Annotated in this window: 112 protein-coding genes, 1 tRNA gene, 1 other RNA gene and 5 pseudogenes (1 of these 119 only partly in view); 48 read left to right on the top strand and 71 right to left on the bottom strand. The window is 71.5% G+C overall.

Translation table 11 applies throughout. The features are described from left to right. Nucleotides 1-112: 112 nt before the first annotated feature. From AB0M27_RS14585 to AB0M27_RS14495, 19 genes are all read right to left on the bottom strand, one after another. Nucleotides 113-847, bottom strand: coding sequence for a 2-hydroxychromene-2-carboxylate isomerase (locus AB0M27_RS14585; RefSeq protein ID WP_365721490.1), 735 nt, complete (start codon nt 845-847; stop codon nt 113-115). After that, nucleotides 844-1,590, bottom strand: a complete 747-nt coding sequence (gene fabG / locus AB0M27_RS14580; protein ID WP_365721488.1) for a 3-oxoacyl-[acyl-carrier-protein] reductase — start codon at nt 1,588-1,590, stop codon at nt 844-846. The genes AB0M27_RS14585 and fabG overlap by 4 nt, the downstream gene beginning before the upstream one ends. Nucleotides 1,591-1,602: 12 nt before the next feature. Beyond that, a complete protein-coding gene (locus tag AB0M27_RS14575) occupies nt 1,603-2,106 on the bottom strand; it encodes a 3-hydroxyacyl-ACP dehydratase (protein WP_365721486.1) in 504 nt (167 codons plus the stop codon). Continuing rightward, nucleotides 2,103-2,531: a hypothetical protein gene (locus tag AB0M27_RS14570; protein ID WP_365721484.1), complete on the bottom strand. Its 429-nt coding sequence runs from the start codon at nt 2,529-2,531 to the stop codon at nt 2,103-2,105. The genes AB0M27_RS14575 and AB0M27_RS14570 overlap by 4 nt, the downstream gene beginning before the upstream one ends. Then, nucleotides 2,528-2,791, bottom strand: a complete 264-nt coding sequence (locus AB0M27_RS14565) for an acyl carrier protein (RefSeq protein WP_365721482.1) — start codon at nt 2,789-2,791, stop codon at nt 2,528-2,530. The genes AB0M27_RS14570 and AB0M27_RS14565 overlap by 4 nt, the downstream gene beginning before the upstream one ends. 50 nt (nt 2,792-2,841) lie before the next feature. Next, the gene (locus AB0M27_RS14560) at nt 2,842-3,957 is read right to left on the bottom strand and encodes a beta-ketoacyl synthase N-terminal-like domain-containing protein (RefSeq protein WP_365721480.1); all 1,116 of its coding nucleotides are present in this window, start codon (nt 3,955-3,957) and stop codon (nt 2,842-2,844) included. 48 nt (nt 3,958-4,005) lie between these two features. Continuing rightward, nucleotides 4,006-4,821 carry an SDR family oxidoreductase gene (locus AB0M27_RS14555; protein WP_365721478.1) on the bottom strand — a complete coding sequence of 272 codons (816 nt, stop codon included), beginning with the start codon at nt 4,819-4,821 and terminating at the stop codon, nt 4,006-4,008. Next, nucleotides 4,805-5,863 carry a beta-ketoacyl synthase N-terminal-like domain-containing protein gene (locus AB0M27_RS14550; RefSeq protein ID WP_365721476.1) on the bottom strand — a complete coding sequence of 353 codons (1,059 nt, stop codon included), beginning with the start codon at nt 5,861-5,863 and terminating at the stop codon, nt 4,805-4,807. The genes AB0M27_RS14555 and AB0M27_RS14550 overlap by 17 nt, the downstream gene beginning before the upstream one ends. Next, complete coding sequence (locus AB0M27_RS14545; RefSeq protein WP_365721474.1) at nt 5,860-7,056, bottom strand: beta-ketoacyl synthase N-terminal-like domain-containing protein; 1,197 nt, start codon at nt 7,054-7,056, stop codon at nt 5,860-5,862. Before AB0M27_RS14545 ends, AB0M27_RS14550 begins: the two co-directional genes overlap by 4 nt. Further along, a complete protein-coding gene (locus tag AB0M27_RS14540; protein ID WP_365721472.1) occupies nt 7,053-8,027 on the bottom strand; it encodes a thioesterase family protein in 975 nt (324 codons plus the stop codon). Before AB0M27_RS14540 ends, AB0M27_RS14545 begins: the two co-directional genes overlap by 4 nt. A 60-nt stretch (nt 8,028-8,087) precedes the next feature. Further along, entirely contained in the window at nt 8,088-8,888 is an 801-nt protein-coding gene (locus AB0M27_RS14535; RefSeq protein ID WP_365721470.1) for an alpha/beta hydrolase, read from the bottom strand. 113 nt (nt 8,889-9,001) lie between these two features. Further along, nucleotides 9,002-10,039, bottom strand: coding sequence for a beta-ketoacyl synthase N-terminal-like domain-containing protein (locus AB0M27_RS14530; protein WP_365721468.1), 1,038 nt, complete (start codon nt 10,037-10,039; stop codon nt 9,002-9,004). 23 nt (nt 10,040-10,062) lie between these two features. Further along, complete coding sequence (locus tag AB0M27_RS14525; RefSeq protein ID WP_365721466.1) at nt 10,063-11,256, bottom strand: beta-ketoacyl synthase N-terminal-like domain-containing protein; 1,194 nt, start codon at nt 11,254-11,256, stop codon at nt 10,063-10,065. Next, complete coding sequence (locus AB0M27_RS14520) at nt 11,253-12,539, bottom strand: beta-ketoacyl-[acyl-carrier-protein] synthase family protein (RefSeq protein WP_365721464.1); 1,287 nt, start codon at nt 12,537-12,539, stop codon at nt 11,253-11,255. The genes AB0M27_RS14525 and AB0M27_RS14520 overlap by 4 nt, the downstream gene beginning before the upstream one ends. A 34-nt stretch (nt 12,540-12,573) precedes the next feature. Beyond that, the gene (locus AB0M27_RS14515; RefSeq protein WP_365721463.1) at nt 12,574-12,843 is read right to left on the bottom strand and encodes an acyl carrier protein; all 270 of its coding nucleotides are present in this window, start codon (nt 12,841-12,843) and stop codon (nt 12,574-12,576) included. An 89-nt stretch (nt 12,844-12,932) separates the two neighbouring features. Then, nucleotides 12,933-13,754, bottom strand: a complete 822-nt coding sequence (locus AB0M27_RS14510; RefSeq protein WP_365721461.1) for a DUF6879 family protein — start codon at nt 13,752-13,754, stop codon at nt 12,933-12,935. A 350-nt stretch (nt 13,755-14,104) separates the two neighbouring features. Beyond that, nucleotides 14,105-14,440, bottom strand: coding sequence for a hypothetical protein (locus tag AB0M27_RS14505; protein ID WP_365721459.1), 336 nt, complete (start codon nt 14,438-14,440; stop codon nt 14,105-14,107). A gap of 68 nt (nt 14,441-14,508) precedes the next feature. After that, an RNA gene (gene rnpB / locus AB0M27_RS14500) (RNase P RNA component class A) lies at nt 14,509-14,910 on the bottom strand. Between the two features lie 515 nt (nt 14,911-15,425). Beyond that, nucleotides 15,426-16,862, bottom strand: a complete 1,437-nt coding sequence (locus AB0M27_RS14495; RefSeq protein ID WP_365721457.1) for an RNB domain-containing ribonuclease — start codon at nt 16,860-16,862, stop codon at nt 15,426-15,428. A 74-nt stretch (nt 16,863-16,936) separates the two neighbouring features. Between AB0M27_RS14495 and yaaA the strand changes: the two genes are divergently transcribed. Both yaaA and eda read left to right on the top strand, forming a co-directional pair. Continuing rightward, nucleotides 16,937-17,719: a peroxide stress protein YaaA gene (gene yaaA / locus AB0M27_RS14490; protein ID WP_365721455.1), complete on the top strand. Its 783-nt coding sequence runs from the start codon at nt 16,937-16,939 to the stop codon at nt 17,717-17,719. Nucleotides 17,720-17,791: 72 nt separating this feature from the next. Then, nucleotides 17,792-18,445, top strand: coding sequence for a bifunctional 4-hydroxy-2-oxoglutarate aldolase/2-dehydro-3-deoxy-phosphogluconate aldolase (gene eda / locus AB0M27_RS14485; protein ID WP_365721453.1), 654 nt, complete (start codon nt 17,792-17,794; stop codon nt 18,443-18,445). 21 nt (nt 18,446-18,466) lie between these two features. On the opposite strand, the gene AB0M27_RS14480 is transcribed toward eda, so the two are convergent. From AB0M27_RS14480 to AB0M27_RS14470, 3 genes are read right to left on the bottom strand one after another with little or no spacing between them, the layout of a single operon-like run. After that, entirely contained in the window at nt 18,467-19,663 is a 1,197-nt protein-coding gene (locus AB0M27_RS14480; RefSeq protein WP_365721451.1) for a bifunctional RNase H/acid phosphatase, read from the bottom strand. Nucleotides 19,664-19,685: 22 nt separating this feature from the next. Further along, nucleotides 19,686-20,429, bottom strand: coding sequence for a C4-type zinc ribbon domain-containing protein (locus AB0M27_RS14475; protein WP_365721519.1), 744 nt, complete (start codon nt 20,427-20,429; stop codon nt 19,686-19,688). Nucleotides 20,430-20,442: 13 nt separating this feature from the next. Then, complete coding sequence (locus AB0M27_RS14470; RefSeq protein WP_365721449.1) at nt 20,443-21,282, bottom strand: Nif3-like dinuclear metal center hexameric protein; 840 nt, start codon at nt 21,280-21,282, stop codon at nt 20,443-20,445. 188 nt (nt 21,283-21,470) lie between these two features. On the opposite strand from AB0M27_RS14470, the gene AB0M27_RS14465 reads away from it, so the two are divergent. Both AB0M27_RS14465 and AB0M27_RS14460 read left to right on the top strand, forming a co-directional pair. Beyond that, nucleotides 21,471-22,880: a hypothetical protein gene (locus AB0M27_RS14465; protein WP_365721447.1), complete on the top strand. Its 1,410-nt coding sequence runs from the start codon at nt 21,471-21,473 to the stop codon at nt 22,878-22,880. 96 nt (nt 22,881-22,976) lie between these two features. Beyond that, complete coding sequence (locus tag AB0M27_RS14460) at nt 22,977-23,135, top strand: hypothetical protein (RefSeq protein ID WP_365721445.1); 159 nt, start codon at nt 22,977-22,979, stop codon at nt 23,133-23,135. A 75-nt stretch (nt 23,136-23,210) separates the two neighbouring features. On the opposite strand, the gene AB0M27_RS14455 is transcribed toward AB0M27_RS14460, so the two are convergent. The 3 genes from AB0M27_RS14455 to AB0M27_RS14445 are packed head-to-tail and all read right to left on the bottom strand — an operon-like array spanning nt 23,211 to nt 26,157. Then, nucleotides 23,211-24,164, bottom strand: coding sequence for a 3-oxoacyl-ACP reductase (locus AB0M27_RS14455; RefSeq protein ID WP_365721443.1), 954 nt, complete (start codon nt 24,162-24,164; stop codon nt 23,211-23,213). Between the two features lie 14 nt (nt 24,165-24,178). After that, nucleotides 24,179-25,255: a Zn-dependent alcohol dehydrogenase gene (locus AB0M27_RS14450; RefSeq protein ID WP_365721441.1), complete on the bottom strand. Its 1,077-nt coding sequence runs from the start codon at nt 25,253-25,255 to the stop codon at nt 24,179-24,181. A gap of 26 nt (nt 25,256-25,281) precedes the next feature. Then, entirely contained in the window at nt 25,282-26,157 is an 876-nt protein-coding gene (locus AB0M27_RS14445) for a MaoC/PaaZ C-terminal domain-containing protein (RefSeq protein ID WP_365721439.1), read from the bottom strand. Nucleotides 26,158-26,414: 257 nt separating this feature from the next. Between AB0M27_RS14445 and AB0M27_RS14440 the strand changes: the two genes are divergently transcribed. The 3 genes from AB0M27_RS14440 to AB0M27_RS14430 are packed head-to-tail and all read left to right on the top strand — an operon-like array spanning nt 26,415 to nt 29,410. Next, nucleotides 26,415-27,404 carry an ABC transporter ATP-binding protein gene (locus tag AB0M27_RS14440; protein WP_365721437.1) on the top strand — a complete coding sequence of 330 codons (990 nt, stop codon included), beginning with the start codon at nt 26,415-26,417 and terminating at the stop codon, nt 27,402-27,404. Further along, on the top strand, nt 27,404-28,120 hold the full coding sequence (locus AB0M27_RS14435; RefSeq protein WP_365721435.1) for an ABC transporter permease: 717 nt from the start codon (nt 27,404-27,406) through the stop codon (nt 28,118-28,120). Before AB0M27_RS14440 ends, AB0M27_RS14435 begins: the two co-directional genes overlap by 1 nt. A gap of 18 nt (nt 28,121-28,138) precedes the next feature. Then, nucleotides 28,139-29,410 (top strand): sensor histidine kinase, encoded by a 1,272-nt coding sequence (locus AB0M27_RS14430; protein WP_365721433.1) that lies wholly within the window; start codon nt 28,139-28,141, stop codon nt 29,408-29,410. On the opposite strand, the gene AB0M27_RS14425 is transcribed toward AB0M27_RS14430, so the two are convergent. After that, on the bottom strand, nt 29,388-30,950 hold the full coding sequence (locus tag AB0M27_RS14425) for an alpha-L-arabinofuranosidase B (RefSeq protein ID WP_365721431.1): 1,563 nt from the start codon (nt 30,948-30,950) through the stop codon (nt 29,388-29,390). The genes AB0M27_RS14430 and AB0M27_RS14425 overlap by 23 nt on opposite strands. Nucleotides 30,951-31,239: 289 nt before the next feature. Between AB0M27_RS14425 and AB0M27_RS14420 the strand changes: the two genes are divergently transcribed. After that, nucleotides 31,240-31,683, top strand: coding sequence for a hypothetical protein (locus AB0M27_RS14420; protein ID WP_365721429.1), 444 nt, complete (start codon nt 31,240-31,242; stop codon nt 31,681-31,683). Between the two features lie 4 nt (nt 31,684-31,687). Beyond that, nucleotides 31,688-32,329, top strand: a complete 642-nt coding sequence (locus AB0M27_RS14415; protein ID WP_365721427.1) for a response regulator transcription factor — start codon at nt 31,688-31,690, stop codon at nt 32,327-32,329. 61 nt (nt 32,330-32,390) lie between these two features. Here the strand turns inward: AB0M27_RS14415 and AB0M27_RS14410 are convergent, their stop codons facing one another. The 4 genes and pseudogenes from AB0M27_RS14410 to AB0M27_RS14395 all read right to left on the bottom strand — a co-directional run. Continuing rightward, nucleotides 32,391-33,191, bottom strand: a complete 801-nt coding sequence (locus tag AB0M27_RS14410) for a hypothetical protein (RefSeq protein ID WP_365721425.1) — start codon at nt 33,189-33,191, stop codon at nt 32,391-32,393. Continuing rightward, a complete protein-coding gene (locus tag AB0M27_RS14405; protein WP_365721423.1) occupies nt 33,191-33,730 on the bottom strand; it encodes a SigE family RNA polymerase sigma factor in 540 nt (179 codons plus the stop codon). Before AB0M27_RS14405 ends, AB0M27_RS14410 begins: the two co-directional genes overlap by 1 nt. 51 nt (nt 33,731-33,781) lie before the next feature. Further along, nucleotides 33,782-35,212: an MFS transporter gene (locus AB0M27_RS14400; protein WP_365721421.1), complete on the bottom strand. Its 1,431-nt coding sequence runs from the start codon at nt 35,210-35,212 to the stop codon at nt 33,782-33,784. A 64-nt stretch (nt 35,213-35,276) separates the two neighbouring features. Beyond that, a pseudogene (locus AB0M27_RS14395) lies at nt 35,277-35,462 on the bottom strand (Nonspecific lipid-transfer protein); the annotation flags it as partial. A gap of 133 nt (nt 35,463-35,595) precedes the next feature. Between AB0M27_RS14395 and AB0M27_RS14390 the strand changes: the two are divergent. The 5 genes from AB0M27_RS14390 (at nt 35,596) to AB0M27_RS14370 (ending at nt 41,139) form a co-directional block, all read left to right on the top strand. Beyond that, complete coding sequence (locus AB0M27_RS14390; protein ID WP_365721419.1) at nt 35,596-37,341, top strand: MFS transporter; 1,746 nt, start codon at nt 35,596-35,598, stop codon at nt 37,339-37,341. A 177-nt stretch (nt 37,342-37,518) separates the two neighbouring features. After that, nucleotides 37,519-38,169: a class I SAM-dependent methyltransferase gene (locus AB0M27_RS14385; protein WP_365721417.1), complete on the top strand. Its 651-nt coding sequence runs from the start codon at nt 37,519-37,521 to the stop codon at nt 38,167-38,169. 22 nt (nt 38,170-38,191) lie between these two features. Then, nucleotides 38,192-39,148: an N-acetylmuramoyl-L-alanine amidase gene (locus AB0M27_RS14380; RefSeq protein ID WP_365721415.1), complete on the top strand. Its 957-nt coding sequence runs from the start codon at nt 38,192-38,194 to the stop codon at nt 39,146-39,148. A 116-nt stretch (nt 39,149-39,264) separates the two neighbouring features. Continuing rightward, nucleotides 39,265-40,014: a hypothetical protein gene (locus AB0M27_RS14375; protein ID WP_365721413.1), complete on the top strand. Its 750-nt coding sequence runs from the start codon at nt 39,265-39,267 to the stop codon at nt 40,012-40,014. Nucleotides 40,015-40,119: 105 nt separating this feature from the next. Continuing rightward, complete coding sequence (locus tag AB0M27_RS14370; protein WP_365721411.1) at nt 40,120-41,139, top strand: LLM class F420-dependent oxidoreductase; 1,020 nt, start codon at nt 40,120-40,122, stop codon at nt 41,137-41,139. Here AB0M27_RS14370 and AB0M27_RS14365 read toward each other — a convergent pair. Further along, complete coding sequence (locus AB0M27_RS14365) at nt 41,136-41,708, bottom strand: hypothetical protein (protein ID WP_365721409.1); 573 nt, start codon at nt 41,706-41,708, stop codon at nt 41,136-41,138. The genes AB0M27_RS14370 and AB0M27_RS14365 overlap by 4 nt on opposite strands. Nucleotides 41,709-41,836: 128 nt before the next feature. Between AB0M27_RS14365 and AB0M27_RS14360 the strand changes: the two genes are divergently transcribed. Continuing rightward, a complete protein-coding gene (locus tag AB0M27_RS14360; protein ID WP_365721407.1) occupies nt 41,837-42,130 on the top strand; it encodes a hypothetical protein in 294 nt (97 codons plus the stop codon). Between the two features lie 39 nt (nt 42,131-42,169). On the opposite strand, the gene AB0M27_RS14355 is transcribed toward AB0M27_RS14360, so the two are convergent. Genes AB0M27_RS14355 through AB0M27_RS14345 form a run of 3 tightly spaced genes read right to left on the bottom strand, consistent with a single transcriptional unit; the run spans nt 42,170 to nt 45,407 of the window. Next, a complete protein-coding gene (locus AB0M27_RS14355) occupies nt 42,170-43,237 on the bottom strand; it encodes a prenyltransferase/squalene oxidase repeat-containing protein (protein ID WP_365721405.1) in 1,068 nt (355 codons plus the stop codon). After that, complete coding sequence (locus AB0M27_RS14350; protein ID WP_365721403.1) at nt 43,234-43,980, bottom strand: class I SAM-dependent methyltransferase; 747 nt, start codon at nt 43,978-43,980, stop codon at nt 43,234-43,236. Before AB0M27_RS14350 ends, AB0M27_RS14355 begins: the two co-directional genes overlap by 4 nt. Continuing rightward, a complete protein-coding gene (locus tag AB0M27_RS14345) occupies nt 43,974-45,407 on the bottom strand; it encodes a glycosyltransferase family 4 protein (protein WP_365721401.1) in 1,434 nt (477 codons plus the stop codon). Before AB0M27_RS14345 ends, AB0M27_RS14350 begins: the two co-directional genes overlap by 7 nt. A gap of 220 nt (nt 45,408-45,627) precedes the next feature. On the opposite strand from AB0M27_RS14345, the gene AB0M27_RS14340 reads away from it, so the two are divergent. Then, nucleotides 45,628-46,284 (top strand): TetR family transcriptional regulator, encoded by a 657-nt coding sequence (locus AB0M27_RS14340; RefSeq protein ID WP_365721399.1) that lies wholly within the window; start codon nt 45,628-45,630, stop codon nt 46,282-46,284. A gap of 42 nt (nt 46,285-46,326) precedes the next feature. On the opposite strand, the gene AB0M27_RS14335 is transcribed toward AB0M27_RS14340, so the two are convergent. From AB0M27_RS14335 to AB0M27_RS14320, 4 genes are all read right to left on the bottom strand, one after another. After that, complete coding sequence (locus tag AB0M27_RS14335; protein ID WP_365721397.1) at nt 46,327-47,190, bottom strand: tetratricopeptide repeat protein; 864 nt, start codon at nt 47,188-47,190, stop codon at nt 46,327-46,329. A gap of 62 nt (nt 47,191-47,252) precedes the next feature. Next, nucleotides 47,253-47,486: a ferredoxin gene (locus AB0M27_RS14330; protein WP_365721395.1), complete on the bottom strand. Its 234-nt coding sequence runs from the start codon at nt 47,484-47,486 to the stop codon at nt 47,253-47,255. Between the two features lie 3 nt (nt 47,487-47,489). Continuing rightward, nucleotides 47,490-48,941 (bottom strand): aldehyde dehydrogenase, encoded by a 1,452-nt coding sequence (locus AB0M27_RS14325; RefSeq protein ID WP_365721393.1) that lies wholly within the window; start codon nt 48,939-48,941, stop codon nt 47,490-47,492. Nucleotides 48,942-49,141: 200 nt separating this feature from the next. Further along, nucleotides 49,142-49,774, bottom strand: coding sequence for a carbonic anhydrase (locus AB0M27_RS14320; protein WP_365721391.1), 633 nt, complete (start codon nt 49,772-49,774; stop codon nt 49,142-49,144). A 352-nt stretch (nt 49,775-50,126) separates the two neighbouring features. Here AB0M27_RS14320 and AB0M27_RS14315 point away from each other — a divergent pair, with 352 nt between their 5' ends. Further along, nucleotides 50,127-51,158 carry an MBL fold metallo-hydrolase gene (locus AB0M27_RS14315; RefSeq protein WP_365721389.1) on the top strand — a complete coding sequence of 344 codons (1,032 nt, stop codon included), beginning with the start codon at nt 50,127-50,129 and terminating at the stop codon, nt 51,156-51,158. Between the two features lie 66 nt (nt 51,159-51,224). Continuing rightward, nucleotides 51,225-51,677, top strand: coding sequence for a nuclear transport factor 2 family protein (locus AB0M27_RS14310; RefSeq protein ID WP_365721387.1), 453 nt, complete (start codon nt 51,225-51,227; stop codon nt 51,675-51,677). On the opposite strand, the gene AB0M27_RS14305 is transcribed toward AB0M27_RS14310, so the two are convergent. Together AB0M27_RS14305 and AB0M27_RS14300 are read right to left on the bottom strand one after the other, a co-directional pair. Next, nucleotides 51,674-51,907, bottom strand: a complete 234-nt coding sequence (locus tag AB0M27_RS14305; RefSeq protein ID WP_365721385.1) for a hypothetical protein — start codon at nt 51,905-51,907, stop codon at nt 51,674-51,676. The two genes, AB0M27_RS14310 and AB0M27_RS14305, sit on opposite strands and share 4 nt — an antisense overlap. Beyond that, a complete protein-coding gene (locus tag AB0M27_RS14300) occupies nt 51,895-52,353 on the bottom strand; it encodes a phosphotransferase (protein ID WP_365721383.1) in 459 nt (152 codons plus the stop codon). Before AB0M27_RS14300 ends, AB0M27_RS14305 begins: the two co-directional genes overlap by 13 nt. A 339-nt stretch (nt 52,354-52,692) precedes the next feature. Here AB0M27_RS14300 and AB0M27_RS14295 point away from each other — a divergent pair, with 339 nt between their 5' ends. From AB0M27_RS14295 to AB0M27_RS14265, 7 genes are all read left to right on the top strand, one after another. Further along, entirely contained in the window at nt 52,693-53,925 is a 1,233-nt protein-coding gene (locus AB0M27_RS14295; RefSeq protein ID WP_365721381.1) for a prenyltransferase/squalene oxidase repeat-containing protein, read from the top strand. Beyond that, nucleotides 53,922-54,572, top strand: coding sequence for an SCO2322 family protein (locus tag AB0M27_RS14290; RefSeq protein WP_365721379.1), 651 nt, complete (start codon nt 53,922-53,924; stop codon nt 54,570-54,572). Before AB0M27_RS14295 ends, AB0M27_RS14290 begins: the two co-directional genes overlap by 4 nt. After that, complete coding sequence (locus AB0M27_RS14285; RefSeq protein ID WP_365721377.1) at nt 54,559-55,731, top strand: energy-coupling factor transporter transmembrane component T; 1,173 nt, start codon at nt 54,559-54,561, stop codon at nt 55,729-55,731. Before AB0M27_RS14290 ends, AB0M27_RS14285 begins: the two co-directional genes overlap by 14 nt. Continuing rightward, nucleotides 55,728-57,584, top strand: a complete 1,857-nt coding sequence (locus AB0M27_RS14280) for an ATP-binding cassette domain-containing protein (RefSeq protein ID WP_365721375.1) — start codon at nt 55,728-55,730, stop codon at nt 57,582-57,584. The genes AB0M27_RS14285 and AB0M27_RS14280 overlap by 4 nt, the downstream gene beginning before the upstream one ends. Beyond that, nucleotides 57,581-58,450, top strand: a complete 870-nt coding sequence (locus AB0M27_RS14275; protein ID WP_365721373.1) for an ECF transporter S component — start codon at nt 57,581-57,583, stop codon at nt 58,448-58,450. Before AB0M27_RS14280 ends, AB0M27_RS14275 begins: the two co-directional genes overlap by 4 nt. A gap of 366 nt (nt 58,451-58,816) precedes the next feature. Further along, nucleotides 58,817-59,230 carry a transglycosylase SLT domain-containing protein gene (locus tag AB0M27_RS14270; protein WP_365721371.1) on the top strand — a complete coding sequence of 138 codons (414 nt, stop codon included), beginning with the start codon at nt 58,817-58,819 and terminating at the stop codon, nt 59,228-59,230. A 101-nt stretch (nt 59,231-59,331) separates the two neighbouring features. Next, the gene (locus AB0M27_RS14265; RefSeq protein ID WP_365721369.1) at nt 59,332-60,033 is read left to right on the top strand and encodes a YoaK family protein; all 702 of its coding nucleotides are present in this window, start codon (nt 59,332-59,334) and stop codon (nt 60,031-60,033) included. Between the two features lie 82 nt (nt 60,034-60,115). Here the strand turns inward: AB0M27_RS14265 and AB0M27_RS14260 are convergent, their stop codons facing one another. After that, complete coding sequence (locus AB0M27_RS14260) at nt 60,116-61,351, bottom strand: cytochrome P450 (RefSeq protein WP_365721367.1); 1,236 nt, start codon at nt 61,349-61,351, stop codon at nt 60,116-60,118. A gap of 236 nt (nt 61,352-61,587) precedes the next feature. On the opposite strand from AB0M27_RS14260, the gene AB0M27_RS14255 reads away from it, so the two are divergent. Then, nucleotides 61,588-62,757, top strand: coding sequence for a steroid 3-ketoacyl-CoA thiolase (locus tag AB0M27_RS14255; RefSeq protein ID WP_365721365.1), 1,170 nt, complete (start codon nt 61,588-61,590; stop codon nt 62,755-62,757). Nucleotides 62,758-62,799: 42 nt separating this feature from the next. Here the strand turns inward: AB0M27_RS14255 and AB0M27_RS14250 are convergent. Both AB0M27_RS14250 and AB0M27_RS14245 read right to left on the bottom strand, forming a co-directional pair. Further along, a pseudogene (locus AB0M27_RS14250) lies at nt 62,800-63,087 on the bottom strand (zinc ribbon domain-containing protein); the annotation flags it as partial. After that, nucleotides 63,087-64,116: pseudogene (locus AB0M27_RS14245) on the bottom strand (glycosyltransferase family 87 protein); the annotation flags it as partial. The pseudogenes AB0M27_RS14245 and AB0M27_RS14250, both read right to left, overlap by 1 nt. A gap of 357 nt (nt 64,117-64,473) precedes the next feature. Here AB0M27_RS14245 and proP point away from each other — a divergent pair. Together proP and AB0M27_RS14235 are read left to right on the top strand one after the other, a co-directional pair. Then, nucleotides 64,474-65,859: a glycine betaine/L-proline transporter ProP gene (proP, locus tag AB0M27_RS14240; protein ID WP_365721363.1), complete on the top strand. Its 1,386-nt coding sequence runs from the start codon at nt 64,474-64,476 to the stop codon at nt 65,857-65,859. A gap of 441 nt (nt 65,860-66,300) precedes the next feature. Continuing rightward, complete coding sequence (locus tag AB0M27_RS14235) at nt 66,301-66,972, top strand: O-methyltransferase (RefSeq protein WP_365721361.1); 672 nt, start codon at nt 66,301-66,303, stop codon at nt 66,970-66,972. 27 nt (nt 66,973-66,999) lie between these two features. On the opposite strand, the gene AB0M27_RS14230 is transcribed toward AB0M27_RS14235, so the two are convergent. Beyond that, nucleotides 67,000-67,392, bottom strand: a complete 393-nt coding sequence (locus AB0M27_RS14230) for a hypothetical protein (protein ID WP_365721359.1) — start codon at nt 67,390-67,392, stop codon at nt 67,000-67,002. A 118-nt stretch (nt 67,393-67,510) separates the two neighbouring features. Between AB0M27_RS14230 and AB0M27_RS14225 the strand changes: the two genes are divergently transcribed. Beyond that, nucleotides 67,511-67,957 (top strand): DUF1992 domain-containing protein, encoded by a 447-nt coding sequence (locus AB0M27_RS14225; protein WP_365721357.1) that lies wholly within the window; start codon nt 67,511-67,513, stop codon nt 67,955-67,957. Here AB0M27_RS14225 and AB0M27_RS14220 read toward each other — a convergent pair. The 4 genes from AB0M27_RS14220 to AB0M27_RS14205 all read right to left on the bottom strand — a co-directional run bounded on the left by AB0M27_RS14220 (nt 67,946) and on the right by AB0M27_RS14205 (nt 71,098). Next, nucleotides 67,946-68,602 (bottom strand): hypothetical protein, encoded by a 657-nt coding sequence (locus AB0M27_RS14220; RefSeq protein WP_365721355.1) that lies wholly within the window; start codon nt 68,600-68,602, stop codon nt 67,946-67,948. The two genes, AB0M27_RS14225 and AB0M27_RS14220, sit on opposite strands and share 12 nt — an antisense overlap. Before the next feature lie 602 nt (nt 68,603-69,204). After that, entirely contained in the window at nt 69,205-69,825 is a 621-nt protein-coding gene (locus AB0M27_RS14215) for a hypothetical protein (RefSeq protein WP_365721353.1), read from the bottom strand. A gap of 77 nt (nt 69,826-69,902) precedes the next feature. Beyond that, on the bottom strand, nt 69,903-70,325 hold the full coding sequence (locus tag AB0M27_RS14210; protein ID WP_365721351.1) for a nuclear transport factor 2 family protein: 423 nt from the start codon (nt 70,323-70,325) through the stop codon (nt 69,903-69,905). A gap of 50 nt (nt 70,326-70,375) precedes the next feature. After that, entirely contained in the window at nt 70,376-71,098 is a 723-nt protein-coding gene (locus tag AB0M27_RS14205) for a YafY family protein (RefSeq protein WP_365721349.1), read from the bottom strand. A 51-nt stretch (nt 71,099-71,149) separates the two neighbouring features. Between AB0M27_RS14205 and AB0M27_RS14200 the strand changes: the two genes are divergently transcribed. Then, the gene (locus tag AB0M27_RS14200) at nt 71,150-71,656 is read left to right on the top strand and encodes a GNAT family N-acetyltransferase (RefSeq protein WP_365721347.1); all 507 of its coding nucleotides are present in this window, start codon (nt 71,150-71,152) and stop codon (nt 71,654-71,656) included. On the opposite strand, the gene AB0M27_RS14195 is transcribed toward AB0M27_RS14200, so the two are convergent. Beyond that, entirely contained in the window at nt 71,649-73,688 is a 2,040-nt protein-coding gene (locus AB0M27_RS14195) for an MDR family MFS transporter (protein ID WP_365721345.1), read from the bottom strand. The two genes, AB0M27_RS14200 and AB0M27_RS14195, sit on opposite strands and share 8 nt — an antisense overlap. Nucleotides 73,689-73,833: 145 nt before the next feature. Between AB0M27_RS14195 and AB0M27_RS14190 the strand changes: the two genes are divergently transcribed. Next, nucleotides 73,834-74,754, top strand: a complete 921-nt coding sequence (locus AB0M27_RS14190; protein ID WP_365721343.1) for a peptidoglycan-binding domain-containing protein — start codon at nt 73,834-73,836, stop codon at nt 74,752-74,754. Nucleotides 74,755-74,992: 238 nt separating this feature from the next. On the opposite strand, the gene AB0M27_RS14185 is transcribed toward AB0M27_RS14190, so the two are convergent. Together AB0M27_RS14185 and AB0M27_RS14180 are read right to left on the bottom strand one after the other, a co-directional pair. Further along, nucleotides 74,993-75,661, bottom strand: coding sequence for an HAD family hydrolase (locus tag AB0M27_RS14185; protein WP_365721341.1), 669 nt, complete (start codon nt 75,659-75,661; stop codon nt 74,993-74,995). Between the two features lie 659 nt (nt 75,662-76,320). Next, a complete protein-coding gene (locus AB0M27_RS14180) occupies nt 76,321-76,902 on the bottom strand; it encodes a TMEM165/GDT1 family protein (protein WP_365721339.1) in 582 nt (193 codons plus the stop codon). A 389-nt stretch (nt 76,903-77,291) separates the two neighbouring features. Here AB0M27_RS14180 and AB0M27_RS14175 point away from each other — a divergent pair, with 389 nt between their 5' ends. Further along, entirely contained in the window at nt 77,292-77,936 is a 645-nt protein-coding gene (locus tag AB0M27_RS14175) for an HNH endonuclease family protein (protein ID WP_365721337.1), read from the top strand. 137 nt (nt 77,937-78,073) lie between these two features. Here the strand turns inward: AB0M27_RS14175 and AB0M27_RS14170 are convergent, their stop codons facing one another. After that, nucleotides 78,074-78,685 (bottom strand): VTT domain-containing protein, encoded by a 612-nt coding sequence (locus tag AB0M27_RS14170; protein WP_365721335.1) that lies wholly within the window; start codon nt 78,683-78,685, stop codon nt 78,074-78,076. A gap of 246 nt (nt 78,686-78,931) precedes the next feature. Here AB0M27_RS14170 and AB0M27_RS14165 point away from each other — a divergent pair, with 246 nt between their 5' ends. Further along, the gene (locus tag AB0M27_RS14165; RefSeq protein ID WP_365721333.1) at nt 78,932-79,468 is read left to right on the top strand and encodes a superoxide dismutase family protein; all 537 of its coding nucleotides are present in this window, start codon (nt 78,932-78,934) and stop codon (nt 79,466-79,468) included. A 59-nt stretch (nt 79,469-79,527) separates the two neighbouring features. Here the strand turns inward: AB0M27_RS14165 and AB0M27_RS14160 are convergent, their stop codons facing one another. From AB0M27_RS14160 to AB0M27_RS14150, 3 genes and pseudogenes are all read right to left on the bottom strand, one after another. Then, on the bottom strand, nt 79,528-79,983 hold the full coding sequence (locus AB0M27_RS14160) for a DoxX family protein (RefSeq protein ID WP_365721331.1): 456 nt from the start codon (nt 79,981-79,983) through the stop codon (nt 79,528-79,530). A 105-nt stretch (nt 79,984-80,088) separates the two neighbouring features. Beyond that, nucleotides 80,089-80,725, bottom strand: a pseudogene (locus tag AB0M27_RS14155) (FAD-binding protein); the annotation flags it as partial. Nucleotides 80,726-80,881: 156 nt separating this feature from the next. Further along, nucleotides 80,882-81,112 carry a DUF2277 domain-containing protein gene (locus AB0M27_RS14150; protein ID WP_365721329.1) on the bottom strand — a complete coding sequence of 77 codons (231 nt, stop codon included), beginning with the start codon at nt 81,110-81,112 and terminating at the stop codon, nt 80,882-80,884. A 93-nt stretch (nt 81,113-81,205) separates the two neighbouring features. Here AB0M27_RS14150 and AB0M27_RS14145 point away from each other — a divergent pair, with 93 nt between their 5' ends. Beyond that, the gene (locus AB0M27_RS14145) at nt 81,206-82,105 is read left to right on the top strand and encodes a 2-dehydropantoate 2-reductase (RefSeq protein WP_365721327.1); all 900 of its coding nucleotides are present in this window, start codon (nt 81,206-81,208) and stop codon (nt 82,103-82,105) included. 14 nt (nt 82,106-82,119) lie between these two features. Here the strand turns inward: AB0M27_RS14145 and AB0M27_RS14140 are convergent, their stop codons facing one another. Continuing rightward, nucleotides 82,120-82,491 carry a hypothetical protein gene (locus AB0M27_RS14140; protein WP_365721325.1) on the bottom strand — a complete coding sequence of 124 codons (372 nt, stop codon included), beginning with the start codon at nt 82,489-82,491 and terminating at the stop codon, nt 82,120-82,122. 97 nt (nt 82,492-82,588) lie between these two features. Here AB0M27_RS14140 and AB0M27_RS14135 point away from each other — a divergent pair, with 97 nt between their 5' ends. Both AB0M27_RS14135 and AB0M27_RS14130 read left to right on the top strand, forming a co-directional pair. Next, nucleotides 82,589-83,041: a MarR family winged helix-turn-helix transcriptional regulator gene (locus AB0M27_RS14135; protein WP_365721323.1), complete on the top strand. Its 453-nt coding sequence runs from the start codon at nt 82,589-82,591 to the stop codon at nt 83,039-83,041. Nucleotides 83,042-83,142: 101 nt separating this feature from the next. Then, complete coding sequence (locus AB0M27_RS14130) at nt 83,143-83,487, top strand: hypothetical protein (protein WP_365721321.1); 345 nt, start codon at nt 83,143-83,145, stop codon at nt 83,485-83,487. A 38-nt stretch (nt 83,488-83,525) separates the two neighbouring features. On the opposite strand, the gene AB0M27_RS14125 is transcribed toward AB0M27_RS14130, so the two are convergent. Next, nucleotides 83,526-83,597 (bottom strand) — tRNA-Val (locus AB0M27_RS14125). Between the two features lie 191 nt (nt 83,598-83,788). Here AB0M27_RS14125 and AB0M27_RS14120 point away from each other — a divergent pair. The 4 genes from AB0M27_RS14120 to AB0M27_RS14105 all read left to right on the top strand — a co-directional run bounded on the left by AB0M27_RS14120 (nt 83,789) and on the right by AB0M27_RS14105 (nt 86,935). After that, a complete protein-coding gene (locus AB0M27_RS14120; protein WP_365721319.1) occupies nt 83,789-84,559 on the top strand; it encodes a DUF4097 family beta strand repeat-containing protein in 771 nt (256 codons plus the stop codon). 95 nt (nt 84,560-84,654) lie between these two features. Continuing rightward, entirely contained in the window at nt 84,655-86,046 is a 1,392-nt protein-coding gene (locus AB0M27_RS14115) for a hypothetical protein (protein WP_365721317.1), read from the top strand. A gap of 109 nt (nt 86,047-86,155) precedes the next feature. Next, entirely contained in the window at nt 86,156-86,713 is a 558-nt protein-coding gene (locus AB0M27_RS14110; RefSeq protein ID WP_365721315.1) for a DUF4383 domain-containing protein, read from the top strand. Nucleotides 86,714-86,722: 9 nt separating this feature from the next. Then, nucleotides 86,723-86,935 (top strand): zinc ribbon domain-containing protein, encoded by a 213-nt coding sequence (locus tag AB0M27_RS14105; RefSeq protein ID WP_365721313.1) that lies wholly within the window; start codon nt 86,723-86,725, stop codon nt 86,933-86,935. 50 nt (nt 86,936-86,985) lie between these two features. Here AB0M27_RS14105 and AB0M27_RS14100 read toward each other — a convergent pair whose 3' ends face one another. From AB0M27_RS14100 to AB0M27_RS14090, 3 genes are read right to left on the bottom strand one after another with little or no spacing between them, the layout of a single operon-like run. Next, nucleotides 86,986-87,798: an HAD family hydrolase gene (locus AB0M27_RS14100; RefSeq protein ID WP_365721311.1), complete on the bottom strand. Its 813-nt coding sequence runs from the start codon at nt 87,796-87,798 to the stop codon at nt 86,986-86,988. Next, nucleotides 87,798-90,293, bottom strand: a complete 2,496-nt coding sequence (locus tag AB0M27_RS14095; RefSeq protein WP_365721309.1) for a phosphoribosyltransferase — start codon at nt 90,291-90,293, stop codon at nt 87,798-87,800. Before AB0M27_RS14095 ends, AB0M27_RS14100 begins: the two co-directional genes overlap by 1 nt. Next, nucleotides 90,290-91,459, bottom strand: coding sequence for an HpcH/HpaI aldolase/citrate lyase family protein (locus AB0M27_RS14090; protein ID WP_365721307.1), 1,170 nt, complete (start codon nt 91,457-91,459; stop codon nt 90,290-90,292). Before AB0M27_RS14090 ends, AB0M27_RS14095 begins: the two co-directional genes overlap by 4 nt. Before the next feature lie 187 nt (nt 91,460-91,646). Between AB0M27_RS14090 and AB0M27_RS14085 the strand changes: the two genes are divergently transcribed. Next, nucleotides 91,647-92,405 carry a TerD family protein gene (locus tag AB0M27_RS14085; protein ID WP_365721305.1) on the top strand — a complete coding sequence of 253 codons (759 nt, stop codon included), beginning with the start codon at nt 91,647-91,649 and terminating at the stop codon, nt 92,403-92,405. A 14-nt stretch (nt 92,406-92,419) separates the two neighbouring features. On the opposite strand, the gene AB0M27_RS14080 is transcribed toward AB0M27_RS14085, so the two are convergent. The 6 genes from AB0M27_RS14080 to AB0M27_RS14055 form a co-directional block, all read right to left on the bottom strand. Beyond that, nucleotides 92,420-93,157, bottom strand: a complete 738-nt coding sequence (locus tag AB0M27_RS14080) for a Tellurium resistance (protein WP_365721303.1) — start codon at nt 93,155-93,157, stop codon at nt 92,420-92,422. A 146-nt stretch (nt 93,158-93,303) separates the two neighbouring features. Further along, nucleotides 93,304-94,443 carry a DUF475 domain-containing protein gene (locus tag AB0M27_RS14075; protein WP_365721301.1) on the bottom strand — a complete coding sequence of 380 codons (1,140 nt, stop codon included), beginning with the start codon at nt 94,441-94,443 and terminating at the stop codon, nt 93,304-93,306. Between the two features lie 181 nt (nt 94,444-94,624). Continuing rightward, nucleotides 94,625-95,203 carry a TerD family protein gene (locus AB0M27_RS14070; RefSeq protein ID WP_351798132.1) on the bottom strand — a complete coding sequence of 193 codons (579 nt, stop codon included), beginning with the start codon at nt 95,201-95,203 and terminating at the stop codon, nt 94,625-94,627. A gap of 107 nt (nt 95,204-95,310) precedes the next feature. Continuing rightward, nucleotides 95,311-95,886 (bottom strand): calcium homeostasis/redox stress adaptation protein, encoded by a 576-nt coding sequence (locus AB0M27_RS14065; RefSeq protein WP_351203376.1) that lies wholly within the window; start codon nt 95,884-95,886, stop codon nt 95,311-95,313. A gap of 138 nt (nt 95,887-96,024) precedes the next feature. Next, entirely contained in the window at nt 96,025-96,483 is a 459-nt protein-coding gene (locus AB0M27_RS14060) for a peroxiredoxin (protein ID WP_365721299.1), read from the bottom strand. 133 nt (nt 96,484-96,616) lie between these two features. Next, nucleotides 96,617-97,054, bottom strand: a complete 438-nt coding sequence (locus tag AB0M27_RS14055; RefSeq protein ID WP_365721297.1) for a DUF3052 domain-containing protein — start codon at nt 97,052-97,054, stop codon at nt 96,617-96,619. 416 nt (nt 97,055-97,470) lie between these two features. On the opposite strand from AB0M27_RS14055, the gene aceE reads away from it, so the two are divergent. Together aceE and AB0M27_RS14045 are read left to right on the top strand one after the other, a co-directional pair. Then, nucleotides 97,471-100,218 carry a pyruvate dehydrogenase (acetyl-transferring), homodimeric type gene (aceE, locus tag AB0M27_RS14050; RefSeq protein WP_365721295.1) on the top strand — a complete coding sequence of 916 codons (2,748 nt, stop codon included), beginning with the start codon at nt 97,471-97,473 and terminating at the stop codon, nt 100,216-100,218. Between the two features lie 95 nt (nt 100,219-100,313). Further along, a pseudogene (locus AB0M27_RS14045) lies at nt 100,314-101,057 on the top strand (ion channel). Between the two features lie 152 nt (nt 101,058-101,209). On the opposite strand, the gene AB0M27_RS14040 reads toward AB0M27_RS14045, so the two are convergent. Beyond that, nucleotides 101,210-101,518 carry a small hydrophobic protein gene (locus AB0M27_RS14040; RefSeq protein ID WP_365721517.1) on the bottom strand — a complete coding sequence of 103 codons (309 nt, stop codon included), beginning with the start codon at nt 101,516-101,518 and terminating at the stop codon, nt 101,210-101,212. 246 nt (nt 101,519-101,764) lie between these two features. Continuing rightward, nucleotides 101,765-103,384 (bottom strand): MFS transporter, encoded by a 1,620-nt coding sequence (locus tag AB0M27_RS14035; protein WP_365721293.1) that lies wholly within the window; start codon nt 103,382-103,384, stop codon nt 101,765-101,767. A 66-nt stretch (nt 103,385-103,450) separates the two neighbouring features. Here AB0M27_RS14035 and AB0M27_RS14030 point away from each other — a divergent pair, with 66 nt between their 5' ends. The 3 genes from AB0M27_RS14030 (at nt 103,451) to AB0M27_RS14020 (ending at nt 106,299) form a co-directional block, all read left to right on the top strand. Further along, entirely contained in the window at nt 103,451-104,086 is a 636-nt protein-coding gene (locus tag AB0M27_RS14030) for a TetR family transcriptional regulator (protein ID WP_365721291.1), read from the top strand. A gap of 83 nt (nt 104,087-104,169) precedes the next feature. Further along, nucleotides 104,170-105,387: an alpha/beta hydrolase gene (locus tag AB0M27_RS14025; RefSeq protein WP_365721289.1), complete on the top strand. Its 1,218-nt coding sequence runs from the start codon at nt 104,170-104,172 to the stop codon at nt 105,385-105,387. Between the two features lie 66 nt (nt 105,388-105,453). Beyond that, nucleotides 105,454-106,299 (top strand): DUF4429 domain-containing protein, encoded by an 846-nt coding sequence (locus tag AB0M27_RS14020; RefSeq protein WP_365721287.1) that lies wholly within the window; start codon nt 105,454-105,456, stop codon nt 106,297-106,299. A gap of 1 nt (nt 106,300) precedes the next feature. Here the strand turns inward: AB0M27_RS14020 and AB0M27_RS14015 are convergent, their stop codons facing one another. Both AB0M27_RS14015 and AB0M27_RS14010 read right to left on the bottom strand, forming a co-directional pair. After that, entirely contained in the window at nt 106,301-107,317 is a 1,017-nt protein-coding gene (locus AB0M27_RS14015; RefSeq protein ID WP_365721285.1) for an aldo/keto reductase, read from the bottom strand. Further along, nucleotides 107,314-107,778, bottom strand: coding sequence for a MerR family transcriptional regulator (locus AB0M27_RS14010; RefSeq protein ID WP_365721283.1), 465 nt, complete (start codon nt 107,776-107,778; stop codon nt 107,314-107,316). The genes AB0M27_RS14015 and AB0M27_RS14010 overlap by 4 nt, the downstream gene beginning before the upstream one ends. A 97-nt stretch (nt 107,779-107,875) precedes the next feature. Between AB0M27_RS14010 and AB0M27_RS14005 the strand changes: the two genes are divergently transcribed. Together AB0M27_RS14005 and AB0M27_RS14000 are read left to right on the top strand one after the other, a co-directional pair. Beyond that, nucleotides 107,876-108,352, top strand: coding sequence for a GNAT family N-acetyltransferase (locus tag AB0M27_RS14005; RefSeq protein ID WP_365721281.1), 477 nt, complete (start codon nt 107,876-107,878; stop codon nt 108,350-108,352). Between the two features lie 19 nt (nt 108,353-108,371). After that, the gene (locus AB0M27_RS14000; protein ID WP_365721279.1) at nt 108,372-109,202 is read left to right on the top strand and encodes a serine hydrolase domain-containing protein; all 831 of its coding nucleotides are present in this window, start codon (nt 108,372-108,374) and stop codon (nt 109,200-109,202) included. Nucleotides 109,203-109,336: 134 nt separating this feature from the next. Here the strand turns inward: AB0M27_RS14000 and AB0M27_RS13995 are convergent, their stop codons facing one another. Continuing rightward, nucleotides 109,337-109,503: the final stretch of a pirin family protein gene (locus AB0M27_RS13995; RefSeq protein ID WP_365721515.1), read on the bottom strand. Its footprint extends 487 nt past the window's final position; the window shows 167 of its 654 coding nt (coding positions 488-654); its start codon lies beyond the right edge, outside the window; it ends in the stop codon at nt 109,337-109,339.

Genomic DNA, 109,503 nt, shown 5'->3' with positions numbered 1-109,503 from the left:
AAAAAGGCCGGCCTTCGTTCCGCGCCCGTGAGTGGGCCGCCGTTCCGTACCCTCGGAGGGAAGTGATGCCGCACGGCGACCCCGGGGCACAGACGCGGTGGGACCGTGAGGCTCAGCCGCATCCGCCCGCGTGCCCGTCGTCGACGGACCGGGTGGGCTCGGTGAGCGGGATCGCCGGGTCGTCCGGGGGCTCCGCGAGAGCGGGGTTCTTCCCGGTGAGTGCCGCGACGAAGGCGGGCAGCCGGTCGACACCCCAGTACTTGTCGTAGTGGTCGACGAAGAAGGGCACACCGAAGACACCGTCGCGCTGTATCTCCAGCAGGATCCGCACCCCCTCCGCACGCAGCCCCGGGTCGTCGGAGGCGGCGGCCAGCTCCTCGGGATCCAGGCCCAGTTCGGCACCGAAGCCGGCGACCACCGACCGGTCGCAGACGTCCTGCCCGAGTTCCCAGCGGGCCCGGGCGGCGAGCGCGATGTACTCGGGCCCCCTGCCGTGCCGTGCCGCCGCCAGGTACCCGAGGTGCGGCACCTCCCACACGGGATCCCGGTCCACCGGCCAGCTGAACGCCAGCCCCCGCTCGGCGGCCAGCCGCCGCACGTCCTGGAGGATGTAACGGTGCTTCTCCGGGGACATGGGGGTGTAGGGGAAGGAGCCACCGGCTTCCGCCAGTAGCTTCCGGCTCAGCTCGTCCGGCTCGAAGAACGGCACCCACTCCAGGGCCGTGGCGGTGCGCGGGTGCCGCTGGAGGAGGTCGCGGTAGGCGAGCCAGGAGTACGGGCTGCGCAGCGAGAAGTAGAAGCGCGGGGGACGCCTGGCGCGGCGGCCCCCGCGGGCCGCGGCGCTCACAGGGCGATACCGCCGTCCACCTGGAAGACCTGCCCCGTGATGTACGACGCCTCGGGCGAGACCAGGAAGGCGACGAGCGAGGCGACGTCCTCGGCGCTGCCGAAGCGCTTGAGCGGAATGCGGCCCAGCATCTCCTTGGCCGTCTTCGGCGGCAGCGCCGACGTCATGTCGGTCTCGATGAAGCCGGGTGCCACCGCGTTGGCTCGGATCCCGTGCCGCCCGGCCTCCTTCGCGAAGGAGCGGGTGAAACCGATGATCCCGGCCTTCGACGCCGAGTAGTTGGTCTGGCCCGCGTTGCCGGCCACTCCGGCGACGGAGGAGAGGGTGACCACGGTGCCGCCGCCCCGTCTGATCATCGGGAAGGCCACCGATCGGCACAGGTTGTAGGTGCCGTCCAGGTTGGTGCGCACCACGGCGTCCCAGTCCTCGTCCGGCATCAGGGCCAGCGGGCTGTCCCGGGTGATGCCGGCCGAGGTGACCGCGGCCGACGGCGGGCCGAGTTCGTCCTCGGCCGCGGCGACGAAGTCCCGTACCTGGGTGCGGTCGGCCACGTCCACGCGCCGGGAGAGCACACGACGCCCCAGCTCCCGCACCGCCTTCTCCACCAGGGTCGCCGCCTGCTCGTCGGAGCGGTAGCAGAAACCGATGTCGTAGCCGTCCCTGGCCAGGCGTTCGACGACCGCGCGGCCGATGCCGCGCGACCCCCCGGTGACCAGTGCGACCTTGTCACTCTGTGCGGACATTGCGTCATCTCCTCACACGTTCAGCACGGTGCGTTCGGCGGCCGGGCGCAGGTCACCCACATCGCGCAGCGCCACCACGAACGTGCCGACCCGCAGCACCTCGCGGCCGCCGGCGTACGTCGCGCCCGCGAGGATCGCCGTCTCGTCGACGGCCTTCACCAGGCGCACCCGGTGCTCCAGGACGTCACCCGGGTAGGCGCGCACGCCCACGGTCACGTCGTTGATGGACCCCGCCAGCTCGACCTTCCCGGCCAGCACGTCCGGGTTGGGCGCCTCCCACACCGACAGCAGCACCGCGGACTGGGCCCACGACTCGATGACGAGGGAGGTCGGATAGGCGTAGTCGGCCGGAGCGGCGTCCTGGCCGAGCCGGGCGTAGCAGGGCTCGTTGCCGGAGACGGCCTTGATCGCGGTCAGGCTCTCGCCCGGCGCCACCCGTGTGACCCGGTCGACGAGGAGAATCTGCCCCCGGTGCGGGATGGTGTTCTTGATCCGGTCGATGCCGTACCCGGTCACTGCGTGCCCTCTTCCTGGTCACGGCCGTGCCCGACGCGATAGCGCAGGCGGATGTCCGCGACCTTGCCCCGGTTGGTGGCCACGGCCGCCTTGAAGAGCAGCCCGGCCGCGCTGTCGGCGACGGACACGTCGGCCAGCACCCGGTCGCCCGGGAAGACGGGCCGGTGGAAACGGCAGCGCTCCATGGCGACGAGTTCGACGTCGCCGCCGTCCGCTGCGTCGGCCGCAGGCACGTTGGTCCTGGCCCACTGGCGCACCGTGCGGTCGGCGGCCTCGATGAGGAACACACCGGGCAGCACCGGAAAGCCCGGGTAGTGACCGGCGAGGACGGGGTCGTCGTCCATCGGGGCCTCGAAGACGGTGGCCGCGCCCTCGGCGTTGCTGCGCATCAACTCCAGTTCGCCCAGCGGCGAGGCGGCGCTCAACGGGACTCCCGCAGCTTGTGGTCGAGCAGTTCGTAGGTGCCCTGGAGGGAGGTGATGGAGGCCAGCTCGGTCTCGGCGAGCCGCACCCCGTACTCCTTCTCCAACCGCACCGTGATCTCCAGCGCCATCAGGGAGTCGACGTCGAGGTCCTCCATGAAGTGGGCCTCGTCGGTGACCTCGGCCACGTCCAGGTCGAGGACTTCGGCCACCAGGTCACGCAGTTGCTCCTTGTCCAGCCCGGATGTGGTGGTGTCGGCCATGGTGTGCACGCGTCCTTTCGGGTAATGGGTGTACGAGTACGAGCGGTGCGTCACCGGATGGCGGTGCGCAGGACGACGGCGCCGGTCTGGCCGTCCGGGTCGACGGAGGTGACGAGCACCGGCCGATCCGCCTCTGCTGTCAGGGCCGCGGCGAGCTGGAGCGAGGCGGAGGCCGCGCCGCAGTCGCCGGTCAGCCGGCGGAGCCGCAGCCGGGGCGGCCGGTCTTCGCCGAAGATGCGCGCGAGCGCCGTGTCCTCACGGGCGCCCAGCGGCCCGCCGCTGTCGGAAGGCACCAGCAGTTCGACCTCCTCGGGGCGCACGTCGGCCTCCTTGAGGGCCTCGGTGACGGCCCGGGCGACGGCCTCTCCGGCCCGCTCGGGGTCGGTGAAGGCGATGAACCGGGCACCGGCCGGCGCGGCGTGGGCGGTCCGGCCGTGGGCGCGGGCCCTGGAGAGGGGTTCGAGCAGGAAGAGCGCGCAGCTCTCACCGAGCGGTCCGGCGGGCTGCCGGTGCGGCCCGCCGGTGCGGGCGCGGTACTCCAGCCAGGCACGCTCGGTCGAGAACTCTTCCACGGCGCCGCACAGCACGGCCTCGCAGTGCCGCTGACGCAACAGCCGGGCCGCGTAGTTGAGGGCGAGCAAACCGGTCAACGCGCCGCCGGCCACGGTGGTGTTGGGCCCGCGCAGCGTGTGCCAGATGGCGCTCTGGCCCGCGGCCCGGTTCATCACCGTGTTCGGGAACAGCGCCGGGTCGACGTGGAAGGGCTTCTCGCCGGTCAGTGAGTCCCGGGTGAAGTCCATGATGCTCTGCACGCTGCCGTGCCCGGTGCCCAGCACCATGCCCACCGCTTCCGGGTGGTCCTGGGCGAGGCCCGGTCCGGCCTGCTCCAGGAGCATTCCGGCGGTCGCGACGGCGAGCGCGGTGGCGCGGTCCATGGCCCGGGTTCCCTTGCGGCCCAGCACGGTCCGTGCGTCGAAGTCCGGTATGCGGCCCGCGCGTTCGTACGGGCCGAGGTCCGCCGCGCCATCGCCGGGGCGGACCGCCTCGCGGTTGCCCCGCACGCCTTCGGTGAAGGCCTCGGCGCCGAGCCCGTACGGCGACGCCACGGACCAGCCGGATACGACCAAGGGGTCCGGGTCCGCCCCGGTGGCAAGACTGACACTCATCGCTGTCTGCTCCTGAAGGTGGAAGTCGTGAAGGGAACGGCGGCGGATTCAGCCCCAGGCGCCGGCGGCGGCGTGCAGCTCCGCCCCGTCGACGCCGATGGTGTTGCCGGTCAGCCACGAGGACTCGGTCCGGGAGAGCAGTGCGACGGCGTCCGCGACGTCCTCGGGGCGCGTCAGACGGCCGTGCGGGTTGTTCTCGGCGGCGCGCTCGAGGTAGCCGGCGTGTTCCGGAATGCGGCGCAGGGCGGGGGTGTCGGTGGTGCCCGCGCGCAGGGCGTTCACCGCGATGCCGCTGGTCGCCAGCTCACACGCCAACTGGCGGACATGGGACTCCAGGGCGCTCTTGGCCGCGGAGACCGCGCCGTAGCTGGGCAGGTGCTGCGAGGTGCCGGCGCTGGTCATCGCGTACACCTTCGAGCCGGGGCGCAGCAGACCGGCGGCGCGCAGATCCTGCGTCCAGTACACGAGGCTGTTGGCCATGACGTCGAGGGTCATCTCCAGCTGCCGCGCGGTGAGCTGCTTCTCCCAGCCCTCGCGCGGCAGGAAGGGCACCAGGGTGCCGAAGGCGAGCGAGTGGACCAGGATGCGGATGCCGCCGCCGGAACCGGTCAGTTCGGCGAGCTCGGGGACGAGCCGTTCGCGGGTGGCACGCGCGGCTGCGTTGGCGTTGAAGAAGTGTGCTTCGACGCCCCGCCCACGCAGGTCGGTGACGAGTGCCTCGACCTCCTCGGCGCGAGCCGCCGTGTCGAAGTGCACGCCGGCGATGTTGACGCCCTCGTCGGCGAGCCCGAGGGCGATGGCCCGGCCGATACCGCTGGAGGCCCCGAGGATCAGGCACCAGCTCTCCTCAAGCGGTTTCAGCATGCTGTGACTCCTGTGTGTGGTGAGGCGACAGGGGGCGGACGCGAACCAGGGCGACATGACCGGCGCCGGTTGCGCAGACCACGAGACGGGCGTCGCCCTCCCGCGCGGTGACGGCCTGGGCGACGGCCAGGGCGGGGCCCAGACAGCCGGTCCGCCTCGGCGGGAGCGGCAGGCCGGATCCGGCGGGGTCGTCGGCGGCGAACGGCTCCGGCGGGCGTACCGGGACGCCACTGAGCACCGCCGCCACCGCTTCGGAGACCGGGGAGGAGTCCAGGTCCAGGTGAACGGTCACGGGCGGGTCCGCCGGCCCGGCCAGGGGGGCGAGCGCTCCGGCGAGGGCACGGTGGGCGCGGGCCCGCCCCGCGGCGCCGCCCAGCGCCGCGGGCGGCACGAACAGCGAGCGGGTCCGCAGGGTGGCGCGGACCATGGCGCCCCGGGTCCGGGCCGCCGCGGCAGACTCCAGGGTGAACGCCACGGCGCCCTGTTCGCCCCCGCCTCCCCGGGTGGCCGGAACGGGCTCCTCGACCGCGGCCATCACCAGCGTGTCGCACCGGCCCGACGCCAGCGCGAGGGCGCCGGCGGGCAGAGCGTCCACCGCGGCCGTACGGGCGGTGGCGACGGTCAGGGCGAAGCCGTTCAGCGAGAGCTCGGCGGCCAGCCGGTTGCCCAGGACGTTGACCGCGAAGTAGGGGGCCGAGGCCGGGGAGATACCGGCCGCCCCCTCGCCCACGACGGTCGTGTCCATGCTGTCGAACAGGCCGGCGAGACCGCCGTTGGTGGCGAGCAGGAGGCCGCGCCGGTCTGCTGGGTACGCGTCGGGACGTCCTCCGTCCGCCAGTGCCGCACGGCCCGCGGCGAGGACGTACTGGGCAGCCGGGGGAAGGTACTTGTAGCCGCGGGGACCGAGTCGCTCGCGGTGGTCGAACCACATGCCGGCCGGAGACGGTACGGCCGCGGCCGTCCGCGGGTCGTCGCCCCACGGGGAGACGACGCCCACGCCGGTGACGGCGAGTTCGGCCGGAACCGGACACCGGGCGTTCACCGCGGTTCACCCCCGTCGTCCGGCCCTGGCCCGCCGGCCATCACCAGTGAGGCGTTGTTCCCGCCGAACCCGTACGCGCTGACCAGCACCCGGCGGGCCGTCGCGGGCAGCGGCACCGGCGCGCCCTGCGGCAGCAGCACCTCGCACTCCGGGTCCTGCTCCTTGAGCGGCACGTTCGGCGGGATGACGCCGTGCCGCAGGATCAGTGCCGCCGCGACCGCGCCGAGCGCGGCGGACGCGCCGCCCGAGTGGCCGAGCAGCGCCTTGAGGCTGTACAGCGGCAGGTGCGCAGCGCGCTCCCCGAAGACCCGGTGCAGGGCGCGGCTCTCCAGGACGTCGTTGAGCCGGGTTCCGGTGCCGTGCGGGATGACGCAGCCCACTTCGTGTGCCGCCTCGCCCACGGCCTCGCGCATGGCCCGCACGATCTGCTCGCCGTCGGCCCGGGGGGCGGTCGGATGGTCCGCGTCGCAGCTCCATGCGGCGGCTTCGAGCCTCAGCACCCCGCGGGAGGACAGCGGGGCCGATGTCCCCCGTGCCCGGGCGTGCGCGGCCGACTCCACGACGAGGACGCCCGCGCCCTCGGCGAACACGGTGCCGCCGCGGTCGCTCTCGAAGGGCCGGCAGCGCTCGGGGTCGACGGCACCGAGTCGGTTGAAGCAGCCGAGCGCCACCCGTGAGTAGGCGTCCGACCCGCCGGCGATCACGATGTCCGCCTCGCCCGCCCGCACCAGGTCCGCCGCGACGCCCAGGGCGTAGCCGCCCGCCGCGCAGGCGTTGGCGACATCGTGGACCGTGCCGAACAGCCCCAGTTCACCGGCGAGCGCCGTCGCGAGGCGGAACGGCGGCAGCCATCTCTCGGCCCCCCGCCCGCGCTCGTTGGGCCCGGGCTCGCCCATGCAGCTGCCGAGGACCACGGCCGTACGGGCGGCGGCCAGGGCCGCGGCGTCGAGTCCGGCGTCGGCCAGCGCCTCGGCGGCGGCGAGCGAGGCGAACCGGGTCGCCCGCTCGGCCGCCAGGTCGAAGTCGGGCACCAGGCTGATCAGCGGCAGGTCCATGCGGGCGAGCGGGTCCGCCGGCCGGTCGGGCAGGCGGGTACCGGCCGCCGTCATGGCCTGCCACAGCAGGTCCGCGCCGGCACCGTGGCAGGTGACGGCGCCGACCCCGGTGACCACGACCTCGACCTCGTGGTTCATGCCGTCCGGCCCTCCAGGGCCGCGTTCATCCGGTCGTCGAAGGGCACCAGGGACCAGTCGCGGCGGTTCTCGATCACCGCGTAGCCGTGGGTGATCCGGCCGGTCGCGGTCTGCACGAGCTGTCCGTCGCGCACCACGTAGGTGTCCATGCGCGAGTCGTACGTGAAGCCCTTGAAGACGCTCTCGACGGTGAGGACGACATAGAGGTCCTCCTCCATGCGCGCCTCGTCGAGGACGGTGATGCGCGAGTGCGGCACGACCGGGATCCAGTTCTGCTCGTCCAGCAGCGTCTTGATGGACACGCCGCGGTCGGCGACCAGGCGGTCCTTGGCCTCCTCCATCAGGCGCAGGTAGCCGGACATCTGCTGGCGCTCGGTGAAGTGGCAGTACCAGTACGGGATCCGGAACTTCCACGCGTAGGCGTTGCGCCCGGCCGTCAGTTCCTTGACCAGGTCGTCGGCGGCGAGGTCCACCTCGACGGGCTCCGGGGTCCAGCCGGGCTCCGCCGCGAGCCGGTCGACCGTGAACGGCGCGAGCGCGGCCGGCACGGGCTCCGCGCCGCCGCCCCGCGGGTCGAGGCGCAGCTGCACCCTCACGGTCGAGGTGACGGCCTTGAGCAGGGTCTCGCGCCGCACGTGCAGCGTGACGGCGAAGACCAGTTCGCCGTCCTTGGCCCTGCGGTGCGGCCTCACCTCGGCGACGGCCGTGTCGTCGATGTGGAAGGCGTGCAGGATGCGGGTGTCGATGTCGACGATGTCGGTGCACAGGCCGTACACCTCGTAGATGGTTCCCGGGGCGATGCCGGCCTGCCTCAGGTGGTTCAGGACGGCTTCCTCGACGAGGTAGTTGACATGCTTGAACCCGATCCAGGTGCAGATGTTGGAGCCCTCGTAGCGGGGGCGGATCTCCAGCCGGCTGGGTTTCTTCAGGGCGAGAACCGAGGCGGCGAGGTCAGCGGTGTGGGTGGTCACGTCGACTCCGGTGCGTAGAGGTGGAGTTGCGGAAAGGTGGAGGAGCGGGAGGCGAAAGGGTCAGGAGGCGACGCGGGTGGTGGGCGCCGTGCCGCCCGCGAGGCCGGGAAAGACCTCGCTCAGCAGCCTGTGCACCGCGTCCGCGAAGCGCTGCGGCTGTTCGGCCATGGCGAAGTGGCCGCAGTCTCCGAAGAGTTGGAACCTCCCGTCGGGCAGGGCGGCGGCCAGCGCCCTGGCGTCGTCCGGCGGGGCGGCGAAGTCGTCCACACCGGCCACCACGAGCACCGGCAGGCGCAGCGCATCGACGTCGAGCCAGGGACTGCGCAGATACGCGCCGAAGAACTGCTGCCAGCCGTACGGCCCGATCCGGTCCCGCACCCGCTGTGCCATCGCGCTGCGCAGGTCGGGCCGGATGCGGTCCCCCGCACTGATTCTCAGCCCCTCCTCGAGGATGCGGTGGAAGCCGCCGAGGTAGTACAGGGCGTCGTCCCAGGTGAAGTGTTCGGGGCTGCGCCGGTGGAAGGGGGCGACCACCACCGCGGCCCGTGGCCCACGGCCGGTTCCCCGGCGCGCGAGCGCCTCCAGGGTCGGCCCCGCGGTGAAGGAGTGCACGACGACCGCGTCCACTCCCCCGGGCACCCCGTCCAGGGCGTGCTCCACGTGGTCCGCCGGGTCGTCTCCCCGGCTCCACTCAGGATCACCCTCGGCCCCCCAGGGCAGCACGGCCTCCCAGATCTCGACGCCGTCCGGCGCCAGGCGGTCGTATGCCCGCCACACGGACGTACTGCCGGCCAGCCCGTGCAGGAGCAGCACCCGTACCGGCCGGCCGGCGGCCCGGGGCGCGCGCCGTCGGCGGACCACGGCGACACGGTGTCCACCCCGCCCCAGCAGCCCACCGGGGCCGGTCGCGGCGCCCGATCCGCCGGAGCCGGCCGGGCCGGCCCCGGCATCCCCGCCCGCCGAGTTCCGCGTCCTCATCGGGCGGTGCCCGCGAGCCGGGGCGCGACGGCGTCCGGCACGGTCAGGATCAGCGCCGCGCTCGCGTCGTCCCCGCCTGCGTCACCGGTGCCCGCGCTGACGAGCACCACGTCGTCGTCCGCTCCGCTGCGGCCCTCCAGCCAAACGGCCGCCGCCGCGCACTGCAGCACGCCGAGCGCGCCGGACGACGCACCGTGGAGCGCGGACAGGTCGTGCACCGGGACGCTGCCCGCTCCCGCGCCGAGGCCCGGCGCGGGGGCTCGCATCCCTTCGGGGTGCTCGGGTACGCACCACAGCCCCACCCGGCCCGGACGCAGGTCCCGCACCTCGGCGACCGCGTCGGCGTGGCCGCCCCGGCGGGCGTACGGGCCGATGGCGGCCAGCGGGCGCACCCCCCGGGCCTCGGCCGAGGCGGCCGACTCGGCCACGAGCGCCACCGATCCGTCGAACAGGTCGGGGGCATCACTCAGGTCGTCCGGGGCCGCTTCGGGCACCCCCGTGACATGGCGTACAGCCGGATTGTCGGGCTCGACCCCGAGGACGAGCATCCGCTCGACCCGGCCCGAAGCGATCAGCAGCCGGGCCCAGTTCACGGCGTCGAGTCCGGAGGTCGGCCCGTTGCACAGAGTCAGATTGGCACCGCGCAACCCGTGTGTGATGGCGACCCAGGAGGCGACGACATTGCTGGATGTGGCGGGCAGCATCATGGGGCTGGTCGCCAGGTAGCCGGACTCGGCGATGGTCCGCACGGTCTCGCAGACCGTGTCGACGTTGCCGTAGTTGGTGCTCGCGGTCACGCCGACGCTCTCGCCCGGGACCGTCAGGCCGCCCGTCTCGTCGGTGAGTCCGGCGGCGCGCAGGGCGTCCCGAGCCGCCACCATGGCGAGCTTCGTGGCCCGGTCCTTGTAACGCAGACCGCGCCCGGTGAGCCGGGAGACCGGGTCCACCGCCTGGCGGTGGTCCGCGGGCAGCGGCCCGAGCAGGCCCTCCGGTCCTGGCACCCCGCGAACGGCGGTGCCCAGTCCTGTGATCACGGCAGGCGCCGTGCGTACGCTCCTCACTGGTCCGCTCCCTCCGGATGCCCCGGGGTGCTGCCGGGGCCCTCGACCCGCTCCACGACCGCCACGGCGTTGAGTCCGCCGAACCCGAACGAGTCGACCTGTGCGAGGCGCATCGGCTGCCGCGGCCGCTCGGCCGTGCCTCGCACCAGACGGAAGCCCGCGACGGCGTCCACGGGGTCGTCGAGGTACACGGTGGGCGGGACGATCCCCGTCCGCATGACGTCGACGGCCGCGACCAGGCTGTGCAGCCCCGAGGCACCCGCGGTGTGCCCGGTCATCGACTTGATGGCGGTCATGTACGGCGACGGGGCGAGCCCCGTGAACACCGAACCCAGTGCGCTGGACTCGGCTTCGTCGTTCAGCGGTGTGCCGGTGCCGTGCAGCATGACCAGGTCGATGTCGGCGGGCCGTACGCCGGAACGCCGGTGCGCCTCCTGGACCACCGCGGCGATGCTCTTGGCGTCGGGCGCCGAGGGGTGGTACGCGTCGCAGTTGACCGCGACGCCCCGCACCCTGGCGTGCACTCGGGGCGCGCCGCCGGGCCCGTCGCTCTCCCTGCGCAGCACCACGGCCACCGCGCCCTCGCCCTGGAGCATCCCGCGCCGGCCCCGGTCGAACGGCCTTACCCGGTCGGGGGCTTCGGGGTAGCAGCGGTCCAGCAGCCCGTAGGTACTCTCGGTGATGGTGTCGACACCGGCGACGACGACGGTGTCCGCCGCGCCCTGGTCGAGCAGATCGGCGCCCAGGGCCAGGGTGTACAGCGAGGCCGAGCACGCGTTGGCCACGGTGTGGGTGTCGGCGGCGCCGAAGCGGCGCCGCAGCATGGTGCCGAAGTGCAGATCGGACGCGTCGAAGGGGATCCCGTCCCGCCACGAGAGTTCCACCGAGCGCAACTCGCGCAGGGTGGTGCCGACCAGCACCGGAACGCGTGACAGGTCGTCGCCGAGCCCCGCGTCCGCCACGGCCGCCGCGACGGCCTGCTCCAGCCAGCGCGTTGCCCGCAGCGGCTGATCCACACCGGGCGCCGGGCGGTCGTCGATCTCGTAGGCCACCCGGGCACGGAACTTGTCGCGGTCGTATCCGCGCAGCGGCCCCAGTCCGCTGCGGCCGGCGACCAGCGAGTCGAAGATCTCCTCGACGCTGCGGCCGATGCTCGCGACGGCGCCCATCCCGGTCACGATCCAGCTCATGCCGCCCTCCGGTAAGCACCGAGGATCAGGACGGCGTTGTTGCCCCCGAATGCCAGGGCGTTGTTCTGCACCACGTTCAGCTCCGCCCTGACGGCCTCGTTGGGCACGCAGTCGACGGCGCACTCGGGGTCGGTCTCGCGATGGTTGATCGTCGGGGGAATGAACCCCTCGGTGATCGCCAGCGCACAGGCCGCGGCGGCCACGGCGCTGGCCGCGCCCATGCTGTGGCCGATCATCGACTTGATGGAGACGGTGCGCGGCATGGCGTCCGCGCCGAAGACCTGACGGATGGCGCCCGCCTCGGTGATGTCGTTCGCCCTGGTTCCGGTGCCGTGCGCGGAGACGAAGTCGATCTGGTCCGGGGTCACGCCCGCGTTGCGATGAGCGATCTCCATGGTCCGCGCGACGCTGTCGCGGTCCGGGGCGACCGGGTGCAGAGCGTCACAGGCGAGCCCGTAGCCCAGGACCTCGGCGTAGATCCGGGCCCCGCGGGAGAGCGCGGAGTCGAGACTCTCCATGAGGAGGATGCCCGCGCCCTCGCCGGTGAGAATGCCTTCGCGGTCCTTGTCGAAGGGACGGCAGACCTCGGGGGCGACCGTGCCGAGCCGGTAGAAACCGGTGAACGTCTTGCGGCACGCGGCGTCGGCGCCACCGCACAGCGCGATGTCGACGTCGCCGCTGCGCAGGGCGTCGTAGCCGTACCCGACCGCGTAGTTGCCCGCCGCGCACGCGGTCGGGAGGGTCACGGCCTCCACGTCCTCCAGCCCGAGCTCGCGGACGATGCCGGCCGACAGGCGTCCGGCCGGGATGCGCCGGGCGACGACGGGGTCGTACTTCTCGGGGCCGGTCTCCACGCCCGCGGCGACGAGCTGGTCCAGATCGCGGGATTCCCCGTCCGTGGTGCCCACGGACACCAGCGACCGGCGCGCTCGCACGTCGGGCGCGGTCAGGCCCGCGTCCTCGACCGCCATCCGCGCGGCGGCGACCGAGAACTGGCTCGCCCTGCCCAGCTCTTCGGGGTGCTGCCGGGTGATCCAGCGCCCGGGCTCGAAGTCGGTGACCTCGCAGCCGTTGGCATGGGCGAACCCGGTCGTGTCGAACGCGGTGATCGGCTTGACGCCGCTGCGTCCTTCACGGAGTCCGGCGGTGAAGGCCTCGACACCGATGCCGATGCTGGTGATCACACCGAGCCCGGTGATCACCACCCGGCGTCCGTCGGCCCCGCGGCCCTGGACCTGGCGACCGCTGCGAACTCGTGTGTCCGTGCTGATCGAAGCATTCATCGAAGGTCACCCATCCGGCGATCGAGAACGGCGATCAGTGCTGGGCGGCTTCGGCCACCACCGCGTACACGCCCTCCAGGTTGACCATCCGGCTCAGCTCGGCCTGGTCGATGGTCACCTTCTGCGTCCGCTCCAGAGCGGCGAGGATCTCGATGGCACGGAGGGAGTCCGCGTCGTGCTCCTCCTTGAAGAGGCTGGTCTCGGTGACCTCGTCCTCGTCGATCTCGAGAATGTCGCAGACGATCTCCTTGATCTCCTGCTTGCGGGCAGCGTCAAGGCCGTTCGTAACGCTCGCGTTGGTCATCTCGACTCCAATGAGGGATCCGTGCCGGCTTCCGGCGACTGAGCCGTCCGTGTGATGGGTCGAGAGTGGAATGGGCGGCTATACGCGGCCTATACGGCTTCTGCTTCGTCGACCCAGCCCAGCTGGGCGGCGCGCAACCCCGCCTGGAAGCGGCTGCGGGCGCCGAGCCGGCTCATCAGCTCGGCGGTGATCCGGCGCCCGGTGCGCACGGACACACCCAGCTTGCGGGCGACGACCTCGTCCGTGAGCCCCTCGCCGAGCAGCCGCACGACGGCCTTCTCCTGCGGCGTGAGCTCCCCGTCGCTACGCTCCCTGTGCTGCGGCCGGCCGTCGGCGAACGGGATGGCGTTCGCCCATACGCGCTCGAAGAGTTCGCAGAGCGCGACGATGACGCCACGGCCGTTCACGACGAGGGCTCCGGCCGCGGAGTCGTCGGGATCGGTGGGCACCACGGCATGGACGCGGTCGAACACCAGCATCCGGCAGGGCAGCGACGCCGTGGTGCGCACCTCGTCGCCGTGCGAGTGCAGCCAGCGCAGATGCTCCACCGTCGCCGGGTCGTTGTGGACGCTCTCCAGATAGACGCTGCGCATGGCCACGCCGCGCAGGGCCAGGTCCTGGGTGAGGGGTTGGCTGGCCAGGCGGCTCGCCTCACTCTGCGGACCGCCGGCCGCGAAGGCGAGCAGCTCGGACTCGCACTTCCGGGTCAGCCCCTCGATGCGAAGCCGTATCTCCTCAAGGCCGTTGAGCCGCTCGATCGCCGAGCCCCGCAGGTCCTGATGAGCCGCGTTGTAGTCGTCGATGAACCGGGACACTTCCGTCCGCGCGTCCGCGAGCTGCTGCTGCCGCTCCAGGAGCTCGTTCTCCTGTCGGGCCAGAAGCGCCTCGAGAGCGACCTCCGGACTCACCACACGGAGATTTTCCGGTGCCCCCCAAGCAGGCTTTACGAGAGAAAGGCGGACACATTCATCCAGCGCGGAACGGACTAACTCTCGCGGCCATCCCAGCGAGGCGGCGAGCTCATCTACCCCACTTTCAGGCTTCCTCAACATCGATCGGTATATCTCGGACACATGGGACGATAGACCCAAGGGGTCCAACATCTGCGCTCCTTCCCCCGTCGGTCGCACACACGCCCGAACATTATGTTCGAGTTGAAATTAGTTCGCAACGAATATGCAACGAAGCCGAAGGGGGTGAGCACACAAGTAGGGCCCGCCTCTACGAAGCGGACCCTTTTTCAGTCACTGATGGCCGAATATCAACCCCATATGGGGTCACCCTGGCCGTCCGAACTGTCCGATTCCACCGACACCGCACCCCAGATCGGATCCTGAGCAGGAGCGGTCATCGACGAAGCGGCCCTCGCCGCCGACGCCGGAGCCGACATTGAGGCACTCGCGACAGTCAAGGCGCCCGCAACCGCGAGGATCGACACAGCGACGACGGCACGCGACAGACTCTTCCGCATGAAAAGAATTCCCCCATAGAAAAGAACATCGTTCAAATTCTCGACCGGAAGTTCGTCGATCGACCCACAAATCGTCGCCGATACACACCGGGAATCGCCACGAAAAATCAATGCAGGGAGCTGCACTGGCAGTACTCTGACAGCGGAATCGCGAATTCCGAATTCCGTGTAAAGTTTCCGTGAGGCCCCGAGGGCAGACGAGTCGGGCTGTACGCCGGGTTCTGTTCCGAGGGGTCCTCGCGGGCCCCTCGGCGACGGCCATCCATCTAGGGCCGGTGTTGCCACCGGCCTCGTGCGGTCTACCCGCGGACTCGGGCGGGCAGCCCTCGAACGTCCGCGCAGAAACACCTGAGTGCTTCCTTTTGACCTTGCTCCGGGTGGGGTTTACCTAGCTGCCCAGGTCACCCTGGGCACTGGTGGTCTCTTACACCACCGTTTCACCCTTACCAGGGGCCGGAGCCCCGGGCGGTCTGCTTTCTGTGGCACTGTCCCGCGGGTCACCCCGGGTGGCCGTTAGCCACCACCCTGCCCTGTGGAGCCCGGACGTTCCTCGGGAAGCCCCCAAGGGGACTCCACGCGGCCGTCCGCCCGGCTCGTCTGCCGTGTCGACCATGGTACCGGGCGCTTGGAGCGGCGCGGACCCGCGGCCGCCGTCGCCAGCACCGAGCCCGTCAGGATCAGGGCGAAGGCCACCAGGACCGTGGGACTCAGCGGCTCGGGCGGGCCCACGCGCAGGCGGAGAGTCCGCGACCCCCGGCGCAACCTGCGCCGGAAACATCCGGTGATACCGGCAGACGTGCTCCGGGCGCGAGCCGCGTCTGAATCACGGAGGGCCATGAACGACACGGGAGCAGGTTCGATTACGACGAGGTGATCGCACACCGCGTCGCGGTGAAGGAACCCGCGTGCCCGCGCACACACCCGACGAGGACCGTGCCGTGGAGTTCGCCCGGCGAGCTGAACCCGTCGGTCGGCTCGCAGACCTCCGTGACCCTCGGACTCACCGCTCCCCTCGCCCACTTGACGCCTCTCGGCCGTCGGCGCGAGGTGTCCGTGATCCGGCTGCACGCCGACGACCCGGGGGCGTTCGTCGGCGCGCTCGCCGGCGTGCTCACGCCGGAACGAACAGGATCTTCGTCGCCCCCGGGTCGGCCCGGCTGAGCCGGACCCGCAGGCGTTCTCCGAGCGGCAGCGGGTCGCCCTCGATGCGGCCGATGACCGCCGGGGAGTCCACCTGGACCGTGCCGACGGTCGGCCGGTGCTCGTCGACCTCCACCACACAGCCGTCGAAGACGTCCCCGACCCGGTCCTTGAGCAGGGCCGCCTCCACGATGTCCACGCACTCGCGCTCGACCGTGCCGGCGATCCGGGAGCCGTCGGCCATCCGCCGGGGCAGCGCGTCGAGCGCGTCGCGCACCCAGTCGGGCGGGGACTGACCGGCGACCGCCGCGAGGCAGATCTCCGAGGCGTAGCGGTCGGCCAGGCGGCGCAGTGGGGCGGTGCAGTGGGTGTAGGGGGCGGCGACGGCGGAGTGGGTGGTGATCGCGGGGAGGACGCCGTCACGGAACACCGTGTAGCCGGAGCCGCGCAGCAGGGTCGTGCACTCCTGGAGGAACGCCGCGTGGCGGGTGTTGTGCGGGTCCAGGGTGCGGATCAGCGCGGCGTACGACACATGGTGCGGCCAGTCGATGCGCAGCGCGGTCGCGGTGTGGCGGAGGCGGGCGACGGCGCCGTCGGGGGCGGCGGGGAGGGTGCGCAGGATGCCGGTGCCCTGCGCGAGCATCAGGTCGGCGGCGGCCATCCCGGTGAGCAGGGAGACCTGGGCGTTCCAGCCGTCGGCGGGCAGCGGGGCCCGGTAGCCGAGCACGTAGGTGTGGTCCTGCTCGGTGATCTCCTGCTCGGGCACGTTCAGGGAGATGCCGCCGCGCTCGGTCTCCTGCCGTTCCCGGGCCTCGCCGATCTCCTTGAGCAGCGCGACCGGTTCCTCGGCGGTCCCGGCGTCGATCTCCTTCTGCACGCGCGCGTAGTCGAGCTTGGCGCGGCTGCGGACCAGGGCGCGGCGCACGTCGACGGCGAGGGTCCGGCCCTCCGCGTCCAGGTCGATCGTCCACAGCACGGCCGGGCGGACCTGGTCCGGCAGCAGGCTGGCCGCGCCCTCGCTGAGCACGGCGGGGTGCAGCGGGACCTTCCCGTCGGGGAAGTACAGGGTGTTCACCCGGCGGTGCGCCTCGGCGTCCAGCGCTCCCCCGGGCACGACGAAGGCGGCGACGTCGGCGATGGCGTACCGGACCCGGTAGCCGGTGCCCTGCCGGGAGAGGTGGGTGGCCTGGTCCAGGTCCATGGAGGCGGGTGGGTCGACGGTGAAGAACGGGATGTCCGTGGCGTCGTACGACGGCAGGGCGGGCGGCGTCTGCGCGGCGCGCTCGGCCTCCGCCCGGACCTGGGGCGGGAAGGCGTCGGGGATGCCGAGTTCGGCGCGCAGGGCGGCCAGGGCGGCCCGCAGCGGCGCCTCGGGGGCACCGGTCACGCGGATCTTGCGGCGGGGCATACAGCGAGCGTAGGTCGGGGGCGCCAGGGCGGCACGCCGTACGCTGTCGCGGAGGTCTACGTAAGGAGTACGTGTTGCTGGTCCTGCTGCCGCCCTCGGAAGGCAAGGCGAACTCGGGCGAGGGCGCCCCGCTGGAGCTTTCCTCGCTGTCCCTGCCGGGGCTGACCGCCGCACGGCAGGCCGTGCTCACCGAGCTGGTCGAGCTGTGCACCGGTGACGAGGAGAAGGCGCGCGAGGTGCTCGGACTGAGCGAGGGGCTGCGCGGCGAGATCGCGAAGAACACCGGCCTGCCGACGGCCGGCGCCCGCCCCGCCGGGGAGATCTACACCGGTGTCCTCTACGACGCCCTCGGCCTGGCCACGCTGGAGGCGGCGGCGCGCAAGCGCGCGGCGGACTCGCTGCTGGTGTTCTCCGGGCTGTGGGGCGCGGTGCGGGTGACGGACCCGATCCCCTCCTACCGCTGCTCGATGGGCGTGAAGCTGCCGGGGCTCGGCGCGCTGGCCGGACACTGGCGTGCGCCGATGGCCGAGGTGCTGCCGGGGGCGGCCGGGGACGGGCTGGTGCTGGACCTGCGGTCCTCCGCCTACGCGGCGGCCTGGAAGCCGAAGGGCGGGCTCGCGGGGCGCACGGCGACCGTACGGGTGCTGCACGCGCCGACCCGGAAGGTGGTCAGCCACTTCAACAAGGCGACCAAGGGCCGGATGGTACGGAGCCTGCTGACGGCCGGTGCCGCGCCGAAGGACCCCGCCGAACTGGTGGAGGTGCTGCGGGAGCTCGGGTACGTCGTGGAGGCGGAGGCACCGGGCAGGGCGGGCAAGGTGTGGTCGCTGGACGTGCTGGTGGAGGAGATCCACTAGGAGACCTTCACAGCCATTGCAGCATGCGCAACGCTCATTGCGAGCAGTGCAGCGGCTGGGCACGATGAGGGCATGACCTCACCGTTGCCCTCCTCTTCGGCTGCCTCCGTGCTGGATCTCGCCCCCGTCGTGCCCGTGGTGGTCGTCTCCGACGCCGCCGACGCCGTACCGCTGGCGCGGGCGCTGGTGGCGGGTGGGCTGCCGGTGCTCGAGGTGACGCTCAGGACGCCGGAGGCGCTGGACGCGATCCGCGCGATCGCCGGTGAGGTGCCCGAGGCCGTCGTCGGCGCGGGCACGGTGATCACACCGGAGCAGGTCGGGGCGTGCGTGGCGGCGGGGGCGCGGTTCCTGGTCAGCCCCGGGTGGACGGACGCGCTGCTGGAGGCGATGCGCGGGTCCGGTGTGCCGTTCCTGCCGGGGGTGTCGACCACCTCGGAGGTCGTGGCGCTGCTGGAGCGCGGGGTGCGGGAGATGAAGTTCTTCCCGGCGCAGGCGGCGGGCGGTACGGCGTATCTGCGGTCGCTGGCCGGGCCGTTGCCGCAGGCCCGCTTCTGTCCCACGGGCGGGATCGGCCCGCAGACCGCGCCCGAGTATCTGTCCCTGCCCAACGTCGGCTGTGTGGGCGGCAGTTGGATGGTCCCGGCGGAGGCGGTGGCCGCCGGGGACTGGGCGCGGATCGAGGAGCTGGCGCGGGGCGCGACGCGGCTCGCGGGCTCGGGGACGTGACGGCGGTCGAGGGCGGCGGGCTCAGGGACGCAGGTGGGACGTGTCGTTGAACAGCCGTACGCTCGCGTTGCCGTCCGCGTAGTACGCCACCGCCGACAGGGAGGCCGCCGACAGTTCCATCCGGAACAGGGACTCGGGCGGGGCGCCGAGGGCGAGGCGGACGAAGGTCTTGATCGGGGTCACATGGCTGACCAGCAGGACCGTGCGGCCGGCGTGGGCGGCGACCAGCTTGTCGCGGGTGGCTGCGATCCGGGTGGCCGTCTCGGCGAAGCTCTCGCCGCCGCCGGTGGGGTGGGCCTCCGGGTCGGCGAGCCAGGCGTTCAGGTCGTCGGGGTAGCGGTCGCGGACCTCGCCGAAGGTGAGGCCCTCCCAGGCGCCGAAGTCCGTCTCGCGCAGGCCGTCTTCGATCGTCACGTCCAGGCCGAGGCGGGTGGCGACGGTGGCCGCGGTTTCGCGGGTGCGGGTGAGGGGCGAGGCGATGACGGCCTGGATGGTGCCGCGCCGGGCGAGTGCCTCGGCCGTGCGGTGGGCCTGTTCGCGGCCGGCGGCGGAGAGGGAGGGGTTGGTGCCGCCGCTGCCGGAGAAGCGCTTCTGGGGGGTCAGCGGGGTTTCGCCGTGGCGGAGCAGCACGAATGTCGCCGGTGCGCCGAGGTCAGGCGCGCTGCCCCAACCCGGTGTCGAGACGTGCTGCTCGTCAGGGGTGGCAGGGCGCCGCTCGCTGGGAGGCGCCGCATTCTGTGGGACGGGCGCCGCCCCAGCGGCACGACTGCCCGCAGCTACGGCGGAGTCGGAAGGCGACCACTGTTCGCCCCTCGAGCCCGCGTCCATCGCCTCGTTCGCCAAGCGGTCCGCGTACTTGTTCTGCTCGCGGGGGATCCACTCGTAGGTGACCTGCTCCGGGGGGAAGATCGACCTCGCCTCCGTCGCCAAGGGCTTCATGTCGGGGTGTTTGATCTTCCAGCGGCCCGACATCTGCTCGATGACCAGCTTGGAGTCCATGCGGACGTGCACCATCGCGGCCGGGTCGAGGGCGTGGGCGGCGCGCAGTCCGGCCACGAGGCCCCGGTACTCGGCCACGTTGTTCGTGGCGACGCCGAGGTATTCCGCCGCCTCGGTCAGCGGCTCGCCCGTGACCGCGTCCCGCACCACCGTGCCGTAGCCCGCGGGCCCGGGGTTGCCCCGCGACCCGCCGTCCGCCTCGACGATGAACTCCCGCACCCCTGAAGCCCCTTACCGGCCCTTACAGACCCGACTCGGCGGTACGCACCAGGATGCGGCGGCAGTTCTCGCAGCGCACCACGGTGTCCGGCGCCGCCGCGCGGATCTCGCTCAGCTCGGTGATCGCGAGCTCCTGGCGGCAGCCCTGGCAGGTGCGGGCGTACAGCTTGGCCGCGCCGATGCCGCCCTGCTGCTCGCGCAGCTTGTCGTAGAGCTTCAGCAGATCGGCGGGCACGGAACCCGCGACGACCTCGCGCTCCTTCGTCACCGTCGCCACCTCGCCGTCGATCTCCTCGAACGCGGCGTCCCGGCGCGCGCTCGCGTCGTCGATCTTCGACTGCACCGAAGCGACCCGCTCGGTCAGCTCGTTCACCCGCTCCTGCGCGGCCTCACGGCGCTCCATGACCTCCAGGACCACGTCCTCCAGGTCGCCCTGGCGCTTGGCGAGGGAGGCGATCTCGTGCTGGAGGTTGGACAGGTCCTTGGGCGAGGTGACCGCGCCGGAGTCCAGGCGCTGCTGGTCGCGGGCGGCGCGCTGGCGCACCTGGTCCACGTCCTGCTCGGCCTTGGTCTGCTCGCGGGCGGTGTCGCTCTCCTCGGTCTGCGCGGCGACGAGCAGGTCCCGTAGCTGGGTGAGGTCCTTGTTCAGCGCGTCGATCTCGGCGTGCTCGGGCAGGGACCTCCGCCTGTGCGCGAGCTGCTGCAGGCGGACGTCGAGGTCCTGGACGTCGAGGAGTCGGATCTGGTCGGCGGGCGCGGCGTTCAGTTGGGGGCTCCTGTTAGTTAGACGTGGTGGTGGACGCCGCGTGGGCGGTCCAGGGGTCGGTGACCGTCTTGGAGACGTGGACGCGAAGGTCCCAGCCGCGGCGGTCTGAGATCTCGTCGAGCTGGCTCGCGGCCAGCTCGCACCAGGGCCACTCGGTGGCCCAGTGCGCCGCGTCGAGCAGCGCGAGGGGACCGTGGGCGACGGCCTCGGATGCCGGGTGGTGGCGCAGGTCGGCGGTGAGAAAGGCGTCCACCCCGGCGGCGCGTACCTCCTCGAAGAGGCTGTCGCCGGAGCCGCCGCTGACGGCGATCGTGCGGACGACGGCCTCGGGGTCGCCGGCCACCCTGATGCCCTGTGCGGTGGCGGGCAGCCGCGCGGCGGCGCGCTCGGCCAGCTCGCGGACGGTCAGCGGGTGGTCCAGTTCGCAGACGCGGCCGAGGCCGCGGCGGCTCTCCGGATCGGTGGGGTCCGGCACCAGCGGTCGTACGACACGAAGGTCCAGCGCACCCGCGAGCGCGTCCGAGACACCCGGATCCGCCGTGTCGGCGTTGGTGTGGGCCACGTGCAGCGCGATGTCGTTCTTGATCAGTGTGTGCACGACACGGCCCTTGAAGTGGGTCGCCGCGACCGTGGTCGTCCCGCGCAGATAGAGCGGGTGGTGGGTGACCAGCAGGTCGGCGCCGAGCTTCACCGCCTCGTCGACGATCTCCCGCACGGGGTCGACGGCGAACAGGACCCGGGTGACCCCCTGGTCGGGGTCGCCCACGACCGTGCCGACCGCGTCCCAGGACTCGGCCCGCTCGGCGGGCCACAGGTTCTCCAGCTCGGTGATGACTTCAGACAGACGGGGCACGTAGGCAAGGCTACCTGGCCGGTCTGCGCGGCCGTACCGCATCCGACTGCTCTGACCCCCGTCAACACAAAGGTCCCCTTTTCCTCAGGTGAATCGCTTCTGCACCACCCGTATGTGTGAAGCCGGTGTCGGCCGGTTCCCCGGCTGTGCGTGCGAAAACTAGCTTCGTCGCCGGAGGTGACCGAACGATGACGGCCTGTGCGATCGAACCCCCGTCCACGGGCGGGGCCGACGGTGCGCCGGGGACGGCGTTCGCCGTGACGGCGGACGGCGCGTACGCCGCCCGGCTCGCCCCGGCCGGCGACTGCTGGTTCCCGGAGCGCTGGACCCTGGACGGCCCGGAACCGTACGCGGTGCCGTTGCCCGGCAACCAGCCGGAGGAGCCCGGCACCGAGGTGCAGCCCCTGTCCGACGGCCGGGTGCTGATCCACCGGCTGGTCGAGCACCGGCACGCCTTCTCGCTGCTGTACCCGACCGGGCCCGGCACCGGCGAGCTGCCGCTGGGCGCGGTGGAGTGCCCCGAGCCCGGCACCCGGCTCACCCTGTTGCCGCCCGCCCCGGGAGGCCTGCGGGCGTACGCCCTCGCCGTCGGGCCGCGGTCGAGTGTGGTGTGGCTGGTGGCGGGAGGGGCGTTCGGGCCCGAGTGGGTCGCCGAGGTGCCGGGGCACTGTTCGGGCGGGGTCTGGCTGGACCGCGCAGGGCGGATGCTGGCGCTGGACCGGGAGTTCGGCGGCGGGCCGGTCAAGACGGTCGTGGTGGACCTGGAGCGCGTGGAGGTCTCGCCGCTGCTGCAGATCGCGGCCGGGAGCGACGACCGGCTGCTGCTCGCCGACCCCGACAGCGGGCTGCTACTCATCTCCTCCGACGCGCCCTCACCAGGGCAGGAACGATTGGGCTGGGGCGTGCTCGGCAGCACGCTGCCGGTGCGCTTCCCGGAGAGCCTCAGGGTGCCGAACTGCGCGGTGACGCCGTTCGCGATCCAGCCCGGGCAGATGCTGATGCCGGAGAACTGCGCGGTGGCGCTGCGTGTCGACGGGCCGTTCGGCAACAGCTGGGTGGGCACCTGGCAGCCGGCGGGACGGCAGATGAGCCATCTGCCGCCGCCGGCGGGATGGCTGTCCGGGGCCGGGCTGTGGACACGGGACGGGGTGCTGCGGCTGCCGTACGCGACGGAGGAGACTCCGTGCGGCGTGGCGGAGCTGACGGTGCCCAGGGGGGAGACCGCCGCGGGGAGCAGTACTGCCGCGGCGCGGGGGGATGCGGGCCCGGAGGGTCCGGTCCGGGACGGCACGGCTGCCGGGGCGCTCGGGGCGTCACCGGAGCCGACGGAACCGGATCCTCCGGGACCTGCGAGCCGGCAGGCTTCGGAGCCTGCGACGCGGCACGCTTCGAAGCCTGCGATGCGGCCCGCCTGGGAGCCCGTGGGACGGACTTGGGAGCCCGGGGAGCCGAACCCCCCGGACTCCGGGCCGTGGGAAATCCCGGGGCCTGCGGAAGCGGTCGCTCCGGAATCTGTGGAACCGGGGACTCCGGAACCCTCGGCGACACGTCCGGTGCCGTTGCAGCAGGCGCCTCTGGGACGTCTTGTAACGAACTAGTGCCGGTTGGCGTGTGCGCCTGGATTCGGCCCGCGGTGTGCCGGTTACACTCGCCCGGCTGTACGAAAGATCATGTTGACGGGGTGAATACGTCCGATGAGCGACACCAGCACGAGGCACCAGCTGTCTGCCGACTCTCAGGAGGCTGCCGGCCACGGCCGGCACCGGGGCCCGGTCGCGGCCCAGGAGAGCGAGTCGGCTCCGCACGGCCGGCACCGCAAACCGGCCGAACAGACCGCGGAGGCGGCTGCCTGACGGTGGTAACGGAAGAAGAGGGGGCGTCCGACGGGCGCCCCCTCTTCTCGTCCGGAAGTCTCCTCGGCAGTCTCCTCAGCCCCGTTCGAGTCCCAGCACCTCCGCCGCCGCGAAGGTCTCCCCCGGCGGCCGGTCCGCGTAGTGCGGGGTGAGGAGCGCGTCGAGTTCGTCGTACGTGAACGTCTCCTGCTTGCTGTCGAACTTCGCCTGGACCCGTGGCCGTTCGACGATCGCGACCATGCCTCCGTGCACGACGAGCAGCTGGCCGTTGATCCCGGCGGCGGCCGGCGAGGCCAGGTAGCCGACGAGCGGGGCGACATGCTCGGGGGCCAGCGGGTCCAGGCCCTCGTCCGGCTGCTCGAACCCGGCGAAGACGTCCTCGGTCATGCGGGTCCGGGCGCGCGGGCAGATCGCGTTGGCCGTGACGCCGTACTTGGCGAGGGCGAGGGCGGTGGAGGTGGTCAGGCCGACGATTCCGCCCTTCGCGGCGGCGTAGTTGGGCTGTCCGGCGGAGCCCGCGAGGAACGCCTCCGAGGAGGTGTTCACGATCCGCCCGTACACCTTCTCTCTCCCGGCCGCCTTGGACCGCTCCCGCCAGTGCGCGGCGGCGAAGTGGGTGGTGTTGAAGTGGCCCTTGAGGTGGACGCGGATCACCGAGTCCCACTCGTCCTCGGTCATGGAGAAGACCATGCGGTCGCGCAGGATGCCCGCGTTGTTGACGAGGATGTCGAGCCTGCCGAACTCGTCGATCGCCAACTGTATTAATTGCTGGGCCTGTTGGAAGTCGGCGACGTCCCCGGTGTGGACGACCGCCCGGCCGCCGTGTGCGCGTATCTCGGCGGCGACCTGTTCGGCCGGTCCCGCCGAGGACGTCCCTGACCCGTCCCGACCGGGCTGCCCGTAGTCGTTGACGACGACGGCCGCGCCGAGCCGGGCGAGCTCCAGGGCCTCGACCCGGCCGAGCCCGCGTCCGGCGCCGGTGACGACGGCGGACAGCCCCTTCAACGGCCCCTCGGATGGCAGTGCCATGCCGGTCCCCGTCCTCAGATCTCGATGCACGTACGCAGGGCGGTCCCGGTACGCATCTGGTCCAGCGCCTCGTTGATCTCGGCCAGTTGGACCCGGTGGGTGATCAGGCCCGCGAGGTCGACGCGGCCGGCGCGCCACAGGGCGATCGTGCGCTCGTAGGAGCGCAGCACGTCGCCGCCGCCGTACATGGACGGCAGGATGCGCTTCTCGTCGAAGAACAGCTCGAACATGTTCAGCTGCAGGAAGTCGTCCATGGCGCCGGCGCCGACCACGACGAGGGTGCCGCCGCGCCGGGTGTTCTCGTAGGCGGTGCGGGCGGTGGCCGACTTTCCGACGACCTCGAAGACGTAGTCGAAGCCCTCGCCGCCGGTGACCTGCTGCTTGGCGTCGGCCAGCTCCTCCGGCGAAACGGCCTTCGTGGCGCCGAACTTGAGAGCGGACTCGCGCCGGGAGGCGACCGGGTCCACGGCGACGATCTCGGCGGCACCCTTCAGCCGCGCCCCCTGCACCGCCGAGATGCCGACGCCTCCGCACCCGATGACGGCGACCGACGAACCGGCCTCCACGTCGGCGGTGTTGAGGGCGGCGCCGAGACCGGTGGTGACGCCGCAGCCGATGAGCGCGGCGATGTCGAAGGGCACGTCGTCCGGGATCGCAACGGCGCACCCGGCGTCGACCACGACCTCCTCGGCGAAGGTGCCGGTGCCGGCGAAGCCGAAGACGTCACCGCCGGAGCGCCCGAAGTTGGGGGTGCCCGCGTTCATGAACCCGGCCAGGCACAGCTCGGTCTGGCCGCGCTTGCACGCCGGACAGACGCCGCAGGCGGGCAGCCAGCAGATGACGACCCGGTCGCCGGCCTTCAGGTGCCGTACCCCGTCCCCCACTTCGAGGATCTCGCCCGCGCCCTCGTGCCCCGGCACGAACGGCGCGGGCTGCGGCAGCACCCCGTTCATCGCGGACAGGTCCGAGTGGCACAGCCCGGTCGCCCGCACCCGGACCCTGACCTTGCCGGGGCCGAAGCCCACCGCCTCGACGTCATCGAGGACCTCCAGCTTCTCCTGGCCGATCTCGTGCAGTACGGCTGCGCGCATGGTGCGGCTCCCCTCGGTAACTGGTTTCAGGAGTGCTCTACGACGGTGTCCGCGAGGACCGGCGCGTCGTCCCTGTCGACGGAGCTCACCTCCACCCGGACGCTCCCCTCCCGCCGCCACAGGCGGATGCGCAGGGTCTCCCCCGGGTACACGACGCCCGCGAACCGGGTGGAGTACGACCGCACCCGGCTCACATCCCCGCCGAGCAGCGTGTCCACGACGGCCTTGAGGGTGATGCCGTAGGTGCACAGCCCGTGCAGGATCGGCTTGTCGAACCCGGCGCGCCTGGCGAACTCGGGGTCGGCGTGCAGCGGGTTCCAGTCGCCGGAGAGGCGGTAGAGGAGGGCCTGGTCCGCGCGGACCGGGCGCTCGACGGTCCGGTCGGGTTCGCCGGCGGGGGGTTCGAGCCGGGTGGAGGGTCCCCGGTCGCCGCCCCACCCGCCTTCCCCGCGTACGAAGATCTGGGCGTCGTTGGTCCACAGCGGGCCGTCGGCGTCGGCGACCTCGGTGCGCAGGACCAGGATGGCGGCCTTGCCCTTGTCGTAGACGGCGGCGAGCCGGTTGGTCGCGGTCGCCGTGCCCTCGGCCGGAAGGGGGCGGTGGATCTCCAGCGTCTGTCCGCCGTGCAGGACCTTGGCGAGCTCCACCTCCACGCCGGGCATGGACAGCCCGCTGATCACGCCGGGGGCGCCGGAGCCCGCGACGGTGGCGAAGCTCGGCAGGACGTGCAGCCGGGACTCCAGGGTGTAGCGCAGCTCGTCGGGGTCGGTGGCGGGGTCGTCCTTGTCGGGGTTGGCTCCCGCGCCGATGCCGAGGTGGTAGAGCTGGACGTCCTTGGTGGTCCAGGAGATCTCCCCGGTCCGGGGTTCGGCCGCGAGGGCTTTCGCTGCGTCGATGGGCATACGGCTCCTGACACTGGCGGTTCAAGACCCCGGTGCGGACGTCCGCACCGTCGGCCGCACCGAGGTCGCTACGGGCCGAACCTAGAACGCGTTCCAGTCCGACGCCCTCTGTATAGCCCAGCGCTCCACACTTGTGAAGGCTCCTGACGCTGTGTCAGCTCGGCTGCCGGCAGCCCCGGGGACAGTGACATTTGTACTGCGCGAGTCCGTACATGCGCATCTGCCGGAGGCGGGGCCGCGCTTCTAGCGTCGTAGGCATGACACAGACGGAGAACACCGCCGTGTCCTTCACGGGGGCGGTCAAGACGTACGGCGCGGTGCGCGCCGTGGACGGGGTCGACCTGGAGATCGGGCGCGGGGAGACCGTGGCCCTGCTGGGCCGCAACGGTGCCGGCAAGTCGACCTCGATCGGCCTGCTGCTCGGGCTGTACGAGCCCGACGCAGGCGCCGTGGAACTGTTCGGCGCGGCGCCCGAGCGCTCGGTGCGCGCGGGCCGCGTGGGCGCGATGCTCCAGGACGCCCGGCCGGTGCCCCGGGTCACCGTGGGCGAGCTGGTCACCTTCCTGGCCTCCCGCTATCCCACGCCGATACCGGTGGCGCGGGCGCTGGAGCTGGCCGGGATCGCGGACCTGGCCGGGCGCCGGGTGGACCGGCTCTCCGGCGGGCAGGTCCAGCGGGTGCGGTTCGCCCTCGCGCTGGCCGGGGACCCGGCGCTGCTGGTCCTGGACGAGCCGACGGCGGCGCTGGACGTGGAGGCACGGCACACCTTCTGGGACTCCATGCGGACCTACGCCCGCCATGGCCACACCGTCCTGTTCTCCACCCACTACCTTCAGGAGGCGGACGCCCACGCCGACCGGATCGTGATCATCGACCGGGGCCGGATCGTCGCCGACGGCACGGGCGAGGAACTACGGCGCGCGGCGGGCGGCAACCTGGTCTGCGTGGACCTGGCGGGCGGGGAGCCGGAGTCCTTCGGCCTGCTGCCCGGGGTCCGCTCGGTGGAGGTGCGGGGCGACCGGGTCCGGCTGCGCACCGACGACTCCGACGCGACGGTGATCGCGCTGGCGGAGCTTGGGGCGATACGGGGCCTGGAGGTGATTCCGGCTTCACTGGACGACGCTTTCCTGGCCATCACGGCCGAAGGAGGCGCCCCCGAGGGGCGCGGGGCTGTCTCTGATATGCGGCTACCGCCGCGTGGGCACGACCAGCCACGGACAACCCGCACCCGAGGGATCACGGTCTGATGCTCGCCTACATCCGCCTGGAAATCCGCCGCACCCTCCGCGACACAGGCTTCGTCATCGGCGGCATCGCCATGCCGGTGATGATGTATCTCCTGTTCACCAACCTCGGTGAGAACGAAGGAAGTTGGAAGACCACAGCCATGGTCGGCATGGCATCCTACGGCGCCGTCGGCTCCGGCCTGAACACCGGCGGTGCCGTCGCCGAGGACCGCGCGACCGGCTGGCTGCGCCAACTGCGCGTGACCCCCATGACCCCACGCGAGGTGGTGATCGGCCGGGCCCTGACCGGCGTGGTGACCGTGCTGCCCTCGATCGTCGCGGTACTCGCGGCGGGCGGACTGGTCAACGGCGTACGGCTGCCGGCCGGCCACTGGGTGGCGATCGCGCTGCTGCTGTGGCTCGGCTCGGTCCCGTTCACCCTGCTCGGCCTCGGCAACGGCTACCGGCTGACCGGGCCGAGCACCGGGGTGGTCAACATGGTGTGCAATCTGGGGCTCGCGGTGATCGGCGGCCTGTGGTTCCCGATCAGCCTGTTCCCCGGCTGGCTGCAGGCCCTGTCGGCGTACACCCCCACCCATCGGTTCGCCCAGCTGGGCACCGCCGTATCGGAGGGGCACGCGCCGGGGGTCGGTGCCATCATCGTGCTGACGGCTTGGCTCGCTCTGTTCGGTTCGTACGCTGTGCTGTCGTACCGCCGTCGGGCGGGGACCATCTGACCGGGGGAAACATCAGACATGACGTGGGTATGGGGAGTCCGGTGCCAGCTACAGGCCCTTCGGGCCGAGCGGCGCCAGTGGCGGGCCGAGCACGAGCGCTTCAAGGCCGCGCAACGGGCCGCCCGGAAGGAGGGCAAGGAGCCGGACGTCGCTCATCCGGGCCCGCCGCCCACCGGCTTCGCCCTGCTGCCCTGGCTGCTGATGGGGATGGGATCCTTCTCCAATCTCCTCCAGGGCAGGACCCCGAACCCGTGGATCGGCAGCCTGGGCCTGGTGACCTTCAACTCCCTCTACATCTACGTCACCTTCCGCTCCTTCGAACGGGAGAAGCGGGAGGCGGTCTCCACCCGGGTGGCCCTACTCGTCATGGGCCTCGTGACCACAGGCCTGGCGCTCGGCTACGGCGGCAACTGGCTGATGTTCTTCCCGCTGCTGGGGCTGGCGACGGGTGCGGCGCTGCGCGGTCCGTGGCTCGGCCGTACGGGGGTGCTGCTGGCCGCGTACGCGGGTGCGATCTCCGCTGTCCGCGACGGCTCGAACGCGGTGAACATCGCCTACGGCACCTTCCTCTCCAGCATGGTGACCGCCGCGATCCTGGGCCTCGCCGAGGCGGTGCGGGAACTGCGCGCCGCCCGCGAGGAGCTGGCCCGGCGTGCGGTGGAGAAGGAACGACTGCGTTTCTCGCGGGATCTGCACGATCTGCTCGGGCACACCCTGTCGGTGATCGTGGTGAAGTCGGAGGCGGCCAGGCGGCTGGCCCCGCGCGACATGGGCGCGGCGCTGGGCCAGATCACGGACATCGAGTCGGTGGGCCGGCAGGCGCTCACCGAGATCCGTGAGGCGGTGACCGGCTACCGGGAGGGGAGCCTGGCCACCGAGCTGACCCGGGCCCGCTCGGCGCTGTCGGCGGCGAGTGTGGAGCCGGTGGTACGGCAGTCGGGGGCGCCGCTCGAACCGCAGACGGAGGCGCTGCTGAGCTGGGTGATGCGCGAGGCGGTGACGAACGTGGTCCGGCACAGCGACGCGGGCCGCTGTGAGATCACCATCGACAGCGGCGCCGAGCAGGTCCGGCTCACCGTCACCCACAACGGCAGCGGCAGGGCCGTCAGCCGGCCCCAGCAGGGCATCGGCGGCACGGGGCTGAAGGGGCTCACCGAGCGCCTCGCGGCGGCGGGCGGCTCGCTCACGGCCGGCCCGTCGCCGCGCGGCGGTTTCACGGTGACCGCCGAACTCCCGGTGGAATCGGCGGAGTTCGCCGAGGCGGTGGCTACGGCGCCCAGGGCGGGCTGACCGCCCAGGTGACGTCGTCGGTCCAGGACGTGCTGCTGTCGAAGTCGTTGGACCCGCCGTCGCTCGCTATGTACAGGTTGTGGTTGTAGTGGCGCAGGTATCGCGTCGGGTAGTTGTACGAGGCGAACGAGGTGCCGGTGCCGCTCTTGCCGGTCTGCGGACAGAAGGTGGCGTCGGCCCGGAACAGGGCGGTGCCGTCCATGGGCTGCCGGTAGAGCTTGAAGTTGGAGTGGCGCAGATAGTCACCGGGGTAGTTGCGTGACTCGAAGGAGACGCAGGAACTGTCGGCGAGTCCCTTGCGGACGATCCAGGTGGCGTCGTTCTTGTCCAGGCTGGAGCTGCCGGAGGTGATGGCGGAGATGACGCCGGCGTTGTTCTGGTGGCGGACGTAGTCGGCGGTGCAGCAGGAGGTGGTGGCGCGCAGCGAGATCTCCGAGCCGGCGCCCAGCGTGCCGGTGCTGCCGGTCGCGCCGCCGTAGCCGACGGAGACGATGTCGGCCTGGACGGCGTCGTCGGCGGCGTCCGTCGGGATGCCGGAGGTCATGACGCCCTCGAAGAACGAGCCGATGGAGCCGTTGCTGTTGTCGCCGCCGGTGCCGAGGACGATCGCGCCTTCCTGGTGCATCGGCGAGTATCCGCTCGTGGTCGGCTCACCCCCGGAATAGGTGGTCGTGAGCCCACCGGATTGCGCATTCCCCCATTTGAGCGCGAAATGGTTCTGGCCGTTGTTCTTGAGCAGCGCGGTCACGAACGGCAGGGGGCCGGTGCCGGTGTTGGAGGAGTTCTTGCTGTATCCGGCATCGGACTGGAACAGCCCGTTCTCCAGGTCGGCCTGCACCCAGGGGCCCTGCCCGTAACAGGGGGAGAACCAGCACTCGGTGCCGAAGTTGATGGCGTCCATGTGGCCGTTGCCGGTGTCCTTGTTGTTGGTCTCGGCGTTGCCGTAGTCGAAGCAGCAGGCGCCGTTGACGTGGGTGCCGGAGGTCACCATGTACATCCCCTCGGCGGCGCCGTCGGTGGCGATGCCGGAGGTGGAGTTGTCCCGGTAGCCCATGCCGGCGGAGATCTCCAGGCCGTAGACCTGGTGGCCGCCGACGGTCACCGGCAGGGCGTCGGCGGGCGCCCCGACATCGGCCTTCCCGGCTCCGCCGGCGCCCTCGACGGTGAGGTCGTTGTGGCGGGAGGACTGGTCGTAGATCTTGGTGATGATGCAGGTCGTGCCGGAACAGAAGGAGTCCTGGGCGGCCGCGTTGGCGAATCCGCCGGCGGCCAGCAGCCCGATGTCCCTGGTGGCGCTGTCCGAGGCCCGCTGCACCTGGTAGAGCGAGCCGTTGTACGACGAGTACAGCGCCCGGACCAGGCTGTGCGCGGCGACGCAGGGGGTGCCCGCGGCGGCGTAGACGTCACAGGGCAGCGAACTGGCGGCGGCGGCCTGAGGCGCGCCGACGCCGAGGAGCAGCGCGGCGAGGGTCGCGCAGACGGCGAGCACGGACAGGGCGGCGCCTCTCGGCCACCAGGGGCGGATGTGGGGGGATCTCACGGGCACGGTGCACCTCGGGTTCTCCGGTTCGATATATCGGACGTCGTTCGATCGAAATACCGAACCTATTCGGCGGTGGAAATTGCATGGATTCCTGGAAATGCAGGGGCGATTGTTTGAGTACCGCCGAAGACCGTCAACCCCCGCCGCACCGGCCAATGCCAAGTCTTTAATCGACGGCGGCCGCCCGTGCCGTGAGCAACGGCCCGCAGAAACCTGTCTCTTGAGGCATCGGCCAGGGGATGCCGCCCTGGCCCGGACCCAGTTGGACGTACTGTACGGTGCCGTCGTGACGGTTTCCTGGTTCGAGTTCGGCGACGACGAGGCCGAGGTGTGCCCGCCGTTCCAGCGCGAGTTCCTGCGTGTGCTGCGGGATCGGGCGCGGGACTGGCCGTGCTCGCCGGAGTCGACGTACGCGCTGTTCTGGGCCGCCGACGAAGTCGACGGCGACGAGCCGCCGCTGGACCATATGCGTCTCGTCATCGACCTGAGCAACCAGCGGAGCATCTTTCTCACGCTCGGCGCCCTTCTGGAGGGTGACACGGTCCTGTGCACCCAGCCGCACGCCTGCGACCTCACGCCGACCGAGAAACGTGCCGACATCGTGCCCCGGAAGGCGACGGGCTCGGCCGAGGAGCTTGCCGGCTTCACTGCCGACTGGTTCGGCGCGGTTCTGCGGCGACCGCCGCTCCGGTACGACGGCCGCCGCGGCGGGTTGCCGGCCGTAACCTGAGCCCATGAACGAGATGCCCCGGGAGCACAGGACCACCAAGTCCATTCGGGTGCTGCTCGCCGAGGATCAGGGCATGATGCGGGGAGCGCTCGCGCTGCTGCTCGGCATGGAGCAGGACATCGAGGTGGTGTCCCAACTGGGCTCGGGCGACGCCATCGTGGACGCCGTGCTCACCCACCGGCCGGACGTGGCCCTGCTGGACATCGAGCTGCCGGGCATCAGCGGGCTGGACGCGGCGGCCGAGCTGCGCGAACAGGCGCCCGACTGCCGGGTGCTGATCCTCACCACCTTCGGCCGGCCCGGCTATCTGCGCCGGGCCATGGAGGCCGGGGCTGCCGGGTTCCTCGTCAAGGACGGGCCCGTGGAGGAACTGGCCGCGGCCATCCGGCGCGTGCTCACCGGGGAGACCGTCGTCGATCCCGCGCTCGCCGCCGCCGCGCTCAGCGCCGGGCCCAGTCCGCTGACGGCCCGCGAGTGCGACGTACTGAAGGCGTCGGTCGACGGGGCGACGGTCGCCGACATCGCCGGCAAACTCCATCTGTCCGAGTCCACCGTCCGCAACTACCTCTCCTCCGCGATCGGCAAGACGGGCACCCGCAACCGGGCGGAAGCGGTACGGGAGGCCCGGCAGCAGGGATGGCTGTGATCAGCCCGTGATCCGGCGCCGTCGCGCCCCGGGTGGCTCCGAGTCACTGGATTGCTGTGAGCTACTGGATCACCTCCGCGGTCTCATAGCCCGTCCCCGCCGGGGCCGTGCACGCGAACCAGTTCACCGGGGAACCGGCCACCGCCCGGGGCACGGTCACCGTGCTGGTGCCATCCTTCCAGCCGCACTTGACCTGCCGGGCGGAGGTGGCGACCGTGCCCACCACGAGCCGCTGGGGGCCGTCCGTGCCCAGCTTGGCCAGGGGGAGGGCCGCCGACATCAGATCCGTGCCGGACAGGGGGTCCCACTTCCTGACCGTGTCGAACATGATCACCCTGAGGTGGTTGTCGCCGTAGTACAGGCCCGCGTAGTGCGAGGACTTGCCGACCAGGTGCCGCCGGTCGGGCAGCGCGGCCGGCACGATGCCGTACTTTCTCATCGCGGCGAGTTGTCCGGCGGCCTCCGTCGCGTCGCGCGGTGCTCCCCAGACGGACACGACGACGCGCCAGCTCGTGCCGTGGTCCGTGCCCCGCGCCACCTCGGTGAGCTGCGGCACGTACACATGCCGGGCGTCCGGCGAGGGCGGCTCGGTCGCCACGTTCGTCCGCCGGTCCGCGTGACCGCCGCCGGGCAGTCCCGTGACCGCCAGCGTCGCCCCCGTCGACCCCGCCAGCACCAGTGTCGTGGCCGCCGCGACCGCCCAGCGGCGGGCTCTGCGCCGCCGGCCGCCGCGGATGACCACCTGGACGGGGGCTATGCCGATCTCGACCTCGTCCGCGGCGTCCGCGAGGAGGAAGGCGATGTCGGTCTGCGTCATGTCGGTCATCCCGTTCATGTCGTGGCTCTCCCGGTCCGCGCTCATCACTTCCGCCCTCCGTGCGTCACCGTCTCGGCCAGTCCCGGTATGGCCCGGAGTTTGGCGATCCCCTTGGCCGCGTTGCTCTTCACCGTGCCGACCGAGCAGCCCATCGCCTCCGCCGCCTGGGTCTCCGTCAGGTCCTCCCAGTAGCGCAGGACCACCGCCTCCCGCTGCCGCACCGGCAGTTGGGCGAGCGCCGTGAGCAGCGCGCCGCGGTCGTCGGCCTGCGCGATCCGGTCCCCCGTGTCGGCGATCTCGTGCACCAGGCCGGAGTCGTCCTTCGGAGCCAGGAACTCCTTGAGCCTTCTTCTGTGTTTGCGTGCGTGCAGGTTGATCATCACGCGCCGTACGTACGCCTCCGGATCGTCGGCGGCGCCGACCCTGCGCCAGGACACATAGACCCGCTCCAGGGTCGACTGGACCAGGTCCTCGGCGGCGTGCTGCTCCCCCGTGAGGAGAAATGCCGTACGCATCAGCCGCGGCCAGCGGCCGACCATGAAGCTCTGGAACTCCTCGTTCCGAGCCTGCTTCCCGTCCCCCATGGGCACCTCCTAGATGTCAGAAGGAGACCATGGGCGGCCCGGACCGTTGCCTCACGTCGAGGAAATTCTCCGCGGCAGCCACAGCAGCATCAGCACCGCCCCGCCCAGCAGCACCGCCGTACTGGCCCGGAAGGCCAGCGCATAGCCGTCGGTCAGCACCTCGGGGCCGTGCCCGCTGCCCGTGCCGGCCGCGGCGACGGTCGACATCACGGCGAGCCCGAGCGAACCGCCCATCGTGCGCGAGGTGTTGATCAGCCCCGACACCACACCGGCCTCGCCCGGAGCCGCCCCGGACATGGCCAGGGAGGCGAGCGGGGTCGCCGCGAGACCCGCGCCGAGCATCATCAGGATCCCCGGGACCATGATCGCGGTGAGGTACGCCTCGTGCGCGCTCATCGTCGACTGCCAGCCGAAGCCGGCCGCGGCCACCAGGGTGCCCAGCGCCGCCACGTTCCGCGGGCCCGCGAGCCGCATCAGGCGCGGCGCCAGCTTGGAGCCGACGACCACGGACAGCGAGCTGGGCACCAGGGCGACCCCGGCCTCCAACGGTGTGTAGCCGAGGACGTTCTGGGCGTAGAGGGTCATGAAGTACCACATGCAGAACATGGCCGAGCCGGAGAGGAACATCGCCGCGTTGGCCGAGGCGACCGAGCGCAGCCGGAGCAGGCCGAGCGGCATCAGCGGGGCCGCCGTACGCGCCTCGACCAGCAGGAACAGGCCGATCAGCAGCAGCCCGGCGAGCAGCGGCAGCAGCGTGGCGGAGGCCGTCCAGCCCTCGGCCTCCGTCTGCGAGATGCCGTAGGCGAGGGTCGCGAGGCCCGCCGTGACCAGCAGCGCGCCCGGCAGGTCCAGGCGCCGCCCGTCGCCGGCCCGGCGCTCGGTGAGCCAGAGCACCGAGCCGGCCAGCACCAGCGCGCCCACCGGCACGTTGATCAGCAGCACCCAGCGCCAGGAGAGCACGTCGACGAGCACCCCGCCGACCAGTCCGCCCGCGGCCCCGCCACCGGCGCCGACCGCGGTCCAGGTGGCGATCGCGCGCGCCCGCGCCGCCCCCTCCGGCACCGCGGACGTCAGCAGGGTCAGCGTCGAGGGGGCCAGCACCGCCGCGCCCAGCCCCTGCATGGCCCGCGCCAGCAGCAGCTGCCAGCCCTCCTGGGCGAGGCCACCGCCCAGCGAGGCCAGCGTGAACAGGCCGAGGCCGACGAGGAACATCCGCTTGCGCCCGTACAGGTCGCCGGCCCGGCCGCCGAGCAGCATGAACCCGGCGAAGGCGATGGCGTACGCGTTCACCACCCACTGCAGGCCGGACGCGGTCAGGCCGAGACCGGACCGCATGGACGGCAGGGCGACGTTCACCACCGACACGTCGAGGACGACCAGGAACTGTCCGGCACAGGCGAGCGCCACCACCAGCCAGGTCGGCACGGCCGTACGGCGGGATATGACAGGCGTGGTGTCGGCGGCTTCCAGCATGGGTGTCATGCTCTCAACCCGGTTACGGTCCTTGCATCAGCATTTCGGACCACGGGTGCCTAGGTCGTACGGCCTACACCGCTCGCAGCACCGTCACCACCGCCGCGCCACCCAGCCCGATGGTGTGCGCGAGCCCCACCCGCGCGCCCGGCACCTGCCGCTCCCCCGCCGTGCCGCGCAGCCGCCACACCAGCTCGGCCGTCCGGGCCAGGCCGGTCGCACCGAGCGGATGCCCCTTGGAGACCAGCCCGCCCGACGGGCGCCGGCCCCTGACGCGAGATCAGAAACCCATGGACTGGTCAAGGATTCGTTAGAGGCCCGAAGCAACGGAATAGTTGCCTGTGCATACGAGGTTTACCCGGCACTCATCACTACGGGGAGGCCTCGACTCCATGACTCACACGACGACCGACCAGCCGGCCCGGAGGGCGGGCGGTGCCGTGGTCCCGGTGCTCGCCTTCGCGGGCATCGTCGTCGCGGTGATGCAGACCCTGCTGGTGCCGGTCATCAAGGACCTGCCGCAGCTGCTGGACACCGCTCCCTCCAACGCCACCTGGGTCCTCACCTCGACCCTCCTGTCCGGCGCCGTGGCCACCCCGATCATGGGCCGGCTCGGCGACCTCTACGGCAAGCGGCGGATGCTGATCCTCAGCCTCGCCGTGATGGTGGTCGGCGCCCTGGTCAGCGCGCTCACCAGTCAGCTGCTCACCATGATCGTCGGACGTACGCTGCAGGGCTTCGCCATGGGCGCGATCCCGCTCGGCATCGGCCTGATGCGGGACATGCTGCCGCGCGAGAGGCTCGGCTCGGCCATGGCCCTGATGAGCTCCTCGATCGGCGTCGGCGGCGGCCTCGCGCTGCCCGCCGCGGCCCTGGTCGCGCAGCACACGAACTGGCACGCCCTGTTCTACGGCGCCGCGGGCCTCGGCGTGCTGTCCATCGTCCTGACCCTCCTGGTCGTGCCCGAGTCCCCGATGCGGGCGGAGGGTTCCTTCGACCTGCTGGGCGCGCTCGGCCTGTCGACCGGCCTGGTGCTGCTCCTGCTGCCCATCACCAAGGGCAGCGACTGGGGCTGGTCGTCCGGTACGACGCTCGGTCTGTTCGCCGCGTCGCTCGTGGTCCTCCTCCTGTGGGGCCTGTTCGAGCTGCGGGTCAAGGCGCCCCTGGTCGACCTGCGCACCACCGCGCGCCCGGCCGTCCTCTTCACCAACCTCGCGTCGATCATGGTCGGCGTCGCGTTCTACGTCGTCTCGCTGGTCCTGCCCCAGCTGCTCCAGCTGCCCAAGGCCACCGGCTACGGCCTCGGCCAGTCCATGGTCGTCGCGGGCCTGTGCGTGGCCCCGCTGGGCCTGACGATGATGTTCACCGCGCCGGTGTACGCCCGGCTGTCCGCCAAGTACGGCCCGAAGACCACGCTCATCATCGGCCTGCTGATCATCGCGCTCGGCTACGGCGGCGGCCTCGGCCTGATGGACGCGGCCTGGCAGACGATCATCACGTCCGTGGTCCTCGGCGCGGGCATCGGTCTCGCCTACTCCTCGCTGCCCGCACTGATCGTCGGGGCGGTCCCGGCCTCGGAGACCGGCGCGGCGAACGGCCTCAACACCCTGATGCGGTCCATCGGCACCTCGGTGTCGAGTGCCGTGATCGGCATGGTGCTCGCCAACACGGCGAAGAACGCGGGCGGCATCGCGATCCCGACCATGCACGGGTTCCGGGTGTCCTTCCTGATCGCCACGGCCGCGGTGGCGGCGGGTCTGCTGATGGCGCTGTTCCTGCCGAAGGCCTCCCGGCCGGCTCAGCAGCACGCTCAGCTGCGGGCCAGCAGCGAGGAGGACGCCATGCTGGAGCGGGCCGAGGAAGTCCTGCGGGGATTCCGGGGGCGGGTTCTGGGTGCCGACGGTGCTCCGGTCGCTCGGGCCAAGGTCACGCTGATCGACCGGCGGGGGCGGCAGGCCGGGGCGGCCGTCTCCGACGAGGACGGCAGCTATGTGCTCGCCGTGCCGGCTCAGGGGGCGTACGTGCTCGCCGCGAAGGCCTCCGGCCATGGGCCGCTTGCTTCCTCCGCGACGCATTCCGGGGAGGAGCGGGCCGTCGAGCTGGATCTTTCGCTGCCTGGGGAGGTTGTCAGCGCGTAGAGCCCGGGGGGTGTGCCGGCTTGCGGCTGCGGCGCCGTTGTGGCTGGTCGCGCCCACGCGGCGGAGCCGCACATCGATACAGCCCCGCGCCCCTTGGATGCGTACCCCCCGTCGATGAGTCACCGGGGGGTGCGGCAGCATGGGCACCCAAGCAGCCGTACGACCGAGAGGCCCCCTATGCCGACCGCCCCCAAGCCCGAGATCCTGGCCGCGTTCGAGGCGGCCAAGGGGTTCATGCCCGTGGATGAGGGGCTGGCGTTGTACGGGGCTGCCGTGGAGGCGGGGCGGCTGGGGCTGCCGTTGCTGGAGGTCGGGACGTACTGCGGGCGGTCCACCGTGCTGCTCGCCGACGCGGCCCGTGCGGCCGGGGTCACGGCGCTGACCGTGGACCATCACCGGGGCAGCGAGGAGCAGCAGCCCGGGTGGGATTACCACGACCCCGAGACCGTCGACCCCGAGGTCGGGCTGATGGACACCCTGCCGGCCTTCCGGCGGACGCTGTTCAGGGCGGGTCTGGAGGAGCACGTGGTCGCCCTCGTGGGGCGCTCGCCGCAGATCGCCGCGATCTGGAACTCGCCGCTCGGTCTCGTCTTCGTCGACGGCGGCCACACCGACGAGCACGCGGGCGCCGACTACGAGGGCTGGGCGCCCCATGTGGCCGAGGGCGGACTGCTGGTCGTTCACGACGTCTTTCCTGAGCCCGAGGACGAGTTCACCGGGCAGGCTCCGTACCGCGTGTACCTGCGGGCACTTGAGTCCGGGGCGTTCACGGAGGTCTCGGTGACCGGCTCCCTGCGTGTCCTGCGGCGAACGGGGACGGGGATCTGAGTCCCCGGTTAGAGTCACAGACGTGTCGTACCTAGGCCCGGAGTTCGATCCCCCGCAGCCGCGCCGGCCCCGGCGTGGCCCGCTGACCGTGGCGCTCGCGGCGCTCGTGCCCGGTGCGCTACTCGGCTGGGTGGTGTACGAGGCGGTGGGCGGCGGCAGCGGTGACGGCGGCGTGCGTACCGCCTCCGCCGCTCCGGCGTCCGGTGCGTCCGCCGCGCCCTCCCCGTCCGATCGCTCGGCTTCCCCCACCGCTTCCGCGACGGACGACGGCAAGCGGCCCTCGGGTGGTTCCGCGTCCGGCACCCTCAAGGGCAAGGTCGTCGTCATCGACCCCGGGCACAACCCGGGCAACTTCCAGCACACGGCCGAGATCAACCGCAAGGTGGACATCGGCACGAACCGCAAGGAGTGCGACACCACCGGGACGTCCACCAACGACGGTTACACCGAGGCCCGGTTCACCCTCGACGTCGCCCACCGGCTGCGCACGCTGCTGGAGAAGCAGGGCGCCACGGTGAAGCTGACCCATGACGGCGACGGCCCGGCCTGGGGGCCGTGCGTGGACCAGCGGGCCCGGACCGGCAACGACGCACACGCCGACGCGGCGATCTCCATCCACGCCGACGGCTCGGCGCAGGGCAACCGCGGCTTCCATGTCATCCTGCCGGGCTCGGTGCACACCGGTGCCGCGGACACCCGCCGCATCGTCGGACCCTCGCACGACCTCGGTGTGCGCATCGCCGGGAACTACCTGCGCGACACCGGCGAGCCGCCGTCCAACTACCTCGGCGACGGTACCGGTCTCGTCACACGTACGGACCTGGGCGGTCTCAATCTGTCAACGGTTCCCAAGGTGTTCATCGAGTGCGGCAACATGCGCGATAGCAAGGACGCGGCACTGCTGACCAGCGGCGCCTGGCGGCAGAAGGCGGCGCAAGGGATCTCTGAGGGAATCGTGAGTTTCCTGCGCGGTTCGTGACCGACGGGCGGAACCGGCCGGACAGCCGGATCTTGCGGACGGTAGTGTCTACCGACGACGAGACGACTCACGAAGGACCTGAAGTGAATATCCGCTCCCTCACTAGAGGCGATGGCGTGGTGATCGGAGCAGCGGTGGTGCTGTTCATCGCGTCGTTCCTCACCTTCCAGAGCTACTCCGCGTTCGGCTCCTCGGCCAGCCGGAACGCGTGGGACGACCTGGGCATGGGCCTGGGTATCTACATGGGCGCGGTCATCGGTGCCGTCCTCATCGTCGTCAACCGCTGCCTGCCGCAGCCCCGCAAGGTGCTCGGGCTCGACGTCGGCCAGGTCGGCGCCGCGTTCCCGGTCCTGGCGGCCTGGACGCTGCTGTGGACGCTGATCGACATGCCGGACGGTGTGGACGCCGGCGCCGGTCTCATCCTCGGTCTCATCGCCGCTCTGGTTCTCGCGGGCGGCGCCATCGCCACCCCGCTCTCCCCGCCCCTGCAGGCCGCCCTGATGCCGGCCCCCAAGCCGGTCGCCCCGCAGCCCTACGGCGCCCAGCCGCCCGGTGGTTACGGCTACCCGGGTGCCCAGCCGCAGCAGCCGTACGGTGTCCAGCCGCAGCCGGGCCAGCCGTTCGGGCAGCAGCAGGGCGCTCCGGCGGCCCCGCAGCCGTCCGCCGGGGACTTCTCGCCGTTCTGGTTCGCCGTGCCGGTGACCCGTCCGCTGTTCGCGGAGGACGGCTCGCCGACCCCGATCGCCGAACTGGCGCCCGGCACCTGGTACTTGGCCGTCGAGCAGCGCGGTGCCGCGCTGGTCGCGCAGACCCAGGACGGCCGCCGTGGCGTCCTGCAGGACACCTCCGGCATCCAGCGCGGCTGAGCCCCGCGCACCGGCGCGCGCGGCCCCTCGCCCTTCCGGGCGCGGGGCCGTTGTCGTACAGTCGCCTCCCGGCAACGAACTGACGATTCGTCAGGAGGCAGGCGTATGCGGCTCGGTCTCGCACTCGGTTACTGGGGACGCGGCCCGGACGCCGGCCATGTGCCGCTCGCCCAGGAGGCGGAGCGGCTCGGCTATCACTCGGTGTGGACGGCGGAGTCCTGGGGCTCGGACGCCTTCACCCCGCTGACCTGGATCGCCGCACAGACCTCAACGATCAGGCTGGGTACGGCCGTTGCCCAGATGGCGGCCCGCTCGCCGACCACCACCGCGATGCACGCGCTCACCCTGGACCACCTCTCCGGCGGGCGGATGATGCTCGGACTCGGGCTGTCCGGGCCACAGGTGGTGGAGGGCTGGTACGGCCGCCCGTTCCCGAAGTCGCCGCTGACCGCGACCCGCGAGTACGTGGACGTCGTACGGCAGGTGCTGCGGCGGGAGGCCCCGGTGGCCTCCGGCGGACGCTTCCACCCGCTGCCCTACCGAGGGCCGGACGGCACCGGGCTCGGCAAGCCACTGAAGCCGATCACCCATCCCCTGCGGGCCGGCCTGCCCGTCCTGCTCGGCGCCGAGGGGCCGAAGAACGTGGCCCAGACCGTCCGCATCGCCGACGGCTGGCTGCCGCTGTACTGGGCGCCGAGCCGGCCCGGGGTGTACGGGGACGTGGTGCGGGCGCTGCCCAAGGGGTTCCTGGTGGCTCCGATGGCCCGGGTGAAGGTGTGCGACGACGTGGCCGAGGGGCTGCTGCCGGTGAAGGCCATGCTCGGCTTCTACATCGGCGGCATGGGCCACGCCTCCCGCAACTTCCACGCCGACCTCATGGCGCGCATGGGGTACGAGAAGGAGGCCCGGCGGATCCAGGAACTGTTCCTGGCCGGGCGGCGGGAGGAGGCGGTGCTGGCCGTGCCGGACGCCTTCGCCGACGAGATCTCGCTGGTCGGACCCCGTGAACGCATCGCGGAACGGCTCGAGTTGTGGCGCGCGGGCCCGGTGACGGACCTGCTGGCCCTGTCACCGGACCCGCACTCCCTCAGGGTGCTGGCGGAGCTGAACTCCCGACTGACCTAGCTGCCCTGGGAGAGCTGGGACGCCGACGGCACCTGATTCTTCACCGGGGCGCCGGCGCTGCTGCCCGCGTCCTTGACCTTGTTGATCACGTCGTTGAAGGAGCCGGCCGCGTTCGTGTCGCCGCTGCGGAGCTTGGACGGCAGGCTCTTCAGGGCGTCGATGCCGGCGCTGAGCGGGGCGAGGGCCTTGGACAGCTTCGGGTCGCCCTGGGCGTTCTTCTGGGCGGCCTTGAGGCGGTTGTAGGTGAAGGCACCGGCCAGACCGGCCTTCACCAGGACCATCTTGCGGCCCTTGGCACCCTTCTTGAACTTGCCCGCCTTCCAGGGCTTCACGATCCACTGGTAGGTCGCGCCCGCCGCGAGGCCGGCGTTCGCCACGAACCGGGTCTTGGCGAACTTCTGCCGTTGCGCGGAGGTCGTCGGGCTGGGGGTGTCGGCGGCCGGGACGGCCTGGGCCGCCGCGGTGTCCTTCGTACTGGTCTTCTCGCTGCTGCCGCAGGCGGTGGCACCGGCCAGCAGGGCACAGCTCAGCGTGAGCGCCACGACGAGGCGCCGTAGGGGTACGGGCACGGGGTCCTCCGAACGTGTCCTCCCCGAGCGGACTGCTTCCTCCGGAAGCCTCACGCAGGACCGCCGGGTACGCCACTCGGCCGCCGCCGTTCGGGTTTCACCGCTCGCCGCCCGGCAATCCGGAAGGTATGTCCCCTCGATATCGCAACAGTGCGAATCAGGCCGGGACGGTCATCGCGATCGTCGCCGATGTCATGGCGCTGATCCTCGGCCTGTGGATCCTCATGTACCTATTGGACGCCAACCGCGCCAACAGTCTGGTCCAGTTCATCCACCACACCGCCGCCTGGCTGGCGGGCTGGTCCCACGACCTGTTCACCTTCGACGAGGCGTGGGCGAGGGTCGTGGCCGGTTACGGCCTCGCGGCGGTCGTGTACCTGTTCGTGGGCCACGCCATCGCCCATCGCATACACCGGCACTGAAGCGCCCCGTCAGGCGCTCCGCGGCAGCCCGCGGAGCGCCTAACAACAGTCCGGATCGAGCCCCGTCGGCAGGTGTTCCCCGCCGAAGACAGCGCACGTCGCCTCGTGGCCGCCCAGCGCCGCGACGGCGAGGAGCAGGGAGCCGGCCGTCCACGTGGTCAGCTCGCGGGGCCAGATCGCGTCGTCCTCGAAGACATAGCCCGTCCAGTACAGGCCGCTCTCCGGGTCGCGCAGGTGCTGGATGGACTGGAGGATCTCCAGGGCGCGGTCCGACTCCCCCACCGCCCACAGGGCCAGGGCAAGTTCACTGGACTCGCCGCCGGTGACCCACGGGTTGGGGACCACGCAACGCACACCGAAGCCGGGGACGACGAAACGGTCCCAGGACTCCGCTATGCGGGCCTTGGCCTCCTCGCCGGTCAGCGCGCCGCCGAGGACCGGGTAGTACCAGTCCATCGAGTAGCGGTCCTTGTCGAGGAAGCGCTCGGGGTGCCGGCGGATCGCGTGCCGCAGTCCCCCGACCGCCAACTCCCAGTCCGGCTGCGGTTCTTCACGCTGCTCGGCGATGGCGAGCGCACAGCGCAGCGCGTGATGGATCGAGGAACTGCCGGTCAGCAGGGCGTCCGCGGTGGGCGTGCCGTCGTCCTCGCGGCGCCAGCCGATCTGGCCGCCGGGCTGCTGGAGGGCCAGCACCCACTCCATGGCCGCGTAGACGCAGGGCCACATGCGGTCCAGGAAGGTGTCGTCGCCGGTGGAGAGATAGTGGTGCCACACGCCCACGGCTATGTAGGCGACGAAGTTCGACTCGCGGGCCCGGTCGGTGACGTCGTCGTGGGCGCCGTCGGCGTAGGCGGCGTGCCAGGAGCCGTCCTGGTTCTGGTGCCGGGCCAGCCATTCGTACGCCCGCTCGGCGGCCTCGTGTTCGCCGGCCGCGTCCAGGGCCATCGCGGCCTCGGTGTGGTCCCACGGGTCCAGGTGATGCCCGCGGAACCACGGGATCGCGCCGTCCTCCCGCTGCGCGGCGAGGATGCCGCGGACGGTCGCGGTGGCCTGCCCGGCGGTGAGGACCCCGGGCAGGACGAGGTGTTCTGTCCGGGGGGTGGTCACTCGGCGGCCGCCTCTTCGGCGAGACGCGGCAGGTGCGGCTTGGTCGCGTAGACCACGAAGCTCTTGCCGATCAGCGGGTTCAGCGCCTGCTCGGCGACCCGCGTGGCGAGCGGCTTCTTCATGATGTCCCAGACCAGCAGCTTGTGGTACGCCCGCACCGGCAGCGCCTTGTCGTTGTCGACGCCGAACGCGCACTTCAGCCACCAGTACGGCGAGTGCAGCGCGTGCGCGTGATGGCTGCCGTACGGCTTCAGGCCCGCCTCGCGGATCTTCGCCACGAGTTCGTCGGCCTTGTAGATGCGGATGTGGCCGCCCTCGACCTCGTGGTAGGCGTCGGACAGCGCCCAGCAGACCTTCTCGGGCCCGTAGCGCGGCACGGTGATGGCGATACGGCCGCCCGGCTTGAGCACGCGGACCATCTCCGCGAGCACGCCCTTGTCGTCGGGGATGTGCTCCATCACCTCGGAGATGATGACGACGTCGAAGGACTCGTCCGGGAAGGGAAGGGCGAGCGCGTCGCCCTCCATGGCCGTGGCGGTGGCGCCCTCCGGTGCCTCCCCGGCCTCCTTCATCGCCGCGAACCACCTGGCGACCTCGCGGATCTCCTCGCCGTTCTGGTCCAGGGCCACGACCTGGGCGCCGCGCCGGTAGCACTCGAAGGCGTGCCGGCCGGCCCCGCAGCCGAGGTCCAGGACTCGGTCGCCCGGGGCGAGCGGGAACCGGGAGAAGTCGACGGTCAGCACGTGGCCCTGCTTTCGGAAGAGACAACACTTGCCGAGGCCGCGGAGGCGACACTCGTCGGGGTCGCGGCGGCAACGCTCGGTGAGGCCGCGGACCGGCTGAGGCCCGCCGCGGTGCGGTGGGCGCCCGCGGAGCGGGCGATGGCCTCGCGGTAGTGGGCCACCGTGCCCTGCGCGGCGCGGGCCCAGGTGAACTTCCGCAGCACCCGCTCGCGGCCGGCGCGACCGAGCCGCACCCGCAACTCACGGTCCCCCAGGAGCCGGCCGAGCCCCGCGGCCAGCGCCCCCGCGTCGCCAGGCGGCACGGCCAGGCAGGTCTCGCCGTCGCGGCCGGCGACCTCGGGGATCGCGCCGCCGGTCGTGGCGACCAGCGGGGTGCCGGTGGCCATGGCCTCGGCGGCGGGCAGCGAGAAGCCCTCGTACAGCGAGGGCACGCAGGCGACCTCGGCCGAGCGGATCAGGTCGACCAGTTCGGCGTCGGAGATGCCCTTGACGAACTCGACGGCGCCTTCGAGGCCGTACCGCTCGATCGCCGCCGCGACCGGCCCCTCCTCGGGGCGCTTGCCGACGACGACGAGATGGGCGGCCGGGTGCTCGGTGCGCACCTTGGCCAGCGCCTCCACCAGGAACACCAGCCCCTTGAGCGGCACATCGGCGCTGGAGGTGGTGACGATCCGGCCCGGCACCTCGGGCACGGTCGGATTCGGCGCGAACAGATCGGTGTCGGCGCCGATGTGGACCACGTGCACGCGGTCGTCGCGGACGCCGAGATGGTCCACGATCTCCTGCCGGGAGGTCCCGGAGACGGTGAGGACCGAGGGCAGCCGGCGCGAGACGCGCTTCTGCATCCGGGTGAAGGCGTACCAGCGGCGCACCGAGTAGCGGCGCTGCCAGCCCTCGGCCGCGTCCAGCTCCAACTGCCGGTCGACGGTGATGGGGTGGTGGATGGTGGTCACCAGGGGTGCGCCGATGTCGCCGAGCAGTCCGTATCCGAGGGTCTGGTTGTCGTGGACGACGTCGAACTCGCCGCGCCGGGCGCGCAGATGGCGGCGCGCACGCAGGGAGAAGGTCAGCGGCTCGGGAAAGCCGCCGGTCCACATCGTGGCGACTTCCAGGGTGTCGATCCAGTCCCGGTACTCGTCCCGCCTGGGAGTGCGGAAGGGGTCGGGCTGGCGGTAGAGGTCGAGGCTGGGCAGCTCGGTCAGCGTGAGCCCGGGACACCCCTCGTCGAGCACGGGGTACGGCTGTGAGCCGATGACCTCGACCCGGTGCCCGAGCCGGGCCAGCTCACGCGAGAGATGCCGTACGTAGACGCCCTGGCCGCCGCAGAACGGGTTCCCTTTATAGGTGAGGAGCGCGATGTCGAGCGGTCGCTCGCCGTCGGCAGCGGGGTCCTGCTCGACGCCCGCCACACGGGCCTCAGCGGTCACTCCGTGCCCCCTTCTGCCTGCGCTGTCCCGCGAGACTACGTCGGGACGCTAATCTAGAACAAGTTTCAGACTTGATCGTTCAAGAGGCTCTGAATCTACCGGCAGGTAGGGGCGCTGTGAGCAGTGGATCAGGTGATTCGCGCCACGGCGCGTCGCCCTGCCATGCTGTCTGATCACGTGCCCCACAGACGCCTTCACCGACTGTCACGGAACGGGACCCATGCCTGCGGAAGCCAGTGATTCGAGGCCTTCCCCCACTCTCGGCTTCGCTCGAGCGGCGGGACCCCCACCGCCGCCTCTGACCGAGCGCCAGGAGGCCCGCCGCCGCCGGATCCTGCACGCGAGCGCCCAGCTGGCCAGCCGGGGCGGTTTCGACGCCGTGCAGATGCGCGAGGTCGCCGAGTCCTCCCAGGTGGCCCTCGGCACCCTGTACCGCTACTTCCCCTCCAAGGTCCACCTGCTGGTGGCGACGATGCAGGACCAGCTGGAGCACATGCACGGCACCCTGCGGAAGAAGCCCCCGGCCGGTGACACGGCCGCCGAGCGGGTCGCCGAGACCCTCATGCGGGCCTTCCGTGCCCTGCAGCGCGAGCCACACCTGGCCGACGCGATGGTCCGCGCCCTGACCTTCGCCGACCGCAGCGTCTCGCCGGAGGTCGACCAGGTCTCCCGTCAGACGACCCTGATCATCCTGGACGCGATGGACCTGGAGAACCCCACCCCCGAGCAGCTCTCGGCGGTCCGGGTCATCGAGCACACCTGGCACTCGGCCCTGATCACCTGGCTCTCCGGCCGCGCCTCCATCGCCCAGGTGAAGATCGACATCGAGACGGTGTGCCGGCTGATCGACCTGACGGAGCCGGGCGGGCGCGCCTGACCTCCGCGGCTCACCGTGGAGCGAGCTGGGCGCGGCCGATCCTCAGCCGACCGGTGCCAAACCGCTCCACGCGCGCCCCGAAGGCGTCTGTGTGACCCACTGGTCCAGCAACCGCCGTGCCTCCTCCTCCGAGGCCGCCAGGGAGACCTGCTGGGCGCCCCCGTGGACGCTGCGCCGTCGCTCCAGCGTGCCCTCGCTGCAGCAGGCGCACAGCAGCTCGAAGCTGCTCGCCGGCTCGGCGCCGTAGCCCTGCGCCAGGAACAGCTCGACCAGCGCTTCGATGTCGGCGGCCTCGCCCGCGTTGACCGTGACCGTGAACGTCGGCAGGTCGGAGGCCTCGAAGAGGAGGAGTTCGTCGAAGACGGGGTATTCACGGCCGTCCACGACCCGGCGGCCCTTCGGCTCGCCGTCGTGGACGACGATCTCGCCGAAGCGGCGGCCGGCGGTCACCGGTACGTTCACGACCCGGCCCCGGGTCGGGCACAGCCGGTCGATCCAGACGACCTCCCGCTCCCCGCCCGTGTCGAGACGGACGCACGCCTGCCCGAACCGGCCCTCGATCTCGCCCACCCCGTCCGGGAGTTGGATCCCGAAGCCGTCCCACGCCTCCCGGGCTGTCGCCCAGTCGCGCTGGATGGTGGCCGCGATGCCGAGGTTCCAGTACGCCGGGTCGCCCTCACCGCGCGGGGCGCGCGCGGCGGCCTCGCGGCCCAGTTCGTACGCCTTGGTCCAGTTGCGCAGGAACTTGTGGGCGAGCGCGGCGTCGTACCACCACACCGCGCTCGGGTTCTCGTCCGGGTAGTGCGCGAGCACACGCTCGTAGAGGTCGGCCGCCCGCAGCCACTCCTCGGCCTGCCACTCCTCCCGCGCCCGCTTGATCAGCTCGACCGCCTCGGACCTGTCCACGCTTCCCCGCCCCTGTTCGTTCCGTCGAGACCGCAGGAGGGTAACCCGAGGCACGGACACGCCTACTCCTCGGGCGGGAACACCGCCTCCCCGCTCTCCAGCAGCGTGATCACGATCGCCTCCACCGGGCAGCTCTCGGCCGCCTCCAGGACGGGTTCGGCGGCGTCGGTGTCCGGGTCCACCGGGTGGGACTGGCGGGCCAGGTCGAGGCGGAAGGCGTGCGGGGCGTGGTGGAGGCACTGGGCCGAGCCGATGCACAGCGACCGGTCGACCTCGACGTGCCAGCGGTCGCCCATGGCCTACGCCCCCGCCGGCAGGTGGATCATCTTGTGCTCGAGGTATGCGCCGTACCCCTCGGGACCGAACTCCCGCCCCAGCCCGGAGTTCTTGTAGCCGCCGAACGGGCCCAGCATGTCCAGGCTGAAGGTGTTGACCGAGTAGGTGCCGGTGCGGACCCGCCGCGCCACGTCGATGCCGTGCTCGACGTCGGCCGTCCACACGCTGCCGGACAGTCCGTAGTCCGAGTCGTCGGCGATCTTCACGGCCTCGGTCTCGTCGCCGTACGGGAGCAGGCAGATGACCGGGCCGAAGATCTCCTCGCGGGCGATCCGCATGGAGTTGTCCACGTCTCCGAAGAGGGTCGGTTCGACGTACCAGCCGCGGTCGAGTCCCGGCGGCCGGCCGCCGCCGGTGAGGATCTTGGCGCCCTCCTCCTGGCCGATCCGGATGTAGTCGAGGTTGCGCTGCTGCTGGCGGCGGGCGACCAGCGGGCCGACCTGGGTCGCCGGGTCCAGCGGGTCGCCGACCTTCAGCGCGCCGGCCGCCGCCGCGAAGGCGTCGGCGAACTCGTCGTAGCGGGCGCGCGGGACGAGGATGCGGGTCTGGGCCACGCACGCCTGCCCGTTGTTCATCCAGGCCGCCGGGACGATCCCGGCCACGGCCGTCTGCACGTCCGCGTCGGGCAGCACGACCGCCGCCGACTTCCCGCCCAGCTCCAGCGTGACCCGGGTGAGATTGCGGGCGGCGACCTCCATCACGCGCTTGCCGGCCGCGACCGAGCCGGTGAAGGAGATCTTGTCGATGCCGGGGTGGCCGACCAGGTACTCGCTGACCTCGCGGTCGGCGGGCAGGATGGAGAGCACGCCCTCGGGGAGACCGGCCTCCCGCGCGATCTCCCCCAGGAGATACGCGTCGAGCGGGGACTCCGGGGACGGCTTCAGTACGACCGTGCAGCCGGCCAGCAGCGCGGGCGCGAGCTTGGCGGCGGCGACGAACTGCGGGACGTTCCAGGGGACCACGGCCGCGACCACACCGACCGGCTCACGGCGGACGAGGATCGGGCCGAGGACACCGTCCCGGCGCTCCTCGTACGTGTAGTCCCGCGCGACCCTGATCGCGGCGTCCCACACCAACATCGCGCCGAGCGCCTGGGCGAGGACGCTCCAGGAGTACGGGGAGCCGTTCTGGGCGGAGATCACCCGGGCGATCTCCTCGTGCCGGGCCGCGATGCCGTCCTTGATGCGGGTGACGACCTGGATCCGCTCCTCCAGCGTCGCCCGCGGCCACGGCCCCTCGTCGAAGGCGCGGCGCGCGACGGCCACGGCCCGGTCCACGTCCTGCCGGGAGGCGTGCGGCACCCGGCCGATGACCTCCTCGGTGTGCGGGGAGATCACCTCGATGACGTCCTTGCCCAGGGGCTCGGTCAACTCCCCGCCGATGAACAGCTGTCCGTGTTCCACGAGCTCGGTCATGGCCGGCTGCCTCCCACCGCATCGCACGTTTCTGACGCTGTTTCAGAACTGATATCAGTTCTAGTTATAGGGGGCAATGCCCAGCACCGAACAGGCCCGCACCAGCGGATTTGCCACTGGCGCGGGCGCCGTCATGCCGTCTGGGCCGTCTCTGGGCCGTCCGAGGCCGCTCACAGGGCATGTCCGTCCCGGTTGACCGGTCAGGAAGGCGCGCCCGCCAGAACGTCCACCTTGCCGGTGTCGAGGGAGTAGTAGGCGCCGACCACGGCAAGGCTGCCCTTTCTTACGAGTGGGGCCAGGTCCCGGTTCGAGCGCAGGTCGGCCGCGGTCAGCTTGGCCTGCGCACGGGCCATGGTCTCGACCGGGTCGGCACCGCCTTCCTTGACCGCCTGTTCGTACGCCGGACGCAGAGCCCTGGCGATCGCTTCGAGATTCCCCGGCAGCGGCTTGCCGCCGTGGAGGGACTTGTACGCCGCCTCGATGGCGCCACACCGCTGATGCCCCAGGACCACGATGAGCGGAGTGCCACTCGTCATGGGCCCGTACTCCACGGAACCCGTGACCACCGGCCCCACCGCCTCCCCGCCGGTGCGCATCACGTACAGGTCACCCAGCCCGGTGTCGAAGATGAGTTCGGGCGCCACCCGGGAGTCGATGCAGGCGAGGATCGCCCCGAACGGCTTCTGCCCCTGGGCTACGAACTGGCGCCGGTTCGGATCCCGGTCGGGGTGTTGAAGGTCCCCGCTCACCCACCGCTTGTTGCCGTCCATCAGCCTCGCGAAGGCCGCGGCGGGCGTTGCCGGGCTCGCTTCCGGTGAAGCACTGGCCGTCATCAGGGTGGCACTCCTCGATGAGCACCCCGCAAGTACGGCCGTGGAGACTGCGAGTCCACCAGCGAGCAGAGCCCTGCGATTCGGGTGTTCCGCTGCGGCCATCGGTCGTTCCCCTCAATCCGCCGAAACGCGTACATACGCTATGCCCAGGCGATTGTTCAGCGCGGTGAGGAAGCCGGACCGCAGGCACGAGCAGACGAGGGGCCGCTTTCCCGCAGACGGCCCAGAGGACCCGTCCCGGCGGCCGCATGAAAGCCTTCGGACAACAAAGCGGACGCTCACCAGTATCTGACGTGTAATCAGTTCTAGTTATAGTGGGCCATGGGCCGGCGGGTGGAGGGGTGGAGGGGCGATGGTGACGACGTTCGAGCGCGGTGGGGGCGTACGGTCGGTGGCGGTGCCCATCCCGGACAATCCTCTCGGTCACACGCTGGTCTACGTCGTGGAGAGCGACCGTGGTCCGGTGCTGGTCGACACCGGGTGGGACGACCCGGCGTCCTGGGACACGCTCGTGGCGGGGCTGGCCGCGTGCGGTACGGCGGTGGCTGAGGTGTACGGCGTCGTCATCACGCATCACCACCCGGACCACCACGGCCTGTCGGCCCGGGTGCGCGAGGCCTCCGGCGCCTGGGTGGCGATGCACGCCGCCGACACCGCGGTCGTACGGCGCACCCGGGAGGTCCGGCCGGAGCGCTGGTTCGGCTACATGCGCGCCAAACTCGCGGCCGCCGGCGCGCCCGAGGAACACCTGGCGCCGCTCCTCACTCCCCGCACCCCCCGCACCCTGCCCGGCCTCTCCCCCGCCCTGCCGGACCGGGAGATCGTCCCCGGCGAGCTCCTCGACCTGCCCGGCCGCAGGCTGCGCGCGATCTGGACCCCGGGCCACACACCGGGCCACGTCTGCCTGCACCTGGAGGAGGAGCATCCCGACCACCGGCTTCCGGGGCACGGGCGGCTGTTCAGCGGTGACCACCTGCTGCCCCGGATCACCCCGCACATCGGCCTGTACGAGGACCCGGACGACGCGACCGTCACCGACCCCCTCGGCGACTACCTCGACTCCCTGGAACGCATCGGCCGCCTCGCCCCCGCCGAGGTCCTCCCCGCGCACCAGCACGCCTTCACCGACGCGCCGGGCCGGGTACGGGAGTTGCTCGCCCATCATGAGGAGCGCCTGGCCGGCCTGCTCGCCCTGCTCGCCGAGCCGCTCACGCCGTGGCAGCTGGCCGAGCGCATGGAGTGGAACCGCCCCTGGGCCGAGATCCCCTACGGCTCCCGGAACATCGCCATCTCGGAGGCCGAGGCCCATCTGCGCCGCCTGGTGAAGCAGGGCCGGACGGAACCGGTGGCGGGGAGCGAGCCGGTGGCGTACGTGGCGGTGTGACGCGGTCTAGCGGTCTAGCGGTCTAAATGAGTCGCTTTGTGCGCGGCGGCCCTGTTACACAGGCTCATGAACCTCGTCGACGCACTTCTCGCCCAGCACGCCTGCGAACACGTCGTCCTGCACTTCGTCCGCCGCCTCGACCTGGGTGAACCGGCCGACGTGGCCGACCTGTTCACCGAGGACGGCGTCTGGGAGTGGCCTCCGCCGGGGGACGGGCGCCGGATCGAGGGCCGGGAGGCGCTGCGCGCGTACTTCGGCTCCCGCCCCGCCGACCGGCTCTCCCGCCGTCTGATGTCCAATGTGCTGGTCACGATCACCGGCCCGGACTCGGCGGGCGCCACGTCATACTTCACGACGTACCGCGTCGACGGATACGAGGGAGGCGACCCCATTCCCGCCGGGCCGCCCGTCCAGGTGGGTCACTACGAGGACACCTTCCGCCGGGTCGACGGCAAGTGGCTGATCGCCTCCCGCACCCTGCACCTGCCCTTCGGCGGCGACACCCCGAGGGTCGGCTAGCGGATGGTGCGCCATTGCGCCACCCCGGGTACCAACAGCTCGGCGCCCGCGAGGAGTTCGACCTCGCGGGCCGTCATCGTCGCATTGGCCGCCCTGCGCCCTCGCGCCTCCGTCAGCCCCTCCTCCGTGAGGTCCGACGGGTCGGCCGGCAATGCCGCGAACATGTCGTGGGCCGGACCGGCCGGCGGGGTGTCGTCCACGGCGACCTGGGCGAGGATCACCGCCGACATGCACAGTCCAGGCCGGGGTGACCGTCCTCGGTGTTGGACCAGTCGATCACGCGGGGGCCGTCCGGGGTGAGCATCACGTTGTCGGGGTGCAGGTCGAGGTGGAGTACGCGGGCTCGCGGGTCGGCCGGGTTCCGGCCCGGTACGGCGTGCAGTTGCCGCAGCAGGGAGGCGAGCAGGGTGCCCGCCTCCGCCGCGTCGGCCCGCCCCTCGGTGAGGGCGGTCAGCAGGGTCGGGCCGGACACTCGTTCCGGCACCAGGCCGGTGCGTGAGCCGGTGGGCCTTGCCCGGGGTGCCGGACAGCCGTGCTGCCGGACGTACGCCATCACGGCCCCCTCGGCGGCGGCGTCCCCCCAACCGTCCCGGTCGCGGCGCAACACCCAGGCGTCGTCGCTCTCGTACACGTCGGCCGAGCAGCCCCCACCCAGCAGTCTCCCCGTCTCTGTCACGACCGTGACCCTGGTCACCGCACCCCCGTGTGCACAGCCACTCCTCAGGCCGCTCAGGGCTGCCGGTAAAGTGGCGGGGTCGTCATCACACCCGTACGGGGGAAAGCCGGTGCAATTCCGGCGCTGACCCTCCGCCAACTCTCGGCTTCGCTCGAGCCAAGGGCACCCCCATCCGTGAGCCGCCGTGAGGCGGTGAGCCGGACCGCCCCGGGCGGGACGTTGACCGGCTCGCGTGCGTCGGCGGTCCGCCGCGCACGGCACCGTCGAGGTTTACGGAGCCGAGCCGCCCGGGGTGTCTCCCGTGCTGCCGGTTCCCCAAAGGAGAGGCAGTCGCCGACCATGAACGTCCGCCGCAGTGCCGCGGCTCTCGCCGCCATAGGCGTGCTGGCCGCCGCCGCGCCCGCCACGGCCGCCGGCCAGTCCCCGTCTCCCTCCCCGAAGGTCGCGATCCCGTCCGGGCTGTACGGCACCTCCGACCCGACCTACGACGGCGTGTGGCGCCAGTCGCTGACGCTCATCGCCCAGCGGACCCTCGGCTACCGGCCGGCGGCGAAGGCCGTGGACTGGCTCGCCGGTCAGCAGTGCGCGAACGGCGCCTTCGCCGCGTTCCGCGCCGCCCCCGCCAAGGCCTGCGACGGCAAGGTCATGGTGGACACCAACAGCACGGCCGCCGCGGTCCAGGCCCTGAAGGCGGCCGGCGGGCACGACGACGCCGTCGGCAAGGCCGTGACCTGGCTGAAGTCCGTGCAGAACAAGGACGGCGGCTGGGGCTACGCGCCGGGCGGGCCCAGCGACACCAACTCCACCTCCGTCGTCATCGGCGCGCTCGCGGCGGCGGGTACGGATCCGGCGACCCTCGGCAAGGCGGGCAAGTCCCCCTACGACCTCCTCGCCGCCATGTCCCTCGCCTGCGACCAGGACGGCGGCGGCGCCCTCGCCTACCAGCCGGACAAGAAGGGCAAGTTGCCCGCCAACGCGGACGCCACGGCGGCCGGTGTGCTCGGCGCCCTCGGCAAGGGGTTCGTGGTCCAGGCCGGCAAGGCGCCCGCGCAGGACGCGTGCGCCAAGGCCGACCGTCCCACCCCGGCCCAGGTCGCCGACAACGCCGGCGCCTATCTGGCGGCCGCCGTCGGCAGGACCGGGCACCTGCAGTCCGCCCTCCCCGGCGCCAAGGCCCAGCCGGACTTCGGCAACACCGCGGACACGGTCGTCGCGCTCGCCGCGGACGGCCGGACCGAGCAGGCGAGGAAGGCGTACGGCTGGCTGGAGAAGAACGCCGGGCGCTGGGCGGCGCAGAGCGGTCCGGCGGCGTACGCCCAGCTGATCCTCGCCGCGCACGCGGTCGGCGCGCAGCCCGGTGACTTCGACGGAACCAGCCTGGTCACGTCCCTCAACGAGCTCGGCCCGGCCCCAGCCATGGACTCCGCCGCGCACGGGACCAGGAAGGCCGGGCAGTCGGAGAAGTCCGACAGCGGCTCAGGCCTCGGCGTCTGGTGGTTCGTCGGCGTCTGCCTCGTCGCGGGCATCGGCGTCGGCTTCCTGCTCAGCGGCCGGAAGAAGCGACAGCCGTGACCGCCGTCCGCCGCGCCGCGAGCCTGCTGTGCGCCGCGCTCGTCCTGCTGGCCGGGGCGGCGGGCCAGGCGCAGGCCACCGGCTACCGCTACTGGTCGTTCTGGGAGCGCGACGGCGACCACTGGACGTACGCCACGCAGGGCCCGTCGACCGCCCGTCCCGACGACGGCGCCGTGGAGGGCTTCCGCTTCGCGGTGAGCGCGGACTCGGCGGACGCGAGCCGGCCGCGCGGGGCGGCGGACTTCGGCACGATCTGCGCGGGTACACCCGCCAAGTCCGGTACGAAGCGGGTGGCACTCGTCCTCGACTTCGGCACCCCGGCGGACGCGCCGTCCGCCGAGACACCACCGGCCCGCCGCACGGCGTGCGCGCGGGTCCCGGCGGACGCGACGACCGCCGACGCCCTGGCGGCCGTCGCACCACCCCTGCGCTACGACACCAACGCCCTGCTGTGCGCGATCTCCGGGTATCCGAAGAAGGGGTGCGGGGAGCAGGTTTCGGCGTCCTCGGGCAAGAAGACGCCGGAGAAGAGCGGTGGTTCGAGCAGCGGGCCGTCCCTGGGGCTGCCGATCGGTGCGGGAGTCGTCGCCGTGCTGGCGGGCGCGACGGTGTGGCAGTACCGACGGCGACGCGATGACTCCGTCTGACCGCGGGCCGGTGGGGGCTGATCGCGCCCACACGGCGGAGCCACACATCGATGCGGCCCACGCCCCTTACGGGGCGCGCCCGCGCCGGGCCACTGTTCACCCCGGTGCCTGGTGGCTCTGGTCGCTCTCCCTCGGTACCGCCGCCACCCGCACCACCAACCCCCTGCTCCTCGCACTCCTCGTATCCATCTCCGCCTACGTCGTGGCAACGCACCGCGGCAACACCGGCACCCCCACCGCCCACGCCTACACCGCCTTCGCCAAGCTCGCCCTCGCCGTCCTCCTCATCCGTCTCCTCTTCGCGGTGGCGCTGGGCTCCCCCATCCCCGGCACCCACACCCTCCTCACGCTCCCCGAGGTCCCCCTCCCCCACTGGGCGCAGGGCATCCGCCTGGGCGGAAAGGTCACGGCGGAGGCGCTCGTCTTCGCCGCCTACGACGGGCTGAAGCTGGCCACCCTCCTGATCTGTGTCGGCGCGGCGAACGCGCTCGCGAGCCCCGCCCGCCTCCTCAAGTCCCTGCCCGGCGCCCTGTACGAGACCGGCGTCGCCGTCGTCGTCGCGCTCACCTTCGCCCCGCATCTCATCGCCGACGTCCGGCGCCTGCGCGCCGCCCGCCGGCTGCGCGGCCGCCCGGACCGGGGTCTGCGGGGCCTGCTCCAGGTCGGACTGCCGGTACTGGAGGGCGCGTTGGAGCGCTCGGTGGCACTCGCCGCCGCGATGGAGGCCCGAGGCTACGGCCGTACGGTCGAGGTCCCCGCGCGCATCCGCCGTACGACGGCCGCGCTCACCCTCGGCGGCCTGCTCGGCGTGTGCGCGGGGACGTACGGTCTGCTCACCGCCGAGGGCGGCACCTACGGCGTCCCGCTCCTCCTCGCCGGTGCCGTCGCCGCGCTCGCGGGGCTGCGCCTCGGCAGCCGCCGTTCGCTGCGCACCCGGTACCGCCCGGACCCGTGGGGCACCCGGGCCTGGCTGGTCACCGGCTCCGGCGCCGCGGTCGCCGCGCTGCTCAGCCTGGCCTCCGCCCGCGACCCCGAGGCACTGCACCCCGGGGTCGTACCCCTCGTCGCTCCCACTCTCCCCCTGTGGCCGGCCGCCGCGATCCTCCTCGCCCTCCTCCCCGCCTTCGTCGTCCCCCAGGACCCCAAGGAGCCGTCGTGATCCGCTTCGAGGATGTCAGCGTGACGTACGACGGTGCGGCCGGACCCGCCGTCCAGGGCGTCGACTTCGAGGTGCCGGAGGGCGAACTCGTGCTGCTCCTCGGGCCGTCCGGGGTCGGCAAGTCGACCGTGCTCGGCGCGGTCAGCGGTCTCGTGCCGCACTTCACCGGCGGCACCCTGCGCGGCCGCGTCACGGTGGCGGGCCGGGACACCCGTACCCACAAGCCGCGCGAACTCGCCGACGTGGTCGGCACGGTGGGGCAGGACCCGCTCGCCCACTTCGTGACCGACACCGTGGAGGACGAACTCGCCTACGGCATGGAGTCGTTGGGCCTCGCCCCGGAGGTCATGCGGCGCCGGGTGGAGGAGACCCTCGACCTGCTGGGGCTGGCCGCACTGCGCGACCGCCCGATCGCCACGCTCTCCGGTGGCCAGCGGCAGCGGGTCGCGATCGGCTCGGTCCTCACCCCGCATCCCCGGGTACTGGTCCTGGACGAGCCGACCTCGGCGCTGGACCCGGCCGCCGCGGAGGAGGTCCTGGCGGTACTCCAGCGCCTGGTGCACGACCTCGGCACGACGATCCTGATGGCCGAACACCGTCTGGAGCGCGTGATCCACTACGCCGACCGAGCCGTCCTCCTGCCCGGTCCCGGCGAGGCCCCGATCGTCGGCTCCCTGCCCGAGGTGCTGGCGGTCTCCCCGGTCTACCCGCCGGTGGTCGCCCTGGGCCGCCTTGCGGGCTGGTCCCCCCTTCCCCTCACCGTCCGAGACGCCCGCCGGCGCGCCGGTCCCCTGCGAGAACGCCTGGCCGCATCCGCAGCCGCGGGTACGCGCGGCACTGCGGCTGCGGGTGCGAGGGGGCTGGTCGCACAGTTCCCCGCGCTCCTGGGGAGTTGCGGCACCGCCCGCCGCGAAGTGCAGCCGCCGCTGCGGGCAGTCGTGCCGCCAGGGGCGGCACGCGTGAGCGTGGGGGAGGCGTCCCACCGGCGCGGGCAAGCGAAACCTGCCCCCGCCCAGCCGCAGCACCCCGGACCCGCCGAACCCACCCGCCGGTTCCTCTCCCGTCGCCGCCCCGCCTCCCCCACCCCCGAACCCGAGCAACCGCACATCGCCGAAGTCCGCTCCCTCTCCGTCCGCCGGGCCCGCGTCGACGCCCTGCGGCACATCGACCTCACCGTCGCCCCCGGCGAGACCCTCGCCCTCATGGGCCGCAACGGCGCCGGAAAGTCCACCCTTCTCCACTCACTCGTCGGCCTGGTGGCACCCAGCGCCGGAAGCGTCCGGGTCGGCGGAGTCGAGCCCCACCGCACCGCACCCCCCGACCTCGTACGCCGCGTCGGCCTGGTCCCACAGGAACCACGGGATCTCCTGTACGCCGACACGGTCGCCGAGGAGTGCGCGGCGGCCGACCGGGACGCGGGAGCCGAGCCGGGGACCTGCCGGGCGCTGGTGTCCGAGCTGTTGCCGGGGATCACGGACGACACCCACCCCCGCGACCTGTCCGAGGGGCAGTGTCTGGCGCTCGCCCTGGCCGTGGTGCTGACCGCCCGCCCGCCCCTCCTCCTGCTGGACGAGCCGACCCGCGGCCTGGACTACGCGGCCAAGGCCCGCCTGGTGACCGTACTGCGCGGCCTCGCCGCCGAGGGGCACGCGATCGTGCTGGCCACGCATGACGTGGAGCTGGCGGCCGAGATCGCGCACCGGGTGGTACTGCTCGCCGAGGGGGACGTCATAGCCGACGGACCGACCGCGCACATCGTCGTCTCCTCACCGTCCTTCGCCCCGCAGGTGACGAAGATCCTGGCCCCACAGCAGTGGCTCACCGTGGCCGAGGTACGAGAGGCCCTGGCATGAGCGCGTCCCCGCACATCCGCAGCCGAACCACGAAAACCCCCGGCACCAGCCCCGCCCGCCTCCACGCCATCCGTCTGGGCCCCCGCTCGCTCGCCGCGCTGGCCCTGGTCAGCGCGGTCGGTGCGGTCGGCTTCGGGTGGCCCTTCCTCGCTCCGCCCAGCTCGCAGCTGAGTGCCCACGCCCAGGACGCGCCCTGGCTCTTCGCGGGCCTGCTCATCCTCCTGGTCGCGGTCGTGGCGGCGACGATCTCGGAGTCGGATCTCGGGCCGAAGGCCGTGGCCATGCTGGGCGTGCTGGCCGCGACGGGGGCCGCGCTGCGTCCGATCGGCGCGGGCACGGCGGGCATCGAGCCGATGTTCTTCCTGATGGTGCTCAGCGGCCGGGTGCTGGGCCCCGGCTTCGGCTTCACCCTGGGCTCGGTGACCATGTTCGCGTCCGCCCTGCTCACGGGCGGGGTCGGACCGTGGCTGCCGTTCCAGATGCTGTCGATGGGCTGGTTCACGATGGGCGCCGGGCTGCTCCCGGGCCCGGTCCGGCTGCGCGGCCGGTTCGAGTTGCTGCTCCTCGCGGTCTACGGCTTCCTCGCCGCCTTCGCCTACGGCACGGTCATGGACCTGGCCGGCTGGCCGTTCATGGGAGCCGCCGCCTCGAACATCTCCTTCGACGCCCATGCCTCCGTCCCCGCCAACCTGGCCCGTTTCATGGCCTACTGCCTGGCCACCTCGCTCGGCTGGGACCTGGGCCGGGCCCTGTGCACGGTGGTGCTGACCCTCGTCCTCGGTCCGGCCGTGCTGCGCGCGCTGCGCCGGGCCACCCGGCGGGCCGCCTTCGAGACCGCGGTCACATTCGACGGCCCCGCGGCGTGACGGGCGGCACAGCGTACGGCCTCGCTGTGTGAGGTCTCGTATCCGGTCTGCGAGCGAGACGGTGAAGCGCCCCACATGACGCACGTCACCTACGAGGCGGGACCGTAGTCCGAGATGTCCGATATGCCCTTTAGTGCACCCCTTCCGACCTGCACTTTGAGACCCACGCCACAGAGTCGGCGTTTCCCGTCTATCCGGCCACAACTAGTAAAAGGGGTCATTGCGGACGGCTTTCCGGGCTGCTTCTCTGGACGACGTCGCCAGGCGCCACAAGCCCACCCGGGCCGAGGCGCCGACGCACACGGCCACATCGCGTGGCCCGTCCCATGCGGGCGATCCCCCTGTCCCCGACGCAAGAGGTACTCCGTGTCCGTCTCCTTCATCCGCCGCATCGCTTCCCCGAAGAAGGCCCTCACCGTTGCCGCCGTGGCCGCCGCCACCGCCGGCATGGCACTGTCCGCGGCGCCCGCCCAGGCCGCCCCGACCTCGGCCTCCTCCGCTCAGGCGATCGCGCACAAGATGATCCCGGACGCCGCGCAGTTCAACGCGTTCAGCAAGATCGTCTCGCATGAGAGCGGTTGGAACCCGTCGGCCACCAACAGCTCCTCCGGCGCCTACGGCCTGGTCCAGGCCCTGCCGGGCTCGAAGATGGCCTCCGCCGGTTCCGACTGGAAGACCAACCCGGCCACCCAGATCAAGTGGGGCCTGGACTACATGAAGTCGCGCTACGGCAGCCCCGTGAAGGCCTGGAACTTCTGGCAGGCCAACGGCTGGTACTGAGCCATCCGCAGCGCGCCCCGAAGCCGCTGAAGGCGGCGGCCCCCGATCCCCGGGCCGCCGCCTTCGGCGTTTCCCGCATCCCCACATGGTCAACTGGGGCGGTGAGCGCAGCGGAAGACGCATCGGCAAAGGAACCGTACGACCTGGAGGAGCGCGGGCTCCGGCTGGTGTTCGTGCTGCTGGTCCTGACCGTGGTGAGCGGGCTGATCGACGCCGTCAGCTATCTGGGGCTCGGCCGGGTCTTCACCGCCAACATGACCGGCAACGTGGTCGTGCTCGGCTTCGCGGCGGCCGGTGCGCCCGGCTTCTCCGTGCGGCACACGGCGACCTCGCTGGGGTGTTTTCTGCTGGGCGCGGTGACCGGCGGCCGGCTCGCCATCCGCGTCGGCAAGGGGTCGCGCCGCACCTGGACCCGCCTCACCCTGACCGCCGAAGCGGTCCTGCTGGCCCTGTCGGCGGCGGTCGCCTTCACCCGGCCGCACGCCACCGGCACGGTCTACGCCGTGATCGCCCTCACGGGGTACGCGATGGGCCTGCGCAACGCGACCGTCCGCAAACTGGGCGTCGCCGCCATCAGCACCACCACCGTGCTGACCATGACCCTGACCGGTCTGGCCGCCGAGTCCCGCCTCGGCGGCGCCCCCGGCCACCGCTCGCCGCGCCGCACGGCCTCGGTGATCGCCATGTTGGCCGGCGCCTGCCTGGGCGCGTGGCTGGTCCTCCATCACGGCCTGGGCATCCCGCTGCTTGTCGCGGCCCTCGCCTCGGGCGTGCTGGCGGTGGTGGCGTCCGGCAGGGAGTGAACCTGCCGACCTCGGGGGAGGCAGGAACGGGGCGTTGGGGTAGGGGTGCTCCTGCCTCCCTCGGGGTGGGCCGACCCGCGGGTCAGCCGGTGGTGACCTGAAGTTCCTTGACGCCGTTGATCCAGGCCGAGCGCAGTCGCCGGGGCTCGTCGGCCGAGCGCAGGCCGGGCATCGCGTCGGCGATCGCGTTGAAGATCAGGTCGATCTCCAGGATCGCCAGGGACTTGCCGAGGCAGTAGTGGGGCCCGCCACCGCCGAAGCCGAGGTGGGGGTTGGGGTCGCGGGTGATGTCGAAGGCGTCGGGGTCGGTGAAGACCTCGGGGTCGTGGTTGGCGGAGGCGTAGAACAGCCCGACGCGATCGCCCTTCTTGATCTGGACCCCGCCCAGTTCCGTGTCCTGTGCGGCCGTCCGCTGAAAGGCGTTGACCGGGGTCGCCCAGCGCACGATCTCCTCTGCCGTCGTCCCGGGCCGCTCCCGCTTGAACAGCTCCCACTGCTCGGGGTGGGTGAGGAAGGCGTGCATGCCGTGGGTGATGGCGTTCCGGGTCGTCTCGTTCCCGGCCACCGCCAGCATCAGCACGAAGAAGCCGAACTCGTCGGAGTTCAGGTTGCCCTCGTCCTCCGCCGCGACGAGCGTCGTCACGATGTCACGGGCCGGGCACTTCTTGCGTTCGGCGGCCATGTTCATGGCGTAGGCGATGATCTCGGCGGCCGACTCCGCGCCGACCTCCTCGGTGATGGCGTACTCGGGATCGTCGTAGGCGATCATCCTGTTGGACCAGTCGAAGATCTTGGACCGGTCCTCCTGCGGGACCCCGATCAGCTCGGCGATGGCCTGCAGGGGCAGTTCGCAGGCGACCTCGGTGACGAAGTCGAAGGGTCCGGAGCGGGCGCGGGCACTCGCGACGATCGCCTCGGCGCGCGCCCGGAGCCGGTCCTCCAGGGCGCGGATGGAACGTGGCGTGAAGCCGCGCTGCACGATCTGCCGTACCCGCGTATGTTCCGGAGGATCCATGTTGAGCAGGATCAGCCGCTGTGCGTCGATCGCGTCGCGCTCGATGTGCTCGTTGAAGCGGATGATCGCGGTGTTGACGGTGGAGGAGAAGAGTTCCGGGTGCGTGGAGACGTACTTGACGTCCGCGTGCCGGGTCACGGCCCAGTAGCCGTCGTCGGCGAAGCCCGCGATGCCGTGCGGCTGCGGGATCCAGCGGACCGGCTCGGTGCGGCGCAGCTCGGCGAACTCCGGGAGGGGCACACGGTGGTGCAGCAGGTCGGGGTCGGTGAAGTCGAACCCGTCGGGCAGCGCGGGGCAGTGCATCGGCGGCTCCCGTCGTGAAGTTCTGACGGCCCATCAGCGAGTGCGGTGAACGTAGTAACGGGTTCTACAACTCGCAAGAGGTACGGCAGCCCCAATCCGTGCGGAATTCGTGCAGATCGCGGCTTCGGCACCTGCAAGACCCTTGCGGTGATGGACATCACGTCAGCAGACTGCTGGGCAGAACTAGAACGCGTACTAGTTCTGGAGGAGAGCCCTCTCGGAGAGGACCCGCACCCATGGCCGCCGAACCCGTGATCGTCGAAGCCGTCCGCACCCCGATCGGCAAGCGCGGCGGCGCGCTCGCCAATCTGCACCCCGCCTATCTCCTGGGCGAGACCTACCGTGAACTCCTCGGCCGCACCGGCATCCCCGCCGACGCGGTCGAGCAGATCGTCGGCGGCACGGTCACCCACGCCGGCGAACAGTCCATGAACCCCGCGCGCACGGCCTGGCTGACCATGGGCCTCCCCTACGAGACGGCCGCCACGACCGTCGACTGCCAGTGCGGCTCCTCCCAGCAGGCCTCGCACATGGTGGCCAACATGGTCGCCGGGGGCGTGATCGACGTCGGGATCAGCTGCGGTGTCGAGGCGATGAGCCGGGTCCCGCTGGGGTCGGGTTCGAAGCACGGTCCCGGCAAGCCGTTCCCGGACGAGTGGAACGTCGACCTCCCCAACCAGTTCGAGGCGGCCGAACGCATCGCCCGCCACCGGGGTTTGACGCGGGAGAACGTGGACGCGCTGGGCCTGCTCTCCCAGCAGCGGGCGGCCCTGGCCTGGGCGGAGGAACGCTTCAAGCGCGAGACCTTCGCCGTGCAGGTGCCGACCACCGAGGAGGAGCAGTACGCCGGTCAGGGCATGTGGCGGCTCGTGGACAAGGACGAGGGCCTGCGGGACACGTCCGTGGAGGCGCTGGCGAAGTTGAAGCCGGTGATGCCGACGGCCGTCCACACGGCGGGCAACTCGTCCCAGATCTCCGACGGCGCGGCGGCCATCATGTGGGCATCGAAGCGGATGGCGCGGGCGCTGAAGCTGAAGCCCCGGGCGCGGATCGTCGCCCAGGCCCTGGTCGGCGCCAACCCGCACTTCCACCTGGACGGCCCGATCGACGCGACGCGCGCGGTGCTGGGCAAGGCGGGGATGTCCCTGAAGGACATCGACCTGGTCGAGATCAACGAGGCGTTCGCGTCGGTCGTGTTGAGCTGGGCCCAGGTCTTCGAACAGGACCTGGACAAGGTCAACGTCAACGGCGGTGCGATTGCGCTGGGTCACCCGGTGGGGGCGACGGGCGCCCGCCTGATCACCACCGCCCTGCACGAACTGGAGCGCGTGGACAAGGAGTTCGCGCTGATCACCATGTGCGCGGGCGGTGGGCTGGCTACCGGGACGATCATTCAGCGGTTTTGAAGTTCTTCCCTCCCTTCGCAAGCTCAGGAAGGGGATTCCCGTCTACCTTGCGGCGACGGGCTTGACGGTTGTAGCCGCCTTACGACCGCGCCTTCCGGCGGCCGGGGCCTCCACTATGACGTGGCCGATCCGGTACAGGTGCAAGATGTTCTGGGCTGCGTTCCAGTCGGCGTTGCACTGGAAGTCGCAGTCGGGGTTCTTGCAAATGAACGTGGCCTGGTCTTCCCTGCTGCCGGGGACGGTGAATCCGCATGCTGAGCAGCGTCGGGAGGTGTTCGGGACGGGGACCTTGACGAGCTGGCCGCCGTAGCGGCTGAGCTTGTACGTCAGATCATCGCGACCGGCCAGACGTACCGGTCGGAGGCCCGGCTGCCGACCCGGCCGACCATGGCGAGCAGCACCCACAGCAGCTGGTACTGCCAGGCGGTGGGAGAGACGGCGACGACGGCACAGCCGGTGACGGCCACGGCGAGCAGCAGCTGGCCGTCGTGGGCGTAACGGACGGCGCGGCGCAGGGCTAACGCGCCGACGGCGGCGCCGAGCACCAGGAAGAGGGCGATCTCCAGCGGTCCGGTCAGGCCCAGGCGGAGCAGGGCGCCGTGCAGGGACTGGTTGCCGAGGGCGTCGGCCTTGCCGCCGGGGCCCGTCCCGGCCATGTGGTGCACCCAGTACGTGTACGAGTCGTGCGGGAGCGCCGCCCAGGCGAGCGCGGTGCAGGCGGCGAAGGTACCGGCCGTGGCGGCGGCCCGGCGGCGGCCGGTGAACCACAGCAGCGGGGCGAAGAGCAGCATGGTCGGCTGCGGAGCGGCGGCAAGACCGATGCACAGCCCGCCCTCCCGCCGGCTTCGCACGGTGAAGCAGCCGAGCAGGCGAACAGGACCGGGATGATGCTGGTCTGGCCGAGCCGCAGGGCGTCGCGGACCGGCAGCGACAGCATGAGCAGGCTGATCGCGACCGGCGCGGCCAGCGGGGAGGTGCGGCGGCCCACCGGCTGGGGCAGCGCGCGGGCGGCCACCAGGCCGAGGGCGACGACCAGCAGCAGGGTGACGAAGGTCCAGCCCCAGCCGAGGGCGGCCTGCGCCGAACGGGTGAGGGGTTTGAGCACCAGATCGCCCAAGGGGGTGCCGGTGAACCGGGTCGAGTCGTAGATCGAACCGTTCACATGCAGCACGCCGTGGGGGCCGACCCAGGTCTCCAGGTCGGTGAGCCGCTCGGCGTGGTGAGGCCGACGGCCAGCTGCCGTACCGCGAGGATCGCGGCCGCCGCCCACAGGGCGAGCCGGGCCGTGCGCAGCCGCGCCTCGGCCGGGGCCCTGCCGAAGGCGTCCGCCGGTCGCCCGCTGTGCTCCACGTTCGCCACGCCTCGTCGGCCTCCCGCCCCGCCCGGTCCCGGCACCGGTCAGGCCGGGTTCTTCCGCGAACCCTGTGAAAACTTCACCTGCCGTTGCCCCCCTTTTGTCCGGATGATGACGATAGTCCGCAGTACGTCCGGTTGTCCGTCCGGGGCGCGACAAGGATCACAGCGCGGGACCGGACTGCCTGATCACGAGCGGGCGGACGTACCTGGGTACACACGGTTTAGCTGCAGCGTGCAGCTAACTGCATACGGGGCGTAAGGGGCCGAGGTCCGCCTATGGTCGCTTTTCGGCCCGTGCCCCGGCAGCGTCGCCGTACGGACCGCGTCCCTGTCCCCGTCGAAAGGTAGGCGAGCCCCGTTTTGGCGACCGCCGCAGCAGTCTCCCCGTCCCTTCCGAAGACCCGGCGGGCCGCCAGGGCCCGTGACGTCACCGTCACCGACCCCGCGCTGGTCAAGCGCGCCGTGAAGGCGGCCGCGCTCGGCAACGCGATGGAGTGGTTCGACTTCGGTGTCTACAGCTACATCGCGGTCACGCTGGGCAAGGTCTTCTTCCCGTCCGGCAACCCGACCGCACAGCTGCTGTCGACCTTCGGCGCCTTCGCGGCGGCCTTCCTGGTCCGGCCGCTCGGTGGCATGGTCTTCGGTCCGCTGGGCGACCGCGTGGGCCGTCAGAAGGTTCTCGCCCTCACGATGATCATGATGGCGGCGGGCACGTTCGCGATCGGCCTGATCCCGTCGTACGCCTCGATCGGCGTGGGCGCGCCGCTGCTGCTTCTGGCCGCCCGGCTGGTGCAGGGCTTCTCGACCGGTGGTGAGTACGCCGGCGCGTCGACCTTCATCGCCGAGTACGCCCCCGACAAGAGGCGCGGCTTCTTCGGCAGCTGGCTGGAGTTCGGCACGCTGGCCGGCTATATCGGCGGCGCGGGTCTGGTGACGTTGATGACGGCACTGCTGTCGTCGCAGGACCTGCTGTCCTGGGGCTGGCGCATCCCGTTCCTGATCGCGGGCCCGATGGGCATCATCGGTCTGTATCTGCGGATGCGGCTGGAGGAGACCCCGGCGTTCGCCGCCGAGGTGGAGAAGGCGGAGGCCGCCCGGCCCAAGGTGCCGCTGCGAGAGATGATCGCGGGCCAGTGGAAGGCCCTGCTGCTGTGCATGGGTCTGGTGCTGGTCTTCAACGTCACCGACTACATGCTGCTGTCGTACATGCCGAGCTACCTCACCAGTGAGCTGAAGTACGACGAGACGCACGGTCTGCTGGTCGTGCTCGGAGTGATGGCCCTGATGATGATCGTCCAGCCGCTCGCAGGCGCGCTGACCGACCGGATCGGCCGGCGTCCGGTGATCGCGGCGGGCTGCGCGGGCTTCCTGTTCCTGTCCATCCCCGCCGTGCTGCTGATCCGCGAGGGAGGTCTGCCGGCCGTGGGGCTGGGCATGGGCGCCCTGGGTCTGCTCCTCGTGTGCTTCACGGCGGCCATGCCGGCCGCGCTGCCCGCTCTCTTCCCGACGCGGGTGCGGTACGGGTCGCTGTCCATCGGGTTCAACGTGTCGGTGTCGCTGTTCGGCGGGACGACTCCGCTGGTGGTGACCGCGCTGATCGGGGCGACGGGGAACATGATGATGCCCGCGTATTACATGATGGCCGCGGCTGTCGTGGGCGGGTTCGCTGTGTGGCGGATGTCCGAGTCTGCGGGGCGGCCGTTGCCTGGTTCGGCGCCTTCGGTGGAGGGTCGCCAAGCGCCGTAGGGGTGCGGGTCGTGTGCCGGGTGCGGGTGCGTGGGGGTTGATCGCGCAGTTCCCCGCGCCCCTGGGGAGTTGCAGCCGACGCGGCCTGGAAGCGCCGTAGCTGCGGGAAGTGGTGCCGCTGGGGCGGCACGGGTGGGCGCTGGCGGTACCCGCTCCGGGGGAGGCACCTTGCCCGCGGCGGTAAGCGGCCCAATCCCCGGCCGGCACCGACACCCCGGTCCAGCGGGTGATCTACGACTGTCGGCTGCGCGAGGCTCGGTGGGGTTCCGGTCCGGCTGTTCACCATGGGCGGCGTGCTCCTGGCGGTCGCGGCCGCCGTCGCCGTGATCGTCGTACGGCGCTCCCGGCGCCGGTGAATCCGTCGGTGATCACGCCGTCGGCGCCCGTCGGCTGAGACGATGTCGGTGGGAAGGGCAGGCACTCGGGAAAGGCAGCAGGAGCATGAGCGACTCCCAGCTCTGGGACGACGTCGACGACTACTTCACCAGCCGGCTCGCCCCCGATGACGAGGCGCTGCGGGCGGCCCTGCGGGAGAACGACGCAGCCGGTCTGCCGCACATCGCCGTCACGGCGGCGCAGGGCAAGTTCCTCCAGCTGCTCGCCCAGGTCCAGGGCGCGCGGCACATCCTGGAGATCGGCACACTCGGCGGCTACAGCACGATCTGGCTGGCCCGGGCCCTGCCCGAGGACGGCAGGCTCGTGTCGCTGGAGTACAACGCCAAGCACGCCGAGGTGGCCACCCGGAACCTCGCCCGGGCCGGCCTGGACCGGATCGCGGAGGTGCGGGTGGGCCCCGCCCTGGAGTCGCTGCCCAAGCTCGCCGACGAGAATCCGGCCCCGTTCGACCTGGTGTTCATCGACGCCGACAAGGCCAACAACGCGCACTACGTGGAGTGGGCGCTGCGGCTCACCCGCACCGGCAGCCTGATCGTCGTGGACAACGTGGTGCGCGGCGGCCGGGTCGTCGACGAGAGCAGCACCGAGCCCGACGTCGTGGGCACGCGCGCCGCGATCGAACTGATCGCCACGCATCCGAGGCTGACCGGCACCGCCATCCAGACGGTCGGCAGCAAGGGCCACGACGGCTTCGCGCTGGCCCGGGTACTGGACTGAGCCGCTCCGGCGCCACCCGGCCGGGGCTCAGACCTCGTGGTAGAAGCCGACGTTGACGCTGCGCGGCTCGGTGCGGTCCTGGACGACGATCTCGCCGGACCCGCCGTGCGGCAGCGGTACGGTCGCGCCGTAGCCGAGGGGCTGCGCGTACTCCCCGACCATCAGCCGCACTTCGGACGACGGCTCGGCCTGCGAACCGCGCAACCAGGTCAACTGCCAGCCGCCGTCCGGGCCGCACCGGAACTCCAGGTGCACACGGGAGACGAACAGCCAGTCCTCCGGGGTGGCCAGCCGGCACACGGACGCGTCCCGGCCGACCCGGAGCACGGCGCCCGGCTCGCTCGGCGCGTCGGCCATCGTCATGCCGGCCGTGACGCCCGCGTCGGCACCGGAGACGGTGGCCATGGTGAGTTCGAGCACGAGCGTTTCCCCCTCGACGTCGGTGACGTCCTTGTACGGCGGCCGGATTGGGCCGGATCGGTGTACCGCCGCCGCATGATAAAACGCCCGGCCGGACCGCGTCCGGCACAATGGGTTCATGACCGAGCGAAAGCCACCGGGCGTGCCGTTCGAGTCCTGGGTCGACAAGCAGATCCGCGACGCGCAGGGTCGGGGGGAGTTCGAGCGGCTGCCGGGCACGGGTGAGCCGTTGCCCGCCGACCTCGACTCCGGCTACGACGAACTGTGGTGGATCAAGCGGAAGATGGCGCGCGAGGGCCTGTCCGTGCTGCCGCCCGCCCTCGCCCTGCGCAAGGAGGCCGAGGACGCGCTCGCGGCGGCCTACGCGGCGCCCTCCGAGCGGATCGCGCGGAAGATCATCGAGGACGTCAACGTCAAGATCAAGGACATGATGTTCAAGCCGCCGCCCGGGCCTCCGCTGGGCAAGAAGCCGTACGACGTCGCGGAGGTCGTACGCGAGTGGCGGCAGCGCAGGGCTGCCGCCAAGGGCGAGCTGCGGACTCCGGGGCGACCGTCAGATGTGTAGCAGGCGCCCGGCCAGCTCCTGGTAGTCGCGCAGAGCCAGCCTGAGCTGCTCGGTGTCGGTGTCCGAGCCCGGTCCACGGTCCTCGGAGGCCTCCCAGGAGCGCCGCAGCGTGCGGCGCCGCCGCTCCACGGCCTCCTCGAACCGCCCCGCGATCTCCTCCAGCACGTGATCGGCCTGCTCGACCGCGCCCAGAGGCTCGTCCACGAACCCGACGGCCAGCTGCCGCATCCGCTGCTCCCAGAGGTCGGTCTCGTCGTGGGACAGCAGGGGGGCGCCGGTGCCGGAGGAAGCGGGTGCCGTGTCGCCGACGGCGGACCCACCTCGGGAGGCCCCGGTGCCGCCCGGTGCCGTCGGCCATGCGTCCCGTTCCGTGGACTCGCTGGTGTGCGCGTCACGCCCGCTCACATCGCCGGGGGACGGAACCCCGAGCCCGTCGTCCGGCATCGGACTCTCGCTCGCCGCACCACTCTCGCCGGCCGTGCGGCTCTCGTGTCGCGTCGCGCGCTCGCTCGGCAGCCAGCCCTCGTGCGACGTCCCGAGCTCGTCCGGCATACGCCCCTCGACCGGCGTCCCGCGCTCGCTCGGCAGCCCGGTCCCACCGGGCATGCGTCCCTCGCCCGGCGGCACACCCCTCTCATCGGACATCCGACCCTCCGGCGGCGTCACGGGCTCGACCGGAATCCCCGCCTCGACCGGCATCCCGCTCCCACGGGACATCCGACCCTCAGCCGGCATGGCGCCCTCGCCCGGCACGCGACCCTCGTGCGGCATCCCGGGTTCGATCGGCGTCCTGCTCTCGCCGGACATGCGACCCTCACCCAGCGGCATGCCCCTCTCGCCGGACATCCCGCTCTCGCCGGGCATCCGGCCCTCGCCAGCCATGCCGCCGACACCAGGCGTCCGGCCCTCGCCCGGCATGCCACCCCCGTCCCCTACCCGCTCCTCGGTGGGCGGTCGGGGGCTCGTGGGGTGGAGGTCTGTGGGGCCCGGGGGGTGTGGGGGTGTGTCCTCTGGCGTGAGGTCGTCGGCTGTCAGGCCGTTTCGGCCGGGGCCGATCGATCCGGGGAGGCGGGATGTGCCCCCTGTGGGCGGGGGTTCGCCCGGGAGTCGTTCCTCCGGCAGGGGGTCCCTCGGGGTGCGGCCGCCCAGAGGCATGTCCTCCGGGGGCCAGTCCTCGTCCGGCGGCCGACGGAAGCGGCCGGTGGAACGCTCGTCGCCGGGTCCGCTCGTCCTGTCCGACATGATGCTCAACCCTCCTTCGAGTGGCTGGTGCCGGCGTGGGTCGCCCGGTGGCGGCCGGTTTCCCGGGAGGGGTGGGTCAGATCGTCGAAGAGGGCGCGGGCGCCGACGAGCGCCGTACGCATCTCCTCGGTCCCGGAACCGGCCTCGGTCAGCCCGTCGCGCGCCCCGGCACGGGCCACCCGGTGCACCTGCCGATAGCCGTCGACGTGCGCGGCGTGGTGCACGGACAGCGCGGCGAGCTGCTCCTCGTAGCGCCCGCCGTTCGGGTAGCCGCGCGCGGCGGCGAGGTCCGCGAGCAACTGGTCGGCCTCGGCCACCGCCTGCCGCGGCGACTCGACGAAGTGTTCCTGCACGGCCGTCCAGCGAGCCGCGTAGTGCTCACGCCCGGCCCGGTCCAGTGGCCGTTCCCGCAGGTGGCCGTGGCGTTGGACGCGCTCAGCCAGCTCCTGTTCGGCGGCCCTGGTATCCCCGTCGTGCAGGGCCACGGCCCGCTCGTACTCGGGTCCGAAGCGCCGCTTCAGACCGGGCCCGCCGTACCGTCCGCGGCCGCGCAGGATCGGGGCGGTGGCCGCGGCGATGATCACTACCGCCACGATCACGGTCAACACGATCACGCCTGTGGACATGGTTGCCTTCCGATCGGGCCGGCCCCACTGGTCGGCTCCCCCTCCGGGTGACCCGGTGGGGGAGCCACAAACGGTGGTCAGTCCGCGAAGCGGCGCAGTCCGGTCACCGACCAGACGGCGGCGATGCGCCCGTCCACCACCTCCAGCAGGTCGATCCCGCTCTTCTGGGTGCCGTCCGGCAGGGTCACGTACCAGCAGCAGGCGGCCCGGCCCGACTCGCCGTCCACCACCGATGTCCCGTCGACGGTGAAGCGCAGTCCGGGCTTCTCCTCGCGGAACGCGGAGACCAGCCCGAGGATCCCGGCCGGGCCGTGCACCGCGTCGGTGGTCGCGCCCCGCTCGGGATCGTTGCCGAGACGGATGCGGAAGCCGGGCGCGAGGAACGCCTCCGGGTCGCTGAAGTCGCCGTTCCACAGCGCGGTCCAGCGGTCGAAGAGGGCGATGCCGGTGGCGGGGGTGAGATCGGTGCCGCTCGTCAGGGATGTCGATGTCGATGTCATGGGCATCAGCCTGCGCCCCGTCCACGACAACCCCCTGTCGGTGATTGCCGTCACATCACCGTCGCCGCGTCGAGCGGTACGACGTCGGAGCCGAGCGTGTCGAGGGCGGCGAGGTCGACCGTGCGGTGCGGGGCCCGCTCGTCCAGGGCCGTCGCCGTGCGGACCCGGTCCAGCCGGAAGCCGCGCGGTGCGTCCCGCAGCCGGCACCAGGCCGCCAGATACCAGTGCTCCGTCCCGCCGAGGAAGCCGAGCGGTTCCACGTCCCGCGCGGTGACCCGGCCGGCGGCGTCCTCATACTCCAGCCGCAGCACCCGGCCCGCGGTCAGCGCCTCCCGCAGCGCGCCGGGCACCGCGGGGCCGGCGGGCCGCTCCGCGCGGGCCGCCGGGACGAGCAGCCGTACCCGCTCGGTCAGCTCGGCCGCCGCCCTGCGCTCCCGTTCCGGCATCACGGCGAGCACCTTGTGCAGCGCGCTGCGCGCGTCCGCCGCGAACGGCGTCCCGGCCAGCACGTGCAGACCGACGGCGAGGGCGGTCGCCTCGGCCGGGGTGATGGTCAGCGGCGGCAGCGTCCGCTCCTTGTCGAGCACGTACCCGCCGCTGCGGCCCGGCTCGGCGTGGATGGGCACCCCGGACTGCTGCAACGCGGCCAGGTCCCGCTCGATCGTGCGGACACTGACCTCGAAGCGCCGGGCGAGCGAACGGGCGCTGCGGGGGCGGGGAGCGGCGGCGCGCAACTCCTCGACGAGGGCGTAGAGACGGTCGGTGCGGTTCACGGCAGACAGTCTGCGGAAATTCGCTCGGCGGCGCGGCGACGGCCGCCGACAATGGCCGGCATGACGTGGACGATCAGCCCGGAACCGTACGACTCCCCGGTCGCCGCCGAGCTCTGGCGGGCGTACTACACGGAGGTCAGCGACCGCTGGTATCTGCTGCACGAGGGCCGGCGTACCGACCCCGACGAGCTGGAGCGGGAGATCGCGGCCACGACCGGATCCGAACTCGCGCCCCCCACCGGGCAGTTGCTCATCGGCCGGTACGACGGCGAGCCGGCCGGTTCGGCGGGCGTACGGCTGCTGGAGCCGGACACGGCGGAACTGACCCGGGTGTTCGTGCACGAGCGGCTGCGCGGCAAGGGCGGGGCCCCGTTGCTGGTGACCGCCGCCGAGGAGGCCGCCCGCGCCCTCGGCGCCCGGCGGCTGATCCTGGACACCCGCGGCGACCTGGTCGAGGCCCGCGCCCTGTACGCCCGCCTCGGCTACACGGAGACCGACCCGCACAACGACGACATCTACGCCGAGCACTGGTTCCGCAAGCAGCTGGCCCTCAACTGACCTCGGTCTTCGTCACGTTGTGCGGCCGCTCGCCGTCGGTTCCGCACAGCTCGGCGGTGAGCTGCCGGACGAGCTGGGTCAGGTCGGTGGAACGGCCGGGTCCCCACCAGTCGCCGAGGAGCTCGGCGAGGGACTCCTCACGGGCCTTGGCGAGGTGTTCGGCGACCTCGCGGCCGGACTCGGTCAAGTACAGGTCCAGGCCCCGGCGTTCGGCCAGGTGCCGTTCCTCGACCTGGCGGGCGGCGGCGAGGACGGCCTCCAGCGGGACGGGGCTGCGCTCGGCGAGCACGCCCGGCTCGACCGAGCCGTACTTGCGGATGCGCAGCAGCACCCAGCTGGTGGCGGGCAGCAGGTCGTACCCGGCCCGTTCGGTGATCTTCTGGTAGACCTCGCGGCGGCCCTCACGGGTGCCGAGCAGGGACAGGGCGCGGGAGCACTCGTCGTAGGAGGACCGCTCGACCGGGTTGGGCGGGATGGTCTCGGAGGCGTCCGGCGCGGTGACCGAGCCGCGCAGCCGGTCCTCCTTCAGGAACCAGGCCAACAGGAAGCCGAGGAGGGCGACGGGGGCGGCGTAGAGGAAGACGTCGGTGATGGCGGACGCGTACGCGTGCAGGGCCGCCGGGCGCAGGGTGGGCGGCAGGGCGGCGATGCCGCGCGGGTCGGACTTGAGGGCGTTGGCGCTGACGCCGGGCGGCAGGCTGACGCCCCGGAAGGCGGCGGCGAGCTTGTCGCCGAGGCGGCTCGCGAACACCGTGCCGAAGATCGCCACGCCGAAGGAGGCGCCGATGGAGCGGAAGAAGGTCGCGCCGGAGGTGGCGACGCCCAGGTCCTCGTAGGAGACCGCGTTCTGCACGATGAGGACGAGGACCTGCATGACCAGGCCCAGTCCGAGGCCGAACACGAAGAAGCAGGCGCTCATCTCGGCGGTCGGGCTGTGCTCGTCGAGCCGGTGGAGGAGGAGCAGGCCGATGGCGGTGACGGCGGTGCCGGTGACCGGGAAGACCTTCCAGCGGCCGGTGCGGCTGACGATCTGCCCGGAGATCGTGGAGGACAGCAGCAGGCCGACCACCATGGGCAGCATGTGCACGCCGGACAGGGTCGGCGAGATGCCGTGCACGACCTGCAGGAAGGTCGGCAGATAGGTCATCGCGCCGAACATGGCGAAGCCGACGATGAAGCTGATGACGGCGGCGAGGCTGAAGGTGCGGATGCCGAACAGCTTCAGCGGCAGCACCGGTTCGGCGGCCCTCCGCTCGACAGCCACGAACGCCACGGCCAGCAGCACGCCCAGCACGGCGAGCCCGATGATCTGTGCCGAGCCCCAGGCCCAGGTCGTGCCGCCGAGCGAGGCGACGAGGACCAGGCAGGTGGCGACGGAGGCGATCAGGAGGGTGCCGAGGTAGTCGATGACATGGTGCGCGGTACGGCGCGGGATGTGCAGGGCGGTGGCGATCACGGCGAGCGCGACGACACCGACGGGCAGGTTGACGTAGAACACCCAGCGCCAGCTCAGATGCTGGGTGAACAGCCCGCCGAGCAGCGGTCCGAGCACACTGGTCGCGCCGAACACGGCCCCGAACAACCCCTGGTAACGGCCGCGTTCACGGGGTGGCACGACGTCGCCGACGATCGCCATCGACAGCACCATCAACCCGCCGCCGCCCAGGCCCTGCAGCGCCCGGAACCCGATCAGCTCGCCCATGTTCTGCGCCATGCCGCACAGCGCCGAGCCAACGAGGAAGATCACGATGGCGGTCTGGAACAGCCGCTTCCGCCCGTACTGGTCGCCGAGCTTGCCCCACAGCGGGGTCGCGGCGGTCGAGGCCAGCAGATACGCGGTGACCACCCAGGACAGGTGCTCCAGGCCGCCGAGGTCGCTGACGATGGTGGGCAGCGCGGTCGACACGATCGTCTGGTCGAGCGCGGCGAGCAGCAGCCCGAGGAGCAGGGCGCCGATCGAGACGAACACGCTGCCGGAGACCTGCTCGGCGGTCTTGATCTTGTTCTGCGTGCCGTGCGCGTCCAGGGCCATGGAGACCTCCCGGGGCCAGATACACCACTTCCATCGTGGTCGGTGTCACCGTTTATGGCCTGTTGAGTCCCGCGTTTCCGGCGGCGGATGCGAAGAAGTTGCGCATAGGGTCTGTAGTTCGTGAGGGGAGGGGAGGGGCGAACACGTGAGTGAATCCAAGGGTCGCAACTGTCCGGAGTGCGGAGCGCCGAGAGGCCCGGACCTGAGCCCGTCCTGCGACTGCACCGAGCGGGCGGCCGAGGCCCTGCGCGAGAGTCGTACGGCCGAGGCGGCAGCGGCGGAGGACTTCGATCCGCTGCGGATACGGCCGTATGTGAAGGTCGAGGCCGTCGAGACGACGCTGCCCCTGCGGCCGTCGGCGCAGCCGCCGCCGAGTACGGCCGACCTGCGGATGCGGCGCCCTGAAGGGGCGCGGGACCGTGCCTCGACGTACGACTCCGCCGCGATCGCTCCCGCGACGGCGCGGCAGCCGAACGACGACCCATCGCGGCCGAACCGGCGAAGCGCTCGCCGTACCGTCCTGCTGTCCGTCGCGGGAGCGGTCGCGGCGGCCGGGTTCGCGGGCGGGCTGCTCTCGTATCACGCGCAGTCCCGGGACCGGGCGGCCCGGGAGGTCAGGGCGAGCGTCCCGGAGGTGAGCACATCGCGCCCGGCGTCACCGACGACACCACCCGCCTCCCCCGCCGTGCCCCGCTCGCCGGTGCCGCCGCCCGCCGCTTCGGCGAGCCCCTCGAGCCCACCGGCGACGCCGGCCACGTCACAGACGCCGACCCCGTCCACCGCGACGACCCGCACGGCCTCCCCCACCGCCTCCGCCACCACGCGGGCCAGCCCCGCCGTAGCCCCTGTGCTGCAACGCGGCGACCATGGCGCGGAGGTGACCGAACTCCAGGAGCGGCTGCGGCAGTTGAACCTCTACGGCGACCAGATCAACGGCAACTTCACCCGCCCCGTGGAGGACGCCGTACGCACCTACCAGCTGGCTCGCGGCATCCGGGGCGACACCCTCGGCGTGTACGGGCCGGCGACGCGGGAGAGCCTGGAGGGGGAGACGTCGGAGCCGTGAGGGCGGGCGACGCGTTTCAGCCGTCTGGGGGTGCCCCCTCTGGGGGAGTTTGAGGACGAGGCCGTTCGGGCCGATCGGGGGTCCAGGGGGCGGAGCTCCCTGGCGGGGTCGAAAAGGCGGAGCTCCCTGGAGCAGGGGAAGGGCAGGGGCGGCGGGGGCGGGTCTCCCGCGACAGCACCCCGCCGCGACGCGCGGTCGCAACACCCCCGCCAGCCGAAGCGCAGCCCAGAACGCCCCGTCAGCCGATGTGCAGCCGGATCGTCCCGTCACCCGTCGCCTCGACGCGCACCCGCGTCAGGTCGGGCACGGTCACGTCGGGAGCGTGGAGACCGGCGCGGGGGCCGACCCCGACCACCGTCATCCCCGCGGAGCGCCCCGCCGCGATCCCCGCACCGGAGTCCTCGAAGACGACGCAGTCCGCCGGATCCACGCCCAGCTCGGCGGCGCCCTTCAGAAAGCCCTCGGGATCGGGCTTGCTCGCGCCGACCGACTCGGCGGTGACGCGGACCTCCGGCAGCGGCAGCCCGGCGGCGTTCATGCGCGCGGTGGACAGCGCCACGTCGGCGGAGGTCACCAGTGCGTGGGGGAGGCCGCGCAGGGAGGCGAGGAAGGCGCTCGCACCGGGGATCGCGACCACGCCGTCGGTGTCGGCGGTCTCCTCGGCGAGCATGCGGGCGTTGTCGGCGAGGTTCTGCTCCCTGGGCCGGTCGGGCAGCAGTACGGCCATGGAGGCGTGCCCCTGCCTGCCGTGGACGACCTTCATCACCTCGTCGCCGTCCAGCCCGTGCCGCTCGGCCCAGCGGCGCCAGATGCGCTCGACGACGGCGTCCGAGTTGAGGAGGGTGCCGTCCATGTCGAGCAGGAGGGCGCGGGCGGTGAGGACGGTGGGCGTGGCGGTGGCCGTCATCGGCAGCTCCAGGAACGAAAAAGGCCCCGAGGGGAGGGACAAGGCGGCCCCGCCCGCCGGTCAGGGAAAACGGGCGGGAGCCACTTTGTTCCCCCACGGTACAAAACCCGGGGCGGATCCCGCCACCGCATCCGGAAAGGGTTCACCGACCGTTCAGCTCGGCCGTGATCCAGGACGGGGCTCAGCCGGCCACCGCGCCCGGGACTGAGCCCACCTCCCCGACTGGGGCCGAGCCCCCCACCCCGACCGGGACTCGACCAGCCACGGCGACCGGGACGCAACCTGCCGCCGCGACCGAGGCTCGACCAGCCACGGCGAGCGGAATGCAACCCGCCACCCGACCGGGACTCGACCAGCCACAGCGACCGGGACTCAACCATCCACCCCGACCAGGACTCAGCCCGCCACCACGACCAGGCCTGAGCCCACCTCCCCGACCGGGACTCGACCAGCCACGGCGACCGGGACTCAACCATCCACCCCGACCGGGACTCAGCCCGCCACCGCGATCAGAGCTCAACCCGCCATCCCGACCGGGGCCGAGCCCTCCACCCCGACCAGGGCTCGGCCGGCCACCGCGACCGGGCCACAACCCGCCACCACGACCAGGACTCAGCCCGCCTCTCTGACCGGAACTCAGCCCCCACCCCGACCGAGGCTCAGCCCGCCACCGCCTCGTACAAGCTCCATACGCCGAGCGCGAGCATCAGCAGTGCCGCGATCTGTGTGATCAGCCGCAGCGGCACCTTCTTCATCAGGGCCTTTCCGCCGACGATGCCGAGTCCGGCGACGGCCCACAGGCCGAGCACGGCGCCGAGGCCGACGGAGATCGGGTCGTCGTAGCGGGCCGCGAGGTTGGCGGTCATGATCTGGGTGAGATCGCCGAACTCGGCGACGAGGATCAGCATGAAGCCCGTAGTCGCGACCCTCCAGAAGGACTGGTCGGCGGGCTTCTTGATCTCCTCCTCGCCCTCGTCCTTCTTCAGCAGCAGTACCGCGGCGCCGCCGAGGAAGAGGACGCCGGTGAGAGCGTGCACGATCTGCTGGGGCAGCAGGGTCAGCACGCTGCCGGCCGCGACGGCCAGCACGACGTGCAGCAGGAAGGCGGCGGCGACGCCCGCGAAGACGTAGCTCGCGCGATAGCGGGTGCCGAGGACGAGGCCGGCGAGCGCGGTCTTGTCCGGCAGTTCGGCGAGGAAGATGACGCCGAAGACGAGCGCCGTCACGGTGATGCTGATCAAGGTTCCTCAATCGGTCGGGGCTGCCCCACCGAGAGTGCGGTACGTCACACGATGACACCTCGGCACGGCAGCACACTCGGCGTCCGTGTCGCGGGGACACGGACGTGCACTGCTTGCCGAAGGTCTCGCTGGCGGCCTACGCGAAGCCGCCTCCGGGCGCCGGCTCAGACTGGCTGAGCAGTATGTCGACGGTCCAGCGAAGAGCTACTCCCCTTCTGCGCCCCCCATCGTAAGGGATGTGAAGGTTGAGCGGCGACTGTTGTCATGCACCTTGTTATGACATGAACGCGTCACTATTTTCTTACCGAACGCTCACCCCACGGCAACACGGCCTCGCGAGCATTCCCTGGCTCGCGCCCAATGACCTCACTCCACAAGGGAGTTCACGCATGCCCAGGCTCTACGCGCGTCGACGGCTGAGCATACTCGCCGCTCTTACCGGTCTCATAGCCTCCGTCGCCCTGTTCGACTCCCCGAGCGCCTCCGCCGCCCTGCCCACGCCGGTCAGCGCCGCCACCGCCCGCAGCTACCTCTCCCAGCTCACCGTGGCCACCGAGAACCGCACCGGGTACCAGCGCTCCCTGTTCCCGACCTGGATCACCATCTCCGGCACCTGCAACACCCGTGAGTGGATCCTCAAGCGGGACGGCTCGAACGTCGTCACCGACTCCTCCTGCGTCGCCACCAGCGGCAGTTGGTACTCCCCCTACGACGGGGCCACCTGGACCTCCCCCTCCGACGTCGACATCGACCACCTCGTCCCGCTCGCCGAGGCCTGGGACTCCGGCGCGAGCAAGTGGACCACCGCGCAGCGGCAGGCCTTCGCCAACGACGTCACCCGTCCCCAGCTCCTCGCCGTCACCGACAACGTGAACCAGGCCAAGGGCGACCAGGACCCGGCGACCTGGGTCCCGTCCCGCTCCGCCTACCTCTGCACCTACGTCCGTGCCTGGGTGCAGGTGAAGTACTACTACGACCTCTCGGTCGACTCCGCGGAGAAGTCGGCGCTGACGAACTACCTGGCGGGCTGCTGAGTTTCACATCGCCGCAGGGCTTGAGACCCTACGGCGACGGCGCGCCCGTCGTGGCCGGTCGCGCAGTTCCCCACCCCCGGGGGGCTGCCGCGACCGGCACCCGCATCGCGCGCCCGGGGGCCCGAACAGCCGACGGCCTAAACGGCGCGGCGCCGCATCAGGTACCCCGCCGCCGAGCCCGCCGCGAAAAGGGCCGCGAACGAGACGGCCGTGGCCAGCCATGTCGCGCCGAGCCACTGGGCGCCGTAGTAGCCGAGGGCGACGCTGTAGGCGGCCCAGGAGAGGCCGGCCAGGGCGGACCAGGGGACGAAGTCGCGGGCTCGGCGGTGGGCTGCACCGGCACAGAAGGAGACGACCGAGCGGCCCGCCGGGGCGAACCGGGCGAGCACGACCAGCGCGCCGCCGCCCCGGGCCAACGCCTCGCCGAGACGTTCCTGCGCGGTGGTCAGCCGCCGGGAGCGCGCTATCGCCCGGTCCAGCCGCGCACCGCCCCGCCAGGCCAGGCGGTACGCCACCAGATCGCCGAGGACCGAGGCGGTCGCCGCGGCGAGGATCAGGACCAGGAGGTCCGGCACGTTGTGCGGGACCCGGCCGGCCGCCGCGCCCGAGCCCGCCGCCGCTGCCGTACCCGCCGTGATGACGAGCACGCCGCTCGGCAGCACCGGCACGAACACGTCGAGCAGCACGGACATGACGACCGCGGCATAGATCCACGGTCCGGCGGCCAAAGCCCCCACATTCTCGAACACCACAACTCCCGTTGCTCCCCCGTTGACAGCCAGACAGCGTACGCGGGGGGTGTGACAGAAGGGGTTAGGGGGGCGGACAAGGACTCAGGCGAGTTTCCGGGGCGTCCGACACGCTCTGTCACCCGAACAGCGCACGCTGTGCGGCGGAGCCCTGCCGCGTCCGTAGCAATGGGTAGAGGCCTGTCCCGAATTACCAGGCACACATCCGAACGAAATGGCGCATAAGCGCAGAAGAAGGTGCACATCATGGTGGCAGTAGCCATATACGCGGGCACCCTCGCCGCAGCCCTGTTCGCGTCCGGGACCGCAAGCACCGCCCAGAGCACCGCGCTGGAGACCTACGGCGTGTTCTTCCCTCCGAACGCGACCGTCAAGTCGAACGCGGTGGTGTACGACCAGAGCCTCGTCCCGGCGGGCTCCCTGGTCCAGGTCCGCCAGAACACCCAGCCGAGCGGTGCCACGACCGTCGAGCTGTGGGTGGCCGGCGTCAAGCCCAACCATCTCTTCGGGGTCCACGTCCACCAGAAGGCCTGCGGCGCCGACCCCGCCGCCGCCGGCAGGCACTACCAGAACCAGTCCGGCACGGACGCCGCGCACGTCAACGCGGACAACGAGGTCTGGCTGGACTTCAAGTCCAACGCGAGCGGGATCGGCGGCGCCACCGCCAAGCACGCCTGGGCCTTCCGCAAGGGTCAGGCGGGCTCGGTGGTGATCCACAGCGAGCCCGGCTCCAAGGGCAGCCGGGTGGCCTGCGTCACCGTGCCGTTCGGCGGGAAGTCGTAGCCGGCCGGAGACCGCCTGGCGCCCTTCCCTCTCGTGGCGGGGAAGGGCGCCGCCCCGGGTCAGGCGGCTATCGGGGTGCGCTCGGTGGTGGCCCGGCCGTCCGCGGCGGTGCGGCGGGCGACGAGCCGGTCGAGCCCGAAGGCGCCGGACCCGGTGAAGACCAGCAGGAAGAAGGCCCAGCAGAACAGGACCGACAGCTCGCCGCCGTTTTGGACGGGCCACAGCGCGGCCTGCTGGTGCACGTCGAAGTAGGCGTACGCCATCGAGCCCGAGGCGAGCAGCGCGGCTCCGCGGGTGCCGAGGCCGAGGAGCACCAGGCCGCCGGCGACCAGCTGGATCACGGCCGCGTACCAGCCGGGCCAGGTACCCGTCGGGATCGTGCCGCCCTGGGTGCCGACGGCACCGCCGAGGACGCCGAAGAGGGACGCGGCGCCGTGCACGGCGAAGAGCAGGCCTACGACGATGCGGAAGAGCCCGAGGGCATAGGGCTGAGCGGAGTTGAGGCGTGCGGTCATGAGGGGGTTCTCCTCTTCGGTGACGGTCGGACCGGCCGGGGACGTACAAGAGGCCGGTCGCGGGGGGTGCGGCGGTACCGAACGAGGGACCCAGGTTAGGGCTGCCTAATCAATGCTTGCAAGTTCAACATTCGGCCATGAGTCCGGTTCCGTTCGCGGCTCCGCTTCGGCAGAAGCGGCACGCAGGGCGGCCCGCGCGACCGCGTCGGCGTCCGAAAGCGTGACCGAATCCACACCCGGCCGGGCCTCCGCAGCGGTCACCCGGTGCGCGCCTTCCGTGGGCACACCGAAAGCGAACCTCCTTGCTGGGACGTCGCCTTGACGAACCATCAGGCGATGCGGCCGCTGGGTCACATCGAGCCCCCCGGTCTCGTAACCGTCCACCAAATGCGGCCGGTAACCACCCTCCGTGAGCAGCCCCGGCGAGCAACTCGTCGGCCGTGCGCCGCAGATCGGGTTCCGGCAGCCGCGCCTCTATGAGAGTCGTCACGCGGACGGCGGAGCCCGGCACGTCCGGCGAGGACGCCACCCAGGCCTGCTCTTCCCCTCTGACCCCGAGGCGCGGCCCGAGCACCTCCACCACGCCCGCCTCCAGCAGGGCCGCGGGTTCCTCGATGCGGCGCCGGGGCGGACCGATGGACAGAAAGGCGTTGAGCGGCGTGCACCAGTGGTCCAGGTCCGCACGCCGGGAGGCACCGCTCAGCCCGCCGTGGTCGACCACCAGCCGTATCTCGTTGCGCAGGCCAGGCTCGGGCCCAGTGGTCCGGGCAGCTAACCCGAGTTGCGCGTCATGCGGGATTATGGGGGGTGCGGGGATTCGTCGGAGTGCGGCTGCGTCGTGGTCGCTCGCGCCCACGCGGCGAAGCCGCAAGGCAAACGCACAAGGCAGCTCCGCGTCCTATGGGGCGCTTCGCACCGACTGCCCCCGCACTTCCAACCCCCCGAGCAGTTCCGCCGTGGCCTCGGCCACCGCGGCCACCGCTCGGTCGAAGACCTCGCGGTTGTGCGCGGCGGGGGCCCGGAACCCCGAAACCTTCCGCACGTACTGCAGCGCGGCGGCGTGGATGTCCTCCTCCGTGGCCTCACTGGGCAGCACGGGCGGACGCAGCGTCTTGATACTCCGGCACATGACCCCAGTCTCACGCACACCGCACCCCGGTGCGAGGATCACGTCGAAGGCGGCCACCGACTCCCGGGGCCGAGCGACGAGAGGAACCTCCTCATGACCACCGAGCACACCGTGGCCGTCCTCGGCCCCGGCGGCACCGGCGGCCTCCTCGCCGCCCTGCTCTCCCGCTCCGGACACCGCGTCGTCTGCCTGGCCCAGGACCGCACGGCCGACACCCTGCGCCGTACCGGAATCACGGTCCGCAGCCCGCAGTTCGGCGAGTTCACCGCCCCCGTCGAGGCGGACACCGAACTGCGCGAACCGGTGGACGCCTGCCTGATCGCCGTCAAGCACACCGCCCTGGACGCCGCGCTCTCCCGGGTGCCGCCGGAGGCGCTGGGCGACGCCCTCGTCGTCCCGCTCCTGAACGGCGTCGAACACCCCGACGCCCTGCGCGCCCGCTACCGCGCCGACCGCGTGGCGCCCGCCGTGATCCGTGTGGAGTCCACCCGCGTCGCCCCGGGGGTGATCGAACACGGCAGCCCGTTCACGGAGGTCGACCTGGCCGGGGACGCCGTACCCCGCGCCCTTCTCGACGACCTCGCGGTCACCCTCGTCTCCGCCGGTGTGACGGCCCGCGTGGTCGAGGACGAGACGGCGGCCCTCTGGGCGAAGATGGCGTTCCTCGCCCCGTTCGCCCTGCTCACCACGCGGTACGGCCTCCCACTCGGCGAGGCCCGCACCCGGCACCGCGAGGAGCTGGAGTCCCTGGTCGCCGAGACCGCCGCGGTCAGCCGCGCCTGCGGCGCCCCCGCCGATCCGGCCCGGGCGCTGGCCCGGTACGACGCCTTCCCGCCCGGCGCCAAGTCGTCCATGCAGCGCGACGCCGAGGCGGGCCGCCCGCTCGAACTCGACGCCATCGGCGGGGCGTTGCTGCGCGCGGCGGACCGGCACGGCGTGCCGGTGCCCGTCACGGCCCGCCTGGTGGACGAACTGCGGGCCGCCGGCCACTGAGACCCTCCGTCGGCTCAGTGGGTCAGCAGCCACTGGGCCGACACCAGATGCACCGCGGCGAGTGCGCCCGCGGTGATCAGCATGCCGGTGTCGCGGCGGGCGGCGCCGATCGCGGCGTCGCCCAGCTGCGCCAGGCCCGCGACGATCAGCACGGGCCCGAGGGAGCTCCAGGAGCCGGCGGCGAGCAGCGCCAGCACGACCACGCTGAGCGGGACGGCCCGTACGGCGTAGGCGCGGGCGTAGAGGACCACTCCCGAGGTGACGGACTCCCCGGCCGCGAGACCCACGGCGGGCCGGGCCACCCCAACGGCTGCCGAGACCCCCGAGACGAGCGCGACGAGCGCGTTGAACAGGCCGATCACCATGTGCACGGTCGCTATGGACATGTCCCCCACCTGGCCCTTCCGAGTAATGACCCCATCATCAATCACGGCAAGAATCATTCTGATTCTGAATGATTTCTTTTAAGGTACCATCCTCGGCATGAACGAAGTCAAGGGTTCCGCAGGACTGCCGGGCACCCTGGTGTTCCGGCTCGGCACGCTGGGCGCGACGATGAGCGATCGCTTCGCCGAGCGCATCGAGCGCCACCGGCTCAAGCCCAAGCACGTCGGCCTGCTCACGGCTCTGGGCCAGGGCTCGTTCGCCTCGCAGCAGGACCTGGCGGGCCAACTCGGCGTGGCCCCCAGCCTGGTGGTGTCGCTCGCCGACCACCTGGAGACCCTCGGCGCGGTGCGGCGGGTGCGGGACCCACGGGACCGCCGCCGCCAGGCGCTCACCCTCACCGACCGGGGCCACGAACTCCTGGCCGCCTGCACGGCCGAGGCCAGGGCCCTGGACGCCGAACTGACCGCCCACCTGGGCGAGTCCGAACGACAGGCACTGCACACGGCCCTGGGAAGCCTGGCCGCGCGGGCGGGCCTGCCGACCGACTGACCGGACCGGTCGGTGGGCCGGGCCGGGGCCCGGCCCACCCGTTCGCGTGAACCTCACAACCGAACTCGCCCCCCAAAATCGAACAGGCGTAGCATTGATGTGTGGCTACGACCTATGAATTCCCCAGTGACCTCCTCGCCGGTCAGGAGGAGCTGCATCAGGTCCGGGCCGAGCTGTCGGCCCTGCTCAAGCGCCTGCCCTGGTCGGTCGAGCCGATGGACGGCTTCAGCGACGACACCGGCTGGCGGAAGGTGGAGCGGCCCGCGTCCCCGGGCTGGACGGCGGACGAACAGGCCGAGGTGGAGAAGCTGCGCCGCCGCGAGCACGAACTCGCGGTCTTCGTCACCACACACCGCTTCTGGGCCGAGGTCGCGGCAGCGGACCGCATGGACGCCCGCACCGGGCTGAAGCACGCACACAAGCAGCAGCCGTCAGGAGAGGAATGAGAAGAGCCCCCGGCCGCGTTGGCTGGGGGCTCCATCGGTGGGCGCGGACGGTTTCGAACCGCCGACATCCTGCTTGTAAGGCAGGCGCTCTACCCCTGAGCTACGCACCCGGACACCCCGGGCTGCGCGCCCAGGACGAGTCGACAGCGTACCTTGCCGGAACCAGTGCACGGCAAACCCGTAACGCCCCGTGTGCGGGGGTCATCCCCACCCCCGGTCCGGGAGCCGTCCAAATCGCCCCCCCACCCCGGCTCCCTTACGGTACTTGCAGACCGAATCTCAGGGGAGTGGGAGTTCCCGCATGACCCGTTCCGTGCCTGTCCGTGCCGCCGCCCTGGCAGTCGTCACCGGTGTGCTGGTCGCCACGGTCACTGCCTGCGGCGCCTCCGCCGCCGACGACACGCACCCGGACCACCGGTCCTTCGCCCTGCACGGCCGCACCCTCACGATCGACTCCGACAACTCCGCCCTGGAGGTCGTCGCCACCGACTCCGCCAAGGCCGGCACGGTCGAGGTCACCCGGTGGTTCCAGGGGTCCGTCGTCGCCGGCCACAGTCCCACGCTGCGCTGGTCCTTCCAGGACGACCGCCTGGTGCTGCGGGTGCACTGCTCGGACTTCATCGCCGACTGCTCGGCCCGGCACCGGATCGAGGTGCCGCGCGGGATCAGCGTGAAGGTCGACAACACGGACGGCGACGTGCGGGCACAAGGGTTCCGGGATCCGCTCAGTGTCGAGACCGCCAACGGCTCCGTACGCGTCACCGACTCCAGCGGGCCGCTCGATCTGCAGTCGACCAACGGTTCGGTCCGCGCGGACGTCTCCTCGCGCCGGGTGAAGGCCCGCTCCACCGACGGCTCCGTGCAGGTCCTGCTCTCCGGTGTGCCTGACCTGGTGGACGCCTCCAGCACCGTCGGCTCGGTGACGGTCGCCGTGCCCAAGGGCGCGTACCGGGTGTCGGCCGGTTCCGGCAACGGCGTGGTGTCGGTGTCCGTGCCCCGTGACGACCGCAGCCCGCACCGGGTGTCGGCCCACTCCTCGGACGGAACGGTCACGGTCCGCACGGGAAAGTGAGAGCGCCGAGCGCGAACTGAACGGCCCGTGTGTTTCGTCTACAACGGGTGGGAGAATGACACCACTCACGGCGGACCACAGCACGGGAGAGGGATGTGACGGCGACACCGGGCACGCCAGCGACGCGGTCGTACCCGCCGTCGACCGTACGGGCCCGGTCCGGGTCCACGGCCCTGCGCGACACCCTGACCCTGCTCGGCCTGCCGGTGCTGGCCGCGCTCGCCCTGCCCGCCGCGTTCGCCGGCGGCGGCACCCGGCGCTGGTTCGGCGGCCGGGCCGAGAGCCAGCGGGCCGAGGCGCAGGCCGCGAAGGACGCCGCGGCGGCCGCGTTCTACGAACTGGACACCGCCCAGCGCGACCTGCGGATCTCCATCGAGACCATCACGGCCGTGGACGACTCCCCCGCCGCCCGCCGTGCCGTCACCGACTTCGCGGCGCTCGGGCAGCGCATCGACGAGGCCAGCCAGCGCTACATCCAGGCCGTCGACGCCCATGACCTGGACCGGGACGGTCTGGAGGCCGCCGCGGCCGCCCGAGCGCGTTCGGAGCTGACGTCCGCCAAGGACGAGCTGGTCCGGGTAAAGCAGGAGCTGGAGCGTTTCGGCAGCTCGCTCGGGCCGCTGCTCGGCAAGGCCGAGACTCAGCTGGCCCGGCTGGCGCCCGCCGTGGAACGGGCCCGGCAGGCCCTGCTCGGCGCGAGCAACGCCCTGGACGCCGTACGGGAACAGGGACTGCGGGCCGACGACCTCGCCGGGCGGCTCGCGGCCCTCTCCCCCGAGCTGACCAAGCTGAACCAGGGCGCCGGGCAGCACGGCGTGGCACAGACCGTGGAGCGGGCCGAGCGCGTGCAGCGGGAGGCCGGGGCGATCCGGGCCGAGGCCGAGCGGCTGCCGGAGAAGGCCGCCGAGCTCGACCACCGGCTGGTCAGCCTGCGCACCCGGGCCCAGGCGCTCACCACCAGGGCCGGACAGGTGGAGCCGGTGCTGAGCGAGCTGCGGCGCCGGTTCGCGGCCGCGTGCTGGCAGGACCTGCAGCACGTCCCCGAGCAGGCCGCGGAGAACGTACGGCAGGCCGAGCTCAAGCTCCGCGAGGCCCAGGCGGCGCGCGACGCCCAGCGCTGGCCGGACGCCACCTCGCTTTTGTCGACGGTACGGGCCCTGCTCAACACCACCGACGAGGCCGTGTCGGCCGCGGGTGACCGGCTGCGGCGGCTGAACGAGGTGCAGAAGGATCCGCAGGCGGAGATCGAGCGGACCCGGTTCGCCATCCGCGACGCCCAGCGGCTGGCCATGACCGGCCGTACGACCCCCGATCCCCGGCATGCCCGGCCGCTGGACGACGCTGTGGGGCGGCTGGAGCGGGCGATCGGCTCGCTGGAGACCGGCAGGCACCCCGACTACTGGCACTTCCTGACCGAGACGGAGGCCGTCCGGCAGACGGCGGCGCGGGTGGTGGCGCAGATTCGGGAAGACCGCGGGGGGCACTGAACGGGGGCCCGCCGTGGTAGTGCGGGCTGTGTGCCGGTTGCAGTGCGCCCCGGGGTCGGCGGATATTGGATGGACGGATGGCCTCCGCTAGCGCCCGAGGGAGGCGGATATGGCCACACACGCGGTGCACGCGAAGGAGCGACGGCGGATCCGGTTCGACGAGCACCTGCCCGTCGACCACCGGCTGAGCACGGTCTACCGGATCGGTGCGGCCCTGATCGGTGCGTTCCTCGTCGTCTTCGGCATCCTGGGTCTGATCAACCACATCGGCTTCTTCGACACCGGCGGTTCCACGGTCGCCGGGCTGAACACCAACGGGACGCTGAGCGTGCTGTCGATCGTCGTCGGGGCGATCCTGCTCGCCGGGATGGCGATCGGCGGAAACGTGGCGTCCACGCTGAACATGGTGTTCGGGGTGCTGTTCCTGCTGAACGGCTTCCTGAACCTCGCCCTGCTGGACACCCCGAACAACTTCCTGGCGTTCAAGATCCAGAACGTGTTCTTCAGCTTCATCGTGGGCCTGCTGCTGATGACCTTCGGCATGTACGGCCGGGTCGGCTCGACCCTGCCGCACGACAATCCGTACTGGCGGGCCCGCCATCCCGACGCGATGGAGAGCGAGCAGCGTGAGCTCGGAGCCGGTCCGTCCACCCGGGGCGCCGGTTAATCTGTGCGCATGCCTCGCTATGAGTACCGCTGCCGTACCTGCGGCGACACGTTCGAACTGAGCCGTCCCATGGCCGAGTCGGCTGCCCCCGCGACGTGCCCTTCAGGGCATGGCGACACGGTGAAGCTGTTGTCGACGGTGGCGGTGGGTGGGAAGGCCGGGGCGTCCGCCCCGGCGCCCGGCGGCGGTGGGGGTTGTTGTGGTGGGGGCTGTTGCGGTTAGTCGCGCCCGCGCGGCGGTAGCCGCACATGAAACGCCGTCCCGCGCCCCTTTCAGGGGCGCTGTCGTGCCGCCCGCAGAAACTCCCGTACGATCCGCTCCCCCGCCAGCACCCCCCGCTCCGGCAGCACGCTGACCTCCGGTGCTGTCCAGCCCGTGTCGGCCAGTTCTCCGTGCCCCGGGCGCCAGCCGCGGTCGGCGGCGAGGAGGAGGTCGGTGTCCAGGAGGGAGTCGCCCGCGGCCAGGGTCAGGTCCGCGCCGGTGCGGCGGGCGAGCTCGTGGACGGCCGCGCTCTTGGTGAGCGGCTTCGGGACGGCGTAGATCTTGCGGCCCTGGAGCGAGACGGTCCAGCCGCGGTTCTCCGCCCACACCGCCAGCTCCTTCACCCAGTCCTCGGGCAGCAGCTCGCGCTCGACCACGAGGTAGGTGAACAGGTCCTCGGCGATGCGGTGCTTGCGCACCCAGGCCGGATCCGCCGAGCGCATCAGATGGTCGTGGACCTCGGCCAGCGGCGCGCACTCGTCCGCGAGACGGGCGAGCACACTCGCATGCCAGTCGGCGTCCGTCACGCCGTCGACCAGCAGATGGCCGCCGTTGGCGCAGATCGCGTACTTCGGGGGCGGCCCGGGCAGGTTGATCCGCTGGTACTGCTTGCGCGTCCGGGTCGTCGTCGGCACGAAGACGGCCGTGTCACCGAGGTCGGTGAGCAGCTGGGCCGCCGTCTCCGTCATGTAGGAGAGCGGCTTGGCCTCGTGCACCTCCACGCACAGCAGCCGGGGCGCCCGCGCGTCCGGCATGGTCAGCGCGAGGGCCGCCGAGGAGTAGATCAGCGTACGGTCTAGGTCGCTCGCCACCAGCACCGGCATCAGACGTTCACCGCCTTGCCGTCGGCGCCCGTGGCACCGCGCGTGTACTTGGGGTGGATCAAACCGACGCAGGTGTACGGCAGTTCACCGACCTCCTCGACGGGGACGCCCCGTTGCTCGGCGAGCAGGCGGACGTGGTCGAGGTCGGCGCCGGCCCCTGCGCGGGCCAGGATCTTCCACGGCACCCGGCGCAGCAGCACCCGGGTGGTCTCGCCGACGCCGGGCTTGACGAGGTTCACGTCGTGGATGCCGTACTCCTCGCTGATCCGCTCCACGGCCCGCCAGCCGGCCCAGGTCGGGGCGCGGTCCTCGGCCATCAGCTCCTTGACCGCGGTGTCGACGGTGTCGGCGACCTCCGGGAAGCGGGCGGAGACTGCGTCGAGGAAGGCCACGGAGACGTCGGCGCCGGCGAGTTCGCGGTAGAACTTCGCGCCGTGGAAGTCGCCCGGGCCGACCAGGTCGGCGCGCAGTACGGTCCGCGATATCAGCCCGGAGACGGTCGAGTTGAGGCACGCGGAGGGTATGAGGAAGTCCTCGCGGGTGCCGTAGGTGCGCACACAGGAGCCCGGGTCGGCGAGTACGGCGATCTCCGGGTCGAAGCCGCTGATTCCCTCCTCCGCCTCGAACTCCTCGACGGCCTGGGTGAGTTCGAGGGTGATGGCGCCCTTGCCGGTCCAGCCGTCGACGAACACGACGTCCCGCGGGTCGTGGTGGGCGGCGAGCCAGCGCAGCGCGTTGGCGTCGATACCCCGGCCGCGCACGATCGACACCGCGTAGTGCGGCAGGTCGAGGCCGTACCGGAACTGGGCCCAGCGGCGCATGAGGATGCCGACCGGCGTGCCCGCGCGGGCGAGCGAGACCAGCACCGGGCGCGGCGACCGCTCGGCGATGACGGCCTCGGTCACCACCCCGACCGCCTGCGCGATCCGGGCGGCGGAGGCGTCGAGCGCCGTGTGGAAGAGGTCCTGGTACTGCTCGCTCGGCTGGTACTCCACCGGCAGCGACTCGGCGTAGTGCGCGCCGCCGCTCTGGATGGCCTCCTCCCGCTCCTCGGTCGGCGCCTCCAGCGTGACGTCGGAGAGGTCCTGGAGCAGCCAGCCGACCTCCTCGGGCGCGTAACTGGAGAATGCGGGGCCACGGAGGGGCTCGGGCAGCATGGCCGGCCTTTCGGAAGCGTGCGGTACGTACGACGGGACGACCGCGAGCAGGACGTGCGGGGTGTGCGCGGCGAGCTGGGCCAGCAGGCCGTCCGGCGCGTGCAGGGCCGGGGTGTCGGCGACGGAGTCGACCACGGCGACGACGGCGTCGAAGCCGCCACCTGCGACGTTGTAGGCGTACCTCTCGCCGGGCCCGTCGGCCGGGTCGTCGTGGGCGGGGAAGACCAGGCGGGTACGGATCGCATACCCCGGGTCGTCCAGCGCGAGGACGGGCGAGCGGGTGGTGGTGGAGAACCGCACCTCGGCCGCTATGACCTGTTCCAGCTCACGGGCCAGGCGCAGGGGGGCGTACATCAGCTCTTCGAAGCCGAGGACGAGGACGCGCCGGGCGCCGGCGGGCAGGGCGTCGGCTGTTCGGGCGGCCATGGCGGGCAGCGCTGACTCCAGGCGGGCCCGGTGGGCGGGCGTGAAACCGTGGCGCCCGCCGTCGGGGAGGCGTGAGGGCCAGTGGAGATCTATTCGCCTGGGCTGGTGCCCCCCTCCAGGGGCGCGGGGCTGTGTCCGATCCGCGGCTGCCGCCGCGTGGGCGCGATCAACCACTACGGACCCGCACCCGGCGGACTCATGGCGAGCCACCAGTCGCTGCCCCTTCGCCAGCACATCCGACGGCAGACGCACCGCCCCGGACGCGGCGGCAACCAGATCCACCCGCGCCCCGATCTCGGAGGCGAACCGTTCCATCCGGGCGGAGTCCTCAGCCGAGCGCATATCGACCAGCGCAACGACCACATACCGCCCCCGCGGATACCGTTCGTGCAGGTCACGGATGGTGTTCAACACCGTGTTACCGGTGGAGAACTCATCGTCGACGAGCACCAGCGGACCGTCCCCGGCCAGCAGCGCGGGATCCTCCGGCAGCAACAAATGCGACGTGGCGTGCGAGTGCGACTCCTCGAAGCCGCCGGCACGGGCAACCCCGGCCACCGGCCGACGCGTGGAGTGCAGATACGGCGCCGTGCCCAGACCGTCGGCCACCGCGTGGCCCAGCCCGGTCGCGGTCTCCGCGTAACCCAGGACCACTGCGTTCCGCGCCTCGGCCTCGGAGAGCAGCTCGGCGACCTTACGACCGAGCCGGAACCCATGGCCGTACACCACCGTCGGCGACTGCGGCACATGCTTGCCGAGCACGTTCGACACCAGCAGATGGGCCCGCTTGGGGTTACGGCGCAGGGCGAGGCCGAGCAGGGCCCGCAGGCCGTCGTCCCCCACGAGTTCGACCCCGAGCCGCTCGGCGACCCAGCTGCCGGACCAGACCCCGTCGTTCACTGCGTTCCTCATGCGTTCATTCCCGCGGCGAGCAGCTCCACGAAGCCGACCTCCTCGTGGGCCACGCCGAAGACCTCGGCGCGCAGCAGCGTCCGCTCGGCCCAGGCGCGGTGCGGCTTCACCTCGTTCATCTTGTTCGTGTAGGCCGAGCGAAGTACACCCCCGCCGCCGCGTTCCGGCCGCAGGATGTCCTGGGCGTCGCTGTACTCCTCGTGGCTGACCACGGACAGCGCGTGGACCGGCAGCACGTGGGAGGGGTGGATGCAGGTCTTGCCGAGCAGGCCGTTGGCCTGGTCGAGGGAGATCTCCCGCAGCAGTCCGTCCATGGCGTGCTCGATCAGCGTCTCGCGCAGCTCGACGGCCTGCACCTCCAGGAAGGGGCTCTGCCTCAGCTGCGGCTTGAACATGCGCTCGGAGACCCGGAAGTACTCCCACACAGGCCCGGTCACGGTGAATCCGGTGCCGTCGGCGCGGCCCAGCATGTTCACGACGTCGGCGATCACCGAGGCGACGATCTGCACGTCGTAGGCGGTCATGTCGGGGGCGCGGCGCAGGCCGTAGGAGGAGCAGAAGTCGGTCACGCCGAGGCGCAGCGCCAGCACCCGGTCGCGGTACTTGTCGACCGCGCGGGCGATGCCCTCCAGGGTGTCCACGCGGGACTCGCGGTAGAGCAGCTCCGGGGACTCCAGGACGGGCATGGCGAACAGCCGGCGCCCGCTGAGCGCCTCCGCGGCCGTCAGGGCCTCCAGGAAGGGGATGCCGCGCTCCTCGGTGAACTTCGGCAGCACGAAGCCGGACAGCAGCCGCACGGACGACGGGCCGAGGCGCCGTACGAGGTCGGGGATCTGTCCGGGGGTGCGCACCCGGATGAAGAGCAGCGGCGGCTCGACACCGGGCCGGGCGGCCAGGTCGGCGAACTGGCGGACGAGGTTCTCCTCGCCGGCCACGACGTCCGCGTCGTCGATCGAGTCCTCCAGGCACAGCACCATCGAGACCACGCCGTTCCCGGCCTGCTTGACGATGTCGTCGGCGAGCCGCGGCCGGGTGGCCGGGCTGTACAGGGTGGCGCCGAGGGCGGCGGCGAGCAGCCGGGCCGGAGAGTCGGCGGTGAACGCGCACGGCTCCCGGTGGAAGAGGCGCTGCCGCACCTCGGGGGCGATGTGCCCGAAATGACGCATAGAACTCCCCCAGGGCGATGAGCCCGAGTCTCAGTGTTCGGTAAAGGGTGGCCGGTAATAGTACGTAGGGATCTATGTCAGAGGTTCCCTGCGGGCATGAATTTCCGGTAACTCGCCCATGTCGGCGGCGCACTGGGACTCCACCCCCGCATTGTCGTGGCCAGGACCGAGAAGGCAGGATGACCGCATGACGCACGCGATGCTGAAGGGGTCGAACGTCCCGCTGGAAGCCGACACGGTGCGCGCCGTGCTGCGCTGGACGCCCGGGCAGGGGGTCCCGGACGTGGACGCCTCGGCGCTGCTGCTGGGCCCCGACGGCCGCGTACGCTCCGACGAGGACTTCGTCTTCTACAACCAGCCCCGGCACCCCTCCGGAAAGGTGTGGCGGCTGGGCAAGAAGCGCATCGCCGAGGGGCTGACCGACACGATCCAGACGGACCTGCCCGGCGTCCAGCCGGACGTCGGCCGGATCCTGCTGGTCGCGTCCGCGGACGGGATCACCTTCGACCGGGTGCCCGCGCTGTGCATCCTGCTGTACGACGCCGCGGTCGCCGACGCCGAGCCGCTGGCCCGGTTCGAGATCAAGCCGGAGACGGGCGCGGAGACGGCGCTGATCTGCGGTGAGCTGTACCGGCGCGGGGAGGGCTGGAAGTTCCGCGCGCTGGGCGAGGGCTACTCCAACGGGCTGAAGGGGCTCGCCACGGACTTCGGTATCTCGGTGGACGAGTCCGAGGTGGCGGAGGATCCGAGCGTTTCCCAGCCGTTGCCTCCGGAGCAGCCCGTTCCTCCGGAGCAGCCGACGTCCGCGGTGCCGGCACAGCCTGCGTATGGCTATCCGCAGCCTGCGTATGGGTACCCTCAGCCGGTGCCGGTGCCGGTGGCTGTGGGGCCGGTGGATCCGAACTTCCGGTTGCCTCCGCAGGGGCCGCAGTTCATCGGGCGGTGAGTGCGCCTACCGGCTCAACGTTCCACTTTGGTCTTGTAGCCCCGCCCCCACTGCAGTCCCCACCCGTACAACCGGTCCAGCTCCCCCTGGAAGCCGTACACGAACTTCACCTCGCGGCGGACGACCAGCTCGCCCTTCACGTTCTCGATCATGACGACCGCGCATGAGCGGGCCTGGGGGTGGCGTTCGTCGAGGCCTATCTCGATGCGGGGGCCGTTGCTGGGGTAGAGGGTGACGATGGCGTGGGTGCGGTCGAAGGCGGGGGTCTGGTCGTAGATGTAGACGAAGACCAGCAGGCGCTTGATGGCGTCGCGGTGGTCGAGGTTGACGTACATCGTCTCGCCGGACGCCGAGCCGAAGCGGTCGTCGCCGCTGAGCTTGATGTACGGCGGTGCGTTGACGTCGCCGAGGTAGTTGCCCAGCGGCTGGACGACGCCCTTGGTGCCGTCGGTCAGTTCGTACAGGCAGCCCAGGTCGAGGTCGACGTTGACCATGCTCTGGCCGTGGCCGAGGACCTCCGGTGGCTTGAGGGCCCTGAAGGGGTGCCGGAAGAGGCTGGTGCGCTGGTTGCTGTCGAAGTCGGAGGTGCGCATCCGCCAGGCGAGGTTGATGCGCAGATGGCCGGTGGCCGCGTCCTGCTTGGTGAGGGACACCGTCTGATGCCGCCTGGTCAGTTCGATGGAGTTCGTCGAGGCGTTGCCCGCGTCGAAGTCGGCGGCGCTGGCGCCCCGCAGCCCGTCGAAGAAACCCATTCCCGCCCCCAGGTGTGGTCACGTACTCGTTCAACAAACGCCGTCGGGGCGGCCGACCACGTCGGCCGCCCCGATTCAGAGCGTTCCTCGCCGGGCGGGGTGTCACACCCCGTCACGGCCCGGATCTGACCCGTAGGGGACCCGGCTCACACCCCTGAGGAGACCTCGGCCTTCTCGTCGGTCCCCTCGCCCTCGGCCGCCAGTGCGCGGTTGCGGCGGACGGAGGACCAGAAGGAGAGGGCGATCAGGACGACGCCGACGAGACCGGTGATGACCTCGTTGATCTCGTGCTGGATGGTGACCATGAGGATCACCGCCAGGGCACCGATGGCGTAGTGGGCGCCGTGCTCCAGGTAGACGTAGTCGTCGAGGGTGCCCTGGCGGACCAGGTAGACCGTGAGGGACCGGACGTACATGGCGCCGATGCCGAGGCCGAGGGCCATCATCACGATGTCGTTGGTGATGGCGAAGGCGCCGATCACGCCGTCGAAGGAGAAGGACGCGTCCAGGACCTCCAGGTAGAGGAACATGAAGAACGCGGCCTGGCCGGCCAGCATCACCGCCGGCTTCTTTTTGCCGGTGCGGGCGGCCTCTTCCTCCTCCTCGTGCTCGCGCTCCTCCTCTTCCTCCAGCCGGTCCTCGAAGTAGCCGGACAGGCCGCCGACGATCATGTAGGTGATCAGGCCGGCGATACCGGCGATCAGGACCGTCTGCGCCTTGTCGACGTGGGCGCCGCCGTGCTGGTGGGCGTGGGTGGCGAAGGTGAAGGAGGTGATCAGCAGGACGATCAGGGCGATGCAGACCGCCAGCATGTCGACCTTGCCGAGCTTGGCCAGCGGGCGCTCGATCCAGCGCAGCCACTGGATGTCCCGGTCCTCGAAGATGAAGTCCAGGAAGATCATCAGCAGGAACATTCCGCCGAACGCGGCGATCGCCGGGTGGGCGTCGGTGACCAGCTGCTGGTAGCGGTCCTTGTCGGTGAGGGCCAGGTGGACCGCGTCGTAGGGGTTGAGCTTGGCGGTGAGGGCGACGATCACGACGGGGAAGACCAGCCGCATGCCGAACACCGCGATGAGAACGCCGACCGTGAGGAAGATCTTCTGCCAGAAGGCGTTCATCTTCTTCAGGATGCCGGCGTTGACCACCGCGTTGTCGAACGACAGCGAGATCTCGAGGATGGCCAGGATCGCCACGACACCGAAGGCTTCCCACCCCCCGTAGAAGACCGCGGCGACGAGGCCGAGCGCGGTGACCGCGAACGACCAGCCGAAGGTTTTCAGAAGCACTGGCTACCCAATCGTGTCTGGGGGTCCCTCCCAGACGAAGTCTGGGTGAGGGGCTCCCCCGCGCCGTACTCGGCTTTGCTAAATGTTGACCCCGAGTCTAGAGGTGCACCCTACCGGCGGTACCGTCCAGGGCAACCCTCACCGGAAAGCCACAGCACGGGCCCCCTGGGAGGGTGCTCGGCTAGGAGACGTTCACCCCGAAGTCGAGGGCGATGCCGCGCAGGCCCGACGCATAGCCCTGACCGACGGCGCGGAACTTCCATTCTCCCTGGTAGCGGTACAGCTCGCCGAAGATCATGGCGGTCTCGGTGGAGGCGTCCTCGCTGAGGTCGTAGCGGGCCAGTTCCTGGCCGTCGGCCTGGTTCACGACCCGGATGAAGGCGTTGGAGACCTGGCCGAAAGTCTGGCCGCGCTCGTCCGCCATGTGGATGGAGACCGGGAAGACGATCTTCTCGCAGTGCGCGGGCACCTTGGCGAGGTCCACCAGGATGGACTCGTCGTCGCCCTCGCCCTCACCGGTGAGGTTGTCACCGGTGTGCTCGACCGAGCCGTCGGGGCTCTTGAGCTGGTTGTAGAAGACGAACCACTCGTCGCCCAGGACGCGGTTGCCGGCGCCGCACAGCAGTGCGCTGGCGTCCAGGTCGAAGGGGGCGCCGGTGGTGGACCGCGCGTCCCAGCCGAGCCCGATCATGACGTTGGTGAGGTTCGGTGCGGCTTTGGAGAGGGAGACATTGCCTCCCTTGGCGAGCGTGACGCCCATGATGCTGGTCCTCCCCTAGTGGTGCTTCCCTGGTTGTCCTGCGCGTCCGGCGCCGACCGTAAACGGTGCGGCGCCGGACGGGTGCAGGTGTCGTAACCCTGCCGGGATCAGACGTTGACGCCGAAGTCCTGCGCGATGCCGCGCAGGCCCGAGGCGTAGCCCTGACCGATGGCGCGGAACTTCCACTCCGCCCCGTGCCGGTACAGCTCACCGAAGACCATGGCGGTCTCGGTGGAGGCGTCCTCGCTGAGGTCGTAGCGGGCGATCTCCTGCTCGCCCGCCTGGTTCACGACGCGGATGAACGCGTTGCGGACCTGGCCGAAGGACTGCTGGCGGTTCTCGGCGTCGTAGATCGACACCGGGAAGACGATCTTCTCGATGTCGGCCGGGACGCCGGCCAGGTTGATCTTGATCTGTTCGTCGTCGCCCTCGCCCTCACCGGTGATGTTGTCACCGGTGTGCTCGACCGAGCCGTCGGGGCTCTTGAGGTTGTTGAAGAAGACGAAGTGCTGGTCGCTCGCGACCTTGCCGGTGTTGTTCAGCAGCAGTGCGCTCGCGTCGAGGTCGAAGTCCGTGCCGGTCGTGGTCCGCACGTCCCACCCCAGGCCGACGATGACGGCGGTCAGGCCCGGGGCCTCCTTCGTCAGCGATACGTTGCCGCCCTTGCTGAGGCTGACTCCCACGGGTCCTCCATGTGGTGTCCAGGGGCGGGGAGCCCCGTCGTGCTTCGGATATGGGATCAACGAGCCGATCCTAGTGACGGGTTCCCGGCCCCCGCAGACCCTGGACCCGGAGAATCACAGGTGTCGGCCACGGTCGGCCTACAGGGTGTCGAGCGCCTTCACGTAGTCGTTCAGGTCGCGCGCGTCCGGCAAGCCGTTGATCACGGTCCACCGCACGACGCCCTCCTTGTCGACGATGAAGGTGCCCCGGACGGCGCATCCCTTGTCCTCGTCGAAGACGCCGTATGCGCGCGAGACGTTGCCGTGCGGCCAGAAGTCGCTGAGCAGCGGGTACTCCAGGCCCTCCTGCTCGGCGAAGACGCGCAGGGTGTGGATGGAGTCGTTGGAGACGGCGAGCAGCCGGGTGTCGCGGCCTTCGAACTTCGGCAGGTTGTCGCGCAGCTCGCACAGCTCGCCGGTGCACACGCCGGTGAAGGCGAAGGGGTAGAAGAGCAGGACCACGTTCTTCTCGCCGCGGAAGTCCGAGAGCCTCACGGTCCGGCCGTGGTTGTCCTTGAGCTCGAAGTCGGGCGCTTTGTCGCCGACCTGGATCGCCATCGTCGTGCATCCCTTCGGTGGGCCGTTCGGGTGAGCGCACAGCACACGCTCGGGTCCACCCTACGCAGCGATCACCGGGGTCTTCCGGACGGGCTGGGGCGAATCCCAGCCCGTCCGGTGGGGGGAGAGGAGATCACTTCTTGGACTTGGCCGCCTTCGGCGTGGCAAGCCGCGAGCCACTCCAGTCCTTGCCCACGCTGACGCTCTTCGACGCCGTAAGTCCGGCCGTCGTGGCGGCGTCCTGGATGTCGCTCGGCTCCACGTACCCCGAACGGCCGGTCTTCGGCGTCAGGAGCAGAATCGCGCCGCCCTCTTCGATGTACGTGGTGGCGTCCACCAGCGCATCCGTCAGGTCGCCGTCGTCATCACGGAACCACAGCACAACGGCGTCGGCCACGTCGTCGTAGTCCTCGTCCATCAGGTCGCCCTCGATGACTTCCTCGATGGCCTCACGGAGCTCCTGATCGACGTCGTCGTCGTAGCCGATCTCCTGGACCACCTGCCCGGGCTGGAACCCCAGCCTGGCGGCAGGGTTCGTCCGCTCCTCCGCGTGGTCCGCGGTCGCGCTCACGGGTTGCCTCCTGATCATGTCTTGTTGAGTATCTCAGCCACGCGCGTGCGCGAAGCATTGGCCGTAGTCCACACGGGCGGGGCGGATCGCGCAAGTACCCGGCCGTCCGGACCGCCTAAACGGTGACGATCCCGGCCGTGTCGCCGCAACTCCTGGCACCGTATCCCGTTTCCGCATGACCCACATCACACCGATGTGCCCGGTTTGTGCCGTTCGGAATCATCTCAGAATCATCCGGCGATACGCCCCTCGAACACCTTTGCCGAGCACGTCACACCCCGGGCGTATCGTTGCGTTTTGACCCGTGCGGACACAGTGCGGACACGAAGGAGATGACGTTACGCCGTCCCGAGGTACACGATGGGGGACGGTGTAGGCAGGTGCGAAAACTGGCCCTCTGACAGGTAAGGAACAGCGTGGCTTCCGGATCCGATCGCAATCCGATCATCATTGGCGGCCTTCCGAGTCAGGTTCCTGACTTCGATCCCGAAGAAACCCAGGAGTGGCTCGACTCCCTCGACGCCGCCGTGGACGAGCGCGGCCGGGAGAGGGCCCGCTACCTCATGCTCCGGCTGATCGAGCGGGCCCGCGAGCGGCGCGTGGCCGTGCCCGAGATGCGCAGCACGGACTACGTCAACACGATCCCCACCAAGAGCGAGCCGTTCTTCCCGGGCAACGAGGAGATCGAGCGCAGGATCCTCAACGCGACCCGCTGGAACGCGGCCGTGATGGTCTCGCGCGCCCAGCGCCCCGGCATCGGCGTCGGCGGCCACATCGCCACCTTCGCCTCCTCCGCCTCGCTGTACGACGTCGGCTTCAACCACTTCTTCCGCGGCAAGGACCAGGGCGACGGCGGCGACCAGGTCTTCTTCCAGGGCCACGCCTCCCCTGGCATCTACGCGCGCGCGTACCTGCTCGACCGGCTCAGCGCGGACCAGCTGGACGGCTTCCGCCAGGAGAAGTCGAAGTACCCGGACGGCCTGTCCAGCTACCCGCACCCGCGCTCGATGCCGGACTTCTGGGAGTTCCCCACGGTCTCCATGGGCCTCGGCCCGCTGGCCGCGATCTTCCAGGCGCGGATGAACCGCTACATGCAGGCGCGCGGCATCGCCGACACCTCCACGTCGCACGTGTGGGCGTTCCTCGGCGACGGCGAGATGGACGAGCCGGAGTCGCTCGGCCAGCTGTCCATCGCGGCCCGCGAGGGCCTGGACAACCTGACCTTCGTCGTCAACTGCAACCTGCAGCGGCTCGACGGCCCGGTGCGCGGCAACGGCAAGATCATCCAGGAGCTGGAGTCGATCTTCCGGGGCGCCGGCTGGAACGTGATCAAGCTGATCTGGGACCGCAGCTGGGACCCGCTGCTCGCGCAGGACCGGGACGGCATCCTCGTCAACAAGATGAACACGACCCCGGACGGCCAGTTCCAGACGTACGCCACGGAGTCGGGGGCGTACATCCGCGAGCACTTCTTCGGCGACGACCACCGGCTGCGCGCGATGGTCGAGAACATGACCGACGACCAGATCCTGCACCTGGGCCGCGGCGGTCACGACCACCGCAAGATCTACGCGGCCTTCAAGGCGGCCAAGGAGCACAAGGGCCAGCCGACGGTCATCCTGGCCAAGACGGTCAAGGGCTGGACGCTGGGCCCCAACTTCGAGGGCCGCAACGCCACGCACCAGATGAAGAAGCTGACGGTCGACGACCTTAAGCGCTTCCGGGACCGGCTGCACCTGCCGATCTCCGACAAGGAGCTGGAGTCCGGCCCGCCGCCGTACTACCACCCGGGCCGGGACACGGACGAGATCCAGTACATGCACGACATGCGCAAGCAGTGCGGCGGGTACGTCCCGACGCGCGTCGTGCGCTCCAAGCCGCTCCCGCTGCCGGACGACAAGACGTACGCGACCGTGAAGAAGGGCACGGGCCAGCAGTCCATCGCCACGACCATGGCCTTTGTCCGGCTCCTCAAGGACCTCATGCGGGACAAGGAGATCGGCAAGCGGTTCGTTCTGATCGCGCCGGACGAGTACCGCACGTTCGGCATGGACTCCTTCTTCCCGAGCGCGAAGATCTACAACCCGCTGGGCCAGCAGTACGAGTCTGTCGACCGGGAGCTGCTGCTCGCCTACAAGGAGTCGCCGACCGGCCAGATGCTGCACGACGGCATCTCCGAGGCGGGCTGTACGGCCTCCCTGATCGCGGCGGGCTCGGCCTACGCCACGCACGGCGAGCCGCTGATCCCCGTCTACGTCTTCTACTCGATGTTCGGTTTCCAGCGCACCGGCGACCAGTTCTGGCAGATGGCCGACCAGCTGGCGCGCGGATTCGTGCTGGGCGCGACCGCGGGCCGTACGACGCTGACCGGTGAGGGCCTGCAGCACGCGGACGGCCACTCGCAGCTGCTCGCCTCGACCAACCCGGCGTGCGTGGCCTACGACCCGGCGTACGCCTACGAGATCGCGCACATCGTCCAGGACGGCCTGCGCCGCATGTACGGCGGCGACGCCGAGCACCCGCACGGCGAGGACGTCTTCTACTACCTGACCGTCTACAACGAGCCCATCCAGCACCCGGCCGAGCCGGCGAACGTGGACGTGGAGGGCATCCTCAAGGGCGTCCACAAGCTCAGTGAGGGCACGGACGGCTCGATCCCGGCGCAGATCATGGCGTCCGGCGTGGCGGTCCCGTGGGCGCTGGAGGCGCAGCGGATCCTCGCCGCGGACTGGAACGTGCGCGCCGACGTCTGGTCGGCCACCTCCTGGAACGAGCTGCGCCGCGAGGCGGTGGCGTGCGAGGAGCACAATCTGCTGCACCCGGAGGAGGAGCAGCGGGTGCCGTATGTGACGCGCAAGCTCAGCGGCGCGGAGGGTCCGTTCGTGGCCGTGTCCGACTGGATGCGATCGGTTCCGGACCAGATCGCGCGGTGGGTGCCGGGCACGTACCAGTCGCTCGGCGCGGACGGCTTCGGCTTCGCCGACACCCGGGGTGCGGCGCGGCGCTTCTTCCACATCGACGCCCAGTCGATCGTCGTCGCGGTGCTGACCGAACTGGCCCGTGAGGGCAAGGTGGACCGCTCGGTGCTGAAGCAGGCCATCGACCGGTACCAGCTGCTGGACGTCTCGGCGGCGCATCCGGGGGCGGCGGGCGGCGACGCGTAGCCTCCCCCACCGCTCGGCCTCGACCTGCTGAGCGAGGGCGGCGCCCGGAGTACCTGGGGCGCCGCCCTCGTTGCTTTTTCTTTACCATTGCGGGCATGAACGATCAGTCGGCGCAGGCGCGTTGGGAACGGCATACCCAACGGCCTCTGCTGGCGCTGGCGGTGGCGTTCACCATCGCCTATGCCGTGCCGATCGTGGACCACTCCGCGGGTCATTCGCTGACGTACGCGTGCGCGGTGGTCGAGTGGGTGGTCTGGGCGGCGTTCGCCGCGGACTACCTGATGCGGCTCGCCCTCGCCCCGCGGCGCCGGGAGTTCGTCCGGACGCACTGGGTGGACCTGTGCGCGGTGGTGCTGCCGCTGCTGCAGCCGCTGCGGTTGCTGCGGATGGTGTCGACGCTGCTGCTGGTGGGGCGGCGGGCCCGGATGGCCTCGCAGATCCGGCTCACGACGTATGTCGCCGGGTAGGTGATCGGGCTGCTGATGTTCGGGTCGCTGGCGGTGCTGTCCGTGGAGCGGGACTCACCGAACGGGAACATCCGGACGCTGGGTGACGCGGTGTGGTGGTCGTTCACGACGATGACGACCGTGGGGTACGGGGATCACGCGCCGACGACCGGGCTGGGACGGATGATCGCCGTCGGACTGATGCTGTCCGGGATCGCGTTGCTCGGTGTGGTGACCGCGAACATCGCGGCGTGGTTCATCGCGCGGTTCGAGAAGGACGACGTGGAGGAGCGGCGGCAGACGGAAGCGATCGCCACGTTGGCCGAGGAGGTTCGCCTGCTGCGGGCGGAGGTGGCTCGGTTGGCTGACGAGCGGGAGCAGCAGCGCAGTTGACGCCCTGCCCGGTGCCGTCGCCGACCGGGGTGGGGTCGCTTACCGGCGCCGGCAAGGTGCCGCGGCGACCGGAAGGGGCGCGGGGTACCGCGCGATCAGCTCCCGCGCCCGCGCCGGGCGGACGGCCCCGGGCCCCACGACACAACCGTCGGCTAAAGGAGCCCGTGGCCCCACGTGGCCGCGCCCGCCAGGGCGACGACGGCGAGCACCGTGTCTATCGCGCCGAGGATCAACGCCACCAGCGCTGGGATGTCGCGGTCGTTCGACCATTTGCGGCCCATGGACCGCCAGCCGCAGACCATCGCCACCGGGCCCAGGACAATGCCCAGTGCGAAGAAGCCGGCCACGGCACAGATCGCGCCGATGATGCCGAGTGTCGCGCGGTCCGGCCCGGTCCGTTGCCACGTCCGGCCACGTGACCGGGGGTACCCGCGCGTTCCTTGCCGGAAGCCTGCCATCATCAACTCCCTGAGGCCCATGGACAGTTCGGCTTCGCGGTGCGAGTACCCCGATTCCGGCCCGGCAGACCTGCGCGCGCTGCCCCCCTCCGGCAGCGCGCGCCGCGGCCCGGCCGTCCCCATGTCCTGCGGAGGACTTGACCCACTGTGACCTGCGGCGCGCGCCCGGTGCGAGCGATCTTTAGCGAAGTCACCCTGATAGGGGAACTCCGCCCGGAAGACGCCCGGGCGGAGTCCGAGAAGAGTCCCTCAGATGTGGCCCGCGCCCGCGCCCGCCTCGGCGTTCGCGCCCCGCTTGGTGAGCAGCGCGACGAGGACGGCGACCGCCGCCACGCCCGCGGCGACCAGTGAGGCGAGGCTCATGCCGGAGATGAACGTGTGATGGGCGACCTCGGTGATCTTCGCGGCGATCTGGTCCGGCACACCCTTCGGCACCGGGGCGACGCCGACCTGGACCGCCTCCGAGGCCTTGTCCAGCTGACCCGGGGTCAGCTGCTGCAGCCCGGCGCCGGTCCAGTTGCCCGGCAGGTCGCTGTCTACCTTGGAGGCCATCACGGCGCCCAGCACGGCCGTACCGAGGCTGCCGCCGATCTGCATGGCCGCCTGCTGGAGGCCGCCCGCCACACCGGAGAGTTCCATCGGGGCGTTGCCGACGATGACCTCGGTGGCGCCGACCATGACCGGTGCGAGACCGAGGCCGAGCAGCGCGAACCAGATCGACATCACACCGCTGCCGGTGTCGGCCTCGAGCGTCGACATGCCGTACATCGCGATCGCGGTCGCGGCCATGCCGCCGGCCAGCGGGATGCGCGGGCCGAGCTTGGTGATCGCGGCGCCGGCGAGCGGCGAGCCGACGATCATCATGCCGGTGAGCGGCAGCAGGTGCAGGCCGGCGTCGATGGGGCTCATGCCGTGCACGTTCTGGAGGTAGAACGTCACGAAGAAGAGCCCGCCCATGAACGCGATGGCCATGAGGACCATCAGCACCACACCCGCCGAGAGCGGAATCGAGCGGAAGAGGCCCAGCGGGATCAGGGGCTCCTTGACCCTCGTCTCCCAGACGGAGAACAGGGCGAAGAGGACCACGGACGCGGCGATGAAGATCCATGTCTTGCCGTCGCCCCAACCCCAGGTCGGGGCCTTGATGAGGGCCCAGACCAGGCAGAACATCGCGCCGGAGAGCAGGGCGATGCCGAGGATGTCGAAGGAGCGCGGGGCGTTCTCGGCACGGTGGTCGCGCAGGATCAGCACGCCCAGGATCAGGGCGAGCGCTCCCACCGGCACGTTGATGAAGAACACCGACTGCCAGTCGACGTGCTCGACGAGCACGCCGCCGAGGATCGGGCCGCCCGCGGTGGACGCGCCGATCACCATGCCCCAGATGCCGATGGCCATGTTGAGCTTCTCGGCCGGGAAGGTGGCCCGCAGCAGGCCGAGCGCGGCCGGCATCAGCAGCGCGCCGAACAGACCCTGGAAGACACGGAAGGTGACGACCGCGGCGATGCTGTGGGACAGGCCGATGGCACCGGAGGCGGCGGCGAAGCCGGTCACACCGATGAGGAAGGTCTGCCGGTGGCCGAAGCGGTCACCGAGCTTGCCCGCGGTGATCAGGGAGACCGCGAGGGCCAGGAAGTAGCCGTTGGTGATCCACTGCACCTGGGCGAAGGTGGCCCCCAGGTCCTTCTGGATCGCCGGGTTGGCGATGGCCACGATGGTGCCGTCGAGGGCCACCATCATGACGCCCACAGCGACGGTGATCAGGGTGAGCCAGGGGTGGCCGCGCAGCCCCGCGGCCGGAGGCGACTCGGGCGAGGCCTCCGGCGCCGCGTCCCCCGGCCCCGTCGCGTCGATCGTGGTCTGACTAGTCATGCGTTCGAGGTTAGTGACAGTCTCTGACAATTGACAAATCGTTTCATCCGTCAGTAACTGACACGTATGGAAACGCTGCGCGAACGCAAGAAACAGCGCACCCGGGAGGCGCTGCTGCGGGCCGCTCTGGAGCTCTTCACGACCCAGGGGTACGAGCACACGACCGTCGACGAGATCGCCGAGGCCGTCGACGTCTCGCAGCGCACCTTCTTCCGTTACTTCGCCGGCAAGGAGGACGTGGCCTTCGCCGTGCAGGAGATGACGGAGGCGCGCTTCGTCGAGGCCGTACGCGCGCGTCCGCCGCACGAGCCGCCGATGGAGGCCCTGCGGCAGGCGGTCCTGGAGGGCTGGGACGGGATCCGGGAGACCGTCGAGTCGGCCGTCCCGGTCGAGCTGTACCTGCGCATGTACCGGACGATCGAGTCGACGCCGGCGCTGCTCGCCGCCCATCTGCGCCGCTCGGCGGCCACGGAGGAGACGATCGCGCGCCTGCTGGCCGAGCGCGAGGGCGTGGACGTGGACGCCGACCCTCGACCGAGGCTGGCCGTGGCCGTGTTCGGTGGCGTGATAAGGGTCACCGAACGGCAGTGGTGCACGGGCGACGACTTCAGTCTGGTGGCGATCCGTCAACTCACCGCGTCCTACCTCGATCAGGTGGGTTCCGCACTTACCGGGAACTGGCGCTCAAACCGAGATCGTTGACAACGCGTTCGACGCTTCACGAAACGTGATACCTGTCACTCGGTTACCCCGAGACCCTCCCGTTCTCCTAGTGTGTCCTCCCAGTGACTTCCTTCGACACCTCCCCGCAACTGAACGTCTGGCGCGCACTGCTGGCGCTGGCCGTGGTGTTCGTGATGCTCGCGACCACCGGCTGGACCGCCCTGCACAGCCACAGGGAGTCGACCGCACTGCAGGCCTCGCTCGCCAAGTGGGAGCACGGCAGCATCCACGGCCTCCATCTGCCGGACCCCAAGGCCGCACCGTCCCTGCTCGGCCGTTTCTTCGCGTCCCTCTCCCCCGAGGACCAGAGCCGTCTCGCCCGCCGCTACCCGCTCACGGTCGGCAACATGAACGGCGCCCCCGTCACCTTGCGCTACCGCGCCAACCACATCGCGCTGGAGCAGCAACGCAAGGTCGAGAAGAAACGCATGCACGACAGCCGGCTCAGCGCGGCCGGACAGCAGGACGCGGGCCGTCGTATGCACCGCTACGAGGACCTGATGAGCCCCGGCCGGAAGATCCTGGCCTTCGACCCCGAGGGCTCGGGCCGGATCGCGGAGGTGTTCGGGAATCTGGACAAGGCGCAGCGGATCTCGGTCATCGTCCCCGGCGTCGACACCAATCTGCTCACCTTCCAGAAGACCAACCGCCAGTACACCGCCCCGGTCGGCATGGCCAAGGCTCTGTACGCGGCGGAGCGCGCACAGAGCCCCGCGACCCGTACGGCCGTGATCGCCTGGGCCGACTACACCTCCCCCGACGGCCTCGGCATGGACGCGGCCACCGGGCTGCGCGCCGAGGAGGGGGCCGTACGGCTGAACGCGCTGCTGGGCGGCCTGCCCGGCCGTGCCCCGGTGACGACGGTCTGCCACAGCTACGGCTCCGTGGTCTGCGGGGTGGCCGCGCACGCCATGCCGCGCCGGGTGACCGACATAGCGGTGGCCGCGAGCCCCGGCATGCGGGTCTCCAGCGCCTCCCACCTGGGCACCACGGCCCGGGTGTGGGCCATGCGGGACGCCAGCGACTGGATCCAGGACGTGCCGTATCTGGAGCTCGGCGGGCTCGGGCACGGGGCCGACCCGGTGTCCTCGGCGTTCGGTGCGCGGGTGCTGTCCGCCCGGGACGCGCAGGGCCACGCCGGCTATTTCCAGCCGGGCACGGACAGCCTGCGCAACCTCGCCGACGTGGCGGTCGGGGCGTACGACGCGGTGACGTGCGCACGCGAGAACGAGCTGTGCCAGGCCGGTGTGCCCGGCACCACCACGGCCGGACGCGCGTAGAAACAGCAGGAAGTGCGGTCTGCGCGGGTGGCGACGGAGGAGCACGTGCCGCATACGATGAGCCGCATGGGTGACGTACTGGCGGGTTTTCATGCCGTCTGGGAGTTCGAGTCCGACTCCGTGCTCATCCGTTACGAACGGGGGATTCGAACACCGAAGCTGTTCCAGGCACTCGGGGAACGGCGGATCCCGCTGTCCGCGGTCGAGGGTTTGACGCTCTCCCCGGGCAGGCGCGGCACCGTCGTGCTCCGACTGCTGCCGCGCGCCGGCGCGGATCCGCTGATGGAGGCGGCGGCCGGGCAGCTGAAGGAGGGCTCCGATCCGTACCGGCTGGTGCTGCCGGCCGAGCGGGAGACCCTCGCCGAGTACTACGCCGACGAACTGAAGTGCCTGTTGACCGAGTCCGGGCCCGCCGACGGCCACCTGGTGACCGCGCCCGAGGCGCCGCTGTCGTTCAAGGCGTACGACGGGAAGGCGAGCTTCGACGGTACGGCCGTGCAGTTCCGCTGGTCCTGGACGGGCGCGTCCTCGGCGAAGTGGAAGGCCGGCGACCAGAGCTTTCCGGTCACACAGCTGAGCGGGGTGGAGTGGCGGTCACCCGAGGTGTTCGAGGGACATCTGCGGCTGGTCCGGCGCTCGGCCGAGTCGGCCGCCGTGCAGCCCGATCAGGATCCGGCGACCGTCGTCTTCGGGCTGGGGTACGGCCCGGTGCACGAGTCGCTGCCGTTCGCCGCGGCGGTCCTGGCGGCCGTACGCACGCGGGGGCCGGTACCCGGGGTACCGGCCCCGTCACGGCGCGACCCCGCGGACATCGCCGAACGGATCCGGCATCTCGGGGAGTTGCATCAGGCCGGGTTGGTCACCGACGAGGAGTTCTCCTCGAAGAAGGCCGAACTCCTGGCGGAGCTCTGAGCTACTCCCGGCCCGCAGAGGTGAACGTCATGTCCGCGTAGCGCCCGCCCGCCACCTTGGCCGCGATGGGCTCCAGTTGGGACACTTCCTCGTCCGTCAGGACGATCGCCGTCGCCGCCACGTTCTCCTCCACCCGGTTCGGCTTGCGGGTGCCCGGGATGGGAACCACCGGGAGGGCGTCGACCGTCGCCCGCTGCTGTACCCAGGCCAGGGCGATCTGGCCGAGAGTGGCGTCGTGGGCCTCGGCGATCGCGCGGATCGGCTCCAGGAGGGCGGCGTTGGCGGCCGCGTTGGCGCCGGTGAAGCGGGGCTGCCGGCGGCGGAAGTCGTCGGCCGTGAGCTCCTGTTCGGCGTTGGTGAAGGAGCCGGTGAGGAAGCCGCGGCCGAGCGGCGAGTATGGCACCAGGGTCACGCCCAGGTCCCGCGCTGCCGGTACGACCTTCGCCTCGATGTCCCGGCTGAACAGGGACCACTCCGACTGCACGGCCGCGATCGGGTGCACGGTGTGCGCGGCGCGCAGCTCGTCGGCGGTGACCTCGCTCAGCCCGAGGTGCTTGACCTTGCCCTCGCGGACCAGCTCCGCCATCGTGCCGACGGTCTCCTCGATGGGGACGTTCACATCGCGGCGGTGCATGTAGTACAGGTCGATCACGTCGACGTCGAGCCGCTTCAGGCTGGCCTCGACGGCCTCGCGGATGTACGGCGCGTCGTTGCGGATGATCCGCCTGGTCGGGTCGTCCTCGGGGATCGACAGGGCGAACTTGGTGGCGATGACCACCTCGTCCCGGTGCGCCTTGAAGAAGGGGGAGAGGAATCGCTCGTTCTCACCCGCGCCGTAGGCGTCCGCCGTGTCGTACAGGGTCACGCCCAGCTCCAGCGCCCGCTCCAGCGCGGCGCGCGCCTGGCCGGCGTCCGTGGGGCCGTACGCGAAGCTCATGCCCATGCAGCCGAGGCCCTGTACGCCGACCTCCGGTCCGTCCTCGCCGAGCCGTACGGTCGGAATCCTGACGTCGGTCATCGCGCGGTGCCCTCCATCGCGTAGAAGCTGATCTTGCGGTCGAGTACGGCGAGCGTGTCCCGCAGCTCGGCGATCCGGTTCAGGACGTCCCGGCGGGTCGACTCCAGCAGCTCCCGCCGTTCCCCGTAGGTGCTCTCGCCCTCCCGGACCAGTTCCGCGTACCGGACCATGTCCGCCACCGGCATGCCGGTCAGCCGCAGCTTGGTCACGAAGTCCAGCCAGTCCAGGTCGCGGTTGCTGTAGCGCCGCTGACCGGTGTGCGAGCGGTCGACGTGCGGCATCAGGCCGATCCGCTCGTACCAGCGCAGGGTGTGCGCGGTGAGGCCGGTGAAGGCGACGACCTCGCTGATCGTGTAGCGGTCCTCGCCGTCGGGGCGTGGATGGCGTCTGGGCGGGGCGGAGCAGATGTCTGCGGGGGCCGTGGGTGCGGTGTCCGCTGGCGTGGTCTGCATCACCGTCATGGCCTCCACGCTATGGGGTTGGAGTGCACTCCAAGCAAGCGGATTCGGTAAGAAATCCCCGGGACGCGGGCCGGGGCGCCTGGCTAACGTGCGGCTCATGAGTCTTGCACGCCGGGCGCTGCCCGAGGATGCCGAAGAACTGCTGCGTCTGCGGCAGGTGATGATCGACTCTCTGTGGAGCGCGGGAGGCGGCGGGCCGACGGACTGGCATGCCGAGTCGCTGCCGACGCTGCGGAAGCGGCTGGCCGAGCCGGACGGTGACTTCGTCGCCTTCGTCGTGGACCATCCGGACCGGCCCGGGGCGCTGGCCGCGCTGGTGGCCGGAACGCTGGAGTACCGCATCGGGAAGGCCGGGAATCCGCACGGGCGGGTCGGGCACGTCTTCAGCGTCGCGACCGACCACGACGCCCGGCGGCGCGGGTACGCGCGCGCGGCCATGGAGGAGTTGCTGGCCTGGTTCCGGGAACGTGGCGCGGGCCACGTCCTGCTGAACGCCTCCCCGGAGGCCGAGCCGCTGTACGCCTCCCTCGGCTTCACCCGTGACCCGGACCCGTCGATGCGGCTGCTGCTGTGAGCCGCATAGGCTCGGCAGCATGTCGTTGAACAGCCTGCCCAGCTTGGCGTCGATCGAGAACTGGCCCGTCCCCACCGCGGCGGCGGGTGTCGTACGAGCCGACGGGACCGTCCTCGGGACGCACGGTCCCGTCGGGCACCGCTTTCCGCTCGCCTCGGTCACCAAGCCGCTGGCCGCGTATGCGGCGCTGGTCGCGTACGAGGAGGGCGCGATCGAGCTGGACGAGCCGGCCGGGCCGCCCGGCGCGACCGTCCGCCACCTCCTCGCGCACACCTCCGGGCTGGCCTTCGACGAGCACAAGGCGATGGCGCCTCCCGGTGAGCGCCGTCTCTACTCCAACGCCGGGTTCGAGCAGCTCGGGGACCACATCGCCAAGGCGACGGACATTCCGTTCGCGGAGTATCTGCGGCAGGCGGTGCTGGAGCCACTGGGCATGACGTCGACGACGTTGGAGGGCTCCCCGGCGAAGGACGGCGTGTCCACGGTGGCCGACCTGCTGCGGTTCGCGGCGGAGGTGCAGGCGCCGCGGCTGCTGGATCCGCGGACGGTCGCGGAGGCGATGAGCGTGCAGTACCCCGGGACGAAGGGTGTGCTTCCGGGATACGGCCACCAGAACCCGAACGACTGGGGCCTGGGCTTCGAGATCCGCGACTCCAAGTCGCCCCACTGGACGGGGAGTTCCTCCTCCCCGCGCACCTTTGGTCACTTCGGGCAGTCCGGTACGTTCCTGTGGATCGACCCCGATGCGGGAGTTGCCGGGGTCGCCCTGGCCGACAGGGCGTTCGGGCCCTGGGCGATCGAGACGTGGCCGGTGTTCACGGACGCGGTGCTGGCGGAACTGCGCGGCTGAGGTTCGCCGGGGCGGGCTGGGGACCGGCGCCGCCGGGGTGCAGCCGACGGCACCGCAGTTCCCTGAGGGGCGCGGGGAACTGCGCGATCAGCCCCCGCCGGGCCGCAGACGGACGACGGCCGGCCCCCTCCTGCCTACGCCCCCATCTCCCACAGCAGCACTTCGGCCGGTGTGGCTGCCACCGCCTCCCAGCCCTCAGCCCCGGTGATCCGTGCCGAGTCGCCCGCGGCCAGTTGTTCCGCGCCCAGCCGGACGGCACCCCGCACCACGTGCACGTACACGAACGCGGCGTCCGGGACCG

The sequence above is a fragment of the Streptomyces sp. NPDC052107 genome (genome assembly GCF_040680215.1).
Classification (GTDB): domain Bacteria; phylum Actinomycetota; class Actinomycetes; order Streptomycetales; family Streptomycetaceae; genus Streptomyces.
This window is presented reverse-complemented; position numbering and strand designations above follow the sequence as displayed.

What these genes read in the sequence shown, in the direction of transcription:
- AB0M27_RS14340 (WP_365721399.1), top strand. Translation starts at nt 45,628, where the DNA reads ATGCCTGCGGAAGCCAGTGATTCGAGGCCTTCCCCCACTCTCGGCTTC.
- AB0M27_RS14315 (WP_365721389.1), top strand. Translation starts at nt 50,127, where the DNA reads ATGGTGACGACGTTCGAGCGCGGTGGGGGCGTACGGTCGGTGGCGGTG.
- AB0M27_RS14450 (WP_365721441.1), bottom strand. Translation starts at nt 25,255, where the DNA reads ATGCGCGCAGCCGTACTGCACGAGATCGGCCAGGAGAAGCTGGAGGTC.
- AB0M27_RS14100 (WP_365721311.1), bottom strand. Translation starts at nt 87,798, where the DNA reads ATGCCGGTGCTGGTGGCGAGCGACCTAGACCGTACGCTGATCTACTCC.
- AB0M27_RS14070 (WP_351798132.1), bottom strand. Translation starts at nt 95,203, where the DNA reads ATGGGCGTCACGCTCGCCAAGGGAGGCAATGTCTCCCTCTCCAAAGCC.
- AB0M27_RS14215 (WP_365721353.1), bottom strand. Translation starts at nt 69,825, where the DNA reads ATGTCCACAGGCGTGATCGTGTTGACCGTGATCGTGGCGGTAGTGATC.
- AB0M27_RS14095 (WP_365721309.1), bottom strand. Translation starts at nt 90,293, where the DNA reads ATGAGGAACGCAGTGAACGACGGGGTCTGGTCCGGCAGCTGGGTCGCC.
- AB0M27_RS14405 (WP_365721423.1), bottom strand. Translation starts at nt 33,730, where the DNA reads ATGGGGGACGGGAAGCAGGCTCGGAACGAGGAGTTCCAGAGCTTCATG.
- AB0M27_RS14120 (WP_365721319.1), top strand. Translation starts at nt 83,789, where the DNA reads ATGACCCGTTCCGTGCCTGTCCGTGCCGCCGCCCTGGCAGTCGTCACC.
- AB0M27_RS14220 (WP_365721355.1), bottom strand. Translation starts at nt 68,602, where the DNA reads ATGTCCGATGAGAGGGGTGTGCCGCCGGGCGAGGGACGCATGCCCGGT.
- AB0M27_RS14400 (WP_365721421.1), bottom strand. Translation starts at nt 35,212, where the DNA reads ATGACACCCATGCTGGAAGCCGCCGACACCACGCCTGTCATATCCCGC.
- AB0M27_RS14560 (WP_365721480.1), bottom strand. Translation starts at nt 3,957, where the DNA reads ATGAGTGTCAGTCTTGCCACCGGGGCGGACCCGGACCCCTTGGTCGTA.
- AB0M27_RS14415 (WP_365721427.1), top strand. Translation starts at nt 31,688, where the DNA reads ATGAACGAGATGCCCCGGGAGCACAGGACCACCAAGTCCATTCGGGTG.
- AB0M27_RS14225 (WP_365721357.1), top strand. Translation starts at nt 67,511, where the DNA reads ATGACCGAGCGAAAGCCACCGGGCGTGCCGTTCGAGTCCTGGGTCGAC.
- AB0M27_RS14210 (WP_365721351.1), bottom strand. Translation starts at nt 70,325, where the DNA reads ATGACATCGACATCGACATCCCTGACGAGCGGCACCGATCTCACCCCC.
- AB0M27_RS14440 (WP_365721437.1), top strand. Translation starts at nt 26,415, where the DNA reads ATGACACAGACGGAGAACACCGCCGTGTCCTTCACGGGGGCGGTCAAG.
- eda (WP_365721453.1), top strand. Translation starts at nt 17,792, where the DNA reads ATGACCTCACCGTTGCCCTCCTCTTCGGCTGCCTCCGTGCTGGATCTC.
- AB0M27_RS14235 (WP_365721361.1), top strand. Translation starts at nt 66,301, where the DNA reads ATGAGCGACTCCCAGCTCTGGGACGACGTCGACGACTACTTCACCAGC.
- AB0M27_RS14000 (WP_365721279.1), top strand. Translation starts at nt 108,372, where the DNA reads ATGTCGTTGAACAGCCTGCCCAGCTTGGCGTCGATCGAGAACTGGCCC.
- AB0M27_RS14385 (WP_365721417.1), top strand. Translation starts at nt 37,519, where the DNA reads ATGCCGACCGCCCCCAAGCCCGAGATCCTGGCCGCGTTCGAGGCGGCC.
- AB0M27_RS14020 (WP_365721287.1), top strand. Translation starts at nt 105,454, where the DNA reads ATGGGTGACGTACTGGCGGGTTTTCATGCCGTCTGGGAGTTCGAGTCC.
- AB0M27_RS14110 (WP_365721315.1), top strand. Translation starts at nt 86,156, where the DNA reads ATGGCCACACACGCGGTGCACGCGAAGGAGCGACGGCGGATCCGGTTC.
- AB0M27_RS14295 (WP_365721381.1), top strand. Translation starts at nt 52,693, where the DNA reads ATGAACGTCCGCCGCAGTGCCGCGGCTCTCGCCGCCATAGGCGTGCTG.
- fabG (WP_365721488.1), bottom strand. Translation starts at nt 1,590, where the DNA reads ATGTCCGCACAGAGTGACAAGGTCGCACTGGTCACCGGGGGGTCGCGC.
- AB0M27_RS14410 (WP_365721425.1), bottom strand. Translation starts at nt 33,191, where the DNA reads ATGAGCGCGGACCGGGAGAGCCACGACATGAACGGGATGACCGACATG.
- AB0M27_RS14495 (WP_365721457.1), bottom strand. Translation starts at nt 16,862, where the DNA reads ATGCCCCGCCGCAAGATCCGCGTGACCGGTGCCCCCGAGGCGCCGCTG.
- AB0M27_RS14135 (WP_365721323.1), top strand. Translation starts at nt 82,589, where the DNA reads ATGAACGAAGTCAAGGGTTCCGCAGGACTGCCGGGCACCCTGGTGTTC.
- AB0M27_RS14255 (WP_365721365.1), top strand. Translation starts at nt 61,588, where the DNA reads ATGGCCGCCGAACCCGTGATCGTCGAAGCCGTCCGCACCCCGATCGGC.
- AB0M27_RS14445 (WP_365721439.1), bottom strand. Translation starts at nt 26,157, where the DNA reads ATGCCCATCGACGCAGCGAAAGCCCTCGCGGCCGAACCCCGGACCGGG.
- AB0M27_RS14160 (WP_365721331.1), bottom strand. Translation starts at nt 79,983, where the DNA reads ATGACCGCACGCCTCAACTCCGCTCAGCCCTATGCCCTCGGGCTCTTC.
- AB0M27_RS14325 (WP_365721393.1), bottom strand. Translation starts at nt 48,941, where the DNA reads ATGACCGAGCTCGTGGAACACGGACAGCTGTTCATCGGCGGGGAGTTG.
- AB0M27_RS14195 (WP_365721345.1), bottom strand. Translation starts at nt 73,688, where the DNA reads ATGGCCCTGGACGCGCACGGCACGCAGAACAAGATCAAGACCGCCGAG.
- AB0M27_RS14015 (WP_365721285.1), bottom strand. Translation starts at nt 107,317, where the DNA reads ATGACCGACGTCAGGATTCCGACCGTACGGCTCGGCGAGGACGGACCG.
- AB0M27_RS14360 (WP_365721407.1), top strand. Translation starts at nt 41,837, where the DNA reads ATGTCCCCTCGATATCGCAACAGTGCGAATCAGGCCGGGACGGTCATC.
- AB0M27_RS14090 (WP_365721307.1), bottom strand. Translation starts at nt 91,459, where the DNA reads ATGCGTCATTTCGGGCACATCGCCCCCGAGGTGCGGCAGCGCCTCTTC.
- AB0M27_RS14305 (WP_365721385.1), bottom strand. Translation starts at nt 51,907, where the DNA reads ATGTCGGCGGTGATCCTCGCCCAGGTCGCCGTGGACGACACCCCGCCG.
- AB0M27_RS14165 (WP_365721333.1), top strand. Translation starts at nt 78,932, where the DNA reads ATGGTGGCAGTAGCCATATACGCGGGCACCCTCGCCGCAGCCCTGTTC.
- AB0M27_RS14330 (WP_365721395.1), bottom strand. Translation starts at nt 47,486, where the DNA reads ATGGGCGACCGCTGGCACGTCGAGGTCGACCGGTCGCTGTGCATCGGC.
- AB0M27_RS14185 (WP_365721341.1), bottom strand. Translation starts at nt 75,661, where the DNA reads ATGACGGCCACCGCCACGCCCACCGTCCTCACCGCCCGCGCCCTCCTG.
- AB0M27_RS14565 (WP_365721482.1), bottom strand. Translation starts at nt 2,791, where the DNA reads ATGGCCGACACCACCACATCCGGGCTGGACAAGGAGCAACTGCGTGAC.
- AB0M27_RS14320 (WP_365721391.1), bottom strand. Translation starts at nt 49,774, where the DNA reads ATGACGGCCAGTGCTTCACCGGAAGCGAGCCCGGCAACGCCCGCCGCG.
- AB0M27_RS14455 (WP_365721443.1), bottom strand. Translation starts at nt 24,164, where the DNA reads ATGGCACTGCCATCCGAGGGGCCGTTGAAGGGGCTGTCCGCCGTCGTC.
- AB0M27_RS14430 (WP_365721433.1), top strand. Translation starts at nt 28,139, where the DNA reads ATGACGTGGGTATGGGGAGTCCGGTGCCAGCTACAGGCCCTTCGGGCC.
- AB0M27_RS14545 (WP_365721474.1), bottom strand. Translation starts at nt 7,056, where the DNA reads ATGAACCACGAGGTCGAGGTCGTGGTCACCGGGGTCGGCGCCGTCACC.
- AB0M27_RS14200 (WP_365721347.1), top strand. Translation starts at nt 71,150, where the DNA reads ATGGCCGGCATGACGTGGACGATCAGCCCGGAACCGTACGACTCCCCG.
- AB0M27_RS14005 (WP_365721281.1), top strand. Translation starts at nt 107,876, where the DNA reads ATGAGTCTTGCACGCCGGGCGCTGCCCGAGGATGCCGAAGAACTGCTG.
- AB0M27_RS14140 (WP_365721325.1), bottom strand. Translation starts at nt 82,491, where the DNA reads ATGTCCATAGCGACCGTGCACATGGTGATCGGCCTGTTCAACGCGCTC.
- AB0M27_RS14460 (WP_365721445.1), top strand. Translation starts at nt 22,977, where the DNA reads ATGAGCGACACCAGCACGAGGCACCAGCTGTCTGCCGACTCTCAGGAG.
- AB0M27_RS14080 (WP_365721303.1), bottom strand. Translation starts at nt 93,157, where the DNA reads ATGGGTTTCTTCGACGGGCTGCGGGGCGCCAGCGCCGCCGACTTCGAC.
- AB0M27_RS14040 (WP_365721517.1), bottom strand. Translation starts at nt 101,518, where the DNA reads ATGATGGCAGGCTTCCGGCAAGGAACGCGCGGGTACCCCCGGTCACGT.
- AB0M27_RS14390 (WP_365721419.1), top strand. Translation starts at nt 35,596, where the DNA reads ATGACTCACACGACGACCGACCAGCCGGCCCGGAGGGCGGGCGGTGCC.
- AB0M27_RS14515 (WP_365721463.1), bottom strand. Translation starts at nt 12,843, where the DNA reads ATGACCAACGCGAGCGTTACGAACGGCCTTGACGCTGCCCGCAAGCAG.
- AB0M27_RS14520 (WP_365721464.1), bottom strand. Translation starts at nt 12,539, where the DNA reads ATGAATGCTTCGATCAGCACGGACACACGAGTTCGCAGCGGTCGCCAG.
- AB0M27_RS14260 (WP_365721367.1), bottom strand. Translation starts at nt 61,351, where the DNA reads ATGCACTGCCCCGCGCTGCCCGACGGGTTCGACTTCACCGACCCCGAC.
- AB0M27_RS14010 (WP_365721283.1), bottom strand. Translation starts at nt 107,778, where the DNA reads ATGACGGTGATGCAGACCACGCCAGCGGACACCGCACCCACGGCCCCC.
- AB0M27_RS14370 (WP_365721411.1), top strand. Translation starts at nt 40,120, where the DNA reads ATGCGGCTCGGTCTCGCACTCGGTTACTGGGGACGCGGCCCGGACGCC.
- AB0M27_RS14085 (WP_365721305.1), top strand. Translation starts at nt 91,647, where the DNA reads ATGACGCACGCGATGCTGAAGGGGTCGAACGTCCCGCTGGAAGCCGAC.
- AB0M27_RS14060 (WP_365721299.1), bottom strand. Translation starts at nt 96,483, where the DNA reads ATGGCGATCCAGGTCGGCGACAAAGCGCCCGACTTCGAGCTCAAGGAC.
- AB0M27_RS14275 (WP_365721373.1), top strand. Translation starts at nt 57,581, where the DNA reads ATGAGCGCGTCCCCGCACATCCGCAGCCGAACCACGAAAACCCCCGGC.
- AB0M27_RS14035 (WP_365721293.1), bottom strand. Translation starts at nt 103,384, where the DNA reads ATGACTAGTCAGACCACGATCGACGCGACGGGGCCGGGGGACGCGGCG.
- AB0M27_RS14150 (WP_365721329.1), bottom strand. Translation starts at nt 81,112, where the DNA reads ATGTGCCGGAGTATCAAGACGCTGCGTCCGCCCGTGCTGCCCAGTGAG.
- AB0M27_RS14285 (WP_365721377.1), top strand. Translation starts at nt 54,559, where the DNA reads ATGACTCCGTCTGACCGCGGGCCGGTGGGGGCTGATCGCGCCCACACG.
- AB0M27_RS14465 (WP_365721447.1), top strand. Translation starts at nt 21,471, where the DNA reads ATGACGGCCTGTGCGATCGAACCCCCGTCCACGGGCGGGGCCGACGGT.
- AB0M27_RS14030 (WP_365721291.1), top strand. Translation starts at nt 103,451, where the DNA reads ATGGAAACGCTGCGCGAACGCAAGAAACAGCGCACCCGGGAGGCGCTG.
- AB0M27_RS14435 (WP_365721435.1), top strand. Translation starts at nt 27,404, where the DNA reads ATGCTCGCCTACATCCGCCTGGAAATCCGCCGCACCCTCCGCGACACA.
- AB0M27_RS14105 (WP_365721313.1), top strand. Translation starts at nt 86,723, where the DNA reads ATGCCTCGCTATGAGTACCGCTGCCGTACCTGCGGCGACACGTTCGAA.
- AB0M27_RS14525 (WP_365721466.1), bottom strand. Translation starts at nt 11,256, where the DNA reads ATGAGCTGGATCGTGACCGGGATGGGCGCCGTCGCGAGCATCGGCCGC.
- AB0M27_RS14175 (WP_365721337.1), top strand. Translation starts at nt 77,292, where the DNA reads ATGCCCAGGCTCTACGCGCGTCGACGGCTGAGCATACTCGCCGCTCTT.
- AB0M27_RS14310 (WP_365721387.1), top strand. Translation starts at nt 51,225, where the DNA reads ATGAACCTCGTCGACGCACTTCTCGCCCAGCACGCCTGCGAACACGTC.
- AB0M27_RS14145 (WP_365721327.1), top strand. Translation starts at nt 81,206, where the DNA reads ATGACCACCGAGCACACCGTGGCCGTCCTCGGCCCCGGCGGCACCGGC.
- AB0M27_RS14555 (WP_365721478.1), bottom strand. Translation starts at nt 4,821, where the DNA reads ATGCTGAAACCGCTTGAGGAGAGCTGGTGCCTGATCCTCGGGGCCTCC.